Source organism: Amphibacillus jilinensis Y1 (assembly GCF_000306965.1).
Lineage (GTDB): Bacteria > Bacillota > Bacilli > Bacillales > Amphibacillaceae > Amphibacillus_C > Amphibacillus_C jilinensis.
Window position 1 is genome coordinate 1 of sequence record NZ_JH976435.1, and the last position, 115,343, is coordinate 115,343.

At 36.5% G+C, this 115,343-nt stretch carries 118 protein-coding genes and 2 pseudogenes (1 of these 120 running past the window's edge); 73 read left to right on the forward strand and 47 right to left on the reverse strand.

Going from position 1 to position 115,343, the window contains the following annotated elements:
* The 5 genes from B494_RS0106840 to B494_RS0106860 all read left to right on the forward strand — a co-directional run.
* On the forward strand, positions 1-542 hold a 542-nt coding region (locus B494_RS0106840; protein ID WP_017471640.1), incomplete at its 5' end, for a PTS transporter subunit EIIC.
* Positions 543-850: 308 nt separating this feature from the next.
* The gene (locus B494_RS0106845; RefSeq protein WP_017471641.1) at positions 851-2,272 is read left to right on the forward strand and encodes a 6-phospho-beta-glucosidase; all 1,422 of its coding nucleotides are present in this window, start codon (positions 851-853) and stop codon (positions 2,270-2,272) included.
* 317 nt (positions 2,273-2,589) lie between these two features.
* A complete protein-coding gene (locus B494_RS0106850) occupies positions 2,590-3,237 on the forward strand; it encodes a YczE/YyaS/YitT family protein (RefSeq protein WP_017471642.1) in 648 nt (215 codons plus the stop codon).
* Positions 3,238-3,244: 7 nt separating this feature from the next.
* Positions 3,245-3,394: a hypothetical protein gene (locus B494_RS20980; RefSeq protein ID WP_017471643.1), complete on the forward strand. Its 150-nt coding sequence runs from the start codon at positions 3,245-3,247 to the stop codon at positions 3,392-3,394.
* 536 nt (positions 3,395-3,930) lie between these two features.
* Positions 3,931-4,644, forward strand: coding sequence for a M23 family metallopeptidase (locus B494_RS0106860; protein WP_017471644.1), 714 nt, complete (start codon positions 3,931-3,933; stop codon positions 4,642-4,644).
* Between the two features lie 333 nt (positions 4,645-4,977).
* Here the strand turns inward: B494_RS0106860 and B494_RS0106865 are convergent, their stop codons facing one another.
* A complete protein-coding gene (locus tag B494_RS0106865) occupies positions 4,978-5,355 on the reverse strand; it encodes a YuzC family spore coat inner layer protein (RefSeq protein WP_017471645.1) in 378 nt (125 codons plus the stop codon).
* Positions 5,356-5,873: 518 nt separating this feature from the next.
* Here B494_RS0106865 and B494_RS0106870 point away from each other — a divergent pair.
* Positions 5,874-7,412: a membrane protein gene (locus B494_RS0106870; RefSeq protein WP_017471646.1), complete on the forward strand. Its 1,539-nt coding sequence runs from the start codon at positions 5,874-5,876 to the stop codon at positions 7,410-7,412.
* A 122-nt stretch (positions 7,413-7,534) separates the two neighbouring features.
* Here the strand turns inward: B494_RS0106870 and B494_RS0106875 are convergent, their stop codons facing one another.
* Positions 7,535-7,723: a hypothetical protein gene (locus B494_RS0106875; RefSeq protein WP_017471647.1), complete on the reverse strand. Its 189-nt coding sequence runs from the start codon at positions 7,721-7,723 to the stop codon at positions 7,535-7,537.
* Positions 7,724-7,957: 234 nt separating this feature from the next.
* On the opposite strand from B494_RS0106875, the gene B494_RS0106880 reads away from it, so the two are divergent.
* Complete coding sequence (locus B494_RS0106880; protein WP_017471648.1) at positions 7,958-8,155, forward strand: hypothetical protein; 198 nt, start codon at positions 7,958-7,960, stop codon at positions 8,153-8,155.
* A gap of 22 nt (positions 8,156-8,177) precedes the next feature.
* Positions 8,178-9,389: an EAL domain-containing protein gene (locus B494_RS0106885; protein ID WP_017471649.1), complete on the forward strand. Its 1,212-nt coding sequence runs from the start codon at positions 8,178-8,180 to the stop codon at positions 9,387-9,389.
* 138 nt (positions 9,390-9,527) lie between these two features.
* On the opposite strand, the gene B494_RS19070 is transcribed toward B494_RS0106885, so the two are convergent.
* Together B494_RS19070 and B494_RS0106895 are read right to left on the reverse strand one after the other, a co-directional pair.
* Complete coding sequence (locus B494_RS19070; protein ID WP_017471650.1) at positions 9,528-11,033, reverse strand: PH domain-containing protein; 1,506 nt, start codon at positions 11,031-11,033, stop codon at positions 9,528-9,530.
* Complete coding sequence (locus B494_RS0106895) at positions 11,023-11,502, reverse strand: PH domain-containing protein (protein WP_017471651.1); 480 nt, start codon at positions 11,500-11,502, stop codon at positions 11,023-11,025. Before B494_RS0106895 ends, B494_RS19070 begins: the two co-directional genes overlap by 11 nt.
* Before the next feature lie 421 nt (positions 11,503-11,923).
* Here B494_RS0106895 and B494_RS0106900 point away from each other — a divergent pair, with 421 nt between their 5' ends.
* Entirely contained in the window at positions 11,924-12,622 is a 699-nt protein-coding gene (locus B494_RS0106900; protein WP_017471652.1) for a CBS domain-containing protein, read from the forward strand.
* 205 nt (positions 12,623-12,827) lie between these two features.
* Here the strand turns inward: B494_RS0106900 and B494_RS0106905 are convergent, their stop codons facing one another.
* Positions 12,828-13,163 (reverse strand): thioredoxin family protein, encoded by a 336-nt coding sequence (locus tag B494_RS0106905; protein WP_017471653.1) that lies wholly within the window; start codon positions 13,161-13,163, stop codon positions 12,828-12,830.
* Positions 13,164-13,908: 745 nt separating this feature from the next.
* Between B494_RS0106905 and B494_RS0106910 the strand changes: the two genes are divergently transcribed.
* From B494_RS0106910 to B494_RS0106940, 7 genes are all read left to right on the forward strand, one after another.
* Positions 13,909-14,205, forward strand: a complete 297-nt coding sequence (locus B494_RS0106910; protein WP_017471654.1) for a rhodanese-like domain-containing protein — start codon at positions 13,909-13,911, stop codon at positions 14,203-14,205.
* A 33-nt stretch (positions 14,206-14,238) separates the two neighbouring features.
* Positions 14,239-14,622, forward strand: coding sequence for a DUF302 domain-containing protein (locus tag B494_RS0106915; RefSeq protein WP_017471655.1), 384 nt, complete (start codon positions 14,239-14,241; stop codon positions 14,620-14,622).
* A gap of 44 nt (positions 14,623-14,666) precedes the next feature.
* A complete protein-coding gene (locus B494_RS0106920) occupies positions 14,667-15,347 on the forward strand; it encodes a hypothetical protein (RefSeq protein ID WP_017471656.1) in 681 nt (226 codons plus the stop codon).
* A gap of 8 nt (positions 15,348-15,355) precedes the next feature.
* A complete protein-coding gene (locus tag B494_RS0106925; RefSeq protein WP_017471657.1) occupies positions 15,356-16,099 on the forward strand; it encodes a cytochrome c biogenesis CcdA family protein in 744 nt (247 codons plus the stop codon).
* A 13-nt stretch (positions 16,100-16,112) separates the two neighbouring features.
* Complete coding sequence (locus B494_RS0106930) at positions 16,113-16,691, forward strand: redoxin domain-containing protein (RefSeq protein WP_017471658.1); 579 nt, start codon at positions 16,113-16,115, stop codon at positions 16,689-16,691.
* 643 nt (positions 16,692-17,334) lie between these two features.
* Positions 17,335-17,595 (forward strand): ferritin-like domain-containing protein, encoded by a 261-nt coding sequence (locus B494_RS21710; RefSeq protein WP_420884343.1) that lies wholly within the window; start codon positions 17,335-17,337, stop codon positions 17,593-17,595.
* A 60-nt stretch (positions 17,596-17,655) separates the two neighbouring features.
* Positions 17,656-18,105 (forward strand): Dps family protein, encoded by a 450-nt coding sequence (locus B494_RS0106940; protein WP_017471660.1) that lies wholly within the window; start codon positions 17,656-17,658, stop codon positions 18,103-18,105.
* Between the two features lie 31 nt (positions 18,106-18,136).
* On the opposite strand, the gene B494_RS0106945 is transcribed toward B494_RS0106940, so the two are convergent.
* From B494_RS0106945 to B494_RS0106950, 3 genes are all read right to left on the reverse strand, one after another.
* Entirely contained in the window at positions 18,137-18,496 is a 360-nt protein-coding gene (locus B494_RS0106945) for a response regulator (RefSeq protein ID WP_017471661.1), read from the reverse strand.
* Positions 18,497-18,835: 339 nt separating this feature from the next.
* Positions 18,836-18,949, reverse strand: a complete 114-nt coding sequence (locus tag B494_RS20490; protein ID WP_017471662.1) for a YjcZ family sporulation protein — start codon at positions 18,947-18,949, stop codon at positions 18,836-18,838.
* 539 nt (positions 18,950-19,488) lie between these two features.
* A complete protein-coding gene (locus B494_RS0106950) occupies positions 19,489-20,346 on the reverse strand; it encodes a Cof-type HAD-IIB family hydrolase (RefSeq protein WP_017471663.1) in 858 nt (285 codons plus the stop codon).
* 243 nt (positions 20,347-20,589) lie between these two features.
* On the opposite strand from B494_RS0106950, the gene B494_RS0106955 reads away from it, so the two are divergent.
* The gene (locus B494_RS0106955; RefSeq protein ID WP_017471664.1) at positions 20,590-21,003 is read left to right on the forward strand and encodes a DUF4395 domain-containing protein; all 414 of its coding nucleotides are present in this window, start codon (positions 20,590-20,592) and stop codon (positions 21,001-21,003) included.
* A gap of 174 nt (positions 21,004-21,177) precedes the next feature.
* Positions 21,178-22,098 carry an AEC family transporter gene (locus tag B494_RS0106960; RefSeq protein ID WP_241211410.1) on the forward strand — a complete coding sequence of 307 codons (921 nt, stop codon included), beginning with the start codon at positions 21,178-21,180 and terminating at the stop codon, positions 22,096-22,098.
* A gap of 45 nt (positions 22,099-22,143) precedes the next feature.
* Here the strand turns inward: B494_RS0106960 and B494_RS0106965 are convergent, their stop codons facing one another.
* Positions 22,144-22,596, reverse strand: coding sequence for a hypothetical protein (locus tag B494_RS0106965; RefSeq protein WP_017471666.1), 453 nt, complete (start codon positions 22,594-22,596; stop codon positions 22,144-22,146).
* Positions 22,597-23,063: 467 nt separating this feature from the next.
* On the opposite strand from B494_RS0106965, the gene B494_RS0106975 reads away from it, so the two are divergent.
* From B494_RS0106975 to B494_RS0106985, 3 genes are all read left to right on the forward strand, one after another.
* Positions 23,064-24,752 (forward strand): IS1182 family transposase, encoded by a 1,689-nt coding sequence (locus tag B494_RS0106975; protein WP_017471668.1) that lies wholly within the window; start codon positions 23,064-23,066, stop codon positions 24,750-24,752.
* Positions 24,753-24,826: 74 nt separating this feature from the next.
* The gene (locus B494_RS0106980; RefSeq protein WP_017471669.1) at positions 24,827-25,402 is read left to right on the forward strand and encodes a hypothetical protein; all 576 of its coding nucleotides are present in this window, start codon (positions 24,827-24,829) and stop codon (positions 25,400-25,402) included.
* Between the two features lie 155 nt (positions 25,403-25,557).
* A complete protein-coding gene (locus B494_RS0106985; RefSeq protein WP_017471670.1) occupies positions 25,558-26,343 on the forward strand; it encodes an alpha/beta hydrolase in 786 nt (261 codons plus the stop codon).
* Between the two features lie 217 nt (positions 26,344-26,560).
* Here B494_RS0106985 and B494_RS0106990 read toward each other — a convergent pair whose 3' ends face one another.
* Positions 26,561-26,761: a cold-shock protein gene (locus tag B494_RS0106990; protein WP_017471671.1), complete on the reverse strand. Its 201-nt coding sequence runs from the start codon at positions 26,759-26,761 to the stop codon at positions 26,561-26,563.
* A 303-nt stretch (positions 26,762-27,064) separates the two neighbouring features.
* On the opposite strand from B494_RS0106990, the gene rlmN reads away from it, so the two are divergent.
* The gene (gene rlmN / locus B494_RS0106995) at positions 27,065-28,129 is read left to right on the forward strand and encodes a dual-specificity RNA methyltransferase RlmN (protein ID WP_017471672.1); all 1,065 of its coding nucleotides are present in this window, start codon (positions 27,065-27,067) and stop codon (positions 28,127-28,129) included.
* 73 nt (positions 28,130-28,202) lie between these two features.
* Here rlmN and B494_RS0107000 read toward each other — a convergent pair whose 3' ends face one another.
* Positions 28,203-29,489 (reverse strand): lysine N(6)-hydroxylase/L-ornithine N(5)-oxygenase family protein, encoded by a 1,287-nt coding sequence (locus B494_RS0107000; protein ID WP_017471673.1) that lies wholly within the window; start codon positions 29,487-29,489, stop codon positions 28,203-28,205.
* A gap of 599 nt (positions 29,490-30,088) precedes the next feature.
* On the opposite strand from B494_RS0107000, the gene B494_RS0107005 reads away from it, so the two are divergent.
* Entirely contained in the window at positions 30,089-31,780 is a 1,692-nt protein-coding gene (locus B494_RS0107005; RefSeq protein ID WP_033193566.1) for a glycoside hydrolase family 13 protein, read from the forward strand.
* 19 nt (positions 31,781-31,799) lie between these two features.
* The gene (locus tag B494_RS0107010; RefSeq protein WP_017471675.1) at positions 31,800-33,461 is read left to right on the forward strand and encodes a glycoside hydrolase family 13 protein; all 1,662 of its coding nucleotides are present in this window, start codon (positions 31,800-31,802) and stop codon (positions 33,459-33,461) included.
* A gap of 448 nt (positions 33,462-33,909) precedes the next feature.
* Here B494_RS0107010 and B494_RS0107015 read toward each other — a convergent pair whose 3' ends face one another.
* The 6 genes from B494_RS0107015 to B494_RS0107040 all read right to left on the reverse strand — a co-directional run bounded on the left by B494_RS0107015 (position 33,910) and on the right by B494_RS0107040 (position 37,779).
* Entirely contained in the window at positions 33,910-34,686 is a 777-nt protein-coding gene (locus tag B494_RS0107015; RefSeq protein WP_017471676.1) for an ABC transporter permease, read from the reverse strand.
* The gene (locus B494_RS0107020) at positions 34,667-35,419 is read right to left on the reverse strand and encodes an ABC transporter ATP-binding protein (RefSeq protein ID WP_017471677.1); all 753 of its coding nucleotides are present in this window, start codon (positions 35,417-35,419) and stop codon (positions 34,667-34,669) included. Before B494_RS0107020 ends, B494_RS0107015 begins: the two co-directional genes overlap by 20 nt.
* A 286-nt stretch (positions 35,420-35,705) precedes the next feature.
* The gene (gene metA / locus B494_RS0107025) at positions 35,706-36,620 is read right to left on the reverse strand and encodes a homoserine O-acetyltransferase MetA (protein ID WP_017471678.1); all 915 of its coding nucleotides are present in this window, start codon (positions 36,618-36,620) and stop codon (positions 35,706-35,708) included.
* Between the two features lie 143 nt (positions 36,621-36,763).
* The gene (locus B494_RS0107030; protein ID WP_017471679.1) at positions 36,764-36,901 is read right to left on the reverse strand and encodes a YvrJ family protein; all 138 of its coding nucleotides are present in this window, start codon (positions 36,899-36,901) and stop codon (positions 36,764-36,766) included.
* Positions 36,902-37,310: 409 nt separating this feature from the next.
* A complete protein-coding gene (locus B494_RS0107035) occupies positions 37,311-37,523 on the reverse strand; it encodes a DUF2922 domain-containing protein (protein WP_017471680.1) in 213 nt (70 codons plus the stop codon).
* 31 nt (positions 37,524-37,554) lie between these two features.
* Positions 37,555-37,779 carry a DUF1659 domain-containing protein gene (locus tag B494_RS0107040; protein WP_017471681.1) on the reverse strand — a complete coding sequence of 75 codons (225 nt, stop codon included), beginning with the start codon at positions 37,777-37,779 and terminating at the stop codon, positions 37,555-37,557.
* 207 nt (positions 37,780-37,986) lie between these two features.
* Between B494_RS0107040 and B494_RS0107045 the strand changes: the two genes are divergently transcribed.
* From B494_RS0107045 to B494_RS0107105, 13 genes are all read left to right on the forward strand, one after another.
* Positions 37,987-38,766, forward strand: coding sequence for a Cof-type HAD-IIB family hydrolase (locus tag B494_RS0107045; protein ID WP_017471682.1), 780 nt, complete (start codon positions 37,987-37,989; stop codon positions 38,764-38,766).
* 205 nt (positions 38,767-38,971) lie between these two features.
* On the forward strand, positions 38,972-39,202 hold the full coding sequence (locus B494_RS19080; protein ID WP_017471683.1) for a FeoA family protein: 231 nt from the start codon (positions 38,972-38,974) through the stop codon (positions 39,200-39,202).
* A complete protein-coding gene (locus B494_RS0107055) occupies positions 39,189-40,925 on the forward strand; it encodes a ferrous iron transporter B (RefSeq protein WP_017471684.1) in 1,737 nt (578 codons plus the stop codon). Before B494_RS19080 ends, B494_RS0107055 begins: the two co-directional genes overlap by 14 nt.
* 20 nt (positions 40,926-40,945) lie before the next feature.
* Entirely contained in the window at positions 40,946-41,440 is a 495-nt protein-coding gene (locus tag B494_RS0107060; RefSeq protein WP_017471685.1) for a class I SAM-dependent methyltransferase, read from the forward strand.
* Positions 41,437-42,390 carry a lysylphosphatidylglycerol synthase transmembrane domain-containing protein gene (locus tag B494_RS0107065; protein WP_017471686.1) on the forward strand — a complete coding sequence of 318 codons (954 nt, stop codon included), beginning with the start codon at positions 41,437-41,439 and terminating at the stop codon, positions 42,388-42,390. Before B494_RS0107060 ends, B494_RS0107065 begins: the two co-directional genes overlap by 4 nt.
* Positions 42,342-42,899 carry a CDP-alcohol phosphatidyltransferase family protein gene (locus B494_RS19085; protein WP_017471687.1) on the forward strand — a complete coding sequence of 186 codons (558 nt, stop codon included), beginning with the start codon at positions 42,342-42,344 and terminating at the stop codon, positions 42,897-42,899. The genes B494_RS0107065 and B494_RS19085 overlap by 49 nt, the downstream gene beginning before the upstream one ends.
* A complete protein-coding gene (locus B494_RS21715) occupies positions 42,899-43,051 on the forward strand; it encodes a FeoB-associated Cys-rich membrane protein (RefSeq protein WP_017471688.1) in 153 nt (50 codons plus the stop codon). The genes B494_RS19085 and B494_RS21715 overlap by 1 nt, the downstream gene beginning before the upstream one ends.
* 258 nt (positions 43,052-43,309) lie before the next feature.
* Entirely contained in the window at positions 43,310-43,576 is a 267-nt protein-coding gene (locus tag B494_RS0107080) for a DUF6171 family protein (protein ID WP_017471689.1), read from the forward strand.
* Positions 43,576-44,736 carry a M20 family metallopeptidase gene (locus B494_RS0107085; protein ID WP_017471690.1) on the forward strand — a complete coding sequence of 387 codons (1,161 nt, stop codon included), beginning with the start codon at positions 43,576-43,578 and terminating at the stop codon, positions 44,734-44,736. Before B494_RS0107080 ends, B494_RS0107085 begins: the two co-directional genes overlap by 1 nt.
* 197 nt (positions 44,737-44,933) lie before the next feature.
* A complete protein-coding gene (locus tag B494_RS0107090; RefSeq protein WP_017471691.1) occupies positions 44,934-45,755 on the forward strand; it encodes a transporter substrate-binding domain-containing protein in 822 nt (273 codons plus the stop codon).
* Positions 45,756-45,830: 75 nt separating this feature from the next.
* A complete protein-coding gene (locus B494_RS0107095; protein WP_017471692.1) occupies positions 45,831-46,490 on the forward strand; it encodes an amino acid ABC transporter permease in 660 nt (219 codons plus the stop codon).
* Complete coding sequence (locus B494_RS0107100) at positions 46,483-47,205, forward strand: amino acid ABC transporter ATP-binding protein (protein WP_026065176.1); 723 nt, start codon at positions 46,483-46,485, stop codon at positions 47,203-47,205. Before B494_RS0107095 ends, B494_RS0107100 begins: the two co-directional genes overlap by 8 nt.
* A 343-nt stretch (positions 47,206-47,548) precedes the next feature.
* Positions 47,549-47,995, forward strand: coding sequence for a DUF5392 family protein (locus tag B494_RS0107105; protein ID WP_017471694.1), 447 nt, complete (start codon positions 47,549-47,551; stop codon positions 47,993-47,995).
* A 126-nt stretch (positions 47,996-48,121) separates the two neighbouring features.
* Here the strand turns inward: B494_RS0107105 and sda are convergent, their stop codons facing one another.
* On the reverse strand, positions 48,122-48,247 hold the full coding sequence (gene sda, locus B494_RS0107110; RefSeq protein ID WP_017471695.1) for a sporulation histidine kinase inhibitor Sda: 126 nt from the start codon (positions 48,245-48,247) through the stop codon (positions 48,122-48,124).
* Positions 48,248-48,380: 133 nt separating this feature from the next.
* On the opposite strand from sda, the gene B494_RS0107115 reads away from it, so the two are divergent.
* From B494_RS0107115 to glgP, 9 genes are all read left to right on the forward strand, one after another.
* Entirely contained in the window at positions 48,381-48,605 is a 225-nt protein-coding gene (locus tag B494_RS0107115; RefSeq protein ID WP_017471696.1) for a hypothetical protein, read from the forward strand.
* Positions 48,606-48,846: 241 nt separating this feature from the next.
* Positions 48,847-49,452 (forward strand): alpha/beta hydrolase, encoded by a 606-nt coding sequence (locus B494_RS0107120; protein WP_017471697.1) that lies wholly within the window; start codon positions 48,847-48,849, stop codon positions 49,450-49,452.
* Positions 49,453-49,971: 519 nt separating this feature from the next.
* On the forward strand, positions 49,972-50,355 hold the full coding sequence (locus B494_RS0107125) for a GntR family transcriptional regulator (RefSeq protein ID WP_017471698.1): 384 nt from the start codon (positions 49,972-49,974) through the stop codon (positions 50,353-50,355).
* The gene (locus B494_RS0107130) at positions 50,355-51,254 is read left to right on the forward strand and encodes an ABC transporter ATP-binding protein (RefSeq protein WP_017471699.1); all 900 of its coding nucleotides are present in this window, start codon (positions 50,355-50,357) and stop codon (positions 51,252-51,254) included. The genes B494_RS0107125 and B494_RS0107130 overlap by 1 nt, the downstream gene beginning before the upstream one ends.
* A complete protein-coding gene (locus tag B494_RS0107135; protein WP_017471700.1) occupies positions 51,229-53,178 on the forward strand; it encodes a DUF6449 domain-containing protein in 1,950 nt (649 codons plus the stop codon). The genes B494_RS0107130 and B494_RS0107135 overlap by 26 nt, the downstream gene beginning before the upstream one ends.
* A gap of 19 nt (positions 53,179-53,197) precedes the next feature.
* Positions 53,198-53,731, forward strand: a complete 534-nt coding sequence (locus B494_RS0107140) for an RNA polymerase sigma factor (protein WP_017471701.1) — start codon at positions 53,198-53,200, stop codon at positions 53,729-53,731.
* A gap of 63 nt (positions 53,732-53,794) precedes the next feature.
* Positions 53,795-53,938, forward strand: coding sequence for a hypothetical protein (locus B494_RS20985; protein ID WP_017471702.1), 144 nt, complete (start codon positions 53,795-53,797; stop codon positions 53,936-53,938).
* A 369-nt stretch (positions 53,939-54,307) separates the two neighbouring features.
* A complete protein-coding gene (locus B494_RS0107150) occupies positions 54,308-55,354 on the forward strand; it encodes a lactonase family protein (protein WP_017471703.1) in 1,047 nt (348 codons plus the stop codon).
* 376 nt (positions 55,355-55,730) lie between these two features.
* On the forward strand, positions 55,731-57,332 hold the full coding sequence (glgP, locus tag B494_RS0107155) for an alpha-glucan family phosphorylase (RefSeq protein WP_017471704.1): 1,602 nt from the start codon (positions 55,731-55,733) through the stop codon (positions 57,330-57,332).
* Between the two features lie 241 nt (positions 57,333-57,573).
* Here the strand turns inward: glgP and B494_RS0107160 are convergent, their stop codons facing one another.
* The 12 genes from B494_RS0107160 to ilvD all read right to left on the reverse strand — a co-directional run bounded on the left by B494_RS0107160 (position 57,574) and on the right by ilvD (position 72,384).
* On the reverse strand, positions 57,574-58,353 hold the full coding sequence (locus B494_RS0107160; protein ID WP_017471705.1) for an amino acid ABC transporter ATP-binding protein: 780 nt from the start codon (positions 58,351-58,353) through the stop codon (positions 57,574-57,576).
* 45 nt (positions 58,354-58,398) lie between these two features.
* Complete coding sequence (locus tag B494_RS0107165; protein ID WP_017471706.1) at positions 58,399-59,601, reverse strand: amino acid ABC transporter permease; 1,203 nt, start codon at positions 59,599-59,601, stop codon at positions 58,399-58,401.
* A gap of 5 nt (positions 59,602-59,606) precedes the next feature.
* Entirely contained in the window at positions 59,607-60,776 is a 1,170-nt protein-coding gene (locus tag B494_RS0107170) for an amino acid ABC transporter permease (RefSeq protein WP_017471707.1), read from the reverse strand.
* A gap of 79 nt (positions 60,777-60,855) precedes the next feature.
* On the reverse strand, positions 60,856-61,956 hold the full coding sequence (locus tag B494_RS0107175) for an amino acid ABC transporter substrate-binding protein (RefSeq protein WP_017471708.1): 1,101 nt from the start codon (positions 61,954-61,956) through the stop codon (positions 60,856-60,858).
* Between the two features lie 356 nt (positions 61,957-62,312).
* On the reverse strand, positions 62,313-62,903 hold the full coding sequence (leuD, locus tag B494_RS0107180) for a 3-isopropylmalate dehydratase small subunit (protein WP_017471709.1): 591 nt from the start codon (positions 62,901-62,903) through the stop codon (positions 62,313-62,315).
* A 19-nt stretch (positions 62,904-62,922) separates the two neighbouring features.
* A complete protein-coding gene (leuC, locus tag B494_RS0107185) occupies positions 62,923-64,329 on the reverse strand; it encodes a 3-isopropylmalate dehydratase large subunit (RefSeq protein ID WP_017471710.1) in 1,407 nt (468 codons plus the stop codon).
* Positions 64,330-64,341: 12 nt separating this feature from the next.
* Entirely contained in the window at positions 64,342-65,412 is a 1,071-nt protein-coding gene (leuB, locus tag B494_RS0107190; RefSeq protein WP_017471711.1) for a 3-isopropylmalate dehydrogenase, read from the reverse strand.
* 19 nt (positions 65,413-65,431) lie between these two features.
* Complete coding sequence (locus tag B494_RS0107195; RefSeq protein WP_017471712.1) at positions 65,432-66,949, reverse strand: 2-isopropylmalate synthase; 1,518 nt, start codon at positions 66,947-66,949, stop codon at positions 65,432-65,434.
* Positions 66,936-67,967: a ketol-acid reductoisomerase gene (gene ilvC, locus B494_RS0107200; RefSeq protein WP_017471713.1), complete on the reverse strand. Its 1,032-nt coding sequence runs from the start codon at positions 67,965-67,967 to the stop codon at positions 66,936-66,938. Before ilvC ends, B494_RS0107195 begins: the two co-directional genes overlap by 14 nt.
* 74 nt (positions 67,968-68,041) lie before the next feature.
* Positions 68,042-68,566, reverse strand: coding sequence for an acetolactate synthase small subunit (ilvN, locus tag B494_RS0107205; protein WP_017471714.1), 525 nt, complete (start codon positions 68,564-68,566; stop codon positions 68,042-68,044).
* Entirely contained in the window at positions 68,563-70,287 is a 1,725-nt protein-coding gene (gene ilvB / locus B494_RS0107210; protein WP_017471715.1) for an acetolactate synthase large subunit, read from the reverse strand. The genes ilvN and ilvB overlap by 4 nt, the downstream gene beginning before the upstream one ends.
* Before the next feature lie 429 nt (positions 70,288-70,716).
* Entirely contained in the window at positions 70,717-72,384 is a 1,668-nt protein-coding gene (ilvD, locus tag B494_RS0107215) for a dihydroxy-acid dehydratase (protein ID WP_017471716.1), read from the reverse strand.
* A gap of 289 nt (positions 72,385-72,673) precedes the next feature.
* On the opposite strand from ilvD, the gene B494_RS0107220 reads away from it, so the two are divergent.
* Positions 72,674-73,141 carry a DUF6884 domain-containing protein gene (locus B494_RS0107220; protein ID WP_017471717.1) on the forward strand — a complete coding sequence of 156 codons (468 nt, stop codon included), beginning with the start codon at positions 72,674-72,676 and terminating at the stop codon, positions 73,139-73,141.
* A gap of 80 nt (positions 73,142-73,221) precedes the next feature.
* Here B494_RS0107220 and B494_RS0107225 read toward each other — a convergent pair whose 3' ends face one another.
* The gene (locus B494_RS0107225; protein ID WP_017471718.1) at positions 73,222-73,515 is read right to left on the reverse strand and encodes a hypothetical protein; all 294 of its coding nucleotides are present in this window, start codon (positions 73,513-73,515) and stop codon (positions 73,222-73,224) included.
* A gap of 83 nt (positions 73,516-73,598) precedes the next feature.
* Here B494_RS0107225 and B494_RS0107230 point away from each other — a divergent pair, with 83 nt between their 5' ends.
* Positions 73,599-74,582, forward strand: coding sequence for a zinc-binding dehydrogenase (locus B494_RS0107230; protein WP_017471719.1), 984 nt, complete (start codon positions 73,599-73,601; stop codon positions 74,580-74,582).
* Between the two features lie 221 nt (positions 74,583-74,803).
* Here the strand turns inward: B494_RS0107230 and spoVAE are convergent, their stop codons facing one another.
* From spoVAE to lepB, 8 genes are all read right to left on the reverse strand, one after another.
* On the reverse strand, positions 74,804-75,154 hold the full coding sequence (gene spoVAE / locus B494_RS20795; RefSeq protein WP_017471720.1) for a stage V sporulation protein AE: 351 nt from the start codon (positions 75,152-75,154) through the stop codon (positions 74,804-74,806).
* A complete protein-coding gene (gene spoVAD, locus B494_RS0107240) occupies positions 75,155-76,165 on the reverse strand; it encodes a stage V sporulation protein AD (RefSeq protein ID WP_017471721.1) in 1,011 nt (336 codons plus the stop codon).
* On the reverse strand, positions 76,165-76,623 hold the full coding sequence (spoVAC, locus tag B494_RS0107245) for a stage V sporulation protein AC (RefSeq protein WP_017471722.1): 459 nt from the start codon (positions 76,621-76,623) through the stop codon (positions 76,165-76,167). The genes spoVAD and spoVAC overlap by 1 nt, the downstream gene beginning before the upstream one ends.
* Positions 76,624-76,687: 64 nt before the next feature.
* On the reverse strand, positions 76,688-77,146 hold the full coding sequence (locus tag B494_RS0107250; RefSeq protein WP_017471723.1) for a hypothetical protein: 459 nt from the start codon (positions 77,144-77,146) through the stop codon (positions 76,688-76,690).
* A gap of 599 nt (positions 77,147-77,745) precedes the next feature.
* Positions 77,746-78,495: a hypothetical protein gene (locus tag B494_RS0107255; RefSeq protein WP_017471724.1), complete on the reverse strand. Its 750-nt coding sequence runs from the start codon at positions 78,493-78,495 to the stop codon at positions 77,746-77,748.
* Positions 78,496-78,524: 29 nt separating this feature from the next.
* Positions 78,525-79,649, reverse strand: coding sequence for a S1C family serine protease (locus tag B494_RS0107260; protein WP_017471725.1), 1,125 nt, complete (start codon positions 79,647-79,649; stop codon positions 78,525-78,527).
* A gap of 21 nt (positions 79,650-79,670) precedes the next feature.
* Positions 79,671-80,813, reverse strand: a complete 1,143-nt coding sequence (locus tag B494_RS0107265) for a zinc-ribbon domain-containing protein (protein ID WP_017471726.1) — start codon at positions 80,811-80,813, stop codon at positions 79,671-79,673.
* A 15-nt stretch (positions 80,814-80,828) separates the two neighbouring features.
* On the reverse strand, positions 80,829-81,350 hold the full coding sequence (lepB, locus tag B494_RS0107270) for a signal peptidase I (RefSeq protein WP_017471727.1): 522 nt from the start codon (positions 81,348-81,350) through the stop codon (positions 80,829-80,831).
* A 162-nt stretch (positions 81,351-81,512) separates the two neighbouring features.
* Between lepB and B494_RS20500 the strand changes: the two genes are divergently transcribed.
* A complete protein-coding gene (locus tag B494_RS20500; protein WP_017471728.1) occupies positions 81,513-81,674 on the forward strand; it encodes an aspartyl-phosphate phosphatase Spo0E family protein in 162 nt (53 codons plus the stop codon).
* Between the two features lie 81 nt (positions 81,675-81,755).
* Here B494_RS20500 and B494_RS0107280 read toward each other — a convergent pair whose 3' ends face one another.
* Positions 81,756-82,907: an aminotransferase A gene (locus B494_RS0107280; RefSeq protein WP_017471729.1), complete on the reverse strand. Its 1,152-nt coding sequence runs from the start codon at positions 82,905-82,907 to the stop codon at positions 81,756-81,758.
* A 78-nt stretch (positions 82,908-82,985) separates the two neighbouring features.
* On the opposite strand from B494_RS0107280, the gene B494_RS0107285 reads away from it, so the two are divergent.
* Positions 82,986-83,303 (forward strand): hypothetical protein, encoded by a 318-nt coding sequence (locus B494_RS0107285; protein ID WP_017471730.1) that lies wholly within the window; start codon positions 82,986-82,988, stop codon positions 83,301-83,303.
* A 38-nt stretch (positions 83,304-83,341) separates the two neighbouring features.
* Here the strand turns inward: B494_RS0107285 and B494_RS0107290 are convergent, their stop codons facing one another.
* The gene (locus tag B494_RS0107290) at positions 83,342-83,800 is read right to left on the reverse strand and encodes a YkyB family protein (RefSeq protein WP_017471731.1); all 459 of its coding nucleotides are present in this window, start codon (positions 83,798-83,800) and stop codon (positions 83,342-83,344) included.
* Positions 83,801-84,207: 407 nt separating this feature from the next.
* On the opposite strand from B494_RS0107290, the gene cbpB reads away from it, so the two are divergent.
* The 3 genes from cbpB (at position 84,208) to B494_RS0107305 (ending at position 86,740) form a co-directional block, all read left to right on the forward strand.
* On the forward strand, positions 84,208-84,672 hold the full coding sequence (cbpB, locus tag B494_RS0107295) for a cyclic-di-AMP-binding protein CbpB (RefSeq protein ID WP_017471732.1): 465 nt from the start codon (positions 84,208-84,210) through the stop codon (positions 84,670-84,672).
* Between the two features lie 84 nt (positions 84,673-84,756).
* A complete protein-coding gene (gene dapD / locus B494_RS0107300; protein ID WP_017471733.1) occupies positions 84,757-85,476 on the forward strand; it encodes a 2,3,4,5-tetrahydropyridine-2,6-dicarboxylate N-acetyltransferase in 720 nt (239 codons plus the stop codon).
* Between the two features lie 133 nt (positions 85,477-85,609).
* Positions 85,610-86,740, forward strand: a complete 1,131-nt coding sequence (locus B494_RS0107305; protein ID WP_017471734.1) for an N-acetyldiaminopimelate deacetylase — start codon at positions 85,610-85,612, stop codon at positions 86,738-86,740.
* Between the two features lie 94 nt (positions 86,741-86,834).
* Here the strand turns inward: B494_RS0107305 and B494_RS0107310 are convergent, their stop codons facing one another.
* The 3 genes from B494_RS0107310 to B494_RS20135 form a co-directional block, all read right to left on the reverse strand.
* Positions 86,835-87,659: a mechanosensitive ion channel family protein gene (locus B494_RS0107310; RefSeq protein ID WP_017471735.1), complete on the reverse strand. Its 825-nt coding sequence runs from the start codon at positions 87,657-87,659 to the stop codon at positions 86,835-86,837.
* 519 nt (positions 87,660-88,178) lie between these two features.
* Positions 88,179-88,352, reverse strand: a complete 174-nt coding sequence (locus B494_RS20990; protein ID WP_154648260.1) for a hypothetical protein — start codon at positions 88,350-88,352, stop codon at positions 88,179-88,181.
* A complete protein-coding gene (locus B494_RS20135) occupies positions 88,309-89,073 on the reverse strand; it encodes a helix-turn-helix domain-containing protein (RefSeq protein ID WP_017471737.1) in 765 nt (254 codons plus the stop codon). Before B494_RS20135 ends, B494_RS20990 begins: the two co-directional genes overlap by 44 nt.
* A 145-nt stretch (positions 89,074-89,218) precedes the next feature.
* Here B494_RS20135 and B494_RS20995 point away from each other — a divergent pair, with 145 nt between their 5' ends.
* The 15 genes and pseudogenes from B494_RS20995 to B494_RS0107420 all read left to right on the forward strand — a co-directional run bounded on the left by B494_RS20995 (position 89,219) and on the right by B494_RS0107420 (position 105,687).
* Entirely contained in the window at positions 89,219-89,386 is a 168-nt protein-coding gene (locus B494_RS20995; protein WP_017471738.1) for a hypothetical protein, read from the forward strand.
* Positions 89,387-90,541: 1,155 nt separating this feature from the next.
* On the forward strand, positions 90,542-90,910 hold the full coding sequence (locus tag B494_RS0107330; RefSeq protein WP_017470382.1) for a hypothetical protein: 369 nt from the start codon (positions 90,542-90,544) through the stop codon (positions 90,908-90,910).
* Positions 90,911-91,740: 830 nt separating this feature from the next.
* Positions 91,741-92,454, forward strand: a complete 714-nt coding sequence (locus B494_RS0107340) for a hypothetical protein (protein ID WP_017471739.1) — start codon at positions 91,741-91,743, stop codon at positions 92,452-92,454.
* Between the two features lie 221 nt (positions 92,455-92,675).
* On the forward strand, positions 92,676-93,026 hold the full coding sequence (locus B494_RS0107350; protein ID WP_017471741.1) for a hypothetical protein: 351 nt from the start codon (positions 92,676-92,678) through the stop codon (positions 93,024-93,026).
* A gap of 171 nt (positions 93,027-93,197) precedes the next feature.
* Positions 93,198-93,473, forward strand: coding sequence for a hypothetical protein (locus B494_RS0107355; RefSeq protein WP_017471742.1), 276 nt, complete (start codon positions 93,198-93,200; stop codon positions 93,471-93,473).
* A gap of 41 nt (positions 93,474-93,514) precedes the next feature.
* Positions 93,515-94,192 carry a hypothetical protein gene (locus B494_RS0107360; protein ID WP_017471743.1) on the forward strand — a complete coding sequence of 226 codons (678 nt, stop codon included), beginning with the start codon at positions 93,515-93,517 and terminating at the stop codon, positions 94,190-94,192.
* A gap of 314 nt (positions 94,193-94,506) precedes the next feature.
* Positions 94,507-95,786, forward strand: a pseudogene (locus B494_RS19880) (IS110 family RNA-guided transposase).
* A gap of 887 nt (positions 95,787-96,673) precedes the next feature.
* Positions 96,674-97,953: pseudogene (locus tag B494_RS19885) on the forward strand (IS110 family RNA-guided transposase).
* 742 nt (positions 97,954-98,695) lie between these two features.
* Positions 98,696-99,013, forward strand: coding sequence for a hypothetical protein (locus B494_RS0107385; protein ID WP_017471746.1), 318 nt, complete (start codon positions 98,696-98,698; stop codon positions 99,011-99,013).
* Between the two features lie 334 nt (positions 99,014-99,347).
* Positions 99,348-99,563, forward strand: a complete 216-nt coding sequence (locus B494_RS0107390) for a hypothetical protein (protein ID WP_017471747.1) — start codon at positions 99,348-99,350, stop codon at positions 99,561-99,563.
* A 590-nt stretch (positions 99,564-100,153) separates the two neighbouring features.
* Positions 100,154-100,348, forward strand: a complete 195-nt coding sequence (locus B494_RS0107400) for a hypothetical protein (RefSeq protein WP_017471749.1) — start codon at positions 100,154-100,156, stop codon at positions 100,346-100,348.
* 151 nt (positions 100,349-100,499) lie between these two features.
* The gene (locus B494_RS0107405) at positions 100,500-100,952 is read left to right on the forward strand and encodes a thioredoxin domain-containing protein (RefSeq protein WP_420884341.1); all 453 of its coding nucleotides are present in this window, start codon (positions 100,500-100,502) and stop codon (positions 100,950-100,952) included.
* Positions 100,953-101,139: 187 nt separating this feature from the next.
* Complete coding sequence (locus B494_RS0107410) at positions 101,140-102,888, forward strand: ABC transporter ATP-binding protein (RefSeq protein WP_017471751.1); 1,749 nt, start codon at positions 101,140-101,142, stop codon at positions 102,886-102,888.
* 21 nt (positions 102,889-102,909) lie between these two features.
* On the forward strand, positions 102,910-104,739 hold the full coding sequence (locus B494_RS0107415; protein WP_017471752.1) for an ABC transporter ATP-binding protein: 1,830 nt from the start codon (positions 102,910-102,912) through the stop codon (positions 104,737-104,739).
* A 276-nt stretch (positions 104,740-105,015) separates the two neighbouring features.
* Positions 105,016-105,687 (forward strand): potassium channel family protein, encoded by a 672-nt coding sequence (locus B494_RS0107420; RefSeq protein WP_017471753.1) that lies wholly within the window; start codon positions 105,016-105,018, stop codon positions 105,685-105,687.
* Positions 105,688-105,713: 26 nt separating this feature from the next.
* On the opposite strand, the gene rnjA is transcribed toward B494_RS0107420, so the two are convergent.
* From rnjA to def, 3 genes are all read right to left on the reverse strand, one after another.
* Positions 105,714-107,381: a ribonuclease J1 gene (gene rnjA / locus B494_RS0107425; protein ID WP_017471754.1), complete on the reverse strand. Its 1,668-nt coding sequence runs from the start codon at positions 107,379-107,381 to the stop codon at positions 105,714-105,716.
* A gap of 3 nt (positions 107,382-107,384) precedes the next feature.
* A complete protein-coding gene (locus tag B494_RS0107430; RefSeq protein WP_017471755.1) occupies positions 107,385-107,594 on the reverse strand; it encodes a DNA-dependent RNA polymerase subunit epsilon in 210 nt (69 codons plus the stop codon).
* Positions 107,595-107,940: 346 nt separating this feature from the next.
* Positions 107,941-108,498 (reverse strand): peptide deformylase, encoded by a 558-nt coding sequence (gene def / locus B494_RS0107440; RefSeq protein WP_017471757.1) that lies wholly within the window; start codon positions 108,496-108,498, stop codon positions 107,941-107,943.
* Positions 108,499-108,979: 481 nt separating this feature from the next.
* Between def and B494_RS0107445 the strand changes: the two genes are divergently transcribed.
* The 5 genes from B494_RS0107445 to lpdA all read left to right on the forward strand — a co-directional run.
* Entirely contained in the window at positions 108,980-109,630 is a 651-nt protein-coding gene (locus B494_RS0107445; RefSeq protein WP_017471758.1) for a YkyA family protein, read from the forward strand.
* A 625-nt stretch (positions 109,631-110,255) separates the two neighbouring features.
* A complete protein-coding gene (pdhA, locus tag B494_RS0107450; protein ID WP_017471759.1) occupies positions 110,256-111,338 on the forward strand; it encodes a pyruvate dehydrogenase (acetyl-transferring) E1 component subunit alpha in 1,083 nt (360 codons plus the stop codon).
* Between the two features lie 3 nt (positions 111,339-111,341).
* Positions 111,342-112,319: an alpha-ketoacid dehydrogenase subunit beta gene (locus tag B494_RS0107455; protein ID WP_017471760.1), complete on the forward strand. Its 978-nt coding sequence runs from the start codon at positions 111,342-111,344 to the stop codon at positions 112,317-112,319.
* Positions 112,320-112,352: 33 nt separating this feature from the next.
* On the forward strand, positions 112,353-113,933 hold the full coding sequence (locus B494_RS0107460; protein ID WP_017471761.1) for a dihydrolipoyllysine-residue acetyltransferase: 1,581 nt from the start codon (positions 112,353-112,355) through the stop codon (positions 113,931-113,933).
* A 6-nt stretch (positions 113,934-113,939) separates the two neighbouring features.
* Positions 113,940-115,343 carry the 5' portion of a dihydrolipoyl dehydrogenase gene (gene lpdA / locus B494_RS0107465; RefSeq protein ID WP_017471762.1) on the forward strand. The gene runs 6 nt beyond the window's last position, so the window shows 1,404 of its 1,410 coding nt (coding positions 1-1,404); its start codon is at positions 113,940-113,942; its stop codon lies beyond the right edge, outside the window.

The following is a 115,343-nucleotide window of genomic DNA, read 5'->3' on the forward strand; positions in this document are numbered from 1 at the left end:
TTTTACCTATTTATTTAAGTATTTGGATGCCACTAGGTGTGGAAAACTTAGATGCGATGGCAGCGGGACAAGAGTTGCCGAATATTGTTAATACAGCATTTGCTCAATTGTTTATGTTACTCGGTGGATCTGGCGCGACTTTAGGTCTAGCGATAATTATGACCTTTATGGCAAAAAGTAAGCGATATCGAACATTGGGTAAAATTTCATTACCTGGTACCATTTTCGGAATTAATGAACCACTGATCTTTGGTTTGCCAATTGTTTTAAACCCATATTTGGCAATTCCATTTGTAGTTGCACCTTTAGTTGCTGTAATTATTCCTTACTTCTTAATGGCATCAGGGATGATTACGAAATTGGCAGGGGCACACTTACCACTAGGTACACCAGCGTTCTTTAACGCTATTTTGCAAGGTGGTTTTGTTATCCTAATGGTGCAAATTTTGATGATTGTTGTCACAGCGTTAATATACTATCCGTTCTTCCGTGTTATTGATAAGCAAGCATATGCTGACGAACAAGAAGCTGCTAAACAATAACTTTAACGCAATTATTAGCCAAAAGTAAATACAGTAAGCAAAACCGAATGATATCGATTTATATAAATCATTCGGTTTTTGTTTAATTATACTGGTAGTGATATCGCTATTAAGTCTAAAGAAACAAGGATTATTCATTAGACGTTATCATTTTGCCATGGACATCTTTCAGGTTAGTACTTTAAAGTGATCAAGTGTAACATGTTACATTTAATTGTGACAACAATTTCACTTGTTATCCTTTTCATCAATAAATAAGTTACCTATACTAAAAATAGACGAGATAAATTACTTAGGAGGAATCTAATATGCCATTACAAAAAGATTTTTTATGGGGCGGTGCGATCGCAGCTAACCAAGCGGAAGGTGCGTATAAAGAAGATGGAAAAGGGATGGCGCTCGTAGATGTATTGCCATCTGGACAACAACGTTGGGACGCATTAGCAAATCCTAATAAAGCCTTAAATACAACATATGATCACTACCCAAGTCATGAAGCAATTGATTTTTACCATACTTACAAAGAAGACATTAAGCTTTTTGCTGAAATGGGTTTCAAAGTTTTTCGTACGTCTATCTCATGGCCACGTATTTTTCCAAAAGGTGATGAAACGGAACCAAATGAAGCGGGTCTAAAATTTTATGATGACTTATTTGACGAGTGTAAGAAATACGGTATTGAACCATTAGTGACGATTAATCACTTTGATACGCCACTATACTTAACAACAGAATATGGGGGATGGCGTAATCGCAAGTTAGTTACCTTCTATGAGCGCTATGCTAAAGTTGTACTTGAGCGCTACAAAAATAAAGTGAAATATTGGCTAACGTTTAATGAAATCAATATGCTACTTCACATCCCATTTTTCGGTGGAGGCTTAATTATTGATGAGAATGAAAATGCAGATCAAGTCAAATTTCAAGCTGCTCACCATCAATTAGTGGCTTCAAGTTTAGCAACAAAAGCAGCGAAAGAAATTAACGGTGAAGATTTCATGATTGGCTGTATGTTAGCGGCAGGAGAAGTTTATCCTTATTCTTGTCATCCTAATGATATGATGAAGGCTGTCCATGATAATCGCAAACAGTATTTCTTTATAGACGTTCAGTCCAGAGGAGAATACCCATCTTATACGAATCGAATGTTTAAAGAGCTTGGTGTTGAGCTTGAAGTTGAACAAGGTGACAAAGAGCTATTAAAACAATACACAGTTGACTTTATTTCGTTCTCTTACTATTCATCACGCTTAACGAGTGCAGATCCAGAGAAGTATAAGGGAGATACATCAGGTAATGCGTTTAAATCATTAAAGAATCCACATTTAGAAGCATCTGAGTGGGGATGGCAAATTGATCCTGTTGGCTTACGTGTAACGATGAATAATATGTATGACCGTTATCAAAAGCCACTATTTATTGTAGAGAATGGTCTTGGCGCAGTGGATGAATTAAAAGATGGTACGGTAGAAGATGATTATCGGATAGACTATATGCGCGAACATTTAAAACAAATGATTGAAGCGGTTGATGACGGTGTTGAATTACTCGGTTATACGTCATGGGGTTGTATTGACCTTGTTAGTGCAGGATCTGGCGAGATGAAGAAACGTTACGGCTTCATTTATGTTGATCGTGATAATGAGGGTAATGGTACAGGTAAACGTTATAAGAAAAAATCGTTTGACTGGTATAAAAAAGTCATCGAAACAAATGGGGAACAATTATAATAGACAGGAAAACATGCTAAGGCTAACTTAGCATGTTTTTTGCGTGAGATAGAGGTGTATCAGAAGTGGTGGGAAATGCTGATAAGACCGATTATAAATGTCCTATCGGTTTTGTTAGGCGGACGAATAGGATATATATATCGTATAAAATACCAGAATGGTTAAAACACATCAAGCTTTTCCCTAGTGCTAACATGCCACCAGGACTAATAATTGTTATGCCGTTCTGCTACTTTAGGACATTTTTTTCTCAATCCGTTATAATGAATGTGGTAATGAATGATTAAAAGATAACTCATGACGAAGGGAAATATTAAATGAACAAATTGCAGGCTAAACTATTTATGATGTTAATCGGGAATCTCTTATTGGGCTTAGCGGTAGGGATATTTATTATAGCTGAGCTAGGTACAGATCCGTTTGCTACGATGAATTTAGGGATTAGTTCAACACTTGGGCTTTCATTAGGTTTTTACCAGCTGCTATTTAATGCGCTACTGTTTATTGTTATTATTGTCTATGGTAGACATTTGATCGGATTAGGGACAATTGTCAATATGGTTGCTATCGGTTTTATTGCTGATTTTATCGTATACAGTTATAACCAATTAAATGTCGCTCAACCGTCTATGATCGTTAAGTTAATTTTACTTTTGTTAGGAATCATGATCGCAAGCTTTGGATTATCCCTCTATATAACTGCTCAATTAGGGGTAGCACCCTATGATGCGCTGCCATTAATCATTATGAAAATGTTAAATGAAAGCATTTCTTTTACAAAAGCAAGATTAGCGGTTGATATATTAGCTGTGGTTATTGGTTTTCTATTCGGTGCGGTCGTTGGCGTTGGCACATTATTGATTGCCGTAACTCTAGGTCCAATGGTGACCTTTCACAATAAACGCATTTCCGAGCCGTTTTTGCATAGATATGATGTTTTGTTAGCTAAAAAGAAAACAATATAAACCTAGGATGTGGCGGGGAATAAATGATGAAGAGCGTTTTAAAGAAGGCGGTGAGGGTCCGACGAAAGAAGCACATGTTGATAGCTTTTGTATTGGCGCTTACACGATTACCAATCAAGAATTTTCAACTGAGACTGGATATCAAACGGGAGGCTGAAAAATAGGACTGGTCGCTTGTATTTGATCCACTTGTTAAAGATAATAAGGGTCCCCATCTGTTTGGAAGGTGGATTACAAATTGAAAAATTGCAATGACCGCATCCCTGATAGGTTTTCTCCCGCAGAAAATAGCCTATTAGGGAGCGGACTATCTGGATTGTAACAGTTCATTGTGGTGTTACACATCAATTAACTACTGAAGGTTAAGGATGTCAGGGGAGTAGTGAGAACGATCAAGGGATTAGCAATAAGTTATTAGGAATCAAGCAGTGGATGGACTTCAATTATCACAGAAAATAAGTAATAGATTGAAAGCAACACAAGTATTTATTGGTCACTGATTGAGGTTCGTTTTATCACTGTTCTTCATAATAAGCGTGGAGATTTCTTTTTTGGAATCGCTATCAAAACGGACGACTATGTTTGGCAATTATTAGTTTATAGTGTGTCAACAGTGAATTTTTGCTAAAGTTGAGCATGTTGCCAAAAAAATCCAGGCAGTTTTAATGTCGCTATTCTAGGGGGATGTTAAGTATGTATGATAATGAATCAAGTGATACATTAAATAATGATGTTTTCGGAGTAACAGGATCTCTTCCTTTTACGGGGAGGTGGTTAGTAGGATCAACTCCTGCAAAACAAATACCAAGTCATGGCACAGACATGTTTGGTGTAGGATATGCTATCGACTTTATCGCTGTTGATGAACAGAATCGAACAAGCCCTGAGAAAAGTTGGCGAACATTTATTGGGACCGAATCGCCTGAAATCTTCTATGCATTTGGTAAACCTGTTGTCTCACCTGTTTCAGGGGAAGTAGTTCGTATTCATAATGGGGAACCAGATCATGAAGCGCGTCGCTCATTGCTTACATTAATACCTTATGCGATCAAGCAAAAGGAAAGATTTCGTAAAGGTCCTGCAGCAATTGCTGGCAACTATATAATTATTTCACCACATCATTTGGATGTATATATCGCAATCGTCCATTTACAGTTAGATTCGCTTTTAGTTAAAAAGGGAGATCATGTATCCGTCGGCGAACATATTGCAAATTGCGGAAATTCAGGTAACTCAACTCAACCTCATATTCAAGCGATGACAAGTTTAGACTTTTTTAATACAAAGGGAGTGCCTCTTTACTTTAATGCATTTAATCAATGGGGAAAAGGGGATAGCGATCCAACTATTGTAAAAAAAGCCTTTCCGGGGGCTGGTGCGGTTGTCAGTCCGAGGCTAAACGAATGATGGATATAATATAATTATCATTTCCATTACGACAGAAAAGAGATATTTTGTTAAAGCAATATTTAATTTCAGACTATTGTCCGTAAAATATCCACCTCAAAATAGGAGAACAGAGGTAAATCTATTAAGGTGGATGATAACGGACGCGAATGTCCTGATTCACGCAGCGACCAATCAGTGGGCAAATAATAAATACAGCTACTGATGAAGATTGGTCTATAATGAGAAAGCCGTTTTCCATGATAGTTATGTGAAGTAGTCAACCTATTTTAGTGTTGAGACATGTTTGTTCCAATGAAACTGTCATATGTTAGACGGTATGAGCATGGGGGCTTATCGTCCCCATCTTAGATAGATGGTGAAATAACAACAGGATGCATTTTGATCACTTCTTAGGGTTATTGAAATGCCTGTAGGATTGTAATTTGTTGTTATATCACTGGTTGTACCGATCGATTGGAATAGACGGTCAACCTCGTCAGATTGATCTGCTTGTGCTGCTGTTATTAATTGATGACTAAAAGTCTGATCAGATAACTTGTCTAAAATCATAATCGGTTCATTGGAAATTGCTCTCAAGGTTGATATTGACTGTAGAAACATACTTGTATCAACTTCTGGATAGACCCGATATGGATTTCGTATGAAATAAAAGGGATAATAATTAAACATAGACGGAGGATAAGAGAAAACAATAGGTCTGTAATACATAATGAACCTCCTGCTACCTGTATTTATTGTTTGCGAATACCAAAAAGCTTATGTTAATTCTAAATATACTATTAGTAAACGTAGAACTGGGGTTAAACATAAGGGTATAAATCAATGGTGTTGTAATAGCTACTGTACTAACTATACAGGTGAGAGAGTGTGCAAGCGTCTAGAGGTTTACTTAGCTTTGTGAGTATTCATTATAGAGTTTATGCGGATCGTGTTCTTGTTATTAATTATTTAACTGTTAAAGTTCTGCAGTAGCTATATAATAAAATTCAGTGTTTGGCATCATTATAAAAACTGACTTTATCACAGATAACCGTCCGGGAGTCGCCCGGCTGATAAGAGAGAACAGCATTCAATCAATTAAGGTGGCGCTAATGGACGATCATGTTCTAATGCACACAACACTTCCTGATTGAAGGTTTGTTTTATCAAGTTTTATGTTTACAAAGTGTATTAAATCACGTAAGCTATTAATGCAAGCATTTACATTATTGTCATGGAGGTATGAAATGGAATTAATGGTGGAGCAGTTTGCTAGTTTGAATTTATTGAATCAATTTTGGATTACTCTATTTTTAATTATTCCGATGGTGCTTATTGCACGAACAGTTGTTGCTGGTACGCGTTATTCACCTATTTTAATTATTGTTATTTTTGGTTTGTCCATGGGTTATATTCTTGTGCATACGGGGGTTGCTGAACCAGGAATAGCAGCATTTCCTATGGTTAATATGGTAGCCTCAGCAACGATTATTGCGTTAATTGTATCGTTTTTTGTGGGTGGACAAGAACTAAGAAAAATTTTTTCAAATAAGCCCCTAAAAAATGAAGATATGGTGATCCCGTCATCGCAAGAAGCGGTATTAGGGACGACACGGACTCAAATTGTCATGATCATTCGTGCTTTCTTTTTGTTAATTGGAATAGAGGGTGCGACGAGAACATTAATAGGCACGAGTACAAGTTCATTAAGTGATGTCTATCCCTTAATAGCATATATAGGTATTGTGGGATCGGTTATTTTTATTGATAATCGCGCAACGATTACCAATAAGTCCTTATATATTAGAAAAGGGATTTTAGAAATAATAGGTATTATATTTGTTTTATATGTGGCTTATTTAGTAGCTGAAACGATTGAATCGGTGATTGCACTGCCACAAATTTTCTTTGCGATGATTGTCTCTGCTTTAGCAGGTGCCATTCTCTATCGTTGGTCATTTGGCCCAACGATTAAAGCGTTGTTGTTTGCTGGAATTCCTGTTGTTTTAGCAGGTAATTTTATGGTCGGGGGTTCAAGGATAGGTGAGGCTTTTACCATTGAAGGGATGGGTGCTGTCCTTTCTTACGGTTTCTTTGGTCAATTGTTCTTTATGTTCGGTGGTATTGCTGTTTTAATGTTTTTCGCTAAAACAAATCATGTTAGAAATTTAGCACCAGGAATGGCTGGTGCACTGTCACATTCGGGACTAACAGGCGCTTGTACCGCAGGCGATTTAGGTACTCAAGCTGCGAGTCGAGCGCCAATTATGATTAACATTCCATTTTTTGGTCATGTTTTTGTTTTTTCAGTATTAGCGATAAGTGCGGAAAATGGGGCGTTATGGATCTGGCCATCACTGTTAATTGTTGCAGTTGGGCTTGTTTTCACTATCTTGGCTTTAAGGCATTTACGAGTCGCTAATCATGATGACGCCAAAGAGATTAAAGCACTTATGCAATTTTCATTTGGCTGGCAACTCGTAGCTGTATTTGGTGGCTTACTTTTGTTAACATTAAGTACCATTGCTTTTAATTACACTGGTATGGCGCAAGCATCTGCGATCTCGCACTTTGGTTTATTTGCAGCTATTCAAGAAGGGATGTTTGGTGCTGAGTCGGCTAATCTAATTCCATTTATCTTTTCTATGCCATTTCTTGTTCACCCGGTTGTCTTTTTCATGTTTGGAAAGGCGATGAAAGATGGTGGGAAGATGCCGATTAAAACAGTGTATGTCATTAGTGCAATTGGTGTTATTGGGTTAATGATTTCATTATTTGTTAATTGATGTAGACTAAAAAAAATCTCATTTCACTTGCCAAAAAAGCTACCCACAAGCGTTAGACGAACGTTAACTTTTGGGTAGCTACTATATTTTATTGAGATGAACCACAAGGGTTTTAACGTTTATCAGTAAAAATAAAACGTTAGTGCATCCGAGCTTAATTCTGATAAACCGAAAATTAAGTAAACGAGTATAAGTGTGATCAATGTAATAACCAAATAGCTCTTTCCATATCCTTTTATAAACATAAAAAGACTGGTCATGGCTGTCAAGAAAAAGAAAATGGCAGCAGCGAGAATAGCTATAGATGACATAATGCTACTCCTTTCGGTAATGGAAACAGATTTAAATTTTTTATCTAGGTATTAATAACTAAAACCTACTACCTTTATTATTATATAACGTTTGTCAAGTTAGGCTATTAATGAGCTAATCTCAACATACAGAGCGACTTTTGGTAGTTAAAGCTTTTTGATAGTATTAATAGATAAAACATTAATAATCATGCTATAATAGGTATAAGTATTGTGTGAAGGAGTGCCCAAAGCATGTTCGAAAAGTATCATCGTTTTATGTACTTGGCTGTTTTTCAATTGTTGTTACTTATTTTTTTCTTTATATTTAGTATGATCGAGTACGGGTTTAATGTGATGACGGTATCAGTACTATTTATTTTATTTATAGGTGTGCTTTTAAATGTACTCCTTTATTTTTATTTCAAAAAAATCAATACACAAACCGAATAAAAGGTTTTTTGGGGGATTTTAAATGGACTCAATAGAGCTAATGGATAAATTGAATGATATTATACCTGCTTATCAACCTATTGTCAGTGCAGTTACCCATGAAATTGCAGGCTATGAATTGTTTGCTAGACGCGCTGAGGGGAATCGATTAATGAGTTTAGATTCTTTTTTTGAAGATAAGGAAGTGCCTGCGGAATACAAATTAGAAGTGAATCAACATGTATTAACGCAAGCATTACCTCAACTCTTTCATCAGCCTTCGCTTTTCTTAATGATTCATTGGACGGCTGAAGAATGGTTAATTGATGATGGAGAACCATTACTTGAGTGTTTAAATGCTTTTGGTGAAGCTGGTTTTCCATTGCAAAGGGTTATTGTGCAAATAAAAGAACACGATTTAGATATCTACTATGACCAGCTGTATCACCTTCTCCTTTATTACAAGAGCTGTGGTATTCAAATAGCGATTGACCAGTTGGGGGCTAGAACAGCTAATTTAGATCGGATCAGACAATTAGAGCCTAATGTGTTAAAAATGAATACACGCATTATTGGTAGCTATGATTCAAAAGGCTATGATGACATTATCTATTCTTTTGAACAACTGGCTGATCGGATTGGAGCAGCACTGTTATTTGATAATATTGAAGATGATTTCTTACACTATTATGCATGGAAGCATGGAGGACGTTATTATCAAGGTTTTTATTTGTCCGATATACATAGCGGAAATCTAAATAGTTCAACGATTGATGTGGATATCTCACAAAAAACAGCTAGCTTTGTAAAACGTCAAAAACAGTTAGTTGAGACACGACTAAACTGGATAGTTGATTGGGAAAAACAGTTAATGGAGCTTGTAGAGGACGGTTGGCAGTTAAATGAAGTTAATCCATTTCTAGAAAAAGTAGGAGAAGTCTTTCATAATGAAAGCTTTCGTATTTATATTTGTGATAGTAATGGTGAGCAAATATCAGCAAATTACCATAAAAGAGCGAATCAGTGGCATTTTGAAAGTGATTATATAGGAGCAAACTGGGCTTTTCGTCCTTATTACTTAACAAACATGATGCATATGCGACTTTGGAATCGGGCGATGTTATCAGAGATCTATGCAGATATTGAAACGCGTGAACGGATTCGAACATTAAGCTTCCCTTTATCAAAAGATTATTTTATATTTATCGATATAGCTTATCGTTTTATATATAAGAATGATTGTTTCTTAATTTAGTGTTAGGACAAATACAGTGTGAATCGATAGTAAGCGACATGTATTGAAATTTTGCGTAACGAGTATATGAGAACAAATAAATGAAAATGTGAAGCCAAATCATAACGACATGCAGTGTTGTGATTTGGCTTCATCATACTATTCTCGTTTACTTTCGATATCTAAATCGATGCCAACTTGGTTCAATGAATAATCACTTCGGTAGGAATACCAGTCGGTAACGTCATTGTGAATCGATTGTTTAATGCCACTAACTGTATAGTGCCTTCCTATAAAGTTATTTAAGATAGAAGTACGCATCGTTGCTATATCAAGTCTTTTCTGAAGCAGGCTTTGCTTTAATTCAAGAGCTTGAATGCGATCTCGTTTTAAAAATACTGTTTCTCGAGATAAGAGTAACATCGATTGGATCGTTAATTGCTGTTTGGTTAAATGAACGCCTGCCATTCGGTAATCTAAGTAACAATAGATACTGCCAACTAATAAAAATAGACCGCTAATCCACCAGAATGGGCGAACAAATAATAAAGTAGTGGTAAGTACTACAGATGCTCCTAATAAAAGAAGACACCATTGATAATAAAATAAACGTCTGGACACAGGGTGTATCTCAGTAATGGTGTGTTGATATTCAGGTAACATTGTCGTTAGAAACGTCTGAAATTCAGATTTCTTAATAAGTGGAAAGATAATCGTGCGCATATTTTCACTTTGATCGACTTCTCCTCCTGCAACTTCTAGGTAAACTGTAGCTAATTTAAAAGGCAGTCTTATGATGTTTTGCTTAATGCCGACTGCCTGGATACGCTTAAGTGGTATCGACAGTTGTTTCTTTTCCCAGAGTCCTCTTGTTATATAGAGTTCTTTTTCGTAGCGCACCACAGTAAAGTCTCCATATTTAATAATTGAACCTAGCACACCTAAAAGCCACATCAATATAAATAGAATCATTGATAGTGCGATTAAGGTCCCCAGTGCTTGAGCGAAAAGCCAAGCTGATGTAGATTGATAAATGGCATCTGGGATAAATAGTTCTGCCTCTGAAATACCAAAAAGCAAGATACTCACAATGACACCGAAACCACCAGAAGTGGAGCCGAAAGCAAATAATCGCTTATAACTTGCTTCATACTTTGGCACTTGATTATCAAGAATATAATCATAGTCATAAGTGTCTGTTACATCTGTCACATCCTGATTTTGCTGATCAAACTTTAGTTGATTTCTAAGTGCATGTGCTTCCTCCATTGAAATAGCGGTTAATTTAGCATCGACATTCATATCACTACCTGCTGTTTCAATTTGTAACTGGGTTAACCCGAACAGTCGGTGAATAACATTTTGACTTAAATGAATCGACTGAATACGATGCTTAGAAATCGTCCGTTTCTTGCGAATAATAATTCCTCGCTCAATCTTCAACTCATTTTGATCAAGCGAATAAGTGAATCTTAACCAACTAAGCCAGCTATATATGATTATAGAACATGCGACTGTAACTGTTGCAATCAATAAATAAGTAAAAAATTGTTCTCGACCAAATATAATAATAAGTGAAAATAATAATAAAAGGGTTTCTTTCATTGTTTTTAAAAATATAAAAATAATCGCAGCAACATGAAGGCGTTTAGGTTCAAATGTCATCTTGTTCCACCCTAGCCAATATCGATATTTGATCACGCAATTGTTCAGCTTCTGTTTCACTTAAAGCCGGAATCTCATGAGTGGTTGCTGCCGTCGTTACTTCTAAGTTAGCTAAATTAAATTTTTTCAAAATCGGGCCTTGCTTAGTATCAACATGTTGAACCCGAACCATCGGTACGAGTGTGCGTTTAACAATAATCATACCATGTTGTATGTAAATTTCTTGATCATAAAGTTGATAACGCCACCGCCGCCAGCGCAGTGGGGGAATTAAAATGATGCTCAGCAATATAATAACCACGGTTAAGCTAAGACTAAGACCGCCAAACCAATAGCTCCACTCAAACAGCCAAGCTGTAATAAATAGACCTGTGGTGATTAACATTAAAATAATGGAATAAATAAGTCCATGTATTTTCCAAACTTTAATTGCAGAAGATGCAATTCTTTGATTTGGTGGATAACGCAAGAAAAACACAACCTTTCTATCTTTTTATCTTCTCAATTATAGCTCAATTATTCACAAATGACTAGGTAATACTGGAATTTAATAATACTGTGGTTCAGTCCCTTTATCACACAAATCGTCTAAAACAACCGTCACAAAATAGAGAGCAGAGCTCATTTGTTTTTGGTGGGTGTTAATGTCCTGATTCACTCAACAACCAATCTGTGGGAGAAAACACCCCCGCTGATTGGTTGTTCGTTTTATGAATTTTTTATTCGTGCCCTGTTATACTAATGATTAAATCCATTTTTTCTGTAAAATAAAACACTGAAGTTATTATTTAGACGCCCAATCTCCACTATTAGAATGAATAAATCTGTGAGATGTTTAAGTTTGCTATTCCGCTTAACCCATTAAGATAAGCTAACGAGGAGTGAATATAATGCAAAATGCTGAACGCTTTTTGGTGGCATTTAATAAAATTGAGAAACATTTTGACAAAATTTTAAGTGAAGACCGTTATATCCCTTTTCACCGAGCTGTTCATCAACTAAAGAAAAGAAGTGCTGTCATTAATCGCTATCATCAGGACCTACTTGAATATTCAGAATTACGTAATGCGATTGTACATGAGCGAACAGAAATGAATTATGCTATTGCTAATCCGTATATCGATACTGTTAAGGCAATTGAATGGATTGCTGAACAAATAACAGCACCCAAACAAATTATTCCAACTTTTGAAAAAAAGCTAAAGGTTTTACAAGCTGATTTGGAATTGAGTAATGTACTGGCTATGGTTAAGGAGACGGAATATTCGCAATTTCCGGTTTATCAAAACGAACAATTTATTGGTTTATTAACGGATAAAACACTTCTGCATTGGATCGCTCAGCAGATGAATGGAGATGTCCAGCAATTGCTGAGGACAAAGATAATGGAAATCGCAAAAGATGTGAAGAAAACTAGTCATTATCGTTTTGTTCCAAAAACAATGGACATCTACCAAGCTGAAGCATTATTTATAGACAATATAAAAAAACATCAACGTTTAGATGCTTTGCTTATTACAGAAGAGGGAAAAGCAAACCAAAACCTACTAGGTATGGTATCTCCACATGATCTAATTGACATTCCGTAATCATGCGTAAAGCTATTTAAAGAGAGACCTTAATATACAAAAAATGAATGTTCAGAACGTAATTTAGATTATCACAGATAACCTTCGGTAAAACCCCTTTACAAAGTAGAGAGCAGAAATGATCTGACGCTAATGTCCCGATTCACTCAACGACCAATTAGCAGGAGCAGAACGATACACCGACTGATTTGATTGAAAGTTCATTTTATTGTGGGAAATGCTTTACAATACGCTTGATTTTATCGTTAAACGCATCAACTGCAACAATACGTGCTTCGCGCAAGTATTCTTTTCCATCGATAAACAACAATAATACAGGGACGGTGAATATTTGAAATCGACTGGCGAGCTGAGGCACCTGTTCAATGTTGATATAAGCGGGTTTAATCGTAGGATAACGATGGAGAACCTGTTCAATTTGCGGAAGCAAACTTATACATACACTACAATTCGTTTTAGAGAGATAAAGAAAAGTTAATTGTTCTTCGTTAATAAACTGATCGACTGCTTCTAGGGTATTTAAAATAGCAAATGATGTCATCGTGTTTTCTCCTTTATTTGTTAACGTCTAATTCAGAGCTATTTAAGCATGTTCTTAAGAGAAAAGCAAATCAACAGGTTTATCACAGATGTTCGTAAAACGTCTGTTAATTGAATGTTCGCTTTATCATCAGTAATTAACGCTTATTTTCCAAATATGCACAAAAAAACATGATCAGTTAAAGATTCGACTTTATAAACAAATAGGTTGACTTAAATACCTATATGGGTATAAAATAAACAGTATGAAATTTTTATCACAGACAATCGTCCATAGAATTAGAACGTAGAGCAAATCTATTTAGGCAGGTGACCACGGACGCTAATGGCTTGATTCACTCAACGATCAATCAATAGGCGAAGAACGAATCCCACTATTGATTGAAGGTTCATTTTATCTAATTTCCGCCAGAAGACACCTACTTCAAGGCAGATGAACGGTGTATTCCAGTGTGTAAGTAGGAGGGGAATGTCGGTTGGCTATAGTCAAAAACTTACTTTGTTCTTGTAGTGGATATCGGCATAGAGACGTTAAGCATCTTGCCTTACACAAGTGACCATGGTCGTGACCTTAACGCAAGTAAAAATATCGAAGTTGAAGCGATAAAGCTTCTAACTGTCGGTGCGACAGGGATAGCCTAATCAATATGTTCTTAGGCATCTCCCACTTCAAATTCATTATTAGAAATAAAGTGGTGAGTCATTCAATCGTTAAATAATATCGTATAAATAAGGAGTCAGTTATTATGAAAGTAATTAATGGAGTAGAATTAGAAAAACTCATTTTATCAAATCCCCCGTTAAATGTTATAGATGTAAGAGAACCATTTGAGCTTGAAGATGGAACCATCCCGGGTGCGGTTAATATTCCGCTTGGCCAACTGCCTCAACAAATTAATGCACTTAATAAAGAGCAACATTATTATGTAGTTTGCAGATCAGGTGCCAGAAGTGGAAATGCTGTAACCTTTTTAAACGAATGTGGTTATGATGCAACAAATGTTGAAGGTGGCATGATGATGTGGAACGGGCCGCTTGAATAAAAGTAAGAGCTGAAAAAGGAAAGGAGTTTTAAAATGTATGACTATACTGTAACGTCAGATAAAACAGTTGAACAAGTATATCAAACTTTATTAGAGGCATTACCAACGATTAAATTCGGTGTATTATGGGAATTGGATTTAAAAGCAACTTTAGCTGAAAAAGGGGTCAATCATGATCAAGAAGGCCTTATTTTGGAAGTGTGTAACCCTAAGCAGGCCAAAACATTAATTGATGAAAATCCGCTAGCCCATTATTTTTTACCATGTAAATTAGTGATCTATCAGGTTAATGGTGTAACCAAGGTAGGGATGCCGAGGCCAACGATCCAGGCACAAATGATAGGAGATCATCACTTAGAACGATTGGCTGAAGAGATTGAGCGGGCGTTGACCAACGTTCTTGATCAGGTTAAATAATGAGTGTATATTGTGTTGTTGATTGAAACAAAGGATGTGTTAACGTGCAACAAGCCATTCTACTAGGCCCATTTGTCATAAGAAGCTCGGATATTCTCTTAATTATAAGCCTTGTTACTGGGTTTGTCTTTTTTCTGCTCACGACGACATTGTCTAAAGCATTAAGGCGGGTATATATGCAGTTGCTTATTGACTTGATGAGCTTCTTTATTTTAGCTTTAATTGCTGCGAAAGTCCTTCTACGTATAGAATTATTTTTGTCTGATCCGTTAGCCGTGCTTGCCCACCCTAGTCATGCTAACGCATTTTATTTGGCTACTTTAATAAGTGGATTATATGCATACAAAAAATTCCGAATCCATTCATTTTCACCTCATTTTGTTATTGATGGGGTGATACGTCTATTATTGTCAACCAACTTTGTCTACCTATTTGGTTTGTTAATATTATTAGATAGACAAGTATCTATCTATCAATTAACCTTTCACGTTGTCCTCTTACTTGTCATTATTTTTTATCAAGATAGCAATCATCGTTACTTATTCTATCCATTAATTGTTGGAATATGGGGATTAGGACATGTTATTTTGAGTTTATTTAGTCAGGTTCAATTGTTTGGTTTTTATCTTTCAAATTATTACTATTTTATTATAGGTATAGTTGGCTGCATTTACTTATATAATGCCTATAAAAGTCATGGCAAAGAAAACATTTTGAAAGGTTAAGGTGCTATATGGAAAGTACAGTAGATATCACTATTTGGTTAGCTTTTAGTGCAGGTGTATTATCTTTTTTATCACCTTGTACACTACCTATTTTTCCTGGTTACTTATCTTATATTACAGGGGTCAGCGTCAAGGATTTACAGGAAAAAGGCAATCTTAAACTCAAAGTAAGACTTTTCATTCATGCAATTTCTTTTCTGCTAGGCGTATCAATGATTTTTTTTAGTTTAGGTTTGGGTGCTACGGTGTTTGGAGAGTGGCTACACCAGCTATTAACAGGAGCATCATCAGTTTTGGTTCAGCGAATAGCAGGCCTTTTTTTAATGGTTATGGGCTTAGTTGTTGGTGGATGGTTCCGTTTTTCGACATTGATGAAAACAAAGCGATTTCAAATTAAAACGAAGCCAACCGGTGTATTAGGTAGTTTTTTTGTAGGCATTGGATTCTCGGCAGGGTGGACGCCATGTATTGGTCCTATATTCGCTTCAATTCTAATTTTAGCAGCATCAAGCCCTGCAGAAGGTGCGCTGTATACGAGTATATATATCATAGGTTTTGCACTACCTTTTTTATTTTTAACCTTTTTTTTGAGTTATGTAAAATGGATCGTGAAGTACAGTGAACAGATCATGAAATTAGGTGGTGGGCTAATCGTTATTTTTGGTTTATTGTTATTTACCGGTCAGCTAGCTCGTTTTTCAAATTATATTTTGCGTATAATCCAAGATACATGGTTTTCTAACATAGGTTAAAGGAGGGTGAATTTTGAAAAAAATACTATTATTGGTTGTTATTTTAGCTATGTTTGGCTGGGCTATATATGATTATATGAGCGATCATGATGATCCAGTAGCTACGGACTCATTTTCAATTACTGAAGAAACAGAAGTTCAGCAATTGAAAGAGAATGTGAATGGCGGTGTCGGTATAAATATTGGTGACCAAGCACCACCATTTGAATTAGAGACTTTAGCAGGTGAAACGATTACGCTTGCTGATTATCAAGGGAAAGCTGTAATGTTGAATTTTTGGGCAACATGGTGTCCACCTTGTCGTGCTGAAATGCCTGATATGGAGAAATTTTATCAAAATCAAGAGGTTGAAATTCTAGCTGTCAACCTTACAACGACTGAATCAAGTGAGAAGGATGTTGAATCGTTTGTTCAGGATTATGATTTGAATTTTGTTATTCCTCTAGATAAACAAGGAGAAGTGTCATCGCTCTATGCGATTCGACCCGTTCCTACAACTTTTATGATTGATTCAAATGGTATCATTCAGCAAAGAGTGTTTGGTGCTTTGAATTATGATCAAATGGTACAAGCGCTACGTGAAATGGAGTGACACGTTCTTTCCTCTACTCACACACAAATTTGCCGCTTTGTGTAGGCATCCATCATAAGAAAAACTTGATTGTCTAATCATTTTTAATACGCTGTTGTCAACGACATGCAGTGATTAACACTGTTGGGTAAACAAAACGTCATTGCTACCGCGTCCAATTAATTACTGTCACAAACATGAAAATCCCCCTTAAACTATTTGATAATAATAATTATAATGTATATACTAAGAAAAGAAACTATCTACACCAGATAAGTGTTGACAAACAACCTCTGAGCGAAGGTTTGTTTATTTCTAAAAAATGGTATTTCTTAAAAACATATGAGAATAACCTATATACAAGCTTTTTAATAGGAGATAAAAATATATTATTATTAAGTTGACTTATTTTTATTATTATATTATAATAATTATAAATTAGTAATAAAAATAAAATGATAACAGAGGGGGGATATGAACAACAAACAGTTACTACAAGATCACCTGAATTAGTTAATTGCTACATATGGTGTGCTGTTTACGAAGTGAAGTTGCATCAGTACCACTGGTTTGTAAAAGGTTCGAATTTCTTTGTACTTCATGAAAAATTTGAAGAGATGAAGTAAATCAGCATTTTGATGAATTTGCAGAGCGATTATTAACAATTGGTGGAACACCATATTCCACATTGCAGGAGTTTATTTCGTTTGTTTTGATTAAAGAGCAACCTTATAAGAAAGCACTTAGTCAAATGGAGATGGTGCAAGCGGTGCGAGGTGATTACCAAGTATTAGCTTCTGAGCTTGCAAAGGCAATTGAATTAGCGGGTAAAGCAGCTGATGATATTACTGAGGATATGTTTATTGGTAATCTAGAAAAAACAATCATGGTGAATCTAAAAATAATGTTTAATTTTTGTCAATAATGGGAAGAAGAAATACCGTATAAACAAATAAATTAATTAATACTATGGAGGTTTTTTAAAATGGCAGCAAATAAAGCATTACAAGATCATTTAAACAAGTTAGTCGCTACACATGGTGTGCTCTTCACCAAGCTCCATCAACATCATTGGTTTGTAAAAGGACCAAATTTCTTTATTCTTCATGAGAAATTTGAGGAATTGTATGATGAAATTAATGAACATTTTGATGAGTTTGCTGAACGTTTATTAACAATTGGAGGGGAGCCGTTTTCAACATTACAAGAATTTATTGATAATTCCTCCATCTCTGAAACACCGTATACTAAAGAAGTGAAGCAAGCAGATATGGTGAGAAGTGTACTTGAAGATTTCGGCATCCTTGTTAAAGATCTTGCAGAAGGCATTAAGCTAGCAGGTGAGGCAGAGGATGACATTACTGAGGACATGTTTATCGGTTACAAAACAGAGATTGAAAAGAACATGTGGATGTTAGAAGCATACTTAGGTTAAAAAACATAAAGCCCGGTTATGAAACCGGGCTTTATGTTTTTAGTGTAGCTTCCATAATCGTAAGTAAGTTTTCAAAATGAGGTTTCTTTACGAAATCTTTAGCACCAATCTGTAAACACTCTTCTATAAGAAAGGTGGTTCCGGTAGCAGAACACATGATTATTTTAGCTTGTGGATCAATTGCTAATATCCGTCTTAAGACCTCGACCCCCATAAGTTCTGGCATATGAATATCCAATAAAACAATATCGGGGTTTAATTTACGATATTCTAGAATTGCTTCATAACCATTTGCAGCTTCACCAGCTACTAGATAACCATTTTGTTGAATAAGTCGCTTTATCCATGTGCGCATGAAAGAAGAATCATCAACAATTAATACACTATTCATTAGGTTATCCCCTTCCATCCATGTCAATCTCTCTCTGTTTCCATAATAGCAAAAAAAAATAAAAAAAGCGATTCATTTTACTCGTGAGAGGAAAATCTTTAGAAAATTCCGCGTTTTAAACAATGGGGAATTAGATTTTGACTGCCTTTCAGAAAATAGTTACATACATCTTATATTTGTTACTATGTAATTATAACTCCATAAAATTTCATTTATTTGCTGAAGCTTTGTCTGTTTTTTATCATAAAAAACGAATCATCAATCAGCGAGCGTTTCCGGACGGTTAGCTGTGATAAACAAAACTGGTCAGTTGTACTGACCAGTTTCCGCTTTTAGCTTTTAATAGAATGATGCGCCAACAATTATGAGTAAGATAAATAGTACGACAATCAAAGCAAATCCGCCACCAAAGCCCTGACTAGGCTGTGGATAGCTACATCCGCATCCATACATATCTTTTCACCACCTTAACCTCGATTTACTTTAGCATATGCCTGTTATGAAATCATGTTAGGGCAAAAGCCTTCTTTTGATCAATTAAAAAGTCTGTTGTAAAGCAAGTGATTTAAGCTTGTTATAAAAGATATATGTATGGAAAAGCCGTTTCAGCTTTAGAATTAATCATCTAGTGGCTTTACCTAGAAACGACTCAATCAAGTGTGCACTTTCGTTGTTTTCTCACTGATGGAAGGGAGCCATTAGCTCCCGGTTAAATAGAGGAGCTCTATTCGCTATTTTTAGTCGGGTATTTTACGAACGCTTACCTGTGGTTAATTATAACTCAACTTTCTCATCTGAATTTTCGGGTTCAGCTAAGATAGCATAAGGGTAAACTCATATTAAATATAAGCGTTGACTTTGAATATAGATTTTCGATTTATGAAAACTTTTCGTTTTAGACGCGCAGGTGAGCTATGTTCTGCTTCCCGTGGACGTGGCTTGAGCTACTCCCACAGGAGCCTACACATATCTCACTTGCTATATAGTAACAGCTATTTTAATATTTCTTTAATTGCTTTAGCCACACCATCTTGATCGTTACTTGTCGTTGTGTAATGGCAACTTTTCTTAACACCAGCCTCAGCATTCCCCATCGCGACACTGCGTCCAACGATTTCTAGCATCGATAAATCATTATAATTGTCTCCAATTGCCATCACTTCACTTAGCTCAAGGTTTCGGTCTTCAGCAAGTAGCGTTAATGCGATACCTTTTTGGGCGTCAGGGTGATTAAATTCAGCGTTATCAAAACCAGAAGATGTGACGGTTACATCATCACTTTTAAGAAAGGGAGCTTTTATCCGCTCAAGTCCATCAGCTTCCAAAGAAAAAGCTAGTGCTTTGTAAATATCAACTTCATCATTATTGATTACGGTTTGAAAGTCTTTTGTAAATATAAAATTTTCTTCTTGAAAACGTTGTTCGGCTCTTTTTTCAATTTCTTCTTCGGTAGCTTCTGGATGTGCAGAGAGCATAATATTAACCAATACGTCCATAAAATTTGAGCGGTCCATGGAATAGACCCCTTTATTTGTATATAGCTCAAAGTAAGCATTTTCCTCTTTAACTGTATGTAATATTTTTTGGGTCACTGCTTTCCCCATTTTTATACTGCGGGTCATTTGAGCATCTACTGTATAGATATTAGCACCATTCAAACAAATGATTGGACATTTTAATCCGGCTTTGTTAATAGGGCGATATGCTGAGTAATAAGACCGTCCTGTAGCTATAACCACCTCTATACCAGCTTTCTGTGCTGCTTTTATAGCTTGTGCATTCTGCTCACTTACCTCGCCAACTGAAGATAGTAAAGTACCGTCTAAATCTGTAGCTATCATTTTAATCATAAAAAAACGCTCCTATCTCATACTTGATTACTTTTATATATTAGTGTGTCCCTTATACAGCATACCTGAGATTTTTCATATCAGCAATAAATGAAGTGTTGTTTTTATGTTAAGAATCCTTTTTGTTAATGTTTGCCGCGTGTTAGCCATTTACTCAGTTATTTGTATGAACAACAAAGCAAATTATTTTAATACTGAGACTTGGTTTATGTATAATAAAAAAAGAAAGGAAGTGAAGTTCTCATGATTCCTAAACCACTTGTGCAAGTTAATCAAGCTTTTTTAGTGATAACAACGCTTTTAGGATTGTTGATAACACCTTACATTTTAGTATTGCCTTTTCTAATTGGTGTGATCACATTATTAAGTAAACAAAATCCACTTATTCGATTAATCCAACCGCTATTGAGGAAAGGTGTAGCTGATTACCCACTAGAAGATAAGGGGCAACAATTATTTAATCAATCCATTGCCACGGTTTGTCTTGGTTTGAGCTTATGTGGTTTTTGGCTTGACTTAAATATGATTGGCTATATATTTGGTATCATGGTTATTGGAGCAGCCGGTGTCGCTTTAATGGGCTATTGTATTGGCTGTACAATCCGCTATCGTTATATCATGTGGAAGTATAAGCGTGGACAAGCAAAGTCTGGCTAAATAGCAGGTGTAAATAAAACGTACCTTCAATTAGCTGGAGGCGTTCTTCTCCCGCTGATTGTTCGTTGAGTGAATCAGGCCGTTAGCATCCGCCTGAATAGATGATCTCAGCTTTCCGTTTTGAGGCGTGCGTTTTACAGACAGTTAATCTGTGAGAAATATAGAATGAAGGGGATGGCATGCTTGTCTGGATTTAATCAACAATTTATTTTTTCTATTATTATCATTACGTTAGGTTACTTTTTAAAGCGTATGGGTTGGCTTAAAGCATCAGATGGTGAGGCAATATCACGCTTAATTTTTAATTTAACTTTACCTGCATTAATTATCGTTTCGTTTCATGATTTAGTATTTGAATTATCTTTGGTCATTATTATTATAACTGGACTTATATTTGGTTTTGTATTAACCCTATTAGGGATTATTTTTTTTGACAAAGAATCGAAATCCATTAAAGGCATGCTCGTGATGATGATCCCGGGTTATAATGTAGGTTTATTTGCATATCCACTTGTTGAAGGGATATGGGGCACAGAGGGGATTCGCCATTTTGGCATGTTTGATGTCGGGAATGCTTTTATTGTCTTTGGCTTAGCTTATTTATTAGGGAGTTACTATTCAGATGATCAAAACAGATTAACAATGGGAATTGCCCTGAAAAAGTTGTCAAATTCAATACCGCTAATGACTTATTTAGTTATATTTATACTTAATATTCTCTCTATTCAATTACCAAGTCTATTGATTGATACGGCTGATATTATTTCATCTGCTAATATGCCCTTATCATTACTCTTACTCGGTATTTATGTTAATTTTAATTTTAATCGACAATATTTCCGCTTGATTAATAAATTTATTATTGTTAGATATGGTTTTGGTTTACTAGCTGGTCTATCGCTCTATTTCTGGTTACCAGTCGCAGAGATGATTAGAGCAACTTTGCTAATAGGCGCCGTGTTACCTATCCCGCTTTCGTTAATTCCCTATGGTGTTGAATTTGGCTATGATAAGCGTTTTATTGGAACGACCTCTAATGTGACAATGCTGTTAAGTTTTCTATTTATATGGTTATTCGTTAATATCATATTATGAATAGCTGTCCCCCAAAGTAGGTATTGATGCTTTGGGGGCGTTATGTTATTTGCGATCATTAAGTAACTGCTTTAATACATCACTAAATTGATCATCTTTAACAAGATTTTTAAATAAATCCATTGATTCTTCTAAAAGCTCTGGATTGTCTTTTAATTGGTTGAAGATGTTATTAAATTGCTGATTATTGTTCTCCTCTGTCAATGATTTCACCCCCTGAGGTAAAAAAAACTTTGACCAGTTATCAGGTAATGATGGCAATGAACACTTAATCTTTTGGAAGAGGTCGATGAGTTGGCTACGATATTTAGGGTTTTTAACAACCGCAGCTATCCCTTCTAAAAGGCGGACAGAGTCTCTGCTAATCCCTCTTTGCTTCCATTCATTAAATAATTGGTCGACCCAAACATCAGCGCGAGGAATTGGCTTCTTCTTATTTTTGACTCTTCTAAATTTCCCTGATTCATCTCGTTCAAAGGCTAAAATAGACTCCTTCAATATGACACACTCCTTTCATCATCTTTACTGCTACTATATGGCTCAGTTTGTTTTTCGTATCAGTCAAATATCCCGTTATCATAAACTTCAGCTCATTAATGAGAGACAATCATTGGTTTTGTAAGAAACTATGGAAATCAACTAGACCGTATTTTCTGACTATCATAGATTATTGATGTGAGGCTTCATAATACCTCTGAGGGGAGGGAGAGAAATGGCTATCATTGCTGCTTTAGCATTACTCTTCTTTTGGTTCTTGATATTTACACCAATCATTGTTATTATCGCGATCCTAGCTTTATTGTAGAATGAAGAAAAGAGGCTGGGACAAAACCCACTAAAAGAAAAAAACGGATTCTGAAGAAATCTCCTTCAGATCCGTTTTTTTTGATGTTTTAGACAGGAAAATAGGGAAACCTTCTGTTAGAATTAAAGTCACCACAACCTAATCCAAAGGAGGTCTCCCTATGTTTAAAGATTATAACATAAATCAGGTTGTTTTACCGCTCGATATGGAGATGAAATTGCAGGAAAATGATATTGCTTACGCTGTGAATGAGCTCACGGAGTCGATTCCTGAAGAAGCCTTCGCAGGCTTTTTGCGTGCAACAGGCTGCCCAGCGTACCATCCACGCATGATGTTGAAGATTATTCTGTGTGCCTATACCCAGTCTGTGTTCTCCGGAAGAAAGATAGAAGGGCTACTGAAGGACAGTGTGCGTATGATGTGGCTGGCCCAGGGTTATGAGCCAAGCTATCGTACGATCAATCGTTTCCGGGTTCATCCTGAGGTGAATGAACTGTTGCGTCAGTGCTTTGTACAGTTCCGCTGTAAACTGGTTGAGGAGAAACAAATTGAGGAAGAAGCCATTTTTATAGACGGAACAAAACTTGAGGCGAACGCGAACAAGTACACATTCGTCTGGAAAAAGTCGGTCGAAGGATACAGTGCCAGTTTGGTGGAACGGTCGAATCGTATGTACGAAGAGCTTCTGGAAAAAGAGATTATCCCAGAGCTAGAAAGGGAAAGTTGGGACGCACTTTCTGAACAAGAGCTATCCAGCATTATTGAAAACCTGGATGAAACAGTCCAGGCATATGATGAGAAAATTGAAGCAAGTGAGGATGCTGCTGTACGAAAAGAGTTACGCTCGGAGCGCAAGGAACCAAAGCAGTATCGCAAACAGTTCCAAAATTTTTTACAACGCAAAGAGAAATACCGTGTGGATATGGAGATTTTTGACGGCCGAAACAGCTATTCTAAGACGGACCATGACGCCACCTTTATGCGCATGAAAGACGACCATATGAAAAATGGACAGCTTAAGGCCGGCTACAATGTGCAACTGGCAACCGAAGGCCAGTATGCGCTTGCTTATGATATTTTTCCAAATCCGACGGATACACGCACCTTCATTCCTTTCCTGGATACAATCGAAAAAGACTTTTTCGATCTTCCCGAATATATTGTAGCGGATGCCGGCTATGGCAGTGAACAGAATTACATGGATGTCGTGAATAATAGAGATCGCTCCCCTTTGATCACCTACAACCAATATCGGAAAGAGAAGAAAAAGAAGGTTAAGAATAACCCTTTGAATACAGCCAATTGGGCATATGATGAGGAAACAGATACATTTACTTGTCCGAACGATCGCACGCTCTCGTTCTGTCATCCTTCAACAAGAAAAGATAGATATGGATTCATACGTCATTTCAAAACCTATGAATGTGAAGATTGTTCTGGCTGCCCACTGCGTGACCGGTGTACAAAAGCGAAAGAAGGAAATAACCGGAGACTGTATATTAATGAAACATGGGAGAACCAAAAAGCCTATATTCGAGAAAAGCTTTCAGAAGAGAAAACGGGTGAAATCTACGGCAAGCGAAAGATTGATGTAGAGCCAGTCTTCGGATTCTTGAAGGCTAATTTGGCGTTCACCCGATTCTCCGTAAGAGGAAACGAAAAGGTGAAAAATGAAATGGGCTTCGCGTTCATGGCAGTGAATTTGAGGAAATACACTGCCTCGGACAACAGCCAATCCCCAAACAATTCAAAAGGCAAGGACAAAAAAGCATTTGATCACCAAGAATCGGTGATCAAATGCTTTTTCTTTCATTTTAGGCTAGTTATGTCCCAGCCTCATTACTATTAAAATTGAGAAATCCCCCCAAAAATGCTAATGAGTATGCTAAAGTAGTAGTAACTTAAAATGAGCGAGGTGTACAAATGAAGAAGCAACAAATAATCACTGTTACACTTGCTATGATGCTTTGCGTAGGAATACTTGTGCCAATTATGTTAAGTAATCAGAATGGAAAACAAATATCAAGGGCTGAAGGTAATATGCAAGGAAGCATGATAGCATTGGACACTTACAAAGCAATAAACCGTAACTCCCTTGATAAATATATTACTGATGATTTGTTTGTAAGTGAAGATGATGATAGTGGGGAAGAGGAAGAAGAAGGTTTACACGTGTTAGAGGTTGAGGAAGAAAAAGACATAGAGCTAGCTCCAGTACAAACGCCAACAGCACCAGCATCGAGCCCCCGTGACCGTTCGTCTAACAACAATCCAACATTGAGAGAAAGTGACAAGAGCAACGGTAAGAAGCTGTCAGAGCAAGACGAGCATCGGGATGAAAAAAAAGTGTCTAATGATCAATTAGATAAGCCAAAATCAGACAGTGATGATAATAAAAATGACCAAGAAAAAATAAAAGATGAAGAAATAGACGAGGAATCAGAGCCAACAGAGGAGGTAACTGATAATGAAGACCATGAAAAAGTAATTGACGACTAATCGTTTACATATCTTAGTGATAGATGAAGAGCATCATTGGCAGTTGAGTGAATCAATACATGAGCAACTGTTATCAACCACTTAAATGAATTTGCTCCACGCTTTATTTTAAGGTGAGTGTTTTACGGATGGATAAAATGAATGGAGGATGCAAAATGGCTAGAATAACATGTGATTTTTTCTCGGAAGCGCTAACATTAAACACGTCAATGACCGTCTTTTTACCTGAACAAACACACACGCAATTTGGAATGCAAAACCATAAGCGATCGAATACTTTGCACCCAACTTTATACTTATTGCATGGCTTTAGTGATGACCATTCGATCTGGTCTCGCCGGACATCAATTGAACGCTATGTAGCTGAATTAGGACTTGCGGTTGTGATGCCTGATGTTGATCATAGCTTTTATACAGATATGGTTTATGGAAAAAAATATTGGACATTTCTAACGGAAGAGTTACCGCAAGTGGCTCGCTCCTTTTTCCCATTGTCTGATCGCAGAGAAGATAATTTTGTTGCTGGATTATCCATGGGGGGATATGGCGCTTTTAAATGGGCATTAAATAAGCCAGAGCAGTTTGCAGCTGCCGCATCGCTTTCTGGTGTGCTTGGTTTGGCGAAACACCCGCAAAATAGTACGGATAACAATCCAATGGCTCAAACATTGTATAATGTATTCGGGGGAGAAGATATTCGTGGCACGATGCATGATATTTTTCACTTGGTACATGAGCTAAATCAAACGACGGGACCAAAACCAGAGCTTTATCAAGCTTGCGGCACGGAAGACTTTTTATTTGAAGAAAATGTAGCATTTAAGGAGCTGACTGATCAATTATCAATAGATATTAAAACTGTATTTGACCCAGGTGCACATGAATGGGGATATTGGGATTACCATATTCAAGAAGTCTTGAAATGGTTACCGTTAAAATAACGTGAAAGAATAATAAAACATAAAGCATTAACGATAGACTGATCTCATTAAAGTAAACACGCGAAAAGGCCAACAGGTTGACGCTGTTGGCTTTAAATTTTGGACTTAAGCTAATATGTTGAAAAAGACATACAAAATAAATTGTTGATTATCTGACAAACATCAATAAACAGAAAAAGAGAACGATGTTAATCGTTCTCTTTGTTATCAGCATATATTAGTTTTTTTCAACGTTAGCTGCTTGTGGTCCACGGTTACCTTCTTCGATGTCGAAAGTTACGCTTTGACCTTCTTCAAGTGTTTTAAAGCCTTCGCCTTGGATAGCTGAGAAGTGTACGAATACATCGTCTTGACCTTCAACTTCGATAAATCCAAAACCTTTGTCTGCGTTAAACCATTTTACTGTACCTTGTGCCATATTACTTTTCCTCCTAGTGTGGGCGTACCACACAATGTATTACTATTCTTGCTCAAGCATCAAAACGAAAACTTTCACGTTGCTAGTTACTTGAAGTGTTTTGTCGAACAAAATAGCTAAAATCATTATAACAGGTTAGCTTTTTTAATGCAACCCCTTACCTGTTAAAATAGATGTATTTCTTTAAAATTAAGCATATGCATTTAGATTTAATTATTAAAGGACTAGCTATTGCTTCTCATTACAAATAAAGATAGTATAGTAACAGTGTTGATGTTGTATTAAAAAGTGAGGAGTTATGCTATGGTACTTAAACAATCAATTTATGGATTAACGCAGTTAGAACTAACCAATTGGTTCCTTAGTCGTGGACTCAAAAAATTTCGAGCCAAACAGGTTTGGGATTGGCTATATGTGAAGCGTGTGCGGGACTTTAATCAAATGACTAATTTAAATAAAGAAACAAGGCAACTACTTGAGGATCATTTTACTATAGAGACACTTGAAGAAACAATAAAGCAAGAATCTAAAGATGGCACAATTAAATTCTTATTTAAACTTTCTGATGGCAATTTAATCGAAACCGTATTAATGCGATTTTCATATGGCTTATCAGTTTGTGTCACCACACAAGTTGGCTGTAATATTGGTTGTACATTTTGTGCCAGTGGCCTGTTAAAGAAAAATCGTGATTTAACCAGTGGTGAAATTACTGAGCAAATTATGAAAGTTCAACATCATTTGGATCAACAAGGCAAAAATGAGCGAGTTAGTCATATTGTTGTGATGGGTATAGGGGAGCCATTTGACAACTATGATCATACGATGGCATTTTTACGTATTGTAAATGACCAAAAAGGTCTATCAATCGGTGCGCGACATATTACCGTTTCAACAAGTGGATTAGCCCATAAAATTCGGGATTTCGCAGATGAACAATTACAAGTTAATCTGGCTGTTTCTTTACATGCACCGAATGATGAATTACGCACAAAAATTATGAAAATTAATAAAGCTTTCCCAATTGATAAGTTAATGGCTGCGATTGATTATTATTTAGAAACAACAAACCGTCGTATTACTTTTGAATACATCTTGTTGAAAGGTGTTAATGATCGTAAAGAAGAAGCTGTTCAGCTAGCTAAATTATTGCGAAACAAGCGTCATTTGGCATATGTTAATTTAATCCCTTACAATCCTGTAGAAGAGCATAACCAATATGAGCGAAGTGAAAAGGATGCCATTGTTTCCTTCTATGAAACATTATTAAATGCGGGGATTAATTGTGGTGTTAGAGTCGAACAAGGATCTGATATTGACGCGGCTTGTGGACAACTTAGAAGTAAGCAAATGAAAAAGGTTAATTAAAAAAGGAAATGATTTATACGAAGTCATTGATGTTCTTGATTCTTCGTAATAAATCATTTCCTTTTCCATTATTTTAACGAAATGAAGTAAAGATACCTCCTGTTTGTCTTTGATAGACTTCTCTACCCGCGACTGTATTTATAATCTGAACATTACGATCTACGGTTAAGCCAAGGTTTGTTGCACTACTACCATGTGAATGTTCAAGCCCAGTTTGCATGAAAAACTGATTCTTGTGCTGATCTTTAAAAATAAGATGATAATCACGAGTTACCTCAACATGTTTATCATCTTCCCAGACGATTTCATCTGCAAATCTATTGTAAAACCAGTCGGGAATGTTGGGTTGATAACCCGTTGCTAAAATGAGTTTGTCTGTTAATTCATTAAAAGATTGTGATTGTTGCCAGTGCTCGTACGTGGCCTCATATCTTCCCTCCATAGTTCTAATTGCTTTAATTGCTGTTAAAGGCTGTAACTTAATTGAACGATCTTTACCATCTATCGTCCGGTGATAAAGTTCATGATATATTTGATGAAGCGTTTGTTGTTGTACACCGTTCCGTAGCGGTTCTAATTTTTCTAGTCCATTTAGACGTGACGCCAAACTTAATTGGTGAAAGTAATCAACGTAATCCGGAGAAAAAATCTCTTGTCCAAGTTTTGAATGATCAAGCTGAAAATAGCCAGTACTCTGTGTATACCAATGAATGGCGAAGTCGAATTGTTTTTGATATTTGAGTAAGTCTAAGAAAATCTCTGAGGCACTTTGACCTGAACCAATAAGTGTTATCACTTTTGCCTGCAGTGTTTGTTCTTTGTGAAAAAGATATTGACTTGAATGATGGATATCTTCATTCGGAAATTCAGTTAAATCGAATACGGTATTTGGTTTTGATCCTGTGCCTAGTACAATATGTTTGCACTTATAACAAACAATATTATTTTGGTTATGTTTTACATAAACATGATAAAGCTGATCTTCTAGCTTGACGTCAATAACATGAGAACCAAAATGACAGGCCGGAATTTGTTCAACCACCCATTTGATATAAGCATCATATTCTTGACGAGGCATTTCGAAATTGTGGTAAAAAAAGAAAGTAAATAAGCGCTGCTTATGATGTAAATAATTTAAGTATGTAAATTGACTTCTTGGATTAGCAAAAGTAACGAGATCAGCTAAAAAAGAGACTTGCAGGTCTGTCCCGTCAATCAACATGCCTGGATGCCATTTAAAGCGGGGGGTTTGTTCAAAGAAAATTCCCTCAATATCTTCTTGTTCTTCTAATAGAGCAGCTAGTCCAATATTATAAGGTCCAAGTCCTACGCCAATTATGTCATATATGTGTTCTTTCATATATATCCTCCCATTCAAAATTGTTTTTAATTTTTTACACTATTCCCTAATAATCATCAACCTAATCACAAGTGAAGCATAAAGCCTCATGAAAAAATGGTTGCACCGCATTTAAAGCTATGCTATTCTTTGATTAAATAAGTGCAATCGATTGCTTAAAACGCACAAATTATTTTTTGATGTAAAATGAAATCGCTTAACTAAACAAATTGTAAAAATATTGGGGTCTTTATTACAGATGATCTTTGCAAGGTGACGCCTCAAAATAGAGAGCAGATCTCATTTGTGTAGGCAAGAGATACCGGAGGCTCATCTTCCGTGTCGCTCAACGACCCATCAGTGGGAAAAGACCGAAAAAACCAACTGATTAGAGCTTCACTTTATTAATGGTCTCTAATGTTGTGCAATCGTTTTATTACAGATAACCGTATGCTCTTCAAAATAGAGAACAGAGGTAAAGCAATTTAGATGGGTGATAATGGACGGATTCACTCAACTAACAATCAGTGTGTGATGGATGAAAATACCCACTAATTTGGAGATTCATTTCATTGTAAATTAATCATTAATATGACCTTATAGATAATAGAAAGGAAGGGATGACGTTGCCTGCTTGGTGGAAAAACAGTGTTGTTTATCAAATTTATCCGAGAAGTTTTAAAGACAGTGATGGAGATGGTGTAGGTGATATTAATGGGATTACAGAAAAGCTATCCTATCTACAGGATTTAGGAATTGATATTATTTGGCTTTCTCCTATTTATCAATCGCCTAACTACGATAACGGTTATGATATCAGTGATTATTATCAGGTAATGAACACATTTGGAACAATGGATGATTTTCAACATTTATTGGAACAAGCCGAGCAATATCGAATTAAGATTATGATGGACTTAGTGGTTAATCATACGTCCGATCAGCACCAATGGTTTATTAAATCAAGAGCAACCAAAGATAATCAATATCGTGATTACTACATTTGGCGAGATCCAAAACCAGATGGTTCAGCACCGACCAATTGGGGAGCTGCGTTTGGTGGTAGTACGTGGACTTATGATCAAAAAACCGAACAATATTATTTGCATTTATTTAGTGACAAGCAACCTGATTTAAACTGGGAAAATCCTGATTTGAGGCAAGACGTGTATCAGATGATGATTTATTGGTTAGAAAAAGGTGTAGCTGGCTTCCGAATGGATGTCATTAATATGATTTCTAAAGACCCTAATTATCCAGATGGTGAAAGGCTACCGACAGGGTTTGGCGATGGAGGCCCGTACTATTTTAATGGACCTAAAATACATGATTATTTACAAGAAATGCATAATCATGTACTAAAAAATTACGACACGATAACTGTTGGTGAAATGCCTAATGTAACTGTTGAACAAGCAAAACGATACACCGATATTGAACGGGATGAACTTGATATGGTCTTTCATTTCGACCACGTAAGTTTAGGTGATGGCCGATTAGGAAAGTGGTCCCCACAACCATGGAAATTAACTGAGCTAAAATCGATTTTTACAAGATGGCAAAAAGGTTTGGATCAAGTCGGTTGGAATAGTCTATATTGGAGTAACCATGATCAGCCAAGGGCGATCTCACGCTTTGGTGATGACAGTGAACACTATCGTGTCCGTTCGGGTAAGATGTTAGCGACGTGTTTACACATGCTAAAAGGAACGCCTTACATTTATCAAGGTGAAGAGCTGGGCATGACTAATGCCAAATTTGAATCGATTAATGATTATCGAGATTTAGAGACATTGAATGCTTATAATGATTTAGTCAATAGAAATTTGTGCTCGAGAGCAGAGATCATTGAAGCCATTCAGCAACGCAGTCGTGATCATGCGCGAACACCAATGCAATGGTCGAATGCTAAAAATGCGGGTTTCACTACTGGCGATCCATGGATTGCTGTCAATCCAAATTATAAAACAATAAATGCTCAGGTGGCCTTGCACGATCATACATCAATTTTTCATTATTATAAAAAATTAATTCAACTGCGAAAACAATATCAGGTGATTGTTGAGGGGAGTTACGATATTTTATTAGCTAATCATGAACAGATATATGCTTTTACACGGACGCTAGCTAATCAAACCTTAATTGTTGTCTGTAATTTTTCTAAGCAGAACATAACGTTTGATTTACCAAGGTCATTTGATTTACAAAGGGCTAATATATTAATTAGTAATCTTTCAGATGATCCTTTGCAAAAAGATAATCGCTTAATTTTTGAGCCTTACCAAGCGATTGTATATTTAATAGAGAATTAATATATTGGGGGAAACAAGCATGAGTAGCAGAAAATGGTGGAAAGAGGCAGTAGCTTATCAAATTTATCCACGTAGTTTTAAAGATTCAAATGGAGATGGGATTGGTGATCTTCAAGGTGTAATTGAGAAATTAGATTATTTACAAGGATTAGGTGTTGACGTACTTTGGATCAGTCCTATTTATCAATCACCTAATGACGATAATGGCTATGACATTAGTGATTATCAAGCAATCATGGCAGACTTCGGTACAATGGAAGATTTTGATCTTTTATTAGCAGAAACCCATAAACGAGGGATGAAGCTGATTATGGATCTTGTTATAAATCATACGTCTGACGAACATCCTTGGTTTATTGAATCACGTTCCTCAAAAGATAATCACTATCGAGATTATTATATTTGGCATCCTGGAAAAGCGGGAAAAGAACCTAATAATTGGGAGTCAATTTTTAGCGGTTCAGCTTGGGAATATGATGAGAAAACAGGTGAATATTATTTGCACGTTTTTTCAAAAAAACAACCAGACCTTAATTGGGAGAATCCAAAAGTAAGAGAACGATTGTACCAAATGGTAAATTGGTGGTTGGATAAGGGGATTGATGGTTTTAGGGTTGATGCTATTTCACATATTAAAAAAACTGAAGGTTTTCCAGACTTGCCTAACCCTGATAATAAGCAATATGTGCCGTCTTTTGACGGTCATATGAACCGGCCAGGTATCAACCATCTATTATCTGAATTTGTTGATCGTACCATTAAAAATTATGATGTGATGACTGTTGGTGAAGCAAACGGTGTCAAGGTTGAGGATGCGGAACAATGGGTCGGAGAAACAAACGGTTATTTTAATATGATTTTCCAATTTGACCATTTAGGCTTATGGGGGAAGAGCATTGATGGTGGGGTTGATTTACCCGCATTGAAACAAGCATTAACGAAATGGCAGAAAGGTTTAGAAAATAAAGGTTGGAATGCTTTGTTTTTTGAGAATCATGATCAAGCACGGTCTGTTTCGACTTGGGGCAATGACAATCAACTTAGAAAGACATCTGCTAAAGCATTAGCAACACTTTACTTTTTCATGCAAGGGACACCGTTTATTTATCAAGGCCAAGAGATTGGGATGACCAATGTAAAGTTTGATTCGATCGATGATTATAATGATGTCGCAATTAAAAATTTGTATAAACACGAAAGAGAAGCAGGTAAATCCCATGAAGAAGTGATGCAAATCATCTGGAAAAATGGTCGTGATAATTCTAGAACACCTATGCAATGGACGAGTGAACCTGAAGCTGGTTTTACTACAGGGACACCTTGGTTAAAGGTCAATCCTAATTATCCAGATATTAATATCGAACAAAATATTAATGATCCAGACTCTATTTATCATTATTACCGTCAGATGATAGAGTTAAGAAAATCTACAGAAGCTTTAATCTACGGCAATTATGATTTAATTGCAGCAGATCATGCTCACGTTTATGCTTATACAAGAACTTATCATGGGACGAAGTATGCGGTTATCGTTAATATGTTTGACAAAATCACGGTTCTCGATGTAACTAGACAATTAACGCTTGAATCATTAGTTTTAGCAAATTATCAAGTCTCTGATCCAGGCCAATCAATGATCAAGTTACGGCCATATGAAGCGAGAGTCTATCAAGTGAAATAATATAAACCGAACCTTCAATCTGATCTGAGCCTGGGACAAAAGAGTAACAAGATAAGAAAAATCCGAACATTAATGTCTGATACATATAGCGCTTCGGTAAAACACTTCGCTTTCCGTGGGCACGGCTTCGGCTAACTGTGTGAAGAAGTACACTTCACACAGTGGATCCTCAGCCCGTGCTATTCCCACAGGAGTCTACGTGTTTTTCCTACGCTTTGTTCAGAATGTTCGGATACGCCATTTCATTATTTAGTTATGTTCCACCCTCACTAAAATCAGTGGGCGTTTTCGTTCTTCGTCCACTGATTGTTTCGGGACATTAAGGGCCGTTATCACCCGCCTATATAAGCTATATAGATGACCTCAGTTCGCTATTTGAGGTGGGTGTTTTACGGCGCTTATCTGTGATAAAGCTTTTCTATCACAGCACTTGTCATCAGAGCGTGCATTAAAAGTAAGAATTATTTTTACCTTTTTCAAGTATCGCCCATTGACACGTGCGGTTTTCTAGGAAATCAATCGCCTTAAAGATAAAAAGACCTAATAAACTAATAGCGATAATACCTGCATACATCTGTAAATAATTAATTCGGACCCATGCATCCATAATAAAATAGCCGATACCATAAGTGGTTGCATAGTTTTCAGCAAAGAATAGTACTGAAATACTTGTGCCTACACTAATTCGTAGCGCTGTATAAAGCTTTGGTAAAATAGCAGGTAAAACAAGGTGCTGATAGATTTGCCATTTGTTGGCACCTAAAGATTGAATAGATAGAAAGAGATGTTGACTTAATCCTTTCACACTATCCCGAATCGTAACAAGAATCTGAAAGATAATGATAATGGTTACCAGTATTATTTTTGAGCTATTTCCTAAGCCAAATAAAATCATGAGTACAGGTAAAAAGGCTATTTTAGGAACAGGAAATAACAGATAAATAACAGGGCCAAAAAATTGATCATAACGATAATGTAAACCTAGCCAGAGTCCAATGCTCACGCCAATAGTAATTGAGATAAAGATTGATATAAGAATACGCAATAAACTGGCGCCTAAATGAATCAATAACTCCCCATTCAATAATTTAAAAAAAGTGAGCAATGCTTCAATTGGGTTGGGAATAATAGCGGTTTGAAGGAGGTAGTGTAGCAGTAACCAAATCAAACATACCATTAACATCGCATATAGTGTGCGGTATTTATTAACAAGTTGATTGATCATGTTGTTCTGCCTCCAATTCTTCACGCACCCGGACACACATTTCGTGAAAGGCGATTTCGCTTCTAATATGGTGATCACCAAAACAAGGATTATCAAGGATGGATTTAATTCGACCAGATTTCGGTGTCATTATCATAATGCGTTTTCCTAGAAATACCGCTTCTTCAATATTATGTGTAACGAAAACAACAGAAAGTGAACGTTTCTTATAAAGGTCTAGAATAACCCCCTGTAATTCTTCTCTTACAATCGTATCTAGTGAAGAAAACGGCTCATCCATAAGCAAGAGATCAGGATTTGTCGCTAATGCGCGTGCAATCGCAACGCGTTGCTGTTGCCCCCCACTCAGTTGTATCGGATAGCGATGACACTGTTCTTTTATATGTAACTGCTCTAATACATCGTTCACACGTTTTTTTATCTTACTTTTGTCCTCATGACGTAAAGTTAAACCGAGGGCTGCATTTTGAAAAACGGTTTTCCAAGGGAACAATCCATATTCTTGTAAGATCACACCTGTTTGCCTTCTTGGTTTATTAATTATTTCACCTTTAATATGTATATTACCTTGGTAAGGCTTTAGTAAGCCGGCTAAACAATATAATAATGTACTTTTACCGCACCCTGAAGGACCAATGATCGCCAATGTCTCTTTTGGCTTGAGGGTTAAGTCAATATTATTTAGGATCGTATTTTGTTGGTATTTTACGGAAAGACTTTGAACTTCAATCATAGTAACCTCTCATTCTTTATCCTCAAATTCATTCTACTCGTCTTTTAGTTAAATAATGATATAACGCTTCTATCAGTTTATAGTAAACAGTAAATAACATCAATGTGAAAAAACGAACAATTTTATGAACGCTTAATCGCAGGTAAGCGTCCATAAAACACCCGCCTCAAAATAGTGAGCAGAACTCATCTATTTAGGCGGGAGCTAACGGACGCTCATGCGCTGATTCACATAACGGGCAATTAGTGGGCGAAGAATGAAAACGTCCACTGCTTGAAGAGGCGTTTTATCGTTCAGTCCATTTAAAGGGTGTTTCTTGATAAACGAAGTAGTTTAGCCAATTAGAAAAAAGTAAATAGGCTTCTGATCGCCAACGATTTTTTGGAGGGTTATTGCTGTCGTTGTCTGGAAAATAGTCGGTAGGCATGTGAATATCATGTCCTTTGGCTAAGTCACGTTGATACTCTCGTGCTAATGTATCTGCATCATATTCAATATGTCCTGTGATCATGACATGTTTTTCATCTCTAGAGACAATCAAAAAGGGTCCTGCTTGATCAGAGTGATCAAGGATGAGCAGATTTGGTTCATTTTCAATAGCTTGATAATCTATATCGGTGTATCGAGAGTGCGGAGCGATAAACTCATCATCGATTCCGCGGACCAGTTTGTGAGTGGGTTCAATTAATTGATGTGAGAAAACACCGCTTATTTTATTAGCACGTGTTGATTTTCCAATTCCATAATGATGATACAAGGCAGCTTGTGCGCCCCAACAAATGTGGATAGTTGATGTTACATTTTCCACGGACCAGTCCATAATTTCTGTTATCTCTTCCCAATAATCGACGTGTTCAAAATCAAACTTTTCGACAGGTGCCCCGGTTACAATCATCCCATCATAACGATCACGTTTTACATCGGAAAAAGTAAGATAGAATTGCTCTAAATGGGATTTGGGTACGTTTTTCGATTGATAACTTTCCGTATGAATAAAATCAACATGTACTTGCAGTGGGGAGTTACTTAACAAACGCAAAATTTGCGTCTCTGTTCGCTCCTTTTCGGGCATTAAATTAAGCACCAAAATTTTTAAAGGTCTAATATCTTGAGTAGTCGCCCGTTCAGTTTCCATTAAAAAAATGTTTTCTTTCTCTAATATGGAACGTGCAGGTAATGCTTTCGGTATGTTAATAGGCATGTGTCACGATCCCCCCAGTGTTTATGATCTTATCTTCATGTTACCGTACATTATAGCTTGCTTTTCCTTGTCCGGCAATAAAAAATTGATAATTCAGACAGTTGATTGGTGCCACTAACGTTTAAAGACAAATTCCGATTCAATTACTTTAACTGATCTGAGAGGGAAACGATTGATTCAATTAAAGTATTCAGCTTTGTCTCAATACGGTGTAATAAATAGAAAGTCACAGCAATTGGAAAGCCAAGTTCAGTTAATAAAGTTAACCATTGTTCTGCCATTGTTAAGCTCCTTTCGTTTCAGAATAAGGGAGGGGGCTATAAAGTAATAAAAAAGTTGACATTCAAAGGTGAATATTATTTTTCGAGTTTATCCACAATCATAAAGTAGACATCTTCAACATGTAGTGTCTTCTTACATCTGGGCAAGGGATCGAAGCTATAAAACTCAGTTCAGCTGAACACTATGACACAATGTAACGCGGCTAATCAACTATTCCCCTGTGTGTTTAAGAACATTACACACAGGGGAACTTCAGCATCTAGGGATTGAACAGGGTACAGATTAATCGTCACTCATACATGAATCAAATCAACGTTTAATATCGTGGTGCCCCTGTTTATTCCCTGCGTTCACGTAGATTCTTCGCTATCACTTGTGTTCTATTTTGATAGTCTATACCTCAACCGCTTACCATTCGATATCCTCAACATAACGCTCGACAATGCGCGCACTGTGTTTTTCTTCTAAAGCACCTCCAGTGGTAAAGAAGACATTCGATGCTAGGATTTGATCCATTACATCTCTAACTTGCTCAGAATCAATTGGGTCAATCGGATCTTCTAGTGTAAAGGTTATGACACGGTTCTCTTGATTTAAAAATTTAAGCTCTAATGTTTGCAAAATTAACACCTCCTTCCATTGATTGAACGCACTAATCAGATAGTAAAACAACATCATTACGACGTGCGGCTTCTAATCTGTGTGATTGCAATGAAGCAAAAGCTTGAGCAATGTCTAATAATTGTTCGTTTGTAGCATCTGGACTCACATTATTAAACGATTTTGTTTTTGTCATGTTCTCTTCACTCGAAGAATCATTCGTACTCACTGCTAAAATGAGTTGAAGTCGAGAATTTATCGTTTCAAAGCTGTTCATGTAATCACCTCCTTTCTATCTTTATTATCGCTAGTACAACTAGAAAGCGGGCTTGTCTGTGTAAAGAAATATTAATATTATGACAGGTTATCGTCAGTAAAACTGCTGCTTCAAAATAGAGACGTTTCATTTTATTGTGTAAAAACATGAAAGTATGAATTGTGCTATACTAGCAGAGACATAAAGATATAAAAGGGGGCAAAGGTTGTGTGTCAACAATCGATTGTTTTTTTTGATATTGATGGAACCTTACTTGATCATGATAAAAAATTACCAAGCTCAACGAAACAAGCGGTAAAACAAGTGAAAGAGGCTGGTCACATTGTTGCCATCGCCACTGGCAGAGCACCATTTATGTACGAGTCACTAAGAAAAGAATTAGATATCCATACATTTGTGAGTTACAATGGCTCTTATGTCGTCGTTGAGGATGAAGTGGTGTTTACTAATCCTCTAGATCAGAAGGCGTTAATAGCATTGACTGCAGAGGGGTTAAGAAATAATCACCCAATTGTTTTTATGGATGAACAAGATATGAAGGCAAATGTACCCGATCACGACTATATTAATGAAAGTATTGAGTCGTTAAAGATTGATTGTTTTCCTAGTCACGATCCACATTATTATAAAGATCGCGCATTGTATCAATCGTTGTTTTTCTGTGCTGAAGGTGAAGAACAGGCTTATCAAGAGAAATACCCAACGTTTGAATTTGTGCGTTGGCATCCATTGTCTGTTGACATTCTACCTAAAGGTGGTTCAAAGGCAAAAGGAATTGAACAAGCTGTTAAGGCGTTGCAAATAGCAGATGAGAACGTCTATGCATTTGGTGATGGTTTAAATGATTTAGAAATGTTACAAACGGTAGTTAATAGTGTAGCAATGGGGAATGGTGAAGAAGAAGTTAAGGCAGTAGCCAAGCATGTTACTAAAGATGTTGCAGAAGATGGTCTGTTCCATGGCTTGAAAATGGTCGGACTAATATAAGAACAGGCTTAGGTTAATGGAGTTGCCTCCTATCACGCATGTAGACATGTTGTTTTTCTACATATGTGATGGGGGGCTTTTTTACGTTGCTAATTTATGTGAATTTATTCACTAAATGTTCACACTTTTCTTAAGGTTATTCTGCTATAATCGATATTGATAATCATTATCAACAGAGAGGATAAACTAGAAAGGAGTAAGGCGTGTGAAATTACCAAATTGTCAAAGGGGTAAGAACTTTAGAATTATTAATCTACCTCATGATCAAATGTTAAGTATTTTTAGTATTGCCTCTGGTTCAATTATAAAAGTTTTGGCAAAACAACCTTTTAAAGGGCCTGTCTTATTACAAATCAATCGCCGTAAAGTGGCGATTGGTTATGATATTGCAAAGCAAATTATCGTGGAGGAAGTGGTCGGATTTGGTCTGTCATAATCATAATAACACTGTAATAGAAGGTCGAGACCATACGATATATTTAGTAGGTAGTCCTAATGTAGGTAAAAGTGTTGTTTTCTCTAAACTCACCGGTCATCATGTCATTTCTGCTAATTATAGCGGTACAACGATCGATATTATGTCTGGGGAATTACGTTTAGGAGCAGAGACCTGGCAAGTTATTGATCTGCCAGGTATATATTCACTCAATGCAAGTTCTGAAGCTGAATCTGTAACGGCTCGTGCTTTAACTAATGATGGTGTCATAATTTGTGTGCTCGATGCTTCTCATTTATCTCGAGATCTTCAGCTAGCATTTGATATTCAAAACTACCATAAACCTGTTATGTACCTACTTAATTTAGTAGATGTTGCCGAACGTCAAGGAATAACAATTGAAGAGGAGAAATTAAGCCGCTTATTAGGGGCGCCAGTCATTCCAACCGTTGCCACTAAGAACATAGGCATTGAAGAAATCAAAAAAACTATACCCCATCTGAGTCATGAGGCTAGCCAGAAAGATAAAAAATTAAGAGGTCAATCTGATCAATTGATTGAAAACATTATTCAAGAAGTGGAGAGTTATACGCCCCATCCACCGGCTTATTTAGATCGGATTGGAGATTTGTTAATAAAGCCCTTTCCTGGACTTATTTTTGCTGTTTTAATTTTATTGATCGCACTTGCTGTGGTCGTTGGTGGGGGCAAGGGGTTAAGGGCATTAATATTACTACCACTCATCAACGATTGGATTATACCATTTATAACGAACATAGTGGACTTGGTTGTAGATCAAGGTGTTATTCATCGCTTGTTAGTCGGGGAATTTGGCATATTAGTAAAAGGGATAGAGTGGCCATTTGCACTTATTTTTCCATATGTTTTATTGTTTTATTTCGTATTGTCCTTTCTTGAAGATAGTGGTTACTTACCTCGACTTGCCATTCTAGTCGAAGGTTTATTAAGTAAAATTGGTTTGCCTGGTCAGAATATTGTGCCATTTATTATGGGTTATGGTTGTGCGGTTCCTGCGATTTTAGGAACAAGAGCAGCAACGAGTTATAAGCAACGACTTATTGTGACATCTTTAATTTCTATTGGTGTACCTTGTACTGCTCAAACAGGTGCTTTTATTGCATTGTTAGGTGATCAATCGATGTTGGCTTTAGGGTTTGTATTTGGTTTATCGATTCTAGTTGTTTGCCTAGCTGGTATCCTGCTTAACCATATTATTCCTGGAGAAAAAGAGGCTGTTATTATTGAAGTTCCGCCGTTATTATTGCCTGACCGTTCTGCCATCTTTAAAAAAATAGCCTTTCGATTAAAACATTTCTTAGTTGAAGCAGAGATTCCGATGATGCTTGGTATTTTATTAGCTGCTGTAATTGTGGAAACGGGTTTAATAAATTGGCTAGGTCATGCTTTGGAACCTGTTATTGTTCATTGGCTTGGTTTACCGAAGGAAGCAAGTTTAACACTTATATTAGGTATTATTCGTAGGGAGCTTGCGGTCATGCCTCTACTAGATATGCAACTAACAACATTACAACTAATAACAGGGGCTGTCGTTGCGTTATTTTACATCCCTTGTCTATCTGTATTTATTGTTATCGTAAAGGAATTTCGGCTTAAAATTGCAAGCTATCTATTAATCGGTACAACACTATTTGCTATCTTTATGGGTGGAATAGTTTATCAAATAGGTCAATGGTTGCCATAAAGGGAAAGAAGGGCGTTTAGATGCGAAGTTATTTAACTAAAAAAATAGAGGGTTTAACAGCTAAAACAGGGATTGGTTGGTTACTTTTCAAGGTATATTATACTCGAAAAGTAATGCGAGAAATTAACTGTGCAAACATATGTGAAAAGGATCACGTATTATGCGTTGGTGGTGGGGCGATTCCTTGTACTGCTATTTTAATCGCACAACAAACCAATGCGAATGTGACGGTGGTTGATCATGATTCAGTTATGATTCGCTTAGCTCAGTCATTTGTTAAGAGGTTGGGTATTTTAAATTCTATCCAATTTATTCATGCGAATGGGGAGACGTTTTGCTATCAACCCTACTCAGTTATTCATGTTGCAAGGCAGGTTGATCCACAGGAAGAAGTCATAACAGGGATAAGTAAAACAGCTTGTGAACAAACACGGATCATTATTCGAACAGCCAACTTGTCATACGTAAGAAACAACCAAGAACAGCATGGCCCCTTTGAGGTGCCATTATTATGACCACAGTTAAAAAACTATTTTTTCTTTTAATCGTAATCAGTGCTTTTTGGCTAGTTATAAAAAAGCAAGATTTAGAAGTTCCTTTAGACCTTTTGTCTATTCAACAATGGTTTCAGCTTATCGGTCTACAACTTTTAACAATGGCACTTATTCATATTCAATGGGCTAGGCTATCAAAGCAAATAGAACTACAAGTAAGTCAATGGCATCTTTTAACTGTTAATATGTTAGGGAATTGTGTAGATTTTTTAACACCTTCAATGAAGGCAGGAAGTGAATTAACAAAAGTAGTTTGGCTGAACCAAAATACAACGATCACAAAAGAAAAGGCGACAAGTCTCGTACTTATTCAAAAATCTATCAGTATGACTGTTTTTATCCTTATTGCTGCTTACAGTTGTTTTACAGTCAATATAGATATTTTATCTTCTGTGACCCATCATAATGGGCCCCTTTATTTCACAGGATTGTTGTTCGTTCTAGTTGCTATGGTGATAGTGATTAAAAAATTCAAAAATAAAATAAAGCCGTTTATTGATCAATTGTGCCAACATTTTCGCAGACTTTTTGCTCGTCCATATTTTATGGTTGAACAGGTGCTCCTATCTGTTGTGGTGTGGCTTATATTTCCATACAAGCTATCCCTTTTATTAGACATCTATGATATTAAACTATCGATAAGTGTCATTATAGGTGTAACATTTATCAGTTATACGGTAGGCATGTTGCCGTTATTACCTGGTGGCATCGGTTCCTTTGAATCGACACTCGTTCTATTACTTCGATCTTTAGGAATAAGCTATACGATTTCGATAGCTATTGCCTTGCTATTTCGGTTTATCACGTATTGGCTTCAACTCGTGATCAGTTTGTTATATCTACTTGGAGGGAGGATAGTTAAATGGTATTTAAGCAAAAAATCCCGAATTTCCTCACACTATGTAACCTAACATTGGGTATTGTTGCTATTTTTTTTGTATTAGTAGACGCTTGGTTGTTAGCTGTTTTTTGCGTTTTTTTAGCTAGTGTGTGTGATTATAGTGACGGTTATTTAGCTAGAAAGTGGGAAGTTAGTTCGGCTTTTGGAAAGCAGCTGGATTCATTGGGTGATCTTGTCACATTTGGTGTTGCACCGTGTTTGCTAATTTTTGAACTCTATTTTACTAATGCTAATTTAGTTGGTTTAATTGGAATCACAAGTTATATAGCAAGTGGTGCTGTTCGTCTAGCTCGTTTCAACCTTCTCGAAACTTGTCCGATGTTTATTGGACTTCCGATTACCGCTTGTGGTGTGTTGTTAAGTTTTCTGGCATTCATTTTGTCACAAACAAGTTGGCCTCCTACTATTAATCAACTTATTTTATTCGGGGCTTTACTTGGAGGTGCTTGGTTAATGACAAGTAAGATTACTTTTAAGAAATGGGGATTGGCACTATATCTATCGGGTGACCAGTCATGATGGAGGTTCTTATTGCTTTTTTGATTAGTAGCTATGCTTTCTGGCTATTTCGTAAGTTAATTAAGAAAACAAAAAACACCAGTTGTGGTGATTGTCCATTAAAAAGTCATTGTAATGTGCAACCTTGTCAACGTGAGAAAAATATTGACTAAGAGGTGATTGTTTAATATGGGACAGGATAAAAAAATGAACGCGATTTGAGAAAACCTATTTGGTCTATTCACTTAGATCAAATAGGTTTTTTATCACAGCTAACCAAAGAAGCGGGAAACGAAGAAACCAAAATCTCAAGGTAAGGATGATGAAATAAAGCTCGTTTTTTAACATGTTTTTGGAGTGTAAACTATTCTAATTCAAAGAAATTTGCTAAGATAGATAGACAGTCTATTATCGTCAAAGTAGGTGGTTTTGTGACATGTAAAGGTTGTTCAAGCTCCGTTAGACAGTCGAAAGAAGATGTTGAAACACTTGTTGTGGAGCAGTTATTATTAGAAGAGCATCTTGTGGATGACTTCGTATTTGATAAACGACTTGCAATTTGTCAAAAGTGTCCTTATCTGCAATATGAGACGACTTGTGGCTATTGTGGTTGTTTCATAGCATTCCGAGCTAGATTAGCCAATAAGCAATGCCCCGATCCAGCCGGGGCACAATGGAATAAGGAGAGAAAAGAGTAATGAAGGAACAATTAGCAAAGGCGTTAAATGAAATTGAATCAGATCTAATGGAAATCAGTCGTTATTTATATGAAAACCCTGAATTAGGTGATCAGGAATATCAATCAGCTAAGTTACTTGTAAACTATTTAACCCAACATCATTTTGAAGTGGAGACAGGGATTGTTAATCGTCCAACGGCTTTTCGCGCTGTTTATGATAGCGGTAAGCCAGGTGCTACAATCGGCTATATGGCTGAATATGATGCTTTACCCGGTGTTGGACACGGTTGCGGACATAACCTGATTGCAACAATGGGCATCGGTGCAGGTATCTTGTTAAGTAAGGTGCTTGAGCAAACAGGTGGAAAAGTTATTGTGTTTGGCACGCCTGCCGAAGAAACGAATGGAGCAAAAGTGCCAATGGCTGAAGCCGGTCTCTTTGCTGAATTGGATGTGGCGATGATGGTGCATCCAGCCGGAGAATCGACGGTTAGTGGCACGTCGTTAGCTATGGATGCAATAGAGTTTAGTTACCATGGTAAAACAAGCCATGCGGCTGCAGCGCCAGAGCAAGGTATTAACGCGTTGGATAGTGTGATCCAATTATTTAATGGTATTAATGCATTACGACAACATGTCACGTCAGACGTACGGATTCATGGTATCATTAAAGAAGGAGGCGTAGCGGCTAATGTTGTACCCGATTATGCAGTTGCGCAATTCTATGTTCGAGCAAAAAAACGCTCAAATTTAAATCAAGTTGTCGAAAAAGTAAAGCGTATTGCCGCTTCGGCAGCAGATATGACAGGCGCTAAGCTAACGACGAGAAATTATGAATTGAGCTATGACGATATGGTCACTAACGAAGCCTTATCGGCCGCTTATCAAAAAAATTTAACAGCAATCGGTGAAGAAAACGTATTTTCTGCTAAATCAAGTTTAGGATCGATTGATATGGGAAATGTTAGTCATGTAGCACCGGCGATTCATCCTTATATCGGGATGAATGATTCAAGTCTTGTTGCACATACGAAAGCGTTCGCTGATCATACGATGACCGATCAAGGAGAGAAAACATTAGTAAACGGAGCGTTGTCATTAGCTATGACGGGTTATGACGTTTTGGTGGATAGCCAATTGTTGGAGCAGATTAAGGCAGAATTTGTTGCAAATTCGTAAAACGCGCACGCGCTTATCCTTTAGTCAATCCGTTTGTTTTTCTTATACTTGGAACTTTAAAAATGTATCTTTTACTCATGCGAAAAAATAATATTATTTTTATTATTTAATGCTTCCCAAAAGACTGATTATTTGTTAAAATTCATAATCATGTATAAATATACAACGTGTGATAAAAAAGAAGGGGAGTATACAACATGAAAAAGAAGAAACAATGGTTTATAGTAATGCTAGCTATTTTTTCAATAGGTTTGTTCGCTTGTGGCACAAGTGATGAATTGCCTGATGTGGAGCAAGATACTAATGGCGATGCAGATGATCAACAAGCGTCAGAAGACTTAGAAGATCGCGATACACTTATTATGGCGACTTCTGCTGACTTTCCACCATTTGAAACGAGAAATACTGAAGGTGAAATCGTTGGCTTCGACATTGATTTAGCTGAACATATTGCAGATGAACTCGGTTATGATTTAGAGATTAGAGATATGAACTTTGATGGCTTAATTGGTGCATTACAAGCTGGTCGTGCTGATATGGTGCTGTCAGGTATGTCAGCAACAGATAGTCGTCGCGAGAATGTTGACTTTTCTATTGAATATAACCGTTCAGGTGAAATGTTCGTCACGCAACAAGGTTCTGAAGTAACATCAATCGAAGATCTTGAAGGGAAGACGGTTGGTGTTCAACTAGGGACGATTCAACAAGAAGGTGCGGAACTCTTACAAGATGACTATGATTTTGACATTCATACATTAGATGAAGCACAAGCGTTAATTCAAGAACTTTTATCTAATCGAATTGATGTTGCTTATTTAGATAAAGAAGTTGCACTTGGATTTATTGATGCGCAAGATTTAACAGGTTTTGATGATCCAACGACTGCTTCACCGGGTATGGCAGTTGCTTTCCCTAAAGGTAGTGAACTCGTAGATGACGTGAATAATGTTCTTGAGGCAGCAATGGAATCAGGCTGGATTGAAGAACTACAAAGAGAATGGCTAACTGAACAAGACTAAGGCAATCTAAATGAAACGGCCTTTTTAAAAAAGTTTTCAAATGATAAATATTTATAGAGAAATGAGGTGTAAGGCATGAATTTGGATTTTACCCAAATCGTGCCTTATATTCCTTTTATGATAGAAGGAATATGGGTTACTTTGCAATTTGTAATAGTATCAATATTGGTCGGTTTCTTAATCGGAACCGTTTTAGCTTTGTTTAAAATTGGTAGCATTAAGCCGTTAAAGTGGTTTGCAGATGCGTATACATCTATCTTTCGCGGGACACCACTGATTTTACAGTTGATGATTATCTACTTTGCTATACCACAATTGACTGCCTATGATATATCACCGTTTTTATCCGCAGTCATGGCTTTTGGCTTGAATTCCTCAGCCTATGTTTCAGAAATTATCCGCGCAGGTATTCAAGCGGTCGATCGTGGACAAACGGAAGCTGCACACGCCTTGGGTATTCCGTATCGACAGATGATGATTGATATTATTCTACCACAAGCACTAAAGAATATTTTGCCAGCGTTAATGAATGAATTTATTACGTTAACCAAAGAGTCAGCGATTGTTTCGACGATTGGTTATTTAGATTTAATGCGCCGTTCCCAAGTCGTAGGTGCTGAGTTATTTAGAAATTTTGAACCGTTATTATTTGTAGGTGTGCTATACTGGTCAATGGTTATGATTTTAACTTTAATTGGAAGATGGGTAGAACGGAGGTTGAATGTTGGTGATTAAGGTACAGAAATTATCGAAGATGTTTGGAGATAATCAAGTTTTAAAAGATATCTCAGTTGAAATAAAAGCGGGAGAAGTGGTCTCGATTATTGGCCCTTCTGGTTCGGGTAAGTCGACTTTTTTACGTTGTATTAATTTATTAGAAAAACCGACAGAAGGTAAGATTTTTGTAGCTGGACAAGACCTAACAGCGCCAAAAACAAATGTGACTAAAGCCCGTGAAAAAATCGGTATGGTTTTTCAACATTTTCATCTTTTTCCTCATTTAACTGTTTTAGATAATTTAACATATGCCCCAATCAAAGTGAAGCAATTAAAAAAAGCTGATGCCGAAGATAAAGGCAGAAAATTACTAGAACGTGTTGGGTTAGCAGATAAAGAAAAAGCTTATCCAAATAGTTTATCTGGTGGTCAGAAGCAACGTGTTGCGATAGCTCGTGCGCTAGCTATGGAACCAGACTTAATGTTATTTGATGAGCCAACATCTGCCCTTGATCCTGAGATGGTTAAAGAGGTGCTTGATGTTATGAAAGATCTTGCACATACGGGCATGACGATGTTAGTTGTCACACATGAAATGGGGTTTGCCCGGGAAGTTGCCGATCAAGTTCTGTTCTTAGATGAAGGAAGATTAATTGAGACTGGTGAACCCAATGCTTTTTTTGATAAGCCAACATCTGAACGCGCACAAGATTTTCTTGCAAAAATCCTTTAATCTAAAAAAGTTTCGCGGAAAAATAAAAGAGTAATACCTTTTAATAATAATGAATGAATTAGCGAGGTTTACTTACTGTCATGACCTCGCTTTATCACAGATCAGCGTCCGTAAGATGTCCCAATCAAAATAGAGAGTAGAGCTCATCTATTAAGTAGGGACCTCACGGACGCTATTGTCGTGATGCACTCAACTGCGAAAAACGAAAACGCCGAGTGATTGGAAGTGCGTTTTATTGTATAATGTCTAAAATAGCTTTTTCATTGACCATAAAAGTGGTTAACTATATAATGACAGTATCCATATATATTGATATAGCAACATGAGAAGAAAGGAGCTTTCTATGAATCCTGCCCAGTTTGAGCAATTGCCGCCTTTTATTAAGCAAGAGATGGATGCGATATCAGCTAAGATACGTCCTTTAATGAAAAAGGTGTCTACTTATTATATGTTCGGCTTTCCATTAATGCTGATTGGCTTATTAAGTATGGGAATGTACTTATTCGACAATAGTTTAAATGTGGAGACGATGATGATTCCAAGTATTTATGCTCTAATCGCTGCAGCTGGTGTAGCGCTCTTTAAAGAATCACGATTTCTTAAAAAACAAATTCACCAAGTAGGTAAAAACTACATGGTTGAACGTATTCATAAAAGTGAGATAATGGAAGAAGAAGAAAAAAAGCAATATATTAAGACGGTAAAAAAGCAGGTTAAAATGGATCTTCAACCATTTTTTAAATTTTTGACAGAAGAGAATAAAAGAAAGCATATTGATTATTTTCGATAAAAGCTAGAGAGCAATGCACCATTGCCCCTAGCTTTTTCTTTCGGGCTAAAACGGCTATGCTTCATAGAGTTGATTGTCACAGCTAACCGACTGGTTGAAGGTTATGGGCTTTTCATGTCCAATTATTTAATTAGATCTAAGCTGGCGAGCATGTAGCTCTGATAATAACAATGCAATAAATCTCTGATCAAGTTGAAGGTCAAGTGCTGCATAATAAGCTTCAAGCAACAAGTCATCTGATAGTTGTTTCATGTTATCGCCACCTTTTTTAGAAATTTCAAAAAATTTAGATTGTACAAAAGATACTGTTGTGAAATATTAAAAAATCATTTATTATAATTGATAGTATTAATATATTGGTCGGTCGACTCTTTGAGGTGAAATTATGGAACTGTTGAGAAATGCATTACAATCACCATTTGATAATTTATTAGGTATCTTTATTTATTTATTATTAATTATTATATTAACAATTACCGCCATCACGATTTTGTTGTACTTGATACCTAACCGCTTTTCTAGACCATTAAAAAATGGAATTGTTGGCTCAGTCACTTTTTTGGTTATGATTTTGTGGCTATACATCGTTGTCATGCGTCAATTAAATTAATATTTATATAACATATTTTTCCCAAATGAATAGTTATTAAACCTTTGGTTATTTCCACAGCGTGCAAATTTGAAATTAGTAGCTAAAGGTAGCTCTTCATTTTTTTTTGTCAAATTCGGTTAAGATAAAAGAGGGGAAGATTATTTCAAAATTCAAGAAAAAGTCGTTATCATTGACCTCATATAAATGAAGTTGTTATAATTATCTTGAATTCGAATTAAAAAGAGGTGAAGTAAACCGAATGAAGCATATATTTCGTAAAGGAAATCCAAACAAACCTACTCTTTTATTATTACATGGAACGGGCGGTTCAGAAGAGGACCTTATCCCTATCGCTGAAATGATTGATTCTGATGCCAACATACTGAGTTTAAGAGGAAATATATCAGAGAATGGGATGCCGAGATTTTTCAAACGCTTGGCAGAGGGTGTGTTTGACGAAGAAGATTTAATTAAACAAACAGAGCATTTGTATGATTACCTATCGGAAGCAAGCGAAACGTATAAGTTTGATCGGGATAACGTGATTGCCATTGGTTATTCGAACGGAGCAAATATAGCAGGTAGTTTATTATTTCATTATACACACGCCTTAAAAGCTGCTATCCTGCACCATCCAATGGTTCCGAGAAGAGGAATAACATTGCCTCCACAGCCACAAGTACCTGTATTTATTGGTGCTGGTTTAAACGATCCGATTTGTCCTAAACAAGAATCACAAGATTTAGAACAGTTATTGAGGAGCCAAGGCGCTGAAGTGAATGTGCATTGGGAAGAGAATGGTCACCAATTAACACGAACTGAAATACTTGCAGCCAAACATTGGTATGAAGAGCGTTTTAAGTAAACCTAAGCGATTATCGCTTAGGTTTTTTTTACTATGCGCACGTATTTTCATGCGTTCGCATGAATAATAGAAATATCGCTCGAAAGGTGTATGCGTTCGCTCGAAAAATAGAAATATCGCACGAAAGGTGTGTGCGTTCGCATGAAAAATAAAATATCGCTCGAAAGGTGTATGCGTTCGCATGAAAAATAGAAATATCGCACGAAAGGTGTGTGCGTTCGCATGAAAAATAAAAATATCGCACGAAAGGTGTGTGCGTTCGCATGAAAAATAGAAATATCGCACGAAAGGTGTGTGCGTTCGCATGAAAAAGAGAAATATCGCTCGAAAGGTGTATGCGTTCGCATGAGAAATAAAATATCGTCTGAAAAGTCCCTGATTTTATACGAAAACTAAACATTGTACGTTAACCATGATAAATTTTTGAAAAATAGGTCTTTACAAACTTAAAAAAGCGGAGTATGATCTAACTGTACTAAATAAACTAATACGGTTAGTACAGGAGGAAGGGAGGTTACTATGTTTGAATTAGATCTGAGAAGTCGTGAACCCATTTATCAGCAACTTGTGAATAAATTTAAAACGTTAATCATTAATCAAGTATTAGCAACAGATGAACAGCTCCCTTCTGTACGTACATTAGCACAACAATTAACGATTAATCCAAATACGATTCAAAAAGCATATCGAGAGCTAGAAGTCCAAGGTTATATATATTCAATAAAAGGTAAAGGAAGCTTTGTCGCTCCAATTATCGAGCAAGAAAATCAAGCAACGTTAACAGCACTTAAAGAGGAATTGAAGAAGTTGTTAAGTGAAGCGATTTTTTTAGGGTTAACAAAACAAGAAATCATTAGCATAGTTGATCAAACTATTATGGAAGTAGAAGGGGGAGAAAATTAATGATCCACGTTCAAGAAATAGGTAAGACTTTTGGAAAAAAGCAGGTGTTGAAAGGCGTGAATTTAACGATTAATAAAGGATCAATTTATGGTTTATTAGGATCCAATGGCGCTGGGAAGACAACGCTGCTTAAAGTGTTATCAGGTATATTTAAACAAGATACAGGCTCAATTAATATAGATCAGACACCCGTTTTTGAACACGTGCCAATGAAACAACGGCTTATTTTCATTCCGGATCAGCCTTATTTTTTCTCACATTATACGGTAAAACAAATGGCGGAATTTTATGCTGAAATTTATCCAGAATGGAGTCAACAGCGCTTTTTACATTTACAGCAAATTTTAAATCTTGATATTAATGCGAAAGTTCATCAATTTTCAAAGGGGATGCAACGGCAGGTTTCCTTTTGGCTAGCTTTAAGCGCGATGCCTGATTATTTAATTTTAGATGAACCGTTTGATGGTCTGGATGCTGTTGTAAGGAAAAAAATAAAAAATCTAATGATAAATGATGTAGCTGAACGAGCAATGACAGTCATTGTCTCTTCACATAATTTACGAGAGGTAGAAGATATTTGTGACCATATTGGCATTTTACATCATGGCCAGTTCATTTTGGAGAAAGAATTAGATGATTTAAAATCCGATATCCATAAAATTCAAGTTGCCTTTAAACATGATATACCAGAAACGCTCTTCGATGCATTTACGGTGTTGCATCGTGAAGAGAGAGGTAGTGTTCATTTAATTATTGTAAAAGGTGATCAAGATCAAGTTGATCAGGTAATTGAGCAAGCAAATCCACTTGTTTATGATCGATTGCCACTAACACTTGAGGAAATATTTGTATATGAAATGGAGGGTGTGGGCTATGCGATCGAAAACATCTTGGTATAACCATGAAATGATGAAACAAAACTTTAGACAAGTGGGTTGGATTAGCTTAGTCTATTTTGTTTCAATCCTTCTAGCTGTTGTTTTAAATGTTCTTATGAAATTAGATGTCGAGGATAGTTACTTTGAGATTTATTACGACCAGCCTATTTTTCAATTTAGTGAAGTGATTCAAGTCTTACTGTTGTTTGCTGCTCCTGTATTTATGGCTATGTTTATTTTGCGATATTTACATCAAAAAGATGCAAGTGATTTTATCCATAGCTTGCCGATTACGCGTTCAAAATTGTTCTGGCAACAAGTTGGGTTCGGACTAGTCGCTTTATGGTTACCAATTGTACTTAATGGAATCTTACTTGGTATTATTTATAACTTTTTAGATGTCAGTCAATTTTTTACTATTAATCATTTGTTTTACTGGCTTAGTTTGACGATCATTCTACTTTCATTTGTGTTTAGCGTGAGTATAGTGATCGGTATGATAACAGGGATTTCAATTATTCAAGGCATTTTCACATATATTTTTCTATTTTTTCCAGTAGGTTTTACAACGCTTGTTATTTTTAACTTAAATTTCGGTATGATTGGTATTCCAGAGTCTTATTTTATCGATGACAGAATTGCTCACTTTTCCCCGATAACAGATCTAGGAAATTTGTTCATGTTTGATAAGGCGCCTACTTTTAAGTTAGTAGCTTATATTGCTTTAACAGTCATTTTACTACTATTTGCATTATTGTTATATAAAAAACGCCCTGTTGAAGCGGCGAGTCAAGCGATTGCTTTTAAAAAGTTAAAACCGATTTTTATTTACAGCTTTACTTTTTGTTTTACGTTAGTTGGCGGCTTTTATTTTGGTTATATTCAACAATCTTATCAATGGATTATTATAGGCTATATTATTTTTTCACTTATAGGCTATTTTATTAGTCAAGTGATTGTACAAAAATCATGGCGTGTATTTACCACGTGGCGTGAATATGGCTATTTTATGATTGGTTTCACTTGTCTGATAATGGTTATTCTGTTTGATTTAACGGGATTTGAGAGTCGCATTCCTAAAACCGAGAACATTGAATCGGTATATGTTATTGATGACATGTATGGTTTTGTTGAAAGAGAGCAACTTTATGGAGAAGCGCAAGGCTTTAACACACTAGATGATATTGAGGTCGTACAAAAGCTACATCAGGAACTCATCGATCAAGCTGGTCGAGGTCACTTTCTTCTTCATGATCATTCGGGCTTAACGCTCCGATATCAATTGAAGAATGGGAAAACATTTGTTAGAGAGTACTATATCACAGGAAATCAAGCTGATTACCCACTACTTTATAACTTAATGCAAACCGAAACCTATAAAAAATATTCAGAACCGATCTTTAGGATTGATGAAGCTAGTGCTTATCGGATTTCTTTCACAAATTATGACTACAAAGAACTTGTTATTAGTGAGCGTGAGCAAGTTGTGGAATTAATTAATCGTTATCGCGAAGATAGGTTGAATTTACCTAGTCAAGAAGGTGGATTCATGACGGATATGGAAATTCATCTTCCGAATCAAGAAAACATTTATTTAAATTTAACCCCTGAATACGAAGGTGTCATTTCATGGTTGGAGCAAGAAGGTTTGTATAATCAAGCAATGATAACAATTGATGATGTTGAAAAAGTCATTTTCGCTGAATTTACAGAGGATTACTATAATTATTCAGATCAAGAATTATTTGAACATGTTCTTCCTGAACAGGACAAAATGACGATTACCGACGATGATCAGCTTGAAGTTATTTTAAACTATTTATATGAGGAGTACGATGAAGCAGAATATATGGTGGCAATTTACTTAAAAGGATATACCTATCCTTATGTCTTTTTTAGTGAGTCGGAGACTGTGCCAAGCTTTGTATATGATTATTTCAATTAAAAAGGAGATGCTATAAGGGATGCATGCGGTATTAGATCAGCAAGTCATACCAGATTTTGATGAATACTTCCATTCACATTACAATGAGATGTATTATACTGCAAAAAGAGTAGTTCATCAGCATTTTAGTGCCGAAGATGTTGTTCAAGAAGCCTATATAAAAGCATACAATAATTATGCCCATCTTAGTGATTGTTCTAAACGACGCGCGTGGTTGCGAACCATTGTTATTCGAACAGCAATTGATTACCTGCGAAAAGAGAATAAATATGTGACGTTATCGATTGAACAGGAATTAGAGGTTGGCCATGATTATTGTTACACTGAGAATTGTGTTCAAAATCAATTTGATTTAAATTTAGAATTTGAAGAAATTAAACATGCTATGCAGCAATTACCACCTAATTTGCAAGCTGTTTTAGAACTAAAATTACGCTTTGATTATAAAGATGATGCCATTGCTGAGCGGTTAAACATCTCACATTCAGCAGTAAAGACACGTTTGCACCGTGCTAGAAAACAATTAAGGCAGGTCTATAATAAAGGAAATTAGCATTTTTTTCTGTCAATAGTGACTGAAATTTAGGGTAAGCTATTGATAGGGAGGTGATGGGTGATGAATCAAAGAAATATGATAATTCCAATTATTGCTTCTATTGGCGTAGGTGCTGCTACTTATTACAGTATGAGACGCAATGGAAATTTCCATCCTTTTCAACAAATGACCCAAATGTTAAAAAATCCAATGAAATCTAATTAATTGATAGAAGGAATAGCTTGGGACAAACCTAGCTAAAATGAAAAAAGGAATTCAGTCGATCTGAATTCCTTTTTCTTATACTAATAAATGAATGTCTTGGTGACTTACTTGACTTAGGGAGGGAGAATCATGCCGTGATTTTCACTTGATAGTTACTTTCGGCGGGATTGGCCTCAGCTAGGTAATAAAAGCTTACCAAAGTTTATGGCCAAATCTTCGGATCAAGAAAAGATATTAAATAACGAAGGCAATGGACATTCACTTTAACTGTCTGAAAATTCGGTTTTAATAAACATATCAATAGTGACAACCATTAAATTCTGTTATAATGGCGTAAGAACAAGATAAAAGTAGAGGAGTGTGGCTATTTTGACAAAGCAATTAACGGGATATGTGGGAACGTATACAAAATCAGAAAGTGAAGGGGTTTATAAATTTAAGTTAGATTTAGAACAATCCTTTATTACAGAAGTAAGTCCAGTCGCTAAACTCGATAACCCTACATATGTTACGGTTTCGCGTGATAACAAGTTCTTATATGCGGTATCAAAAGAAGGTGATAACGGTGGTGTAACCGCATTCTCGATCGATTCAGCAACACATGAACTGAAAAAGCTAAATAGCTTAGCACAAGCAGGGTCTCCGCCATGTCATGTAAGCGTAAAAAGTGATGGTTCAGTCGTTGTTACGGCAAACTATCATACAAAGCAAATTGTTTCTTACTTAACAAATGCTGATGGTTCTTTAAAAGAAGTCGCAGATATTGTAGAACACGATGGAAATGGACCACATGAACGCCAAGAAAAACCACATATGCATTATGCTGGTTTTAGCCCAGATGAAAAGTATGTTATTGCAATAGATTTAGGTAGTGATACCATTACAAGTTATGCAATTGATCAAGGTAAATTAACTAAACAACACGTTTTCAATGCGCCAGCAGGAAGCGGTCCACGACATATTGTCTTTGCACCAAACAGTCAGTATGCTTATGTCATGACTGAACTTTCCTCAGAAGTATTAACTTTAAGCTATAATGATCAAACAGGTGAGTTCAAGCAAGTCGATAAGATCAAAGCAATTCCTGATCACCATCAAACTGTTAATGATGGAAGTGCAATTCATATAAGTAATGATGGGAAATTTGTATATGTTGCGAATAGAGGGCACAATAGTATTGCTTTGTTCAAGGTAGAAACTGATCATACGCTTTCTTTGGTAGAATGGAAAGCTACAGAAGGTGACTGGCCTCGTGACTTTGTATTAACACCTGATAATCGCTATCTCGTCGCATCCAATCAGAAGTCTGGAACATTAACGTTGTTTAGTCGTGATCAACAAACAGGTAAATTGACGTTAGTCCAACCAGGAATGATTGCGCCAGAATCTGTTTGTGTTAAATTTTTAAATGATTAATACGAGCTTATAACCACGCTCGCTTAAATTAAAATAAACGTTTAAAATGGTTTTGACTTTTATTTGATAAAAGTCAAAACCATTTTTATTGTAAGTAGGCTCTCTTATTATGACAAAGTAGTGGGAATAAGAAATTAAAAATGCGTTGCTTATAAGCACAGCTAGACAGTCGTCAAAGGTTGGCTGAGCTTTTTATTCTATATAAATTACTTTTAAATAATCAAATTTGTTGCGCAACCGTTTTCTTTTTTTACTAGTAATTGGCTTAAATATTTAGTAAAATATAATTTAGGGAGGTATAGAACGAATACCTATTGCTTCAACTTCATCTGTGATCACGCATAACCCTATAAAATTACGCTAAGGAGGATTTTTAATGGATTCACGAGTGGCTTATTTTTGTATGGAGTATGGTTTGGATGTAAAAATGAAGACGTACGCAGGTGGATTAGGGATTTTAGCTGGTGATTACTTAAAGGGTGCTAAGGACCATAGTTATCCAATGGTAGGTATCGGTATCAAGTGGAAACAAGGATATACTGATCAACGCATAGACGAAGAAGGACATCCTTATGATGCTTATCATAACTATGGGTATGATTTTCTAGAGGATACAGGTATAAAAGTAAGCGTTACCATAAGAAAACAACCGATTGCATGTAAGGTGTGGAAGGTTGATAAATTTGGAAATGTCCCTTTATATCTTTTAGATACTGACTTACCAGAAAATCCTGAAACTTGGATCACGGGTCAACTTTATGGTTGGTTTGGTGAGGAGCGTATTGCCCAAGAGATGGTTTTAGGTATTGGTGGTATTCGTGCATTGCGTGCACTTGGTCACGACATTGATGTATATCACTTTAATGAAGGTCATGCCCTTTTTGCTGGTTTTGAACTAATGAGGGAAAAGATCGAGACTGGTACGTCTTTTAATGAAGCCTGGGCTCAAACCCGTAAAGAAATTGTTTTTACAACACATACCCCTGTTGTTGAAGGAAATGAGTCTCACCCAATAGAACGTCTTCTGTACATGGGTGCTGCTAATGGATTAACGGTTGAACAATTAGTTCAAATTGGTGGTGCGCCATTTAATATGACGGTTGGAGCACTGCGACTATCACGAAAGTCAAATGCAGTGGCTGAGCTCCATGGTGAGACGGCAAATAAAATGTGGTCACATGTTGAAGGGCGATCAGACATAATTGCCATTACAAATTGTATTCATAAACCAACATGGGTTGATGATAATATGATTCAAGTAGCTGAAGCAGATGGTGATCTTTGGCAGGCGCACTTGACTAATAAAATTGCATTAATTGACTTCGTTGAACAACGCAATGGTGTTCGACTAAAAGAAGATAAAATGATTATCGGCTTTTCTCGTCGGGCCGCACCTTATAAACGGAGTGACTTTATTTTTTCTGATCAAGCAATTATTGGTCCATTGTTAGCATCTGGACAAGTGCAAATTATTTTTTCAGGCAAAGCACATCCCTTAGATGATACGGGAAAAGAAATTGTCACTTCACTGGTGGAGATGTCAAAGAAATATCCTGAATCAGTTGTGTTTTTAGAGAATTATGATATGACGATAGGTGCAGCTTTGACCCGTGGATCTGATATTTGGTTGAATAATCCACGTCGCCCTAAAGAAGCAAGTGGGACATCTGGTATGAAGGCAGCAATGAATGGTGTACTCAACTTAAGTACGCTAGATGGCTGGTGGCCAGAAGCCTGTGAGCATGGGGTAAATGGCTGGCAATTTGGAGATGGTTTTGAAAGTGATAATGAAGCTGAATTAGATGCGCATGATTTAGAAGCCCTTTATCGGGTATTGCAGGAAGAAGTGCTCCCCACATTTTATCAAAATAAAGATAAGTGGGTGCAAATGATGAAAGCAAGTATTTCCAGTACTAAAGACCGCTACGCAGTCAAGCGAATGCTTGAAGATTATTATAATAAGTTATATAACAATTAAAAAATGTCTAGTACAAGGGATTAAATCATTATGCTTAAGCGTCAAGAGTAAATTAAGGTAGGTTGTAAAAAGAGAGAAGTCGCAAAGTTTAGGTGAGTGAAGTAGTAATGGTGCGTTGAAAGTCCACCGAATGGAATGTTAGACATCGTTATCCGTTAAGGTAGTCTAAGTCTAACATTCCGAAAGTGGATTTTCAGATCGATATAACTCTAAAAAGAAGAGTGAACGTTCATTAGTAAATCTACAAAATTTGTGACAAGAACAGTTTAGTCCGTTCATGTTTGGGATTATCAAATAATTTTTCAGGTGTCCCTGTTTCGATAATTTCTCCCCCGTCAAAAAGGACGATGCGATCAGCTACTTCTCTGGCAAATCCCATTTCATGTGTTACACAGAGCATCGTCATTCCTGATCTAGCTAGTTCTTTCATAACATCCAACACTTCTTTAATCATTTCTGGATCAAGAGCTGAGGTAGGTTCATCAAATAGCATGATCTCAGGTTGCATCGCTAGTGCTCTAGCAATGGCGACCCGTTGTTGTTGCCCACCTGATAATTGTCCTGGATATTTGTCAGCTTGCTCTGGAATCCCAACACGCTCTAATAGTTCACGCGCTAGCTTTTCGGCTTCAGCTTTTGGTTTCTTCTTGACCCAAATTGGACCAAGCGTGATGTTTTTTAAAATCGTCATATGTGGAAATAGGTTGAATTGCTGAAAGACCATGCCGGTCTCTTTCCTAATTGCTTCAATATCCTTTAAATCATGAGACAAGTTAACCCCGTCAATTTCAATATGTCCTTTCTGGATGGGTTCTAATCCATTTATTGTCCGAATGAATGTTGATTTACCAGAACCAGATGGACCTAAAATGACAAGCACTTCACCCTTGTTTATCGTAAGATTCACGTCTTTTAATACATGCATATCACCAAACCATTTATTTACACCTTCACACTTAATAATCGTTTCATTTGTCTTTGGCAAAGGTCCCACCTCAATGTTTCTTTGTGTTTGTACCATATCGTTAATAAGCCTCCTTAATAGTTTTAAAGCCAATTTGTGTAGTTAACGTTCTCCAACGCCTAATGATTTTTCAATACGACGACTCGAATAGGACATAGAATAAGCGATAACCCAGTAAACAAAAGCAATAAACACGTAAACTTCCATATGCCTTCCTAAAAATTCAGGATTTGATTTTACAGATTGAGCAATCCCTAATAAATCAACAAGTCCAACGATGGCTACAAGAGACGTATCTTTAAACATTGATATACTTTGCCCAACAATGGTTGGTATAATTGCTCGTAACGCCTGCGGTAAAATAACAAATGCGGTAGTCTGAACAGGGTTTAACCCGATCGTTTTAGCAGCTTCGTATTGTCCGTTTGGTATAGATTGCAATCCACCACGTACATTTTCAGCCATATAAGCTGCTGTGAAGAAAGTTGCTCCTAACATGACCCGCAACAAGTTGTCAATCGTTAACCCTGTTGGTAAAAAGAGTGGAAACAATATTTGCGCCATAAATAAGATTGTAATTAGCGGTATACCACGAATTAATTCAATATAACCTATACAAAAATATTTTATGACAGATAACTTACTTGTTCGTCCTAATGCTAAAAGAACCCCAATAGGGAAGGATAGAATGATGGCTACTGCCGCTAACATTAATGTGAGCATGAGACCATTCCATACGTTTGTGCGAATCACTGGTAATATACCAAATCCATGAATGAAAAATAATATGATAGGTATACTGATGACCCAGCCTACTATGTTAAAGCGCTTGGCATAAGGGATTTTTGAGCCAATAAAATAGCTAATAACCAGCATTACTAATTGTGCTGTTAACCATATTTTAGATGTGTTTTCTGTAAATGGGGCGATAATATGAACCAAATAGATGGTTGATAAAATATAGCACAAGCGTAGCATTGTACCTTTAAATGTACCAGCTGAGATGCCAAACATAAAGGTCATCATGGTTAAAGCCGACCAAATTCGCCATAATGCCAATATAGGGTATTGGCCAACCATAAATAATTTATAGTTATCACCGATTACCGCCCACTGTGCTTCTGTAAAAACCCAAGTTAATGTCGCGTAACTAATATAAACTAATAAGCTACCAGCTAATAGAGTTAACAACATATTATACCAATTATTAAACAAATTTTTGCGTATCCATACCCACATTGAAAATGATTGGGAAGGGGGGGCGATCATTTGCTTTGCCTCAACTAATTTTAAATCGACACTCATGACCATCACCTCTCAACCAATTGTGTTTTTTTGTTAAAAATATTCATGAACAACGATGTGATTAAACTAAGTGTTAAATACACCACAATCATGATCAAAATAATTTCTATCGCATGACCGGATTGATTCAATGATGTGTTACCGACACCAACTAATTCTTGATAACCTACAGCTATGGCTAAGCTAGAGTTTTTTGTTAAGTTCAGATATTGACTAGTTATAGGTGGAATAATGATGCGCACAGCCTGTGGTAATATAACTAACCGCATCATAGTTGAACTTTTTAAACCAATAGCCTGTGCTGCCTCTGTTTGACCTTTATTTACGGATTGGATACCAGCACGAACGATTTCAGCAATATAAGTAGCGGTATAAATGACAAGACCTGCTAATATAGCTAGAAATTCTGCAGATAGGCGCAGACCACCACTGAAGTTAAAATTTCCTAATTCAGGCCGTGAAATATGAACGGGTCCTGATTGTGTCACTAGCCATGCGAGAATAAAACTAATAATTAATGTTGTTATTGCCCATAATGTCGGAAATCGCTTAGTTCCGAGCTTGAGTTGCTTGTTTAGTTGGTATTTCCAGACGATAACTGCACTGACCAGGCCGATAATTGAGATGATAACCCAGATGAAGGTGTGACTATTTGCTGTAAACCAAGGAATAGCAATACCACGATTATTAAAATAAAAATCACCCATTGAATAGCTATCTTGGACTTGCGGAAGAGGAAGAATAACCGCAAAATACCAAATGAAAATTTGCACTAGTAAAGGCGTGTTCCGGAAAACTTCGATATACAGACCAGATAGCTTTCGAACGAGCCAATTATTTGACAATCGAGCGATACCAACGGAGACACCGAGAACCGTTGTTAAAATAATACCAATGACAGCAATTCTTAATGTATTTAGTACACCAACAATCATTGCTCTAGCATAGGTATCTGTTGGCTGATAGTCAATTAGTGATTCGGCAATATTAAATGAAGCCGTCCTGCGTAAAAATTGAAAGCCGAAGTTAATACCGAGACGGTTTAAACCATTTATTGCATTGCTGATCAAGTAGCCGAAAAACAATACCACCAAAATAGCAAAACCAATTTGAAATAAAACAGGTAAAATGCGATTATCACGCCAAAACGGTGTTGAAACCTTAGATTCTCTCATAGCTAGACACCTCAATTTAGTTTATTAATGTAAAGAACCTGCTTAAAAGACACGCAGGTTCTTCTAATTCACAATTTTTTTAACGGAATGGAGGTGAATAAAGAATACCACCATCTGTGTACAAATCATTTAAACCTCGATCCAAATTAAAGATAGTATCAGGGCCTAAGTTGCGGTCATAAATTTCTTGATAATTACCTACATGTTCGATGACACGAACAGCAAATGCATCATCGATGCCTAGCATTTGTCCCAATTCGCCTTCTTGACCCATGAAACGGCGTACAACAGGATCTTCACTATCAAAGAAATCTTCGTAATTTTCAGAGGTAATGCCTAGTTCTTCAGCCTCAATGGTAGCAAGTGTTACCCATTTGACAATATCAAACCATTGATCATCACCATGTCTAACAGCAGGGCCGAGTGGTTCTTTAGATAAATTTTCTTCAAGGATAACATGCTGATCAGGATTGGCTAAAGTTGCTTGTCGCGATACAAGCCCAGATTTATCTGTTGTCCACGCATCAATATTTCCAGACTCATAAGCTTCTACGACAGCATCACTATCATCGAATAGTACTTGTTCATAAGTAATGCCATACTTTCTAAACTGATCGGCTAGGTTCGATTCCGTTGTTGTTCCAGTTTCAACACCGATTCGAGCACCTTCAAGTTCTTCCAATGATGTTATACCACTATCACTTCTAACCATGAGACCTTGACCATCATAAAACGTTGTTGGTGTAAAGTTAGTACCTAAAGCAACATCACGATCTAAAGTCCAAGTTGTATTTCGAATGAGTACATCAACTTCACCTGTTTGTAATGCAGTAAATCGTTCTTGTGCCGATAATGGTCTCACTTCAATGGCTTCGGGGTCATCGAAGATAGCTGCCGCCAATGTTTTACCAAAATCAACATCAAAACCTTCATATTCACCATCAGAATTTAAGTAACCAAATCCAGGTAGTTGATTATTTCCGCCAACAATGACGTAGCCACGATCAAGTATGGTTGCTAATGTATCCCCTTCCTCGGTGTCTGGTGCTGAGTCAGCATCATCAACACCTGTTTCTGGATCAGCACTTACAGTGTCCTCGTCTGCACAGCCAACTAAAAAGATACCTCCTAGTAAGGTTAACCATAGTAAAAATGTTAAAATGTGTTTAAAATTTCTCATCCCTTAATGCCTCCTTAAATAATTCATTATAATACCTAACATTGATTGTAAAGTAGTTAGGATTGTTGATGTATAAAATTGTAAGATTACTTAACGAACTTTTTCTGAAAATTCTGTTTATTGAAGTGGCGTGTAAAGAACTACTTGAATGAATCATTCAGAGGAGAGCGATATTGGCTATCTCAGGGGCTATATAGTTGTTCAGAGAAATAACAAAACCACCAGTCTCCGTGAGGGACACTGTAAAGTTAGCTTAGTTACGTTAACTTTTGCGTCCAATACAGCAACTGGTGGTTTGGATTATTGTTATTTGTTTAGATTAAATAATTGCTAGTCGAAGTTTTCTTTAAAATTGTTTAATAGACAAGGTGTTCTTTTTCGAATGCAGCAATCTTATCGTCATATGTCAGTGTTACGGATATTTCGTCCCAGCCATTCAATAACATTTGTCTTGGATAATCTGCAATCTCAAACGAAGCCTCAAAACCAACATTGTCATAAACTTTTTTCGTTTCAAGGTCAACAGTTAAGTGATACTGATCAGCTTCAGCGTTTTTGATCAGTTGTTGTGTTTCTGCTTCTTTTAATACCACGGGTAAGATACCATTTTTCGTGCAATTGTTAAAGAAGATGTCAGCGAAACTAGGTGCAATAATAATTTTAAAACCGAAATCTTCTAATGCCCAAGGTGCATGTTCCCGAGATGATCCACAACCAAAGTTTTCACCACCAACTAGAATTGAAGCATTTTGATACTTGGGGTGATTGAGTGAGAAATCAGGTCTTGGGCGATCTTTATCATCATAACGCCAATTATAGAAGAGATATTGACCAAATCCTTGTCGAGAAATACGTTTTAGAAATTGCTTTGGGATAATTTGATCAGTATCCACATTTGCTCGATTTAAGGGGTATACAAGTCCTTTGTGTTGTTTAAGTGCATCCATATAGCAACTCCTCCTTCATTTATAGTTCAAATGTTCTCACATCAACAAAATGTCCTGCAATAGCAGCAGCCGTTGCCATTTCTGGACTCACCAAGTGTGTTCTAGCATCTGTTCCTTGTCTACCTTCGAAATTTCGATTAGATGTTGAAGCACAACGTTCACCAGCAGGAACAATATCACCATTCATTGCCAAACACATACTGCAACCTGGTTCTCTCCACTCAAAACCCGCTTCAATAAATAGTTTATCAAGTCCTTTTTCTTCGGCTTTTTGTTTGACTGTTTGAGAGCCAGGCACAACAATCGCATGAACACCTTTATTGACTTTTCGCCCTTTAATCACACTTGCTGCCTGTTCTAAATCTTGAAGCCTTGAATTTGTACATGACCCAATAAAGACATGTTCGATAGGCACAGAAGTGATTGGGGTATTTGGCTCTAATCCCATGTATTCGAGAGCATGTTTGATTTCATTGCGCTGATTGTCATCTTGTGCTTGATCCGGATGTGGGATAACGCCATTAACAGATAGGCATTGGCTAGGATTCGTTCCCCAAGTTACTTGCGGTTCCACTTCTGATGCATCGAGTGTTACCGTTCGATCATAGCTAGCACCGTCATCTGTAGCTAATGCTAACCAATCTGTCTTTGCTTGTTCAAACAGCTCACCATCAGGCGTATGTTCGCGTCCAACTAAGAAATCAATCGTCGTTTGGTCTGGGCTTACTAAACCTGCCCGAGCACCTGCTTCAATTGACATATTACAAATCGTCATCCGACCCTCCATCGAAAGGTTTCTGACAGCTTCACCAGTATATTCAATAACATAGCCTGTTCCGAAATTAACCCCGTACTTAGCAATTAGAGCTAGGACCAAGTCTTTTGCGGTCACACCTAATCCTAAATTTCCGTCTATTTTAACGTTAAGGGTCTTCGGTTTGGCTTGCCAAATCGTTTGGGTTGCTAGCACGTGTTCCACTTCACTTGTTCCGATACCAAAGGCAAGCGCACCAAATGCCCCATGTGTGGAGGTGTGACTGTCGCCACAAACGATTGTTTTACCGGGTTGAGTTAACCCTAGTTCAGGACCAATAACGTGGACAATTCCTTGGTGTTTATGTCCCATGCCAGCAAGTGGAACCCCAAATTCATCACAGTTATGTTTAAGTGTGTCCATTTGTAGTTTAGATATCTCATCTTTAATGACATTTGTATGCGTTGTTGGGACATTGTGATCCATTGTAGCGAATGTTCGCTTGGGTTGCCTTACTTTGCGACCTTTAAGACGTAAACCTTCAAACGCCTGAGGTGATGTGACTTCATGGACTAAATGTAAGTCGATATAAAGAAGAGCAGGTTTACCTGCTTCTTCAAAGACAACATTTTTATCCCAAATTTTTTCGATAATCGTTTTTGGTTTCGTCATTTTATTCACTCCTTAAATGGTTAATTCTTTGATGATCGCTTCTGTCATCTCTGAAGTCGATACTTTAATGCCATGATCAACATGTAAATCAGCCGTATGAAGCCCTTTATTAATGCAAGTTTCTACCGCTTTCTCGATGGCTTTAGCTTCAACATTCATTGCAAATGAATAACGGAGCATCATTGCAGTTGATAAAATCATAGCAATAGGGTTAGCAATCCCGAGACCTGCAATATCAGGTGCAGAGCCGTGTGCGGGTTCATAAAGACCAACGCCGTTCTCAGCTAAGCTAGCAGAAGGTAACATGCCAAGTGACCCTGTTAAAACAGACGCTTCATCGCTTAAAATATCACCAAACATATTTTCAGTGACGATAACATCAAATCGACTCGGTTCTGTGATCAGTTTCATTGCAGCAGCATCAACTAAAAGATGTTCAACCTCGACATCTGGAAAGTGCACTTTCTCAGCTTCAACTATTTCACGCCATAGTTTACTAGATTCTAATACATTAGCTTTATCAACAGATGTCAACTTTTTTCGGCGTAATTGTGCGCTCTCAAAGCCCTTTTTAATAATACGTTTCATCTCATGGAGCGTATAGTGAAGAGTGTCAACGACAGATTGGTCATTGTCTCGCCGTTCACTTGGTTGACCGAAGTATAACCCGCTGGTTAGTTCTCTAACGATCAATACGTCACTACCTTTAATGATATCTTCTTTTAAAGGTGAAGCAGATAATAAGGTTTCAAATCCTTTCACAGGTCTTAGATTAGCGTAAAGATCGAGGGATTTGCGAATTTTAAGTAACCCACGTTCTGGTCTAAGTTCAGAGGGGTTATTATCCCATTTTGGACCGCCTACTGCCCCTAAAAGGACGGCATCAGCCTGTTCAGCTGCTTGAATAGTTTGATCGGGTAATGGCATATTAACTTCGTCAATGGCAGCACCTCCGATTAGCTGTGTGTTGAAATGGAATTGGTGTTTATAACGTTGGGCAATTGCTTCAAGTACAGCTACTGCACTATCCATAATTTCAGGGCCGATGCCATCTCCTGGTAGTAAGACTATTTTCTTTTCCATTAACAACCCTCCTTTTATCTCACTCTTTATTTATAAAAACGCGATTAACAGCATTTAAAAAGGCGGTGGCAGCTGCCTCGAGCACATCTTGTGCTGTTCCACGCCCACTAACAGCGTGTTGATTAACATTCATGCTTACATGAACTTCAGCTAACGCATCCTTGCCCTTCCCAATTGAGCTTAGTGTGAAATCCGTTAATTGAATTGATTCTTCAATTAGTGATTCAATCGTATTGTATAAAGCTTCAACGCTACCTGACCCTGTTTTAGCATCATCTACTTCCTCACCAGTAGGGGTTATTAAGGCAACCGTAGCTGTAGGGGAGAGGTTAGAGTCATAGTGAACTTGAAAAGATTTTAATTGGTATTGTTTACGATTTGTAACATCCGTTTGAATATCCATTAAAATGACAAACAAATCATCGTCGGTTACTTCTTTTTTTCGATCTGTCAATTGTTTGAAAGATTGAAATGCTTCTGATAATTTGTCATCTGATAAGTGAAAGCCGAGTTGAGTAATTTTATCTTTAAAGGCGTGACGACCTGAGTGTTTACCTAAAACAAGATTGTTCGACTGAACACCGACTAGCTCTGGTGTAATAATTTCATAAGTTTGAGCGTTTTTAAGCACGCCATCTTGATGAATACCAGATTCATGGGCAAATGCATTGCGTCCAACAATAGCTTTATTCCCAGGAACGACCATACCTGTAAACTTACTTATCAAATCACTTGTCCGTTTAATCTCATTTAGAACAAGTTGTGTAGTAAAAGGGTAGAAGTCTTTTCGGATTTCTAATGCAACAGCTAATTCTTCTAAAGCTGCGTTACCTGCACGTTCACCTATTCCATTAATCGTCCCTTCAACTTGGGTCGCGCCATTTTGGATACCTGCAATAGAGTTAGCAAGTGCCATTCCTAAATCATCATGACAATGGGTTGATAAATCAACGCGATCAATATTTGATACGTGCGCTTTAATATATTTAAACATTTCACCATATTCTTTAGGTGTTGTGTAGCCTACAGTATCAGGTAAGTTGATGACAGTAGCACCAGCATCAATGACTTTTTCAATAATGGTAACGAGATAATCGAGATCAGAACGTGATGCATCTTCTGCTGACCATTCTACATCTGCACATTTTGTCTTAGCATATTGAACCATACTTACAGCAATATCAATCACTTCTTCAGGTGTTTTCTTTAGTTTATCTTTCATATGAATAGGGGAGGTAGCAATAAAAACGTGAATTCTAGGTTTCGCTGCATCTTTAATGGCCTCCCAAGCACGATCTATGTCCTTTTTATTTGCTCTTGCTAGTGCAGTTACAGTTGATTTTGTAATGGTTTGTGCAATTTTTTCTACAGCGTCAAAATCACCTTGTGAAGAAGCAGGAAAACCTGCTTCCATCACATCAACCCCTAAGCGTTCGAGTTGTTTGGCGATCTCTAGTTTCTCAAGTTGATTTAAGTTGACACCAGGTGATTGCTCCCCATCACGAAGGGTAGTATCAAAGATTTTAATTTTCGTCATCAGAGATCACTTCCTTCTTAGCATTTGCTCTTTGTTTAACGAAAGGCATTAAATCACGAAGTTCTCTCCCCACTTTCTCAATTAAATGGTTATTCTCAGCATGATTAATCGCATTAAATTGTGGTCGATTTGCTTGATTTTCAAGAATCCACTCTTTTGCAAATTTACCTGTTTGGATATCTGTTAACACGTCTTTCATACGAGCTTTTGTTTCTTGATTGACAACCCGAGGACCAGAAACAAAATCTCCCCATTGAGCAGTGTCAGAGATTGAGTAACGCATGCCTTCTAGACCACCTTCATACATAAGATCAACAATGAGTTTAAGCTCATGTAAGCACTCAAAATAGGCAACTTCAGGTTGATATCCTGCTTCCGTTAATGTTTCAAAACCGGCTTTGACAAGGCTTGTGGCCCCACCACATAGTACGGCTTGCTCCCCAAAAAGATCTGTTTCTGTTTCTTCTTGGAAAGTGGTTTCTAAAATACCAGCACGACCTGCACCGATTCCTTTTGCGTAAGCTAACGCAATATCTTTAGCTTTACCGGTATAATCCTGATAGATACCATATAATGCTGGTACACCTGCGCCATCTTCAAAAGTACGTCGTACAAGGTGGCCGGGTCCTTTTGGTGCAACCAAAAATACATCAACATCTTCTGGCGGAGTAATTTGACTAAAGTGAACGTTGAACCCGTGTGCAAATACTAAAGCATTTCCAGGTGATAAATGTTCTTTAATATGTTCTTGATAGATTTGTGGTTGATACTCATCCGGTAAAAGGATCATAATGACATCAGCTGCTTTAGAAGCTTCTGCTACTGTTTTGACTTCGATACCATCTTCAACCGCTTTATCCCATGATTTACCTTTTCTTAAACCAACGACAACATCAAATCCGCTTTCTTTTAAGTTAAGCGCATGTGCATGACCTTGTGAGCCATAACCAATAATTGCGATTTTCTTTCCTTTTAGTCCATCCTCTTGAATATCTTTGTTATACACGACTTTTGCCATAAATAATCATTCCTCTCAATATTGTAATATTTATCGTAAAATGTTTAATACATATTACTTCGGTTTAGTTGTTTTTAATGAAGTAGTGAAAAAGGTGCTTGGTCTTGACTTGCCTGTGGTTGTTGACCACGTAAGAATGCTGTTACACCAGTTCTTGCAATATCTTTAATACCATAAGGTCTAAGTAAATCGATTAATGCTTCTACTTTCTCAGATTTACCTGTGACTTGAATCGATAGGGTATCTTTACTTACATCAATAACGGTTGCTCGAAAAGGGTCGATAATACCTTGGATTTCTGAACGCAATTGTGCGTTGCTGGTAATCTTAATGAGTGCAAGTTCACGCGCGACAATCGCTTTATCTGTAATGTCCGAAACTTTCAAAACATCGATTTGTTTATTGAGTTGTTTCGTCACTTGTTCGAGTTTTTGGTAATCTTCTACATCGACTACAAAGGTAATACGAGATATTCCTTCTTGTTCTGTTCGACCAACAGAGATACTCTCAATATTAAACTGTCTTTTTTGTAATAACCCGGTAATCCGATTCAATACACCACTTCGGTTACTTACTTTTGCTGTTATAATTCGTTTCATGGTTTCACTCCTATCATTTCATGAAGTCCTTTACCTGGTGCAATCATTGGGTAAACATTCTCTTGTTGAAGAACCCGTGCATCAATTAAGACTGGACCATCATGCTTGATTAGGTCTGGTAATTGCTTTTGAAAGTCTTCAGGGCTCTCAATTTTTACACCTTTAATTTCATATGCCTCAGCAAGTTTAACGAAATCGGGTTGAATGCTAAAGATGGATTCAGAATAACGCTCAGAATAGAATTTTTCTTGCCACTGACGAACCATTCCTAAAGCTGCGTTATTAACGATAATTACTTTTACCGGTAAATCGCGTTCTTGTAAAATAGAAAGTTCCTGCAAAGTCATCTGAAAACCGCCGTCACCAACAATTGAAATGACTAAATCATCTGGTGCTGCAAGTTGTGCCCCAATGGCGGCAGGAAAGCCAAATCCCATTGTTCCAAGCCCACCTGAGGTCACCCAACGGTTTGGTTTATTAAATTTGTAATACTGTGCTGACCACATTTGATGTTGCCCAACATCAGTCGTGACAATAGCTTCACCATTCGTTTCTTTATATACTTCCTCAATAACCCATTGACCAATCATATGATCTTCAGGTTTTTTATACCATAAAGGATACGTTTGTTTATTTGCTAATGCATGGTCACGCCATTGGCTAAAGTCTGATGTCTCAGTGATTTGCTTTTTCATTTCATTTAAAGCTAACTTAGCATCACCGACTACTGGAATATGTGTGTTAACATTCTTACCAATCTCGGCTGGGTCAATATCAATGTGTGCTACAATAGCCGAAGGGGCAAAGTGCTCTAAATTACCTGTTAAGCGATCGTCAAAGCGAGCGCCGATATTAATTAGCATATCTGTTTCATAAAGCGCCATGTTGGCAGCGTAAGTACCATGCATGCCCGCCATGCCTAACCATAATTCATGTTCACCTGGGAATGTCCCAAGACCTAGCAATGTGTTGATGACTGGAATTTGATGTGTTTCCGCAAATTCGATAAGCTCTGATGAGGCTTGAGCAAATTGAACACCAGCACCAGCTAATATAACAGGTTTAGTTGAAGTTAATAATGCTTCTTTCAATTTTTTAACCTGGATTGGGTTAGGTTTTATCGTTGGTTGATATCCCGGCAAGTTAAATGATTGATCATAATGATCGGCACAAGGATTTGCAGCAATATCTTTAGGTATATCAATGAGTACAGGACCTGGTCGGCCTGTTGTAGCAATATGAAAGGCTTCCTTAACAATTCTCGGTAAATCACTTATTCGCCTTACTTGATAATTATGCTTCGTTATTGGGGTTGTAATGCCAATAATATCTGCTTCTTGAAACGCATCTGTTCCAATTACTGTTTGGTTTACTTGCCCCGTGAAGACAACAAGGGGTAGGGAGTCAATCATTGCATCAGCTATACCTGTAACAAGGTTTGTTGCGCCTGGTCCGGAGGTAGCAATGACAACACCTGGTTTGCCTGATACACGCGCGTACCCCTCGGCTGCATGAATTGACCCTTGCTCATGGCGAGCTAAGACTTGATTAAAATGGTGCTTTTTCTTATATAATGCATCGAAAATAGGTAACACTGCACCACCGGGATACCCAAATAATGTTTTTACATCTGCTTCTAAAAGTGATTCGATTAATAGATCTGCTCCTGTCTTTGGTGCATGTGTAATCGTTTTTTGGTGTTCCTCTTTTGATTTAACCATGATAATCCCTCCTGATTGATAATTAACTTGCTTTGTGTAGACGGTGTTAAAAGCTTTATAATAGGCAGCTGTTTTTTAATGTACACTTTTTTTATAGTAAAAAAAGATCAATTCTCTCCAAATAACCTGCAGTAATTGCAGTATTACAAGGGAGAAAAGATCTTTACTTTTCACGGTACCACCCTGATTCATTACATTCTTACAAATGCAATCTCAATAGCCACATCAATTGGCTTATTTTGATAACGGGTCATTGATAGTTGATATGAAGACCCGGTTAAATCTAAAAGGGGAGACCCCGTTCAATTTAACAACTCCAAGACGATGTCGGAATAAAATGTATTTCCGGGCTTCCAGCAACCCCGGCTCTCTGAGAATACATCTTCATTATTCCTTTGCTCTTTTCATCGTATTCACTTTATTAAATTGTTAAATATCCATCACGCCACCTGTATTGGCAGATGTAACTAATTTGGCATATTTCGCTAAATAACCATTCGTTATTTTAGGACTTGGTTTCTGCCAATTGGCTTTTCGATTGGCAAGTACTTCGTCGGCTACATCTAATTCAATGGTGCGCTTTGGTAGATCAATGATTATTTTATCACCAGTCTTAACCAATGCTATCGGTCCGCCGCTAGCTGCTTCAGGTGAGATATGTCCAATTGAAATCCCTCTTGATGCACCTGAAAAGCGTCCATCTGTAATGAGTGCGACATCTTTATCTAAGCCTCTACCAGCGATTGCTGCTGTTGGTGCAAGCATCTCAGGCATTCCCGGACCCCCTTTAGGTCCTTCATAGCGGATTACGACGACATCGCCAGCCTTGACCGTGCCATCATTGATGCCTTTTTGCGCTTCGTCTTGAGACTCGAAAACAATAGCTGTTCCAACAAATTTTTTAATAGAAGGATCAACAGCTCCAACTTTTATTACCGCTCCATTCGGTGCAATATTACCATGTAAAATGGATAAGCCACCAACAGGACTATACGGTGTTTCAATTGGGTGAATAACATCTTCATTTAATATTTTATAATCTTTTACATTTTCATATAGCGTCTTACCTGTGATAGTGATTCTATCTTTATGAATGGCTCCATCTAATCTGGCTAATTCACGAATAATTGCACTGACGCCACCTGCGAGGTGGAGATCATGCATCGTGTATTGGGAAGCCGGACTAATTTTTGATAGATAAGGGATGCGCTCTGCTACTTCGTTAATACGATTCAGATCGTATTCAATACCAGCTTCGTTAGCTATCGCTAATGTATGCAACACCGTATTAGTTGAACCACCCATCGCCATGTCTAATGCAAAGGCATCATCAATCGTATCTTTTGTAATGATATCCCTTGGTTTAATATCTTTTTTAATTAAGTCAATTAAATGCTGTGCCGCTTGATAAATAAGTTCATGTCGCTGATCTGAGGTTGCGACAATCGTGCCATTCCCCGGTACTGTCATACCTAACATTTCCATAAGTGAGTTCATTGAGTTTGCGGTAAACATGCCTGAACACGATCCGCAAGTCGGGCAAGCTAATGTTTCTAACTCTTTTAATTCAGCTTCGGTCATAGTACCTGAATGAACAGCGCCAACCCCTTCAAACATGGAAACAAGTGAGAGATGCTCACCATCTGGTGAGACACCACCTTCCATTGGTCCACCTGAAACAAAAACGGAAGGTACATTGGTTCGAACTGAAGCCATCAACATACCGGGAGTGATTTTGTCACAATTCGGTATATAAAAAACGCCATCAAACCAATGGGCATTAATGACGGTTTCCGCACTATCGGCGATAATCTCACGACTAGGAAGTGAGTAGCGCATTCCTATATGACCCATTGCAATGCCATCATCAACACCAATTGTGTTGAATTCAAAAGGGATACCACCGGCAGCCCGGATAGCCTCCTTGACGACTTCTGCAAATTTATTTAAATGTTTATGACCAGGTATAATATCAATATATGAATTACATACACCAATGAATGGTTTTTGTAAATCCTTTGTTTTTACCCCGGTTGCGTGTAATAAACTACGATGGGGAGCACGATCAATCCCTTTTTTTATCATGTCACTTCTCATTTTAATCGCCCCTAACTCTTACTATATACTATTACACGACTAACGAAATACGATAATTCTGAAAATTAATTCAGTGCTTTCTTGTCTAAATAGTAAAATAATTAATTGGTTGTCGACAATCATACAATCAATTGGCACAATGGTCAACAGGTTTGAGGAAATTTTCTGATTTTTATTATATTTTCAATAATTCTAAAAGAAACCGTTATCTTTTATCTAAATTGACTTTTTTATCTAATTGCGAGAAGCTATTTATATCTACTTGTATAATTAATAAAGGGGGAGCACTTTGAGGAAACTTGCAGTTATACCTTGTGGTAAGAAGAAGATTTGGGATGTTAATCCGTCTTTAGGTCCGACAAAAGTAGAAGAGGCCTATATTGGTAATTTACATAAATTAACTAGGGAGTATGCTGAATTATTTTGCGATGAATGGGTAATATTGTCAGCTAAGCACGGATACTGTTCCCCTTTTGAGATCATAAAACACAATTACGATATCACTTTTGGAATGAAAACAATAGAAGCTCAAATAAGTTATGAAGAATTAAAACAACAAATAAAGGAAAAACAATTAACCGATTATGATCAGATAGTGGTATTAACAGGAAAAAAGCATAAGAAGGTCGTTGAATCGACATTTGATGGTAAAATCCCTTTAGTTTTCCCTTTGTTAGGGACAATGGGGATTGGTGAAATGCAACAAAGGTTAAAAAAAGCAATACTAGCCAAGCAACCTATTGATCACGAATTGTGATAGGGTGTTGATTTAAGCAGAACAATGAATTAAAGAGATATGTTAAGTCTATCAATAAGTAACCGTCCCATTAAAGTCATTTAACACGTGTCTAAGTTTTGTTTATTGAGTAGAATTGCTTGTTTGAAGGCTTCAGGGTGATGGTTTGTTTGAAAAGTATGGATGCCACTTGTCGTATATAAATGGAACAGATAAGCAGACGACGATAAGGAGCGGTAATTGACATCGTATAGATCTGATAAAAGATAAACGACTGTGTTCGCTGTTATAAAAGTTTCTTCCAATACTAATTCGTGGTGGACTTCAGTAATGATAACTTTATTATTAATAATGTTTCGATCTGTTTTAAGATAGGGTAAAGTAGAAGTAAACATTTTTTTCATCCTTTCTATAATCATTATCCTATATTATAGTAAGCTGTTCAAATAATAATAAAGAAATAAAGGAGGCATTTTTAATGAAGGCTTATGTTCACCAAGGTTCAAATTTGCAATTTGCACATTTAACGAAACCTGTATTAGCAAATGGTGAAGTATTAATTAAAATGAAAAGTTTAGGATTAAATCGACGTGACTTGATGATTCCTACAAGAAGGGGGGAGAACACCGAACCGTTGGTAATTGGATCAGATGGCGCCGGTGTTGTTGAGGACGTAGCTGATCATGTCACAAGATTTAAGAAAGGTGATCAAGTGATTGTTAATCCCGGAATGGGTTGGATTACTAATGATGAAACGGCTCCAAACACGTTACAGATCGTCGGTTTCCCTGACCATGGTACGTTTGCAGAGTATTATGTTGTCGATGCAGAGTATATCGAACCCAAACCTGACCATCTTAATTGGGAGGAAGCAGGGGTTTTGGCTTTGGCAGCTTTAACAGCTTTTCGAGCATTATTTACCAAGGGGCAAGTGAAGCCGAATGAAACCGTATTTATCCCAGGTGCGGGTAGTGGGGTAGCGACTTATCTGATCCAATTTGCTAAGGTTATCGGTGCAAGGGTTATCGTTACTTCACGATCACAAGAGAAGCTGGATCAAGCGATTAAGTTAGGTGCAGATAAGGCGATTGGAAGTAACGAAGATTGGGACAGCTTGCTTGAAAATGAAACAATTGATCTTGTTATTGATAGCGTTGGGCGTGCAACTTTTGCAAGGTCATTAAAGGTATTAAGAAATGGTGGGAGACTCGTAACATTTGGAGCAACTACAGAAGATGAAGTTGCCTTTGATGTTAGAAGTTTTTTTTACGCACAACAACAAATATTAGGTTCAACTTTAGGCAGTAGAGAAGAATTGCGAGAAATGTTGTCTTTTGTGAGCGAACATCAGCTCCACCCAGTCATTGATAAAACGTTTGCTTTCTCGAATATTGAAGAAGCCTTTAGCTATCTAACTAAAGGAGATCAATTTGGAAAAATAGCTGTTAAAATAAGCGATTAATAGAAGAGAGAAGGTACCAGCAAAATATATTCGCTGGTATCTTTTTTCGTTTCATATCAATCATCATTGCTTTCTCGCTTAAGAAAAGAATAGAGCAAGTAATGGTAATGTTCTTCTTCACCTACAACCTGCAGTTCTTGTCATTACCTCAATCACTCTACTTCTTTTGCACCTTCACTCTTAACACATCATAACTATGTTGAACATAGTTATAAAAGGAATTAACCTTTTGGCTTAAATAGTAAAGCACCAATCATTGCAAAAATAATAGCTGAAGAAATACCTGAACTTGTAACTTCAAACATACCTGTTGCTACGCCAATAAAACCACTTTTTTCTGCTTCTTGCAATGCACCGTGCACAAGTGAATTACCAAAACTTGTGATAGGCACAGTTGCTCCTGCGCCAGCAAAGTCAATCAGTGGTTCATATAGACCAAATCCATCCAAAACCGCTCCAGCAACAACAAGTAAACTTAACGTAAATCCTGGTGTTTTATTAAATAAATCCATAATTAATTGCCCTATTAGACAAATGGTTCCTCCAACTAAAAAGGCCCACAAAAATACCATTTAAATTGCCTCACTTTCAATTGTTACAGCGTGTGCTATAACTGGAATAGACTGCTTCTGTAAGGTTGATAAAGGTGATAATAGTGCACCTGTAGCGATGACGAGAATGCGATTAAGTTCTTGCTTATTTAATGCATCAAGTAATTGGCTGTATAAATAGAGGGAAGAACATCCTGCCCCACTACCACCTGCAAAAACATTTTGATCTGCCTTATATATTGATAATCCGCAATCAATCCATTTTTTCTTAGGAATATCCACTTGATGTGATTTTAACAAATCAATGGTAGTGGATTGGCCAATTTCCCCTAAATCGCCGGTTACAATTAGATCATAGTCATCTACTGAAGCTTGGTGCTCTTCTAAGTGGGTTAGTATCGTATCCGCCGCTGCAGGTGCCATAGCCCCACCCATGTTGAAGGGGTCCGTCTGATTTAAGTCGATAACACGTCCAATCGTTGCTTTTGTTACCCGAGGGCCCTTTCCCGTTTGACTAACAAGGCCGAATCCCGCACCTGTCACCGTCCATTGCGCTGTAGGGGGCTTTTGTGAGCCATATTCAGTTGGGTAACGAAACTGTTTTTCAACGGCCGCATAATGGCTGGCTGCACCAGTGAGGATATGTTGCGCATTTCCGCTATCAACAATAAGTGCGGAAAGCGCTAAAGCGCCAATTGAAGTCGCACAAGCATTGGTTACTCCAATAAAAGGGATATGATGGTGACGAGCGGCAAAGTTTGTTGGCGTCATTTGATTAATTAAATCACCGCTAATAAAAAGGTCAATCTCCTGATAGCGAATTGAAGCTTTTTGAACAGTTAATTGACAGGCATCTTCGATGAGTTGTTGATGTGCTTGTTCGAAGCTTGGCTGTCCCATGTAAAGATCTTTGTGAATAAGGTCAATTTTATTGGCAATTGCGCCCTTGCCTTCAAATGGACCAGTCACTGTTGCAGATGAGCTAATAACGGGTTTTTGCTGAAAGCTCCAGCTTTGCTTGCCTATCTTCATCAGATCACTCCTAATTGAATAAGTGACGTTTTAATCAATGCAATGATAAATGCAGAAAAAACTCCAAACAAAATAACGGATCCAGCTAATTTAAACATATTAGCACCTACACCTTGTACAAAACCCTCGCTACGGTGTTCCATTGCAGCTGATATGACTGCATTTCCAAATCCTGTTACCGGAACAGCAGTACCTGCACCGGCAAATTGTGCCCATTTGTCATATATACCGAATCCCGTTAGCAACATGGTAATAAAGATTAGTGTTGCAACGGTAGGGTCTCCTACTGTTTGTTCAGTAAAGTCAAAATAGAACATATAAAAGAAGCTAATGCCTTGTCCAACTACACAAATCAACCCTCCAATAATGAAGGCACGAACACAATTAAGTAAAATTGGACGTTTTTTTTCGTGTTTAGTTGCGAGCTGTGAATATTGTTGTTTATCAGTATTTAACATTTAAATTCTCCTTGTGTTAAATAAGTGGAATAAAACGGTTAATTACATTCTATTCAACGTTTATTTACGGTGTTTTTAATAACTTTTTTAAATTTTTAAAGGCTTTATCATACTCTTGTTTTGATAAATTTTGATCTGCTAAATCATATTTTAAACGATCAATTTCCACAAATACCTTTAGATCTGAGGATACTTTTGGCTTCATGTTTTGGTCAGACTCTTTAATAAAGCTTTCAACTTCTTCGGCAATGGTTTGCTCATTAAATTGGGCGACTTGATCAACTTTAATCGCCATTAATAATTCTTCATCATTCATGACACTTGTCACTTCGATAATATCCTCAAATCGGTCAATAATTAATTGATTGAGAGGTTGTTGCTGGTAGCCAGCATAATTTGTTTGTTTAACACCAAATGGTTCAGGGGATCGTTGATCTAAAGCTTGACCGTTAGTACAGGCTGTTACAAAAATAAGGAGCAATGCTCCAATACAGATGGGGAGAAACTTTTTAAAAGATAACATCGTTAACTATCACCTCTTTTTTTAGATAGCTTTTGAAGAAAAAATGTTTTTATTCAAGAAAAGATCAATTTGAAGTTAGTTTGTGGTTATTTTAAATGTATGACATTACAAATGGGTAAGTTAGAAATATTTCCTAAATATTTATTACAGATAACTGTCCGTAACTCAAAATGAGAGCAGAGGAAATCGTTTTAGGTGGATGATAATCGATGCGCATGTCCTGAAATGTACAAATTAGTAGGGGAGAGGTGGAAAACGTATTCAGACTATTTTTAATGATAAATAGGGCGGATAAAAAATTCAATGCGAAAAAAAGCAATAAAAAACCCCTAGCTCGTTAATAAAACGTTTCTAGGAGATATGTTAACTTACTTAATCACAGATAACCGTTCGTAAAACCTCCTCAAAAGTAGAGGAAACCGATGTAGCTGTGTGATAACGGACGCTAATGTACTGATTCACTCGGGCCAACAGGATGTTGGTCACACAAGCGTTTTCGCAGGACGCGAAGACGTTAGCTTGTGTTCCTCAGTGATGAATAAGACCGCCACGTCCTGTAGCCCTCTGACCACTGATTGCATGTTTGTATCAATCTATTATTAGTCTTCTAAAGAAATAATAACATCCCTTGTTGTTTTTTCATTGGCGTTAAACCAATTTGTTAGCTGTTCAATTGTAGGTTCACTAACGTCTGGAATTTGGACTTTGAATGCTGAGTCATCAACCCATTCCACAGTTAAAATAGGTGAACGAAATGCATTAAAGATAAAGGCTTCGGAATCATCTACATCAAATGTATATTCATTCCAATTATCTAAATCGAATAGCATAACTTTGTTTGAATTCCAAGCCTGTTCAGTAGCTTGTCGTTCAAACTTAATCAGTAACTTAGAGTGATCTGCTGATGGATCAATTCGTGTTATCTCGGCCTGGTCAGCTAATAATTTTGACTGTTCAGTTTCTGTATCAAGAAGCAAATAAGAACAGCTGTTATTTTCACAAGCAAAACTCAATAAAAATAAAGAGTCAAATTCATCTTCATCAATTTGTGTTAATTGCATATTTTCAATGGCTTGATTCCGATTGGTATGTTGAGCTAAATAATTTGATAAGATAGGAATCTGATCAATATGCAAGGAAATTTGGCGATCGGTTAGCGTGAATTCTATAAACTGTTGTCTCTCACTATCTGGATCTTCTGGATCCTTTCCCTGCTCCTCTTCAACAAATGCTACACCTTCATTAGGTGAGGAATCAATTTCTTCTTGTACAATAACTGGAGGATTATCGGAACAGGCAAGTAATAATACACTCATTATAAATAAAACAAGTAATAGGTAGCTTCTCACTTTTACCACTCTTTTCTTTATTCATATTATTATTCAGGGTGATAATCTAGGATTTTCACTTGATCGTTTTCATAGCCAATTGTGAATAAATAACTAGCCTTTTCCATCTCTTCATTATCAGTACTATGATTATATTCAATTTCTGCGTGTAGCTGTGCTTTATCTTCTACAATCTGTTTATCTTGATAATTGATTAACGTGATATCTCTAAGTTGCAAATATTCCGATCTGAAGCTTGGATAGTCTGTTTGGTTTTGAAGCCCACTACCTAATAGCGTATAAGCGTTAATATAGTCATGTATCGCTAAGCTCTCAATAAAATATTGGACAAGATAGGTTGCATCTTCTAGAAATATCTCTTGGTCTCGTTTAGGGCCTGAGATAGCACTAGGGAAAGTAAGTTCTTTGTTTGAAATCGAAGAAGACCACTCTGTTACATCGTCTATAATAGCAGATATGGGAATACTAAATCCAATATCACTATCTTCGATGCCAGCAGAATTAATGCCAACTACTTTTCCCGTTCGACGATCTATTAACGGGCCCCCGCTATTGCCATGCGTAATGTTAGCGGAAATTTGATAGACATCGGTATAATGATAATCGTCAATATCAAAAGATCGATCTATACCAGAGATAATTCCGATATTTACTGAATTTTGAAAGCCAAGTGGACTACCTACAGCAATAATTTCAGCACCTGGAAGTAATTTTTCACTAGTTTCTAATGGGATCGGTTTTTGATTAATAAGTTGAGGGACACGTATAACAGCAATATCTTGATCTTCTCCTAGACCGACAATTGCTGCTGGATAGGTTTCAGTATTTGACATAGTGACATTAATCGTTTTAGCACCATCAATAACATGTGCATTTGTGATAATATCTCCACGCGTATTATAGAGAAAGCCAGACCCGACTCGGCTTGAATCTTTTGTATCAACATTAATTTGAACAATACTTTTTTGTGATTCATGAATAATGTGCTGTAAGTCGTTGGTGGCAGCAGAACGATCATCATAATTAATAATGTTACTTTCTATCGTGATATCGTTTTGTTGAAGATAGTTATAAAAAGAGTAATTTGCAAATAGACCTGCAACAGCTAATATACTACTAATTATCATTGTTTTGATTTTTTGTCTTTTCTCCATTTAGAGTCCCTCACTAATGTATTATTCAAGTAACCAAGTTATCGATTCTACCTGGACATGAACGGCGTCATTGATCCAACTTTCATCAAAATAAGTGTGGTCAAATTGTCCTTTTTCTTCAGGATATAAAGTGTCTGGGTAAACATAAACATCATTTGTCTCAATGACTTTGTCATTTTTATCACGTAATACATAATGGACTTGAATGGTATGAATAGGAACGGTAGCTAGACTGCTAATTTCTCCTGATACAACAAGGTGCCCTTGATTATTCTCATTGAGATCAACATCGATTATTTCAACAGCATCATTTTCATTAATATCTGATTCTTCTTCGTATTGTGAAATAGCTTGTTCCATACGGACTTCGAGTTCAGTTGTAAAGATGTTCTGTTCTTTATTAATCGTTTCTAATAAACTTAGAAGTTTATCGTCGTTCGGTAAATAGTATAATCCATTTTCCACTATATCTTTAGCTTCAGTAAATTGATTGTTTTGTAAATAAGTGTTTGCTTGATTAGATGTATGTGCACTTATTTGTTCTCTTATTACACTGACTAATTCGAAGGCATCGGGATCTTGGATACCTTCAGCTTCCCAAAGAATGGCGGGTAAATCAAGAATCGAAGGGTCATTGTTTAGCTTGTTTTCCACAATCATGATCTGAAGTTCTGTTTGTTTTTGATGCAAAAGATCATGAAATTGATTAGCGACTTCACCTGAATAGTTATCTAATTCAGTTATAGCCTGATATAGGATTTGCAATTGCTGATCATCATCATCGGTTTGCGATAAATCTGCCAAGACATTAACAGAGAGAGCAGCAAATTGATGTAACACCTGTGCTTCAGGGAAATTGGGGTAATGTTTTAAAGCCCGCTCGATGTGATCATGAGCCTTATCATAGTCTGAGACCAGTATGGCATCTTCAGCTTGTCGATAATATGATTTCGCTTTACTTTGCTGATAATAGTTGAAAAAATAACAAGCGATTAAGGCGAAAACGGTTAATAAGATGACCATTGCTGGTATAATGAGAACTTTTGCTGATCGTCTCTTCACTAAAATTCTATCCTCAATATGATCAGGTAACTTGTCACCACAATTTATACAAAATACTTCATCTTCATATACTTTAGCACCACAATAAGGGCAATACGCCATCTCTAACACCTACTTTTAATAGATAACTTGCCAATCAGAAAAAGGATAGATAATGAATTCAGCTCTTCCAACAATATCAGCCTCGTCTATGAAGCCAAGCTCGTTGCGGCTGTCGCGACTCGTACGTCGATTATCTCCGATCACATAATAAGTGTGATCAGGAATTTCTGTCGCAGGAACATCATGAGTACGAAAACTGTCTGCATCAGTTATAAAGGTTTGAGCATAAGGAATACCATCTATATACAATTGTTGGTCTATAATCTCAATCGTTTCATTAGGTAAACCAATAACTCGTTTGACTAATGTTTTATTCTCAAGTTCAATGACAATGACATCACCTCGGCTAGGCTGATTAAAAGTATAACTTAGACGATTTGTAATAATCCATTGCTCATCTTCAATAGTAGGAGACATACTGTCACCAATTACTTGAGAAGTTGTAAAAATAAGTTTATTTATAATGAAAATAAGGAAAAAAGTCATTAGTAATACTTTCCCTAATTTGATAAAATGTTTAGATGATTCTCTATGCATGTATTAAAAATCCTTCCTTATACAACATAAAATTAATAAGTTAATAACATTATTCTATCACATTTTAAAAGTATTTAGGAATTAATCAGCTAAGCTTTGAAGTGTCTATATTATATGCATTATGTTAAACTAAAATTGAGGAAAGAAATGGAGGTAACTCGATTGGACCCATCAAATTTATTGACGCGTATCGAACATTTAAGAAACAGTATGATCGAGATTGCTATCGAAAAGGGCTTTTCAAGTAGAGAATCCATTGCAATTAGTAGAGAGCTAGATAAATTGTTAAATGAATATGAGCAAATAAAAGGTGTTAAAAAATAAAATCTGGATGATACATCTTACTATATTTAGGCTGTCGCGTATGTAATATTTGCGACAGCCTATTCTTTTCAATACATAAAACTAATTATTTGTCTTAATATATTTTTCTAGACGATCTAATCCTTCAGTCAGTGTTTCCATATCGTATGCGTATGATAATCTAAGGTAACCTTCACCAGCTGTGCCGAAAGCATCGCCAGGCACTAAAGCAAGCCCAACCTTATCGACAATGTCCATTGCAAGTTCAAACGTACTTTTATTTCGCTGTAGGCAGAACATAAAATAAAAGGCCCCATCAGGTTTAACAACTTCTAAGCCCATCGATAATAACCGATCATATACATAATCTCTGCGCTTTTGATAATGGTGCTTCATTAAATCTGGCTCGTTCTTGGCTAGGGTGACAGCAGCTAATGCAGCATGTTGACTTATTGAACTCGCACAAGAAACGTTATATTGTAGCACTTTGGTGAAATCTGTGACTAAATCATTTGGTGCAATTAAAAAACCGATACGCCAACCCGTCATCGCATGTGATTTGGATAAACCATTGATAGTAATAACACGATCTTTAATTTGTGTCTGTCGTGCAAGCGAATAATGACTGCCTTCATAAGTTAGTGTGCTATAAATCTCATCTGTAATAATGTAAAGATTGTACTTGTCGATCACATCAGCGATTTCAATTAGCTCTTGTTTAGAGAGCGTTACGCCTGTGGGGTTCGATGGGTAAGGTAATATCACACATTTGGTATGCTCGGTTATGCTATTTTCAATTAGTGAAGCGGTTAGTTTGAAACCCGTTGCGCGAGTATCAATATGGACTGGCTTTGCACCTGCTAATTCGATTAAGGGCTGGTAGCCTGGGTAGACCGGATTAGGGAGGATCACTTCATCTCCGTTATTTAATAGTGCACGACACGCGATGTCGATAGCCTGTGAGGCGCCTACCGTTATCAATACTTGAGTCATATCGAGTGATAGTTGGTTCTTCTCGTTTAGATAGTTCGCTACAGCTTCTCTTAATGCGGGTAAGCCAGCATTTGCTGTGTATGTCGTCTGATCATTATCTATAGCCTTTTTAGCAGCTGCTTTAATGACCTCAGGTGTAGAAAAATCCGGTTGGCCAATCGTTAGAGAGAGAATGTCTTCACGTTCATTAACGAGATTAAAAAATTTTCTTATTCCTGATATTTCTATATTTCTAATCATGTGATTGATTGATTTTTTCATAATTACCTCCTATAAGTTAACATACGGGTATGGTTGTTGTAATCGTTGGCTATGCTGAAAGTAAGGAGGTCTTTAGTTATGTCCAACCCTATTTATCAACAATTACGCATTTTAGGTGTATCACAAGATGTTATAGTGATTAGCCTTTTATTAATTATATTTTTTATCTTATTTGTGCTGCTTAAACCGTTAGTTCATATATTAACGAAAAGACAGTACAACCATATCCTTACCTTAATCCTTGCTGTATTATTGTTTTATTTAGTCTTAACAAAACTAACAAATGGGTTTTCGGTAACTGAAATGCTCACGATTAAAACCCAATTATACTTGCTAAGTAGTATTATAGCTATTGTTTCTGTATGTCTATTCATTAAAAAGCTAACGACTAAATAGAAATAACGATCTGTTCCACGTCAAAAATAGACATAGCGTCATCTATGTCTTTTGCGATCATAATAAGAATAATTCCACTTACCTAATGACGATGGAGTATAGTATGAGGGTTTTTGTTTATCAAGTTTGTTCTCTTGATAAGGAATGTCTAAATAACGACATAGAATACGCTTTGCTTGAGTGAGAGACATCTTGGTTTTGGGATTTCTAAAGTTAGTATCTAAATCACCGAGATGTTTCACCTCTTTAAAATCTTGTTTATTTGGGGGGATATGAAAATAGTAGTCACCAACTTGGACAAGGACAGTAGAATGTTGTCTGCTAAATTTAGGGCGTTCAGAGTAGTGCAGTCCGATTTTCTCTGCTTGATGCTCTTTTAAAAGTTTTTCGATGGCTAATTTTTTCATGGTGTAAAGTTCTTTTGGATTTAGAGCAGTTTTTGCATGGCGGTTAATTATGAAAATGGCTTTAGCAATATCACTGATCTCTTGTCTCACGAAATGCTTACCTCCTCAGAGAACACAGCTTAGGCGTCATTGTTTATCCCTATTTTAGCATGAATACTAACTGAAAACTATCCCAAGCTTAGAATTTATTTAACAATTGACTAATATGGCGAGTTTTACGTCCACAAATTGATCGATATTTTACTTCAAAACATAATTTCTAACTTATCTCACACTTGAAATTTCAATGCAGAATTAGGAAGCGGTATTGTTAATTTTTTTATTTTAATGATAAGAGAAGCTACTAGCGTTGCAAAAGAGATAACCATCAGCAGGGGCGAATGAACGTGCTTTTTTAAAAGTGAAATAATTTCGCTTCTTTCTGAACTATGGTAAAATGTAATAGGAAGCTTAAACGTGAAAATCTATCTTCAACTGCTCGTCAAGGGGAGTGGCTTATGGAGCATATTAAGGAATTACCATTATTACAGTTAACAGCGGAGACATTAATGGTTTCCTCTGAGAAGGTTGCACATGTTCAGCTGAATAATCCTTTAGAACATGCCCTTTTAATCTTAGTTAAGTCAGGCTATTCAGCAGTACCCGTTCTTGATACAAGTTACAAATTCAAAGGAGTAATAGGCAAGAATATTATTTTAAATGAAATTTTAGGGCTTGAACGTTTTGAAATGGAACGATTATCTGACATAACGGTTGAACACGTCATGGAGGCAAGTACGCCTTGTTTAAATCGGTCAGATCACTTTCTAACATGTCTAAAGAAAGTTATTGATCATCCTTTTGTTTGTGTGGTTGATCAAGACGGTTATTTTGATGGAATCGTAACAAGAAGAGCAGTGTTAAAGCAGTTGAATAAATACATTCACGTGAATAAAGCGCTATTTAATGAGAAAAATGATTAAGGAATAAGATATAAAAAACTTGTCAAGCTTACTTATCATTTGGTAAAGTAAAGCATATTACAGATCTAAGGGGGACTTTTAAAAATGAAAATGATGGATGCAAATGAAATTATTTCTTTCATTTCAAATAGTGAAAAATCTACACCTGTAAAAGTTTATTTAAAAGGTGATAACATCGGAGATATTGATTTCGGTCATGATATACAAGCCTTTGTTCAAGGTAACACCGGTGTTATCTTTGGTGAATGGAAGGCAGTTAATGATTTATTCGTTACATATAGTGAGCAGATTGAAGATTACGTTATTGAAAATGATCGTCGTCATTCAGCTATACCGCTATTAGACTTAAAAGAAATAAACGCTCGTATTGAACCAGGCGCGGTGATTCGTGACCAAGTTCAAATTGGTGACAACGCGGTGATCATGATGGGGGCTATGATTAATATTGGCTCTGTTATTGGTGAAGGCACGATGATAGATATGAACGCCACTTTAGGCGGACGTGCAACGGTAGGGAAAAATTGTCATGTAGGTGCAGGTGCAGTATTGGCTGGAGTTATTGAACCGCCTTCTGCTAAACCGGTTGTTGTCGAAGATGATGTGGTTATTGGGGCCAACGCTGTTGTTTTAGAAGGCGTAACCATTGGTAAAGGTGCTGTGGTTGCTGCAGGCGCTATCGTTACAAAAGACGTGCCAGCCAACACAGTCGTAGCAGGGACGCCGGCTCGAGTCCTTAAAGAAATTGATGATCAGACGAAGACGAAGACTGAAATTATGCAAGCTTTGCGTAAATTAGATGACTAAAAAAACAGGAGACCTTTCTCCTGTTTTTTTACACGCTAGTATCCAAAAATTTAATGATAATCGATGAAACTGCTGTATTTGTTACGGCTAAGTCGTTTAGAATGCCTTATTTGTATGGAAGTGAGTTGAGATAATGAATGGTGATCAGTTAATTCACATTCGGCGTGACCTACACAAAATTCCTGAAATAGGATTTAAAGAACATAAAACACAAGCTTATTTATTAGAAGTAATAAAAACATTTGATCAAACATATTTAACTATAGAAAAATGGTTAACAGGTATTATAGTTCGTGTAAAAGGCTCTAATCCTTCGCAAACGGTTGGTTTTCGCTGTGATATTGATGGGCTTCCTATAACTGAAGAGACAAATTTACCTTATCAATCAAGCCATCCCGGTTATATGCATGCTTGTGGACACGATTTTCATATGACGATTGCACTCGGTGTGCTTGCACGAATGAGCGAAGAACCTATAACAGATGATGTAGTTTTCATTTTTCAACCAGCGGAAGAAGGACCAGGTGGCGCGCTTCCACTATTAGAATCTGAATTATTTCAGACCTATCGACCTGACTTCATTTTTGCTTTGCATGTTGCACCAGAATTACCAGTAGGTACGGTATCAACAAAAGAAGGGCTACTTTTTGCTAATACGAGTGAGCTTTTTATTGACTTTAACGGAAAAGGTGGCCACGCTGCTTATCCACACTTAACACATGATATGGTCGTGGCAGCCAGCACTTTTGTGACGCAATTACAACACATTGTAAGTCGCCAAGTCAATCCAATTGAAAGTGCGGTTGTAACGGTAGGTAAGATCACAGGGGGAACAGTGCAAAATGTTATTGCAGAACAGGCAAGAATAGAAGGAACGATCCGCACTGGGGCGCCAGAAGCAGTTGACAAGATTAAAAGCGCAATTGAATCATTTGCCGCAGGCTTTGAACACAGCCATTATTGTAAGGTGATGATTGATTATGGTTCGAATTACTATCAAGTGTATAATGATTCCGTGTATATTGAACAATTTAAAACGATCATTAAGCAAAGTGACTATAATTGGCACGATGCCCCTGAAGCAATGACTGGAGAAGATTTTGGCTATTTCTTAAAAGAAATTCCTGGCTTTATGTTTTGGTTAGGGATTGACTCACCGTTTGGTCTGCACCACAGTAAGTTGAATCCTAATGAAAATGCAATAGAAGTCGGCGTTAATATCGTCGAATCCACGATTCGACAACTCGCTATTGGAAAATTATGAGCAAAGCTTCTTATCAAAAACAACCAAACTTTAAAATACCCCGTATAAGACAAGCTCCCTATTCGCTAATTAGCGAATAGGGAGCTTTTTTAATCTATTGACTATCTTTTTTTAGATGTGTAACTTGTTGTGGGAAAGGGATTTCGATACCATTTTGATCAAAGGCTTCTTTAATCGCTTTACGCATATCGCGTTCAGCCCCCCATTGCTCCATATTTTTAGTTTGACCAATCACACGTAGCACCACATCAGAGTCGCCAAGTTGTAAAACACCTAATACATTTGGTCCGTCTTCAAAACGTTCGTCTTGACTGAATTGATCGCAAACGTTTTGTAAAACTGCCATCGCATGATCAATATCGTCATTATAGCTAATGCCGATGTCTACTAAGGCTCGCATTGTTCCTCTTGAATGGTTGCTTACGCCTTCCATTTGTCGATTAGGAACAAAATTCAGTGTTCCATCGAAACTTCTTATTTTCGTGGTACGTAAGCCAACCTCTTCAACGATCCCATCATAACCAGCCGTTGTAATATACTCACCGACCTCAACTTGTTTTTCTAACAAAATGAAAAAGCCTGTCACAATATCACTTACTAGCCCTTGGGCACCAAAACCAATTGCTAAGCCAATCACACCAGCCGAAGCAATTAACGGTCCGATGTCCAAATCAAATACACCGAAAAGCATGACGATAAAGATAAACAGAAGCACGTAAGAAAAACTATTGACGAGTAGTTTTTCCAGTGTTAGTACGCGTGCCTCGGAAACGTTTTGTTTCTTAGTTGATTTGTGTAAAAAGCTTGAGATAAGCTTTTTACCTAATCGATTTGTAATAGCATAAGCAATGATTAATAATAAAATTTGGAATCCTACACCAAGTGCAAGTTCGAATATAGAATCAAAACTAATGTTCATTATGTATGCTCCTTTCTTCTGTTGCAGATTTGAAGGTCTTGCTAAGTTGTCATTTGAATATAATGGTTCTATCACGGATAACCATCCGTAAAACGCTGGCTGATTGAAGCTGCGTTTTCGTGATTGCTCATATCCAAAACAAGTTATGTTAATAGCGACAAGCATATACTATATACCCTATTGATGCAAACTTTAATCATTTTAGATGATAAAAAAACAAGTGTAAAGTCATCCGTGTTTTTATCACAGATAACCGTTGCCCATAAAACATCCCTGCCAAAATAGGGAGTAGAGCAAATCAGTTGAGGTAGGTGATAACGAACACTAATGTCTTGACTCTCTCAACTAGGGCGTTTTATTAACATCCCGTAATATATTAATCGACAAAAAATCTTTATTCTATGCTCCTATTATGGAGGTTGAATAAAGATTTTTAAGTTATAAGATAGGATTAAAATAATAAATATTAGTGCTTAATAAAGTTAGTATACCAACTAGCTTTTATAGTTGGTCAATACTTCAATAAAATATTGGTAATGCTTCTGATTCTATATCGATCTGATCAAGTCCCAAAAATGAACGGACTTGATTAACTTGTTCCACTTGTTGATGCCAGTCTTTAGCATTCGTTTGGTAAGCTAGCTTTGCCTCAGCTAACCCAAAGTAACTTAAGCTCAAAATCTCGTTTTGCAACCTTGCTTGTTCCTTTCCTTCTATATATATATTGCAAAACATTTTGATACCGTTGAAATTTCAGGTGATCAAGGGCAAGGTGATAACAAGCCTTAATATGTAAGGAAGAAGACGATGTTGTTGTTTTGTATATAAAATATAATAAATCAGATATATACCATTTCTTTTCGTTAGCATGAAGTAACCCGATCGTCATCAGCAGTCGCTTCTCTAAATCAGAATAATAAAGATCACGATATGCTATTGATGAAAACCCTGGAGTTGTCGATTTAATGGCTTTCACCAGTTTATGTAATGCCTTACGTGGCTGTTTCTTCACTTCTTTATGGATCACTGCAGTTAAAAATACAATACGTTGCGCAATCTGTGTTGTAAAATAATCACTATTGCTTTGTTGTTGGAGTCGTTCAAGTTGATAAATTTCACTGTCTAGCTGATCAAATTTTTGCAAAGCCATTTTAGTTTCAATTCGATTGTATGTCTCTAATAATGCCTGGTAATTCTCGATTAAACAGGAAGCATACATTTCAATAAGGTTACATTTATAAATGCTTGATAATAACTTCAATGTATCGAGCCTTGGCATAACTTTTCCATTTTCCAACCCCCGTAATGTGCCAAGAGAAATTCCTGTGTGTTCAGCAACAGTAGCTTGACTATAATTAAGTTGATGCCGGATATGTTGTATAGTTTTAGAAAATAGCTCCATGCTTGCCTCCACTCAACATGCACCTCCTTAAACATATAATACTAAATGGATTTTCGATATAAGTCAACAACAATTAATTGCTGTTGTCTTCCATTAATTTTGTATTATACAATAATCCCTGATGTAAAGTATTTAACAGAGAGGAAAAAGTTTAAATATGAAGAAGATAGCATTACTTTTTTTGAGTTTATTTGTTATTCATTTTATAGCTATACGTTATTTGTTACACGATCAATCAACGCTGATCAATGTTGTTGTTATTTCATTAATCAGTGGGATCATTGGCTATATTTTTTCAAGGTATGACAATAAAGGCAGTAAATAAACGTTGATTATGAAAGAAATTTAAGATTAGTAAAGTAATTGTTAGTGAGATTTTAGGTTGAGAAAAATTAAGTAAATAAAACACGCAAGCTCCTATGTCTTTTACATTTGAATTAGCCAGAGAAACAAACCAAAGGGATAGGAGATGCGTGTATATGCAATTTAATATAAAATGACCTGGATTAGAAAGTGTAAGAATGACAAAGATGGAAGAACATGAAGGTGAATTTTACTTGCGCGTGAAATTATATCAAGAAGTACCGCTTTCCTGATTATAGGGAGAGGGCAAGTTGTCACCATAAATATAGATTCCAAAAAAATAAAACTCTTAAAGATTTTTTAATGAGTCTCTAAATAGATTTATAAATATTATTTATATAGCAGTATCAGCATACTGTCTGTAATCTAATTATTTCTTACCGATAACGAACTTGTGAAAGAATAGGAATGTTAATAATTGTATTTGTTTGTGTTTTATTTTTTAGTAACAATACAAAAGATGATTAGTTTTCTTAATATATCGAATAAGTGGTCAGCCCTCATGACGAGGCATCACTGCAATCTTGTTTAAAAATAGTTTTTTAAAAATACATTTGTTTTGACTTTTAGATAAAAAGGAAACAACAGTCTAATTTGATCTTGTTTCCTTTTTAGTGCGGAGGAAGCAACGCGAAACAATTTAGGCTATCTAAAGTCTGCTATTGCAAAACCAATTACAAACGCAATAAAAGGATTAATCGGGTTTGAAAACATAGAGAAATTCGATATCCTAAGTTTGAATCTATTAATTTAATCATTTGCATTAATGTTGAAACTAAATACTTTAAAAAATTTCACAAGTACTTGACTCAAACGGATCTCAAACCGTATGCTACTTAACTGTTCCTGTCAATCCAGGCATGGCAAGTGTTGTATATACTGTTTTTCTTTTTCTTATCATGTTTATGTATATTTATAGATCAAGTGAAGAGAAAATATTTGGTAGGTAAAAGCGTAGTACTTGGTAATTAACTTTTCGTTCAATGCATGTAGAGGCAAGGATTATCTATCAAGAAGAATCCTATTTAGAATGGCATTGGAATTGTTAAATATGAAGATTCGTTGATATTAAGACCCTATCGGTCATAATATAAATATATTAATAGGAGTGGTAGAAATGGAAATGGTTTTACCAGCAAGTTATGCAGTGATTGAAGAAGAAGAAATGATGTATTTGGATGGAGGATTTAGGATAAGTAATAAAGTAGTAGGTGCCTTAATTAATACTGGAATTGGTCTTGTAACTGGTGGTGGAGGGATGGCAGCTGTAGCAGCATATATTAGAAAAAAAGGAAAGAAAGAAGCACAAAGAGTATTTACTAGAACAATAGCTAGTAAGTTGAAAAGTTGGGGGTTAGCTACTTTAGCGGGTTCTTTAGGGGTAGCGGTGGCATTTGCTGTTAACTATACAGATGTAGGTGGAATGGTAGCAAGATGGTTTGACAACAGGGATAAAAAACCAGGAAATGGATATTTGGATTTCTAATTATGAAAAGAAAACACATTAAGTTTTTTTTAATTTACTTTTTTTTTCTATTTACTATGAATTATGGGTCACAAATTCTAGTTGATAAGGAAATACTATCAAAGAATTTTGTCTTTGTTCTCATTTTATTTCCTTTGTATTTAATAGGAAGCTTTCTTATTATGAAGATAATCTATTTTAGTAAAAATAATGATAAGAAGCAAAAATGAAATGATTACTCAACCTTAGAAACAAGGTATGGATAAGGTTTGTTAGTATGAAAGTGGCAAATGAAGTTACAGGTATATTTTTAGGAGCCATTAATGGAGAGAGTAAATGTGTGTTATTTTTTAGTAACAATAAAAAAACAATCCAAAAGATGATTAAATTTTTAATATATCGAATAAGGGGTCAGCCCTAATGACGAGGCATCACTGCAATCTTGTTTAAAAATAGTTTTTTAAAAATACATTTGTTTTGACTTTTAGATAAAAAGGAAACAACAGTCTAATTTGATCTTGTTTCCTTTTTAGTGCGGAGGAAGCAACGCGAAACAATTTAGGCTATCTAAGGTGGTCTATTGCAAAACCAATTACAAACGCACTAAAAGGATTAATCGGGTTTGAAAACATAGAGAAATACGATATCCTAAGTTTGAATATATTAATTTAATCACTTGCATTAAATGTTGAAACTAAATACTTCAAAAAATTTCACAAGTACTTGACTCAAACGGCTCTAATGCCTGGATTGACAGGAACAGTTAAGTAGCATAACGGTTTGAGATCTAAGTATAAGGAAAATTTTTTTATTTATATCTCCTCCATCAACTAGTTAAGAGGGTGAGTAATTTGTGGAAATCAAGATCTAAATTGCTATTTATCAGCGGGATCTGGACAATTATTTACAGTTACATGTTGTATCCCACGCCAGAGGATGTAGTAGGGATACAAGCTATCTCTCTTGTATTTATTGTCTGGCCGGGATTCTTGTTTTTTCAAATCGTTTGTTATGTATTATTTAAAAACTACCAAAATAAAAAAATATACCTTGGATTGATTTTATTAAAGTCAGCTCTATTCCTAATTCAGCCACTAATTGTAAAACATCAGTTACATCCCATGATTATTTTGTTTTCAATTTTGGGTGTTTTTCTAATCGATTTTCATTTTATGAAAATCGAAAATAAAGTGAACTTAAACGAAATCAATTTATCAGTTCAAGAAAAGAACATCGTGATCAATCAGTTAAAAACGTACTGGTTTCTTATCGGTTCGGTTGTATTATTGTTCACCTCGTATTTTCAATTAAAAGAAGCAAATTATACGACTATTTTGTTGTTTAGTTTATTCTATATTTTTTTAATTCTTAAGAAGGAAGAACCAAAAGGAAAATTTGTTAGTATTCAATTGATTGGTCTATTGGCTGTTTATTTACTAGCTTTGCTTAATGCACCAGAACTTCTAAAAGGCATATTGTTAATCGCTGTCTTAATGTTTATTTATCAACTTAAAAAGCGCATGTTAAAGTATGAAAAGGTAAGCAATTCAGTTGATATTAAATAATTTGCGGGAAACTTGATGTAGGTTAAAGAACTCATCAATATGTCGTCACTTAGATGAAGCAGTTTGCCTACAAAAAAGTTACTGCCTTCTTTATCCGTAGCGTAAAAACCTACATACTATGGATGTGAAATAACAATGAAAGTGAAATTTGCATTTGTCAACCATAATTTGGGTTTTATTTATTATCAAATGATTTACGTCTACATTAAAGGGTGGAAAAAATGAAGATTTTGTTGATTACGATAGCTTTAGCTCTGGTATTTCATTTAATGAATGCGAATGATTTAATCGGATTTTTACCAGTCATATTAGGTGTAATAAAAGGTGTTTTTTGCTCTGGAAAAGGTCAACCGTTGTCTGCAGTTTTTAATGAGGATATTAAAAAACTAAAATTCTATAGAAACGATCTATTTGAATTTTTAAGCTTAGGGATTTTTTTCTATGTATGGTTTGATGGTTTTTCTAAAGAACATTTCACTGGTATGGCAAGTGTTGTATATACAGTTTTTCTTTTTCTTATCATGTTTATGTATATTTATAGATCAAGTGAAGAGAAGATATTTGGTAGGTAAAAGCGTAGTGCTTGGTAATTAACTTTTCGTTCAATACCTGTAGAGGCAAGGATTATCTATTAAGAAGAATCCTATTTAGAATGGGCATTGGAATTGTTAAATATGAAAATGCGTTGATCTTAAGGTGGTATTGGTCATAATCTAAGTATTTCAAAAGGAGGGACAATTCGAATGGATTTAATCATTTCTTTAATTACTTTTGTAATAGTCTTTGCTATTATATGGGATGGTTTATTATTCATAGAAAATAAATGGATAAACATAAAACCTTTAATGTCAATGAATAGTCATTTAAAATTCGGCATGAAATTTATAGGATTATTAATCTTTATGTTTGTTTCTTTTGAAATAATTAAAATTACAAATCCTTTTATTGAGGGGGCGTTTATAGGGACTCTCTCTGCGTTGCTGAGCAAATCTATCGAGGTGTTAATAAAAAACAAATAATTAAGAATGATGTAATATCATTTAAAACGAGGTCATTCATTATGCTTAAGGCTCTTTTTTACATACCAGCTATCATGTTTCTAGTTGCAATAATATCAGATGTTTTCTTGAGGGTATATTTAGTAAGAGGTAGGAAACTCATATTAGATAGTAATGCATTTAATTCTCTATCAAAAATGTTAAATCTAAAAGGATATGAATTAGATAATCATATAATACAACAAAGCAAAAGTCATTTTTATCACCCATTAAAAAATTGTGTAGGTATAAAAAGTTTTGATTCAAGGGCTGTAAGCAAAGTCATCCCTTCTTTACATGAAGGTGGCCATTATTTATCCATCAATACAAGTATAAGAAAACGTAAGGCATTCTGTGTTTCTCAAGTTATTATAGCCCTAAATCGATTACTGGTAATACCTCTATTTCTTTTATTGGCTTTTGATCTTATAAAATTTAGTTCATTATCAAGTGCAGTATTCCTAACAATTTTAATGATTATTTTTATTGTAGCCTCTTTTTTAAGGTTATTTGTAGGGGTATATGATGAATACTGTGCGAGTCAGTTAGCTATGAATTACATTAATAATAACTTTGATAGTAGAACAAAAGATTATGCAATAAAGTTTTTTATAATGAGTTTTTTATCGCAGATGTTTCTTTCTCTAACAATTATTATTTCGATATCTGTCATATATGTAGTATTAATATCTATGTCCTGATGGTTGGCATATTTCTCCTTAGCTAATTGTACCTCTTTATGCGTAACAGAGTTTTTCTCTGTTTTGCATATGAGAATGAAAGTTCATTAGGAAATCGGAAAAAATAATTGCTAGGAACGGGGTATAATCACTGTGTTAGATGGTCAACTATTTTTCATGATGAAATAAAGAAAATTGTATAAATGAGCATTCCTGTAATAAGAAAATTTGAAGGATAATCGCCGAATCTGACAAATGCATAAAAAAAGTCCCCCTGGTACGATAGAGAGTGTCATGCATGACCTCGAATTAAGTACCGAAGGAGGACTTCTAATATGGATTTTACACAAAATAAACGAATAGCACAAGTCAACGAGCAAAGCTTGATCATTGGGGTTGATGTAGCCAAACACAAACATGTAGCACGGGCAATAGATGATCGTGGTCGAGATCTGGTGAAACGACTGGTATTCACCAATTCTTATCAAGGGTTCTTAGCGTTGATAGAATGGGCCAAAAACCTGTCCGAGCAACATGACCGACCTAATTTACTAATTGGTATGGAACCTACTGGCCACTATTGGCTTAATCTAGCCTATTATTTGAAGGCGCGAGACATTTCCGTGGTGGTTGTCAATCCGATGAAGGTAAAGCGGTTCAAGGAAATGGACGACGATTCTCCAACGAAGAATGACACAAAAGATGCGAAAGTCATCGCACAGGTCATGCGTGACGGTCGTTACCACGAACCAACGTTACCAGAGGATGTTTATGCGGAATTGCGAGAAGGTATGAAGCTCTATGACATGATTCAAGAGGATATAGCGTCGATTAAAGCGCAAATGCATTAGATCGCTATTTCCCAGAGTTTCTGACGGTCTTTAAAGATTGGACAGGAAAAGCTGCCTTCCATTTACTAGATAAGGGTTATTTGCCAGAAGATATTCGAGCGGCATCTGAAGAAACCTTACTGATGGAAGTCAAACAGGCTGCAACACGGGCAGTGGGAATCAAACGTATTCAGGCCTTAAAAGAAGTAGCAGAAAATAGCGTGGGCCTTCAAGTAGGATTACAAATGGGACGCCAAGAGATTCGATATCTTCTTGATCAGTATCAGGCGTTGGAAGAACGACTAATCGCTCTCGAAGCACAACTAAAAGAACTCGTTCTTCACATCCCTGGTTCTGAAGAGATGATGGCGATCAAAGGTGTCAGCGCCATTACTGTTGCTGGTTTTTTCGCAGAAGTTGGTGATTTATCGAATTATCAAGATCCACGCCAAATCATTAAATTAGCGGGATTAAATTTAAAGTTGAACCAATCAGGTTACTTCAAGGGTCAGACAACTATCACCAAACGAGGACGTAAAAGACTGCGAAACTTATTGTATCAAGTGGCCAGACCCTTATCATTACACAATGATGGTTTTAAACAACTACACCATTATTATCGCTATCGAACGACCAATCCATTGTCAGGAAAGCAATCTTTTATCGCATTAAGCAGGAAATTAATTAAGATCTTTTTCTTAATAGGTACACGAAACTGCACATTCAGTGAAGAACAAATGATTCGGGATATCCCAATGATTTCAGACACACCGGAAGCAGCATAACAAAAAACAGTACCATCGTTTTACAATCAAACTTTTGACAATTGAAGCACGGAGAAGCCGGTCGTTATTACATCCATCAGGGCAACGACCCACTAAAAGAGCATTTCCGGCCTCCACCATGGTCAGGTCGAACGAAGGAATTTACGCGCATTGACGCCGAGAGACGTGGGAGGGTCCACCGCCATGTGAAAGTGGAGATCCATTGTGCGATCATACGTTATTAACCATTTAATGGAAAAAAGTCCGTTACCTTGTCCGACGTATGTCATCTAAATTCCATATTTATTATAATTTAGAAACAATAGTAAGTGCACCTGGCGTGAGCTTCAAGTAATCAAGAGAAATAAGAAGTAAAGCGTTGAAATTCTAAGAATATATTAATTTATTGAGGGAGGATATGAAGCATGACCAAATATAAGAATTATGCTCAAATATATATGTAAATGTTAAGATAAGCTTAAAAGCCTACTCAATCTTTGTTCTCTTAATCGTTAATATAGTGAAAATCAGCTATTTAATACGCATAAATTAATTTTCACGAAGGGAATATAATGAAACAGAAATTTAATCAGTTACTATTGCCTATTATCTTATTTTATTTCAATAACTTTGTTTTGATCATTTTTATTTGGATGTTCAGTTTAAAAGGATTCTTACACATTTGGTTTTTTACACCTTTTGTATTCATATTATTTACAATTCCTTCTTATACTAAAAATAATACATTGGAATCTCAGAAAATTATGAATCTAGTAAAGAGCATTCCTGTAATAAGAAAATTTGAAGGATAATCGCCGAATCTGACAAATGCATAAAAAAAGTCCCCCTGGTACGATAGAGAGTGTCATGCATGACCTCGAATTAAGTACCGAAGGAGGACTTCTAATATGGATTTTACACAAAATAAACGAATAGCACAAGTCAACGAGCAAAGCTTGATCATTGGGGTTGATGTAGCCAAACACAAACATGTAGCACGGGCAATAGATGATCGTGGTCGAGATCTGGTGAAACGACTGGTATTCACCAATTCTTATCAAGGGTTCTTAGCGTTGATAGAATGGGCCAAAAACCTGTCCGAGCAACATGACCGACCTAATTTACTAATTGGTATGGAACCTACTGGCCACTATTGGCTTAATCTAGCCTATTATTTGAAGGCGCGAGACATTTCCGTGGTGGTTGTCAATCCGATGAAGGTAAAGCGGTTCAAGGAAATGGACGACGATTCTCCAACGAAGAATGACACAAAAGATGCGAAAGTCATCGCACAGGTCATGCGTGACGGTCGTTACCACGAACCAACGTTACCAGAGGATGTTTATGCGGAATTGCGAGAAGGTATGAAGCTCTATGACATGATTCAAGAGGATATAGCGTCGATTAAAGCGCAAATGCATTAGATCGCTATTTCCCAGAGTTTCTGACGGTCTTTAAAGATTGGACAGGAAAAGCTGCCTTCCATTTACTAGATAAGGGTTATTTGCCAGAAGATATTCGAGCGGCATCTGAAGAAACCTTACTGATGGAAGTCAAACAGGCTGCAACACGGGCAGTGGGAATCAAACGTATTCAGGCCTTAAAAGAAGTAGCAGAAAATAGCGTGGGCCTTCAAGTAGGATTACAAATGGGACGCCAAGAGATTCGATATCTTCTTGATCAGTATCAGGCGTTGGAAGAACGACTAATCGCTCTCGAAGCACAACTAAAAGAACTCGTTCTTCACATCCCTGGTTCTGAAGAGATGATGGCGATCAAAGGTGTCAGCGCCATTACTGTTGCTGGTTTTTTCGCAGAAGTTGGTGATTTATCGAATTATCAAGATCCACGCCAAATCATTAAATTAGCGGGATTAAATTTAAAGTTGAACCAATCAGGTTACTTCAAGGGTCAGACAACTATCACCAAACGAGGACGTAAAAGACTGCGAAACTTATTGTATCAAGTGGCCAGACCCTTATCATTACACAATGATGGTTTTAAACAACTACACCATTATTATCGCTATCGAACGACCAATCCATTGTCAGGAAAGCAATCTTTTATCGCATTAAGCAGGAAATTAATTAAGATCTTTTTCTTAATAGGTACACGAAACTGCACATTCAGTGAAGAACAAATGATTCGGGATATCCCAATGATTTCAGACACACCGGAAGCAGCATAACAAAAAACAGTACCATCGTTTTACAATCAAACTTTTGACAATTGAAGCACGGAGAAGCCGGTCGTTATTACATCCATCAGGGCAACGACCCACTAAAAGAGCATTTCCGGCCTCCACCATGGTCAGGTCGAACGAAGGAATTTACGCGCATTGACGCCGAGAGACGTGGGAGGGTCCACCGCCATGTGAAAGTGGAGATCCATTGTGCGATCATACGTTATTAACCATTTAATGGAAAAAAGTCCGTTACCTTGTCCGACGTATGTCATCTAAATTCCATATTTATTATAATTTAGAAACAATAGTAAGTGCACCTGGCGTGAGCTTCAAGTAATCAAGAGAAATAAGAAGTAAAGCGTTGAAATTCTAAGAATATATTAATTTATTGAGGGAGAGATTTCTTAATAAGAATATTGTTATTAATACTTAATTTCTTTGCATTAGGTAATGTGATAAAATTTCATCTTATATATTTGAGTATTACTAATATTATTTTAACAATTATAGGAATATATTATCAATTAAAGATTTACAAATGGATTAACCACTTGAGTGTATCTAGTGAAGATCAACTTTCAATGAAAGAAAGTTTTTCTTTGATCAATGATTATGTTGACAGACAAAATAACTTAAGATACAAGACACTTAGACAAAAAATGAAATTAAATATTCTTTTAACTTAATTTTACTTGTAGGTTACTCATATGCAATAATCTTGTTCCTGGTTGTTGGAGGTATTATCTTGTTTAGAATGTTAGGGGAAAGTTATAATGGGTATGTCTTTATGTTAGCCTTCCTGTTAATTGTTGTATATTTATATATAACAGAAAAGAAATTTACTCTTTTAGGAACTGATAACCATAAGTTTAGAGATAATTGCACGCTGATGATTGGTGTGTTTATTGTATATGTTTTCCAAGGCTATATACATATTGGAACGGGAACGTTTAATGTTTTAGGTGTGTTCTTTGCTGTCCTATTTTTCCTACTAACTTTTCACACAAATCAGCTCATCATTGATTATTTTCGTAAAGCGAATGCAAAGAATAATTCTAAATAATTTTACTTATCTATTTTCTCTATTACTAAGAAAGTTGTTTATTTTAAAGTTTTTAAATGGCATATTCTTTTAATTTCTGTCACTCAAAGAATATAAAAATCTCGTTTTAAAACATGTGATTATTCAAAAACATCAATATATTAGTATTGAACAATTTTGTGAAAAAATCAATTAATAAATTAAGTCTATTTAATGTGTAAACCTTTGGTCCGTTTGTCACTTAAAACTATTCATGAAATGCTGAGATGTGCGTTATTGTTAGAGTTAGGAAATGAGAAAGGTCTCTGGTCATTACAGCACTTACTTAGGCTATTTTGTATAAAGGAGAGAGTTCATGTTTCAAAAATATCTCAAGCTTAAAGGAAAGAGATTATTCATTGAATGTATTATCTATGCCATTATAGGTGCTTTTCTAGGAATCACTGTTCTGAAAATTAATGGCGAAACCTATAATTATCTTTGGAGCTTATGTGGTGGTATATTTGGCGTTATTGTTATTGAAGGAATTTTTTATTTCGTTTGGCTAGCTAAACAACGTAATATTGAGTAGGGGGGATTCAATCCTTTGTGGCGAAGAAAAAAATACAGAACCCCCCATTCATGAAAAAGCATTAAAAATTGAACATGACAAAGGAAATAATAGTCGTGCCACCAATTGAAGCTGTCGTACCTTGTTTATTAGATTAGTATTAAGTGAATTTTAGGTAGTTAATCATATTTATGATATGGTTTGTTTAATCAGCGTCCTCGTGATCTAACAAAACAAAAGTGTCTGGTCACGAGCGGAAAAATAATATTTATCATGAGGTAATTTATCAGAAGACTTTAGGGTCTATTCATTACAGAATGAGAGACAAGCGCAGCGTGTAATCTTCTTTAATTATTTTAATGGAGTTGATTTATAAATGAAAGTGAAAAAATTTATGTGGATTAGTCTTGTTGTTGAATTAATCGTATTAATAATTATCTTTACGTTATTACTTATGCAAAGAACAATTCCGGATTTATTATTTGGTGTATTTCTAATATCTATGTTTGTTTGTATCCTATTATCATTTTTTGTCCGAAGAGCTAATAATAAGAATGAAAGCTTAGCATCGAACCAAAGGATTTGATCAAAAAACGTAAAGGAGAAAAAATATGAAGAAACCCAGACTGAACTTTGTTTTTCTTGGCGTTGGGCTAGTCTTGCTGATCACACAGCTGAAGTTGATGCTTGATGGCCCAATTGGCTTTAGTTTAGCATTTCTGGCTTGCTTTTTTATCTTACTTGCTCTGTTTTGGAAACAGAATCCGGTTAAGGTCATGATCGAACTGTTGTTTAATACCCTTTAATCAATGATCAATTAGTGGGAGAAGCAAGAAACCACCACTTATTGAACGTTTTTAGATGGATTAATCTTTATTTTCACGGCACAAAAGCTACATAAAGTAAGTTTTATATTTGTAATCATGGGGAATATAATCATATCTAATCGTTAAAAGGGTGATCAATTTGGAATTATATACGCCATTACCGGAATTGCATGGTGCAACGAAATGGGTTAACGGGAAAGTGACGAAAAAGCAACTGATCGCCAATAAAAAATTGACTTTCATTCATTTTTGGTCGGCCAGTTCTCGGTTATCACTAGACAATTTACCGATTATTGATCGATTTCATCAATCTTTTAACGAATTAATGACTGTCATTGCTGTTCACATGCCCCAAACAGAAAAGGATTTGGATTTGAAAGTTGTTTGTGAACTTATTAAATCGTATCAGTTATCCTATCCTGTCTATTTAGATCACCAACATTATTTAACGACATTATTTGAAAATCAATATGTACCTAGTTACTATTTGTTTAACTTGGAAGGGAATCTTAGCCATGTTCAGCTTGGCAGTGGTGGGATGAAAATGTTACAAAAACAAGTCCAAACATTGATAAATAAATAATAACTGCTTAAAAGATTAGGGACGAGTCCTGTTTCTTTTAAGCAGTTTTTTTGTTATGGAGTGATCTTTGTATCTTAACTTCCGTCTTAAGGCTGATTTTTACTTTATTTTAAAAAAGGGGTAGTAATTTATTTCGTAACTCGATATATTAGTATTTATGAAAAACGACAAATGGAGGGGAGACACCATGGGAACGTTTAAAAAGTTAAAAGCATTTTATTTGCCGTATAAACGCTATTTTTTAGCATCTTTATTATTTGTATTAATCGTAACTGCGATTACGGTGATCTATCCAATGGTTTTGCAAGTGACTATAGATCAAGTGGTATTAGAAGGTGATTATCAATTAATACCTTTCTTGGCAATTGGTTTTATTGTCATCATGATCATTAAGGGGATTGCTAATTTTACGCAACAATACCTTGGCGATTTATTCGGTGTGACTGCAGTATATCATTTGCGCGATGCACTATATCAAAAATTACAGCGTTTATCTTTTACTTATTATGACAATGCGCGCACAGGTGATTTAATGTCTCGTTTAACGATGGATGTTGAAGGTTTTAAATTCTTTTTAGCAGCTGGCTTTAAAGAGCTGATTAGAGTCGTTTTCTTAATGGTAACGAGTTTGACGGTGATGTTCTACTACTCGGTTCCTTTGGCTTTAGTTACGATGGCCGTCATGCCATTTTTAATCATTGTTGTGAAACGATTTGATGCTGAAGTGCACCCTGCGTTTAGAAAAATAAGAAAGTCTCTGGGGAATTTAAATACGCGCATCCAAGAGAATGTAAGCGGTATGAATACAGTAAAATCATTATCTAAAGAAGATTTTGAGATCGAACGTTTTACAGTTGATAATAAGCAATATCGGGAGATTAATATTAAGACTTCGAACATATGGGCAAAATACTTTCCTTTTATGGAATTCATAGGGAATATAGCGATGATTGCTTTACTTGTTTTTGGAGGTTGGCTTGTTATTGATGAGCAGATGAGTTTAGGGGCGCTTGTTGCGTTCTTTAGTTTAGTTAATTACATTATTGGTCCCTTAATGCACTTAGGTTTTATTGTTAACCAGTTTTCGCAAGCAAAGGCAGCAGGTGAACGCTTATTAGATATTTTAGAAGCAGATGAGGATATCGAAGAAAAAGATGAAGCGCTGATCCTCGAAGATATTGACGGACATGTCACATTTAATGATGTGACACTAAAGTATACGGAGGAAGATGATCCAGCATTAAAGCATATCAACTTTGACGCACCACCAGGAAAAGTGGTTGGTCTAATTGGGGCAACAGGCGCTGGGAAGTCAAGTATTACACAGTTAATGACAAGATTTTATGAGCCTGCTGAAGGTGAGGTTTTAATTGATGGTAGGCCAACTAGTGACTATAATTTAAAGTTTTTACGTAAACACATAGGTTTTGTGCTTCAAGAATCTTTTTTATTTTCAACAACCATTAAAGAAAACATTGCTTATGGAAATCCAGATGCATCTATTGAAGAAATTATAGCTGCTGCTAAGCGAGCTCAGGCTCATGATTTTATTATGGAATTACCGAAAGGCTATGATACGATGCTTGGTGAACGTGGCATGGGATTATCTGGTGGGCAACGGCAACGTATTGCTATTGCCCGTGCCCTCTTAATAGATCCAAGTATTTTAATTCTTGATGATGCTACCTCGGCTGTCGATATGGAAACTGAATTTCAAATTCAGCGCGCATTAAAAGAAGTGATGACTAATCGCACGACGTTTATTATTGCGCATAGAATTTCTTCTTTAAAGCATGCTGATGAAATATTAGTGTTAGAAGATGGGGTAATTGTTGAACGTGGCACACATGACACATTACTGAACAATGGTGGACCTTATCAACGGATCTATGATATCCAATATCAAGATAAGCAAGCTGTTATGGGAACGATATAGTGGTGAGGAAGGAGTGAGAGTATGAAAAAAACAAAAGGGGCGCAAAACCAAAAAACGCATGTTAAACGGTTTTATTATCCACAAGAAAATGCAGTTGAGAAGCCCTTTAACTGGAGACAGATGACCCGTCTACTTAGTTATTTGAAACCTTATACGAAAACGTTATTGCCAACTGCTTTTTTAATGGTGTTAATCAATATGATTGTACGGTTACTTGTCCCTATTATAATCGGACAATGGGTTATTGATGAAGCGATTGCTAATCAAAATATTCGTTTATTAACCTATCTTATTATTGGAATTGGTGTCTTATATTTAGCTAATTATATTGCTAATCATTACCGGATTAAACTTGTAAATATTTTAGGGCAACGAACAATTCATGATTTAAGAAAACAACTTTTTTCACATGTACAACGTTTATCGCATAATTTCTTTGATAAGCGTTCGGCTGGTTCGATATTAGTTCGGATCTTAAATGATGTTAATTCATTACAAGAGCTTTTTACAAATGGGATTATTAATTTATTAATGGATGTCATGATGTTGGTTGGTATTATTTTAATTCTTGTGGCTTTAAGCCCCCAATTAGCGTTAGCTGTATTAATTATTTTACCAATCATGTTCTACATCTCAACCAAACTTCGTCGTAATATCCGTCGTTCATGGCAGGATGTACGTATTCAGAAGTCGAGATTAAATTCGCATTTGAATGAAAGTATTCAAGGTATACGAATTACCCAATCTTTTTCTCAGGAAAAGGAAAACACGGAGTACTTTGATGGTGTTAACACAGACAACTTTGAAAAAGAACGGTTGGCAATGAAGAAAAGTGCTTATTTTGGACCATTTGTTGAAATGAGTAATGCTATTGGAACGGTTATCCTAATTTCATACGGTTCCATTCTAATTATGAATCAGTCCATCGGAATCGGAACATTTGTATCGTTTGCATTTTATCTTGGCATGTTTTGGGAGCCTATATCCCGACTTGGTCAAATCTATAATCAATTACTTGTTGCAATGGCTTCGTCTGAACGTATATTTGAATTTTTAGATGAGCAGCCGAATGTTAAAGAAAAGAAAGATGCGAAGCATTTCGAAGATATGAAAGGCGATATCGAATTTGATCGTGTCCAATTCTCTTATGATGATGATCGGATTGCGCTCCATGAGATTTCACTCGATATTAAAGCGGGGCAGACGGTTGCTTTAGTGGGGCATACAGGCTCTGGGAAATCGACCATTGCCAATTTGATTAGTCGCTTTTATGATCCGACAAGTGGTTCTGTTCGTGTTGATGGGCACGATTTGCGTGATATGAAATTAGACAGCTTACGAAATAATATAAGTGTCGTGTTACAAGATACATTTATTTTTTCCGGTTCAATAATGGAGAATATTCGTTTTGGTAGGCCAGAAGCGAGTGATGCGGAAGTGGTTGAATCAGCGAAAATTGTGGGGGCCCATGATTTTATAATGCGTCTTGGCGATGGGTATGACACAGAAGTAGAGGAACGTGGAAATATCCTTTCAGCAGGCGAAAGACAATTATTGTCTTTTGCACGTGCTTTGTTGGCTAACCCTAAAATTTTAATTTTAGATGAAGCTACTGCAAGTATTGATACAGAAGCTGAGATGAAAATCCAACAAGCACTCCGCAAATTACTTAAAGGTCGTACAGCAATTATGATCGCGCATCGTTTATCCACTATTAGAGAAGCAGATAATATTATTGTACTAGAACATGGTCGTATATTGGAACAAGGTAATCATGATCAACTTGTTCAACAGCAAGGTGAATATTACGGCCTTGTAAAATCGCAATTTGAAATGCTCGACGTCCTATAATTTGAATATGAGCTGTTAGTATTCCTTCTAGGTTGCTCGATACTTAGAAGGAATTTTTTTATCACATATAAACGTCCTAAAGACGCTCACTGATTAAAGGATCATTTTATATGTTGAATCCATTTTATCATTCGTCTTTCGTGAAATAATAACGAAAGGGTGTGAATGAACATAAATAGGAATATGCTTCAGCGTACTGAATTTGTACTTTTATATGTTTTCTTGTTAGAAAATGTGCTAGACTAACATTTGTAGGATCTGTAGGGAGGAATTATTGTGAAAAGAGAGTTTGCAGTTATTGGTTTGGGGCGCTTTGGCGGAAGTATTTGTCGCGAATTAAGTGCTGAGGGTATGGATGTATTAGCTATTGATACAACAGAAAGTAAAGTTAATGAGTTTAGAAATATTGCATCACATGCCGTTATTGCTGATGCAACGGATGAAAGAGTCTTAAAAGAGCTGGGTATACGCAATATCGATCATGTCATTGTTGCTATTGGTGAGGATATTCAAGCAAGTATTTTGACGACACTTATGTTAAAAGAACTCGGCATAAAAAAAATTACAGTTAAAGCTCAAAACGATTATCACGAAAAAGTGTTAAATAAAATAGGGGCTGATCAGGTGATTCATCCCGAAAGAGACATGGGTAGGAAAATTGCCCATAGTATTATCTCTAATAATATACTTGATCACCTTGAATTGTCTGATGATCACAGCATTGTTGAGATTAAAGCGAGTAAAAAACTGGTGGGACGTACGCTAGTTGATTTAGACATTCGTGCGAACTATGGATGTAACGTTGTAGCTATTAAATCTGGAGAAACAAAGGAAATAAACGTTTCACCGATGGCAACAGAGACCATTGGTCAAGGAGACACGCTTGTTATTATAGGCGCTGATCGCGATATCTCACGCTTTGAAAAACAATTGGTTATAGAAGATTAAAAAGCCGAGCATGCGCTCGGCTTTTACTATACTTCCATAATAATCGGTAATACCATCGGTCGGCGTTTTGTTTTCTCAAATAGAAATGGTGCAATCGTATCAGTAATTTCATTTTTAATTTCTGACCACTGTGTGGTTTTACGTTCCATCACTTTATTAATGTGGCTTGATACAAGTTTTTGTGCTTCGTTAATAAGGTCTTCAGACTCACGCATATATACAAAACCGCGCGAAATAATATCTGGACCAGAAGCAATTTTAAATTCTTTCATGTTGATGCTCACGACTACAATGACAAGTCCTTCTTCTGATAAAATGCGACGGTCACGTAAGACGATATTGCCAATGTCACCAATTCCGCTACCATCTACATAAACAGATCCAGATGGAATCTTACCAGCAACAGACGCATGATCTTTACCTAAAGCAAGTACATCTCCATTATCCATAATAAAACAATGATCTGGGTTTACATCACACGCTTCTGCTAATTTAATATGTTCTTTCTGCATGCGATATTCACCATGGATAGGCATGAAAAACTTAGGTGTTAACAACCGTAGCATCAATTTTTGTTCTTCTTGTCCACCATGACCAGAAGTATGAATATCGTTAAGAGGGCCGTGGATAACTTCTGCACCGGCACGATATAACATATTAATCATTCGACTTACACTTACGGTGTTCCCAGGTATTGGTGATGAAGAAAAGACAACGGTATCCTTAGGTATAATTTGAATTTGTCTATGGGTACCATTTGCAATTCGAGATAAGGCTGCCATCGGCTCACCTTGAGAACCGGTACAAAGGATGGTGACTTCGTCAGCAGGCAGGCGATTAATTTGGTGTGCATCAATAAATGTATTATCGGGTGCTTTAATATAGCCCAATTCACGACCAATTGATATCGAAGCTTCCATACTTCGACCAAACACAGCTACTTTTCGATTATGTTTAACAGCCCCTTCAACCATTTGTTGTAAACGATGAATATTCGAAGCAAAGGTTGCGAATATTAATCGTCCATCCGCTCGACTGAAAATATCATTAATGCTTTCGCCTACGACACGCTCTGACATCGTAAAACCAGGGACTTCACTGTTTGTACTATCTGAAAGTAAACAAAGGACCCCTTCTTTACCTATTTCAGCCATTTTGGCTAGGTTAGCTGGCTCTCCAACTGGTGTGAAATCAAATTTAAAATCACCTGTATGAACGATATTTCCAGGAGGTGTTTTAACAACAACTCCGTATGAATCAGGTATGCTATGTGTGGTTCTAAAAAATGTTACTGATGTTTTTCTGAATTTAATAACGTCATCTTCTTGATAGGTATGCAATTTAGCTTGACGTAATAAGCCATGTTCTTCTAATTTGTTTTTAATTAACCCAAGCGCGAGTTTACCAGCATAAACTGGGATATTAATTTCTCTCAATAAATAAGGTATACCACCGATATGGTCTTCGTGACCATGTGTTACAAACAACCCTTTAATTTTATCTTGATTTTGTACAAGATAGGTGTAATCTGGGATAACATAATCAATACCTAGAAGTTCATCCTCTGGAAATTTTATACCAGCGTCAATTAAGATTATCTCGTCTTGAAATTGTACACCATAGGTATTTTTCCCGATTTCACCTAATCCTCCAATTGCGAATACTGCGGTTTGATCATTCTTCACAAATTTCATGGGTTATACATTCTCCACAGCAAAATATTCGGATTTTTTCTCATAATCAAGATGTTCGCCTTCTAGTGGTTGAATATATTCAATATTAATATCGCGGTCCTTAAGCTCAGCTCTAACTTGGCGCTCGTTGTCTGCTTGGTAATATAGGCAGTGTGTATTTTCTCTTACAGGGACTTCATCGGCCCTTTCTTGATATAGTACTTTGTAAATCATTTCATCTCTCCTTAATAGTCTTTTTCTAAACATAGCATTATAAAAAATCGTTCAATCGTTCATTTAAAAGTGTTGAAGGCTTAAGCATTGGGAACACGATTTTGATTCAGCAATCTTTTCCATTTTTTTCGAAGCTTTTCTCTTAGCCGTCTTAACATGGTATAAGCAGCTCCTTTCAAAAAGCGAAAACTCATCATCCGATCCAACCCTCTTATTAATAGTATAGTATGGATTGGCAAGTTTGGAAACAGAAACGTATTATTTTCTTCAGCTTTCTGTTTTGTTTATTATTTTTCACTTAAAGAAATAAAGTTATACACCTTATTAATAAGAACAGAGAAAATGATTAGTTAACATCACACGGTTTAGCGTTAGCAGGTGCTGAAAAGGGTTCAGAATTGTTAATGTGATCATAGAACATAATGCCGTTTAAATGATCGATTTCATGTTGGAAAACAATCGCTGCATAATCTTTTAACCTTAATTTAACAATTTCACCTGCTAAATTGGTAGCTGTCACCGTAATTCTGGCATATCTCGGGACATAACCTGGAACTTCTCGATCGACAGAAAGGCAGCCTTCCCCAGAAGATAAATAAGTTATTTCTACTGAATGACTAATGATCTTAGGGTTAAAGTACCCGTCACTATAGCTTTTACCCTTAAAGTCCTCAAAGTGAACAGCAAGCATACGCTTTGAGATCCCTAATTGTGGCGCAGCTAAACCAACCCCTGCTCTAAGCTTATACTTCTTAGCCGTTTCTTCATCTTGGCTATTCTTAATAAATTGAAGCATGTCTGTTAACATTTTTTTATCTTCATGGCTAGGAGGCATGGCGACATCCTTAGCGACTTCAGTTAAAGTGGGATGGCCTTCTCGAACAATATCTGTCATAGTAATCAATGTATAAACACTCCTTTTAAATCACAAATCAAGGATATAGTGATACGTTTGTTGTTCAATTCTGAATTGCTGTAACATAGTTTAACATAATTATTATTGAAATGGGGATAATTTTGTATGTCAATAGATATTAAATTGGAAATATGAGAAGGACAATGTAATGGATTGTATTGGACGATTTTAAAATAGACTAGATAGACTAGGGTAAGCGGTGAGTGAAAATAAGTCATTTATCCATGCTACAACAATTAGACATAAAGCGCTCTTCTCAAAATAGAGAGCGTAGATACTATATCTAGGTGCGAGATAGCAGCTACTAATGTCGTGATTCGCTCACCTACCAATCACTTAGAATGAGAATACGTTCACTGATTGGAAGTTCGTTTTATTTATATGTTTGTCCAAATGTTACTTATGTTATACTGTTTTTATATGTGGTAGAATGACAACATAGAGAAGCAAAAGAATGGAGGCATTTAACGTGCGTTTAAAAATGGTAGGATTAATGATTTTAAGTGGTCTGTTATTAGTAGCCTGTTCAGGGCAATCAACAGAAGAAACAATGTATGAACACATGGAAGAGGCCGTTAGGTTAGAGGGCGACTTTGTTGATCAACAGCAACCACTTGGTGAGTTAGAACAAAAGGAGCAAGACATATATCAAGAAATTAGTGAATTAGGTATGGACGAATACGAAGAAATTCGATCATTGGCCGAACAAGCAATTGCCTCTATCGAAGAAAGAAGAGAGCTTACTGAAAAAGAAATAGCAAGTATTGAAGCATCCAAAAGTGAGTTTGAGCAGGTTGAACCATTGATAGCAGATCTAGAGGATGAGGCTTTACAAGAGACAGCACAGGAAATGGTTGAAAAGATGAATGAACGTTATCAAGCTTTTCTAGCTTTACACGAAGCTTATCAGAGCTCATTAGATTATGATATTGCTCTTTATGAGTTATTAATGAAAGAAGATTTAGAAGAACCTGAATTTACTGAACAAGTTGATCAAGTTAATAGTCAATACCAAGAAGTGATTGATGCTAATCATGCGTTTAATGATGCAACAGATGCCTTTAATGAAAGGAAACGTGAATTTTATGATCAATCTGACTTAAATATTACATATGAATGATAATATGATAAAAGCATGGCTTGTGTCCCGAACTCAAGGCATGCTTTTTTTACGTACACGAAGCAAATACAAAGACTTAGTAAAATAAAGCGCCCGACTCAAAATGGAAACCATTGATGTCGGTAATAACGGACGCTATCCCTTGATTCACTCAACTGACAATCAGTGGGTGAAGAACGAACACACCTACTGATAGAAGATCATTTTATTTTGTAGACCATCCTTACTATGTTGAATATGAATATAAATGTAGGTCAAAATGCTTAAACGAAGCGAATAGATGTAATACACAGCCTCAGAGAAGACTGATACAGGGTGAATAAATTAGTGAAACAGTTCACAATAAAAATTTTTTAAACAAAAAGGTTGAATAATTTCAAAGTTATTGTTGCAAAGTGATTGACCGTTTTGAGTTATTGAGATAAACTAATATCAAAGAACAAATTGTACTAATCGTTTCAACTTTTTCTTATATAACAGTTTTGGTTATCAATCAAATAAAGATTAAAAAAAATGAGAAAGGGTAATGTAACGATAGGTGCAATTTACGTTTTAGGTCCTTTTGTTTAGATTTAAAACGAAATAAATAAAACAAGGTTAGAATAGAAAGGAAGAGGTGAGTCTTTTGAAACGTACTACAGAAAAGATTGCTGAGCAATTTGAAACGTTTCAAATTCTGGATGAAGAAGGTAAAATAGTTAATGAAGAAGCCATGCCTGAACTTTCAGATGATGAATTAAAAGAGTTAATGACAAGAATGGTGTACACAAGAATTTTAGATCAACGTTCCATCGCTTTGAATCGTCAAGGGCGTTTAGGTTTTTATGCTCCTACGGCGGGTCAAGAAGCTTCTCAATTAGGTTCACAGTATGCATTGGAGCAAGATGATTTTATACTACCAGGTTATCGCGATGTTCCTCAATTAATCTGGCACGGATTGCCATTATACAAGGCATTTTTATTCTCAAGAGGTCACTATATTGGGAACCAAATGCCTGAAGGCGTAAACGCCTTAAGTCCTCAAATTATTATTGGTGCACAATACGTGCAGACAGCTGGGGTTGCGTTAGGTATGCAAAAACGCAATAAAAAATCTGTTGCGATTACGTATACAGGTGATGGTGGTACGTCTCAAGGTGATTTCTATGAAGGAATGAACTTTGCAGGTGCTTTTAATTCACCAGCTATCTTCGTTGTGCAAAACAACCAATTTGCTATCTCTACACCAGTTGAAAAACAGACTGCTGCAGATACATTAGCACAGAAAGCTGTTGCAGCTGGTATCGAAGGTATCCAAGTTGATGGTATGGATGTGTTAGCTGTTTATGTAGCAACGAAAGAAGCACGTGAACGCGCTGTCAATGGCGAAGGGCCAACTTTAATTGAAGCTCTTACTTACCGTTATGGTCCTCATACAATGGCTGGAGATGATCCTACACGTTATCGTTCCGAAGATTTAGATAATGAATGGGAAAGAAAAGATCCCCTTGTTCGCTTCCGGAAGTTCTTAGAGGAGAAAGGGATCTGGTCTGAAGATCAAGAAAATGAAGTGATTGAAAAAGCAAAAGAAGAAATTAAAAATGCTGTAAAAGAAGCAGATAATACACCGAAACAAAAAGTTACAGATTTAATTGGAAATATGTATGAAACACTTCCATCACACTTAGAAGAGCAAATGGAAGAATACAAAGCAAAGGAGTCGAAGTAAATCATGGCTCAAATGACGATGATTCAAGCAATTACTGATGCGTTACGTACGGAATTAAAAAATGATGAAAATGTTCTTGTTTTTGGAGAAGATGTCGGTCAAAACGGTGGTGTTTTCCGTGCGACAGAAGGCCTCCAAGCTGAGTTTGGAGAAGATCGTGTTTTTGACACTCCATTAGCAGAATCTGGGATTGGTGGTTTAGCGATCGGATTAAGTACACAAGGTTTTCGTCCGGTTCCTGAGATTCAATTCTTTGGTTTCGTTTATGAAGTTATGGATTCTATTAGTGGACAAATGGCACGTATGCGTTATCGTTCAGGTAACACAATGCATGCGCCTGTCACGATTCGCTCGCCATTTGGTGGTGGTGTTCATACCCCAGAAATGCATGCTGACTCATTAGAAGGACTTATGGCACAACAACCGGGATTGAAAGTGGTTATTCCATCAAACCCTTATGATGCTAAAGGTTTATTAATTTCATCGATCCGTGATAATGATCCTGTTATCTTTTTAGAGCACATGAAACTATATCGTTCTTTCCGTGATGAAGTGCCAGAAGAAGCTTATGAAGTAGAGCTTGGTAAAGCTAAAGTAGCACGCGAAGGTAATGATGTTACATTAATCGCCTATGGTGCAATGGTTCAAGCTTCTGTTAAAGCTGCTGAAGAATTAGAAAAAGATGGTGTGAGTGCTGAAGTTGTTGACTTACGTACGATTTCACCATTAGATATAGATACAATTGTAGAATCTGTTAAGAAAACGGGCCGTGTCGTTGTTGTTCAAGAAGCTCAGCGTCAAGCTGGTATTGCTTCTCAAATTGTTGCTGAAATACAAGAGCGTGCGATCTTACATTTAGAGGCGCCTGTATTACGTGTAGCGGCTCCAGATACGGTATACGCATTTACACAAGCAGAAGAAGTATGGTTACCAAACCATAACGACATTGTAGAGAAAGTGAATGACGTAATTAATTTTTAAGTGTTAGTAAATTAACCAGGGAGGTTAGCAATAATGGCATTCGAATTTAAATTGCCTGACATTGGTGAAGGTATTCACGAAGGCGAAATCGTAAAATGGTTTGTAAAACCTGGCGAAGAAATAAATGAAGATGATGTATTATGTGAAGTACAAAACGATAAAGCAGTAGTTGAGATTCCATCTCCAGTAGAAGGTACAGTAAAAGAGGTACACTTTGAAGAAGGAACAGTTGCTACAGTAGGGCAAACAATTGTTACTATTGATGCAGAAGGTTACGAAGGTGGGGAAGCAGATTCTGATCAAGAAACTGTCGAATCTACCCAAGAAAACAGTTCTGACGCTGGTCAAGGTGTTTTCGAATTCAAATTACCTGATATTGGTGAAGGTATTCACGAAGGTGAAATTGTAAAATGGTTTGTCAAAGCTGGTGACGAAATAAATGAAGATGATGTATTATGTGAAGTGCAAAACGATAAAGCAGTTGTTGAAATTCCGTCTCCAGTAGAAGGTACAGTAAAGGAAGTACACTTTGAAGAAGGAACAGTTGCTACAGTAGGGCAAACGATTGTGTCTATCTATGCAGAGGGTTATGCTTCAGAGAGTGGAAGTGAAGAACCAGCTAAAGAAGAAAAACAAGCTTCTCAAACCACTCAACAAGCTGAGTCAGTATCTACGGACAATGCACGAGTTATTGCGATGCCTTCAGTCCGCAAATTTGCTCGTGATCATGATGTGCAAATCGCAAATGTAAAAGGTTCAGGGAAAAATGGCCGCGTATTGAAAGAAGATGTTGAAGCTTACTTAAGTGGCGACCAGAAAGTTGACACATCAGCTGATGAGCAAAAAGCGCCAGCTAAATCCGAATCAAAAGAAACGCAAACAACAGCCAAACCACACGCTTCTGCAGGTGAATTACCTGAAACGCGTGAAAAAATGTCTGGTATCCGTAAGTCTATTGCAAATGCAATGGTTAACTCTAAGCACAAAGCACCTCATGTTACATTACATGATGAAGTAGATGTGACTGAACTTGTTGCTCATCGTAAGAAATTCAAACCGGTTGCAGCAGAAAAAGAAATTAAGTTGACTTACTTACCTTATGTTGTTAAAGCTTTGGTTTCTGCTTTAAAACAATTCCCAATTATTAATGCATCCATTGATGATAGTACGGACGAAATTGTTTATAAGCATTACTATAATGTTGGTATTGCAGCAGACACAGATAAAGGTTTACTTGTCCCTGTTGTGAAAGACGCTGACAAAAAATCTATTTTTGATATTTCAAAAGAGATTAATCAATTAGCTAAAAAAGCTCAGGAAGGTAAACTTTCTCCAGATGAAATGAAAGGTGCATCATGTACCATTACGAACATCGGTTCAGCTGGTGGTCAATGGTTTACGCCAGTTATTAATTATCCTGAAGCTGCAATTCTAGGTATTGGTCGTATTGCTGAGAAGCCAGTCGTTAAGGATGGGGAAATCGTTGTTGCTCCAGTATTGGCATTATCACTTAGCTTCGATCACCGTATCGTAGATGGTGCAACTGCACAATATGCTTTAAATCAAGTGAAGCGTTTGTTAAACGATCCACAATTAATTATGATGGAGGCGTAATCGAATATGGTAGTAGGAGATTTTCCAATTGAATTAGATACATTAGTTGTTGGAGCAGGACCTGGTGGCTACGTTGCTGCCATCCGTGCTGCTCAAACTGGCCAAAAAGTAACAATTGTTGATAAGGGTGCGCTAGGAGGCGTTTGTCTTAATGTAGGTTGTATTCCGTCAAAAGCTCTGATTCAAGCAGGTCATCGCTTTGAAGAAGCACATGGTGCTGAAGAGATGGGGATTGCAGCAGAAAACGTCACCGTCGATTTTAGTAAGGTTCAAGAATGGAAAAGTAGTGTGGTTAATAAACTCACTTCTGGTGTTGAAGGCTTACTTAAAGGCAATAAGGTGGATATTGTAAGTGGTGAAGTTTACTTTGTTGATAAAAATACAGTTCGTGTAATGGATGAAAAAAACTCACAAACTTATACGTTTAAGAATTGTATAATTGCAACAGGTTCTACACCAATTGAAATACCGTCATTTAAGTATTCTGAACGCATTTTAGATTCAACAGGAGCTCTAAATCTTAAAGAAATCCCTAAAAAGCTCGTTGTTATCGGTGGTGGGTATGTTGGTACTGAATTAGGTACTTCATATGCAAACTTTGGTACAGAAGTAACGATCCTTGAAGGTGCTGATGACATTTTAGGTGGTTTTGAAAAAGATATGTCATCTTTAGTTAAACGCCATTTGAAAAAGAAAAATGTTAACATTGTAACGAAAGCGATGGCGAAAGGTTCCGAAGTAACTGATAATAGTGTGAAAGTGACTTATGAAGCTAAAGGGAAAGAAGAGACCATTGAAGCGGATTATGTACTTGTTACAGTAGGTCGTTATCCAAACACTGCTGAAATTGGATTAGAGCAAGTTGGTATAGATATGGATGATCGTGGACTTATTAAAATTGATAAACAATGTCGTACTAGTGTTGATAATATATTTGCTATTGGAGATATTGTAGCAGGTCCACCACTTGCGCACAAAGCTTCATATGAAGGTAAAATTGCTGCAGAAGCAATTGCAGGTGAAAAGTCAGAAATTGATTATAACGGCATTCCTGCTGTTGTATTCTCTGATCCAGAGCTTGCAACAGTTGGATACACAGAAGCTGAAGCAAAAGAAGCAGGCTACGAAGTTACATCATCTAAATTCCCGTTTGCTGCAAACGGTCGAGCATTATCATTAGGTAGTGGCGATGGATTTGTTAGACTCGTTACACGTAAAGATGATGGTTTAGTTCTAGGTGCGCAAATTGCCGGAGCTAATGCGAGTGATATGATTTCAGAACTTGGTCTAGCAATTGAATCTGGCATGACAGCAGAAGATTTAGCTCTTACCATTCATGCTCACCCTACATTAGGTGAAATTACCATGGAAGCTGCTGAAGTTGCGATGGGTACACCAATTCACGTTGTA

Coding starts and splice junctions, on each gene's coding strand:
- B494_RS0107460 (WP_017471761.1), top strand. CDS start 112,353: ATGGCATTCGAATTTAAATTGCCTGACATTGGTGAAGGTATTCACGAA.
- B494_RS0106875 (WP_017471647.1), bottom strand. CDS start 7,723: ATGTCATCTATAGCTATTCTCGCTGCTGCCATTTTCTTTTTCTTGACA.
- B494_RS0106910 (WP_017471654.1), top strand. CDS start 13,909: ATGAAAGTAATTAATGGAGTAGAATTAGAAAAACTCATTTTATCAAAT.
- spoVAE (WP_017471720.1), bottom strand. CDS start 75,154: ATGGTATTTTTGTGGGCCTTTTTAGTTGGAGGAACCATTTGTCTAATA.
- B494_RS0107095 (WP_017471692.1), top strand. CDS start 45,831: ATGAATTTGGATTTTACCCAAATCGTGCCTTATATTCCTTTTATGATA.
- B494_RS0107165 (WP_017471706.1), bottom strand. CDS start 59,601: ATGAGTGTCGATTTAAAATTAGTTGAGGCAAAGCAAATGATCGCCCCC.
- B494_RS0106985 (WP_017471670.1), top strand. CDS start 25,558: ATGGCTAGAATAACATGTGATTTTTTCTCGGAAGCGCTAACATTAAAC.
- B494_RS0107085 (WP_017471690.1), top strand. CDS start 43,576: ATGAAGGAACAATTAGCAAAGGCGTTAAATGAAATTGAATCAGATCTA.
- ilvB (WP_017471715.1), bottom strand. CDS start 70,287: ATGGTTAAATCAAAAGAGGAACACCAAAAAACGATTACACATGCACCA.
- B494_RS0106870 (WP_017471646.1), top strand. CDS start 5,874: ATGGAATTAATGGTGGAGCAGTTTGCTAGTTTGAATTTATTGAATCAA.
- lepB (WP_017471727.1), bottom strand. CDS start 81,350: ATGCATAGAGAATCATCTAAACATTTTATCAAATTAGGGAAAGTATTA.
- B494_RS0107170 (WP_017471707.1), bottom strand. CDS start 60,776: ATGAGAGAATCTAAGGTTTCAACACCGTTTTGGCGTGATAATCGCATT.
- B494_RS20490 (WP_017471662.1), bottom strand. CDS start 18,949: ATGTATGGATGCGGATGTAGCTATCCACAGCCTAGTCAGGGCTTTGGT.
- B494_RS0107225 (WP_017471718.1), bottom strand. CDS start 73,515: ATGTTTACTTCTACTTTACCCTATCTTAAAACAGATCGAAACATTATT.
- B494_RS0107140 (WP_017471701.1), top strand. CDS start 53,198: ATGCATGCGGTATTAGATCAGCAAGTCATACCAGATTTTGATGAATAC.
- B494_RS0106915 (WP_017471655.1), top strand. CDS start 14,239: ATGTATGACTATACTGTAACGTCAGATAAAACAGTTGAACAAGTATAT.
- B494_RS0107105 (WP_017471694.1), top strand. CDS start 47,549: ATGAATCCTGCCCAGTTTGAGCAATTGCCGCCTTTTATTAAGCAAGAG.
- B494_RS0107090 (WP_017471691.1), top strand. CDS start 44,934: ATGAAAAAGAAGAAACAATGGTTTATAGTAATGCTAGCTATTTTTTCA.
- B494_RS0107130 (WP_017471699.1), top strand. CDS start 50,355: ATGATCCACGTTCAAGAAATAGGTAAGACTTTTGGAAAAAAGCAGGTG.
- B494_RS0107020 (WP_017471677.1), bottom strand. CDS start 35,419: ATGATTGAAGTTCAAAGTCTTTCCGTAAAATACCAACAAAATACGATC.
- B494_RS20995 (WP_017471738.1), top strand. CDS start 89,219: ATGAAGAAGATAGCATTACTTTTTTTGAGTTTATTTGTTATTCATTTT.
- B494_RS0107000 (WP_017471673.1), bottom strand. CDS start 29,489: ATGAAAGAACACATATATGACATAATTGGCGTAGGACTTGGACCTTAT.
- B494_RS0107390 (WP_017471747.1), top strand. CDS start 99,348: ATGTTTCAAAAATATCTCAAGCTTAAAGGAAAGAGATTATTCATTGAA.
- B494_RS0107415 (WP_017471752.1), top strand. CDS start 102,910: ATGAAAAAAACAAAAGGGGCGCAAAACCAAAAAACGCATGTTAAACGG.
- B494_RS0106940 (WP_017471660.1), top strand. CDS start 17,656: ATGGCAGCAAATAAAGCATTACAAGATCATTTAAACAAGTTAGTCGCT.
- B494_RS0106905 (WP_017471653.1), bottom strand. CDS start 13,163: ATGACATCATTTGCTATTTTAAATACCCTAGAAGCAGTCGATCAGTTT.
- rlmN (WP_017471672.1), top strand. CDS start 27,065: ATGGTACTTAAACAATCAATTTATGGATTAACGCAGTTAGAACTAACC.
- B494_RS0107350 (WP_017471741.1), top strand. CDS start 92,676: ATGAAGATTTTGTTGATTACGATAGCTTTAGCTCTGGTATTTCATTTA.
- glgP (WP_017471704.1), top strand. CDS start 55,731: ATGGATTCACGAGTGGCTTATTTTTGTATGGAGTATGGTTTGGATGTA.
- B494_RS0106885 (WP_017471649.1), top strand. CDS start 8,178: ATGGACTCAATAGAGCTAATGGATAAATTGAATGATATTATACCTGCT.
- B494_RS0106880 (WP_017471648.1), top strand. CDS start 7,958: ATGTTCGAAAAGTATCATCGTTTTATGTACTTGGCTGTTTTTCAATTG.
- leuD (WP_017471709.1), bottom strand. CDS start 62,903: ATGGATGCACTTAAACAACACAAAGGACTTGTATACCCCTTAAATCGA.
- B494_RS0107355 (WP_017471742.1), top strand. CDS start 93,198: ATGGATTTAATCATTTCTTTAATTACTTTTGTAATAGTCTTTGCTATT.
- B494_RS0107040 (WP_017471681.1), bottom strand. CDS start 37,779: ATGAACAGCTTTGAAACGATAAATTCTCGACTTCAACTCATTTTAGCA.
- B494_RS0107010 (WP_017471675.1), top strand. CDS start 31,800: ATGAGTAGCAGAAAATGGTGGAAAGAGGCAGTAGCTTATCAAATTTAT.
- B494_RS0107195 (WP_017471712.1), bottom strand. CDS start 66,949: ATGACGAAAATTAAAATCTTTGATACTACCCTTCGTGATGGGGAGCAA.
- B494_RS0107265 (WP_017471726.1), bottom strand. CDS start 80,813: ATGGCGTATTGCCCTTATTGTGGTGCTAAAGTATATGAAGATGAAGTA.
- sda (WP_017471695.1), bottom strand. CDS start 48,247: ATGAAACAACTATCAGATGACTTGTTGCTTGAAGCTTATTATGCAGCA.
- leuB (WP_017471711.1), bottom strand. CDS start 65,412: ATGGAAAAGAAAATAGTCTTACTACCAGGAGATGGCATCGGCCCTGAA.
- B494_RS0107060 (WP_017471685.1), top strand. CDS start 40,946: ATGCGAAGTTATTTAACTAAAAAAATAGAGGGTTTAACAGCTAAAACA.
- B494_RS0107430 (WP_017471755.1), bottom strand. CDS start 107,594: ATGATTTACAAAGTACTATATCAAGAAAGGGCCGATGAAGTCCCTGTA.
- spoVAD (WP_017471721.1), bottom strand. CDS start 76,165: ATGAAGATAGGCAAGCAAAGCTGGAGCTTTCAGCAAAAACCCGTTATT.
- B494_RS0107230 (WP_017471719.1), top strand. CDS start 73,599: ATGAAGGCTTATGTTCACCAAGGTTCAAATTTGCAATTTGCACATTTA.
- B494_RS0106865 (WP_017471645.1), bottom strand. CDS start 5,355: ATGTATTACAGACCTATTGTTTTCTCTTATCCTCCGTCTATGTTTAAT.
- B494_RS0107160 (WP_017471705.1), bottom strand. CDS start 58,353: ATGGTACAAACACAAAGAAACATTGAGGTGGGACCTTTGCCAAAGACA.
- B494_RS0107015 (WP_017471676.1), bottom strand. CDS start 34,686: ATGATCAATCAACTTGTTAATAAATACCGCACACTATATGCGATGTTA.
- B494_RS0106950 (WP_017471663.1), bottom strand. CDS start 20,346: ATGATTAAAATGATAGCTACAGATTTAGACGGTACTTTACTATCTTCA.
- B494_RS0107115 (WP_017471696.1), top strand. CDS start 48,381: ATGGAACTGTTGAGAAATGCATTACAATCACCATTTGATAATTTATTA.
- B494_RS0107120 (WP_017471697.1), top strand. CDS start 48,847: ATGAAGCATATATTTCGTAAAGGAAATCCAAACAAACCTACTCTTTTA.
- B494_RS0107455 (WP_017471760.1), top strand. CDS start 111,342: ATGGCTCAAATGACGATGATTCAAGCAATTACTGATGCGTTACGTACG.
- B494_RS0106990 (WP_017471671.1), bottom strand. CDS start 26,761: ATGGCACAAGGTACAGTAAAATGGTTTAACGCAGACAAAGGTTTTGGA.
- B494_RS0107065 (WP_017471686.1), top strand. CDS start 41,437: ATGACCACAGTTAAAAAACTATTTTTTCTTTTAATCGTAATCAGTGCT.
- spoVAC (WP_017471722.1), bottom strand. CDS start 76,623: ATGTTAAATACTGATAAACAACAATATTCACAGCTCGCAACTAAACAC.
- B494_RS0107400 (WP_017471749.1), top strand. CDS start 100,154: ATGAAGAAACCCAGACTGAACTTTGTTTTTCTTGGCGTTGGGCTAGTC.
- dapD (WP_017471733.1), top strand. CDS start 84,757: ATGAAAATGATGGATGCAAATGAAATTATTTCTTTCATTTCAAATAGT.
- cbpB (WP_017471732.1), top strand. CDS start 84,208: ATGGAGCATATTAAGGAATTACCATTATTACAGTTAACAGCGGAGACA.
- B494_RS0106945 (WP_017471661.1), bottom strand. CDS start 18,496: ATGAATAGTGTATTAATTGTTGATGATTCTTCTTTCATGCGCACATGG.
- B494_RS0107005 (WP_033193566.1), top strand. CDS start 30,089: ATGACGTTGCCTGCTTGGTGGAAAAACAGTGTTGTTTATCAAATTTAT.
- ilvD (WP_017471716.1), bottom strand. CDS start 72,384: ATGAGAAGTGACATGATAAAAAAAGGGATTGATCGTGCTCCCCATCGT.
- B494_RS0107410 (WP_017471751.1), top strand. CDS start 101,140: ATGGGAACGTTTAAAAAGTTAAAAGCATTTTATTTGCCGTATAAACGC.
- B494_RS19085 (WP_017471687.1), top strand. CDS start 42,342: ATGGTATTTAAGCAAAAAATCCCGAATTTCCTCACACTATGTAACCTA.
- B494_RS0106925 (WP_017471657.1), top strand. CDS start 15,356: ATGGAAAGTACAGTAGATATCACTATTTGGTTAGCTTTTAGTGCAGGT.
- B494_RS0107260 (WP_017471725.1), bottom strand. CDS start 79,649: ATGGAGAAAAGACAAAAAATCAAAACAATGATAATTAGTAGTATATTA.
- B494_RS0106955 (WP_017471664.1), top strand. CDS start 20,590: ATGATTCCTAAACCACTTGTGCAAGTTAATCAAGCTTTTTTAGTGATA.
- B494_RS0107310 (WP_017471735.1), bottom strand. CDS start 87,659: ATGAACATTAGTTTTGATTCTATATTCGAACTTGCACTTGGTGTAGGA.
- B494_RS0107125 (WP_017471698.1), top strand. CDS start 49,972: ATGTTTGAATTAGATCTGAGAAGTCGTGAACCCATTTATCAGCAACTT.
- B494_RS0106980 (WP_017471669.1), top strand. CDS start 24,827: ATGAAGAAGCAACAAATAATCACTGTTACACTTGCTATGATGCTTTGC.
- rnjA (WP_017471754.1), bottom strand. CDS start 107,381: ATGAAATTTGTGAAGAATGATCAAACCGCAGTATTCGCAATTGGAGGA.
- B494_RS0106845 (WP_017471641.1), top strand. CDS start 851: ATGCCATTACAAAAAGATTTTTTATGGGGCGGTGCGATCGCAGCTAAC.
- B494_RS0107175 (WP_017471708.1), bottom strand. CDS start 61,956: ATGAGAAATTTTAAACACATTTTAACATTTTTACTATGGTTAACCTTA.
- B494_RS21715 (WP_017471688.1), top strand. CDS start 42,899: ATGGAGGTTCTTATTGCTTTTTTGATTAGTAGCTATGCTTTCTGGCTA.
- B494_RS0107250 (WP_017471723.1), bottom strand. CDS start 77,146: ATGTTATCTTTTAAAAAGTTTCTCCCCATCTGTATTGGAGCATTGCTC.
- metA (WP_017471678.1), bottom strand. CDS start 36,620: ATGCCTATTAACATACCGAAAGCATTACCTGCACGTTCCATATTAGAG.
- B494_RS0106900 (WP_017471652.1), top strand. CDS start 11,924: ATGCAAAATGCTGAACGCTTTTTGGTGGCATTTAATAAAATTGAGAAA.
- ilvC (WP_017471713.1), bottom strand. CDS start 67,967: ATGGCAAAAGTCGTGTATAACAAAGATATTCAAGAGGATGGACTAAAA.
- B494_RS19070 (WP_017471650.1), bottom strand. CDS start 11,033: ATGACATTTGAACCTAAACGCCTTCATGTTGCTGCGATTATTTTTATA.
- B494_RS20980 (WP_017471643.1), top strand. CDS start 3,245: ATGTGGCGGGGAATAAATGATGAAGAGCGTTTTAAAGAAGGCGGTGAG.
- B494_RS0107360 (WP_017471743.1), top strand. CDS start 93,515: ATGCTTAAGGCTCTTTTTTACATACCAGCTATCATGTTTCTAGTTGCA.
- ilvN (WP_017471714.1), bottom strand. CDS start 68,566: ATGAAACGAATTATAACAGCAAAAGTAAGTAACCGAAGTGGTGTATTG.
- B494_RS0106850 (WP_017471642.1), top strand. CDS start 2,590: ATGAACAAATTGCAGGCTAAACTATTTATGATGTTAATCGGGAATCTC.
- B494_RS0107030 (WP_017471679.1), bottom strand. CDS start 36,901: ATGGCAGAACAATGGTTAACTTTATTAACTGAACTTGGCTTTCCAATT.
- B494_RS0107280 (WP_017471729.1), bottom strand. CDS start 82,907: ATGAAAAAATCAATCAATCACATGATTAGAAATATAGAAATATCAGGA.
- B494_RS0107135 (WP_017471700.1), top strand. CDS start 51,229: ATGCGATCGAAAACATCTTGGTATAACCATGAAATGATGAAACAAAAC.
- B494_RS20985 (WP_017471702.1), top strand. CDS start 53,795: ATGAATCAAAGAAATATGATAATTCCAATTATTGCTTCTATTGGCGTA.
- B494_RS0107305 (WP_017471734.1), top strand. CDS start 85,610: ATGAATGGTGATCAGTTAATTCACATTCGGCGTGACCTACACAAAATT.
- B494_RS0106860 (WP_017471644.1), top strand. CDS start 3,931: ATGTATGATAATGAATCAAGTGATACATTAAATAATGATGTTTTCGGA.
- B494_RS0106960 (WP_241211410.1), top strand. CDS start 21,178: ATGGCATGCTTGTCTGGATTTAATCAACAATTTATTTTTTCTATTATT.
- B494_RS0107330 (WP_017470382.1), top strand. CDS start 90,542: ATGGAAATGGTTTTACCAGCAAGTTATGCAGTGATTGAAGAAGAAGAA.
- B494_RS0107285 (WP_017471730.1), top strand. CDS start 82,986: ATGTCCAACCCTATTTATCAACAATTACGCATTTTAGGTGTATCACAA.
- leuC (WP_017471710.1), bottom strand. CDS start 64,329: ATGACGAAACCAAAAACGATTATCGAAAAAATTTGGGATAAAAATGTT.
- B494_RS0106975 (WP_017471668.1), top strand. CDS start 23,064: ATGTTTAAAGATTATAACATAAATCAGGTTGTTTTACCGCTCGATATG.